This is a genomic window from Roseomonas alba (assembly GCF_019430885.1).
Taxonomy (GTDB): domain Bacteria; phylum Pseudomonadota; class Alphaproteobacteria; order Acetobacterales; family Acetobacteraceae; genus Neoroseomonas; species Neoroseomonas alba.
The window spans coordinates 113105-203147 of the sequence record NZ_JAHYBZ010000011.1 but is presented as its reverse complement, the minus strand read 5'-3'; the positions used below and the strand labels follow the sequence as shown (position 1 = coordinate 203147).

Below are 90043 nucleotides of genomic sequence, written 5' to 3'. Positions count from 1 at the left end.
CACCAGCATGATGCTCCGCCCCCGCCAGAAGCTCTTCGTCGAGCGCAGCCTGCGTGCGCTCGGTGAGCACGGCAACACCCTCGGCGTCGCCCCGACCGGCGCCGGCAAGACGATCATGCTGTCAGCGGCGGTGGGCGAGCACATCGATGGCGGCGACGCCAAAGCCGCGGTTCTCGCACATCGAGATGAGCTGACGGCGCAGAACCATTCCAAGTTCCGTCGCGTGAATCCCGGCATCACCACCTCGGTCGTGGATGCGGGCCAGAAGTCATGGGCCGGCCAGGCCACCTTTGCCATGGTGCCGACGCTGACGCGCGCGGCGAACCTGGAGGCGATGCCGGCGCTGGACCTGCTGGTGATCGACGAAGCGCATCACGCCGTCGCGGACAGCTATCGTCGCATCATCGATCGCGCCCTGCAGCGCAACCCCAAATGCCGGATCTATGGCGTCACCGCCACACCGAACCGCGGCGACAAGGTCGGGCTGCGTCAGATCTTCTCCAACGTCGCCGACCAGATCCGGCTCGGCGAGCTGATCGCCTCCGGCCACCTGGTGCCGCCCCGCACCTTCATCATCGATGTCGGCGTGCAGGATGAGCTCCGGGCCGTCCGCCGCAGCGGCGACGACTTCGATATGGGCGAGGTCGCCCGCGTCATGGACACGGTACCGGTGACCGACGCGGTGGTAAGGCACTGGCAGGAGAAGGCGGGCGACCGCCAGACCGTAGCCTTCTGCTCAACCGTGGCCCATGCCGAACACGTCGCGGCCGCCTTCAACGCGGCCGGCGTGCCCACCGTCGTGGTGACCGGCGATATGCCGGAGGGGGAGCGGCGCTCCGTCCTGGCCGCCTATGCCCGGGGCGAGGCGCGCATCGTGGTGAACGTCGCGGTGCTGACCGAGGGCTGGGACCATCCCCCCACCTCCTGCGTCATCCTGCTGCGGCCGAGCTCCTTCAAATGCACGATGATCCAGATGGTCGGCCGCGGGCTGCGCACCGTGGATCCCAGCGAGCATCCCGGCATCGTCAAGCGTGACTGCATCGTGCTCGACTTCGGCACCTCCTCGCAGATCCACGGCTGCCTGGAGCAAGACGTCGAGCTCGACAGCCAGCCCGGCGAGGGCGAGCCGCCCACCAAGACCTGCCCCTCCTGCGAGGCCGAGGTGCCGATCGCGGTGATGGAGTGCCCGATCTGCGGGCACGCCTTCGAGCCCCGCGGCCGGGCGACGGCGCCGCTCACCGACTTCATCATGACGGAGATCGACCTCCTCCGGCGCTCCGCCTTCCAGTGGTGCGACCTGTTCGGCGACGACGCCGCGCTGCTGGCCAACGGCTTTCACGGCTGGGCGGGCATCTTCTTCCTGAACGGGGCCTGGCACGCGGTCGGCGGCGCGAAAGGGGAAGCCACCCGCCTGCTCGCGCTCGGGGAGCGGCTGGTCTGCCTGGCCGCGGCGGATGACTGGCTCAACAGTCATGAGAGTGACGAGAGCGCCCACAAGAGCAAGCGCTGGCTGCGCGAGGCACCGACCGAGCGGCAGCTGATGCACCTCCCGCCCGAGGCCCGTGCCGATCTCGGCATGACCCGCTACCAGGCCTCGGCGCTGCTCACCTTCAAGTTCAATCGCTATGACATCCGCCGGCTGGTGGCGAGCGCGCAGCCCAGCAGCCTGCCGGTGGCGGCATGACGGACGATGCAGGCCCAGCCCCCCTGCGCCGTCTGCGCGCGGCCGTCGCGTGGCTTTGGCTGGTTCGACCCGGCGCCGCGGAAGAAGCCGCGGCCCTCGGTCTGCTTCTGCTGCATCGCCTGCCAGGGCTTCTGGTCGCGCTTGGGAGCGAGGTCACCCACCATGGTTGATCTCACCGAGCATGAGCAGGCCGCGATGCGCGCGGCCATGCGGCACGTCGCCGAGAGCATGGCCGAGATTGGCTGGGGCACCCGCTTCCAGGACCTCACCGAGCCGCAGGTACTGACGCTGATCGAGGTCGCGGTCGGCGCCTTCCAGGAGGCGATGCAGGCCATCGCCCGCCAAGGCACAGCACAGGAGATCCCGTTCTGATGCTCGACTTCAACAGCCGGGGTCAGACTGCCCTGCACGTCAACGCGGCGATCGACGCAGCGCTGGTGGCAAGGAATGGCGCCAGCCCGCCGCGCACCTATCTTGGCGGCTCCCGCCTCGGCCACGCCTGTGAGCGCGCCCTGCAGTTCGAGTTCCTGCAGGCCCCGAAGGACGAGGGTGCGGACTTCGATGGGCGCATCCTGCGCATCTTCGGCATCGGACACGCGCTGGAGGATGTCGCGGTCGATTGGCTCCGCGCCGCCGGCTTCGATCTCTACACCCGCAAGGGCAACCGCCCCGATGGGGAGCAGTTCGGCTTCGCCGTGGCTGGCGGGCGCCTCCGTGGTCATGTCGACGGTATCCTCGCCGGCGGCCCCGCGATCCCCGGCATGGCGTTCCCCGCGCTGTGGGAATGCAAGACCATGAACGCCAAGGCCTGGCGGGAGACGTCGAGTAAGGGTGTCGCCGTCGCCAAGCCGATCTATGCGGCACAGATCGCCGTCTATCAGGCCTATATGGATGCCGCCGTGCCAGGGGTGGCGGACAACCCGGCGCTATTCACTGCCATCAACAAGGACACCGACGAGCTCCACCACGAACTAGTGCCGTTCGATGCGGCCCTGGCCCAGCGCATGTCCGACCGGGCGGTGCGAGTGCTCCGCGCTTGCGACGCCGGCGACTTGCTGCCGCGGATTGCCACCAGCCGCGACTTCCACGAATGCCGCTTCTGCCCCTGGGCCGAGCGCTGCTGGGCGCAGCCGGCATGAGCGCCTGGGGCGATTTCAACGACGCGCCGAGCCTTCCCTGGGAGGAAGAGAGGGCGGCGATCAATCACGGCGCCCTCGCCACCTTCCTCGAGGTGGCGTTCGGCTACTGTGACGGGCTGATCCCGGTCCGCGGCTTCGTTGACCAGGGCCAGGGCATCGACACCCGGCCGCACAACATCTGGATCCCAGCCGATGCCACCGCCGCGGAACTGCTCGGCACCTATGCCGCCTGGGCGGCGCGCGAGGGCAGTGCGGTCTATGTCATCCCCGGCACGGTGGCCGAGCACGGCCAGGCCCGCGCCGAGCATGTGCGGCAGATGCAGGCCGCCGTTGTCGATCTCGACACCGGCGACGTCGAGACGAAGCTCGCGCACCTCGTCCACCACCTTGGGCGACCCACCCTGCTGGTCGAGAGCGGCGGCCGCACCGCGGAGGGCGCCGCCAAGCTGCACGCCTGGTGGCGGCTGACCGAGGCGGCGGAGGGGCAGGACCTCGTCCGGCTCTGCGCCCTGCGCGGCGAGATGGCCGAGAAGGTCGGCGGCGATCCGCATTTCCGCTCTGCGCATCAGCCGATCCGAGTGCCCGGCACGCTGTATCGCAAGGGCGGCGTCGAGCGCGTGGTCGCCATCCGCCAGCACGATCCGCAGCGGGAGGTGGATCTGGCTGAGTTCGCCGAGGCCGTTACCGCCATGCCCTACCTGCCGGGGCAGGCGCCCCACCAGGCGTCGCCCCAGGGCGAACGGCCTGGTCTCGACGCCATCCTCACCACGCCAGTGCGTGAGGGCGCGCAGGACGGTTGGACGCGCTTCCAGGGCGCGAGTGCCGCGATCGGCCACTTCATCCGCCAGGTGCATGAGGGGCGCCAGACGCCCGACCAAGGCTGGGAGGCCATTTGCGGCTACAACGCCGCCTGTCTCCGTCCGGCTTGGCCGCTCGATCGGCTCAAGGCCGAGGCCGACGCGCTCTGGGCGCTGCACGTCGATCGTAACGGGCCGCCGCTACTGCGCGCCGACGGCGCACCGCCCGCTTCGGTCCCGGCCCACACCCTCGGCGCGCTGCTCGACGACACCTCGCCGATGCCGGAGGACCTGATCGGTCCGCGCGTGCTCACGCCGGGCGGCATGCTGGTCCTCGGCGGCGCGCCAAAGGTCGGGAAGTCGGACTTCCTGATCAGTCTGCTGGTGCACGCCGCTGCCGGCGCGCCGTTCCTCCGGTTCATCGCAGCGCGGCCACTACGCGTGTTCTACCTGCAGGCGGAGATCCAGTACCACTATCTGCGCGAGCGCCTGCAGCAGCTCCGGCTTGACCCCGCCATCCTGGCCCGCGCGCGCGACACCCTCGTCGTCACGCCGAAGCTGCGCATGCTGCTCGACGAGCAGGGCGTGCCCCTCGTCGCCGCTGCCATCCGCCAGGCCTTCCCCGACGCGCCGCCGGACGTGATCTGCATCGACCCGATCCGCAACCTGTTCGATGGCGGGCCAGGCGGCGAGGGCGAGAACGACAATGCGGCGATGCTGTTCTTCCTGCAAAGCCGCGTCGAGGCGCTGCGCGACCAGGTCGGGCCCCAGGCGGGCATCATCCTCGCCCACCACACCAAGAAGCTCAGCAAGCAGCAGGTCAAGGACGATCCCTTCCTGTCGCTTTCCGGCGCCAGTGCCCTGCGCGGCTTCTACACCTCCGGCATGATCCTCTTTCGACCGGATGAGGAGCAGACGCCGCGCGAGCTGCACCTCGAGCTCCGCAACGGCCCGGCTCTGTCGCCGCTGCTGATCGACAAGATCGGTGGGCGCTGGGCGGAGGTCGATCGTCACGGCGAACGCCTGGTGCGCCAGGATCTGGGCCGCAAGCTCGACGCCGAGCGCACTCGCCGCCACGACGTCATCCTGCAGATCATCGCCAGTGAGGCACGCGAGGGGAAGGTCTACACCGGCAGCGCCTTCGCGGCGCAGTTCGAGAACACCCATGGCCTCGGTGGCGACGACACCATCGCGCGCCGCATCAACGTCCTCGCCAACAAGGGCTACATCAAGTTCCTCCGCGCCGCCCCGGAGCTCGGCATTCCGGTCAGCAAGTCCAGCAAGGGCTACCTGGTCGTCCAGGACATGCTGTTCGGCACCGACGGCGAGGCCATCGATCCCGACACCGGCGAGATCAGCCGCGCCACCATTCCGCTGCTGCCGACGCACTACCAGTCGGAGACCAACAGCGCCGTCCTGCCGGTCGAGAACCCCGAGGTCTGGGTGCTGCACGACCCAGAGGCGGAGGCCCCATGAGGCCGTTCGTCTCGCCACCGCACCGTGCGGAACTAGCTGCGGAACTTCCAAGTTCCGCAAGTTCCGCAACCCTGCGGAACTTCCCTGCGGAACTTGAATTCCTCTGCGATCTCAGTGGGTTGGCCAAGTTCCGCAAGTTCCGCAGCCAGGCCTTGCGGAACTTGTTTGCGGAACTTCAAAACATTCAACGAACTCAGGCTCTTAGGGAAGTTCCGCAAGTTCCGCAAAATGCCTCCCCCCTACGGGGGGTGTGCGTGCGCGCCTCAACGGCGCGCGCACACCACACCCGGGGAGGTCAGGTCAGGGTCCGGGGACCACCCGCATGACGGGATCCCATCGAGCCGGGCAGCGACGGCGAGCTCCGCCAAGAACCGCGCCGTCGCCGCCCTCACCAGGATCATCCCCTCTCGGAGACCATCATGGCTTTCACGACTCTCGCCGCGCCCACCGCCAATGCAAGCCTGCCGCCCGGCATCGATCCGCCGCTGCGGCAGACCGGGAACACTGTCCTCGCCATCGATCTCGGCACGACGGTGGGCTGGGCACTGCGCATGGGCGACAGCACGATCCTCTCGGGCACCCAGACCTTCCGCCCCGGCCGCTTCGAGGGAGGCGGCATGCGCTATCTCCGCTTCACCGACTGGCTGGTCGAGATCGCCATGCGCGGCCACGGCATTCGCCGCCTGGTCTTCGAGGAGGTGCGCCGCCATGCCGGCACCGACGCGGCCCATGTCTACGGCGGCTTCCTCGGCACGCTGACCGCCTGGTGCGAGGAGCACGAGATCCCCTACGCGGGCGTCCCGGTCGGCACGATCAAGCGCTACGCCACCGGCAAGGGCAATGCCGACAAGGCGGCGATGATCGCGGCCATCCGAGGCCGCGGCTTTCTGCCTGCCGATGACAACGAGGCCGATGCCATTGCCTTGCTGCTCTGGGCGACCGAGCCCACGGGAGGCCGGGCATGAGCATGCACGGCGCACCGCTGGCGCCCCGCTCCTGCCTCAACCGCGGCACGCGCAGCCCGACCAGCGACACGGACGTCAACGCCATGCGCGCCGCCGCGTGGCATCGGCACGGCGTCGCCGCCATTCCTGTGGACGATGTCCTGGATCCCTGGCTGCGCCAGGCGATCACCAACGAGGCCAACCGGCGCTGGGGCCGACGCAACGGGGAGATCCACCATGGCCGGTAAGCGCAGGACCAGAGCCGCAAAGCCGAAGGGCGAGGACCTGGCAATGCCCTCGAAATGGCGGCTGCAGCACGGGCCGGTGGGGGAGCCGATGCGCGAGGCCGATCCCGAGACTGGCCTGCCGGTCGTGCACCGCCGCACGGTCGATACCCTCGGCCAGATGCTCGCCAACGGCACCATCACGCAGGAGATGCACGACGCCGGCGCGGTGTTCCGCCGGCAGTTCCGCGTCGCGGCCCTGGATCAGCTGCGCGCCATGCCTCTGATCCGCATTCCGGGCGGCTCCGGTGATTCCCTCACCGATCGCCAGGTCGCAGCACGCGAGCAGGTCGCGCATGCCATGATGGCCCTGGGCGGCTTCGAGAGCGCGGCCGGCTCCTGCGTCTGGCACGTGGTGGGGCTGGAATGCTCGGTGCGTGAATGGGCGCTGCGCCAGGGCTGGGGTGGGCGCAGCGTTGGCCACGCGCAGGCCCAGGGCATGCTGGTTGCCGCGCTCGGCGTGCTGGCGGTGGTCTACGGCCTCGTGCCGCGGCAGCGGGCCGCCTGACCGGTCACTCCATGCCGAGCACGAAGGCGGCGGCCTCGCCGATCAGTGTGAATGGCAGGGCCGGATGATGGGCGAGGATGACGTCCTGCACCGCCTTGCTGATGTCGACCCTGGTGAAGGGATCAGGAGGTCGCCGCGCAGCCCGCGCGGCGGCCAGCGTGGATGCGCTCAGCCACGGCGGAGGAAGGCGGAGTGGCTCGCCATCGGGCATGCGGACGCATATCGCCCCTATGAGAACAATACAAGAACATGATAGAGAGGCCGTGCTCACGAAGGAGGACGGTCATGGCAGCACGGCAGCGGGCGGCGATGCGCCCTCTCGATGCGGCGCTGGTGCGTCTGCAGACCATGGCGGCGCGTGGGGTCCAGCCCACCCGCATGGCCCGCGAGGTCGAGATCATCGTCGGCGAATGGCTTGGTGAGGCGGATGCGGATCCGGCTGACGTGAAGACCCGGCTGGACGAGCTCCACGAGCAGCTGGCCTCCGGTGTCGTCGATGCCGAGGAGCAGGTGTCCTACGTCGATCCCGATGAAGCCGCCGCGGTGAAGCAGGCGGGCATCACCCTGGCAGCGCTGGTTGCGACGCGGGATGCGGTGCAGCGGGCGCGCGACACGCTGTAGCCGCTAAGCCTCGATGGCTGACACGCCGCCCAGGCTTCGCTATGGCGGGAGAGCATTCAGGGAGATGCCAGTCTATGTCGAAGAAGTTCCTGACCGATGTGATTGCGAAATCGTCGGAGTTGTCGGGCGTCGCTTCCGCGAAGCTGTCGGGAGACATCATCGAGGCGATCCGCGCCGAGATCGTCAGCAGCGGGCGGTTCACCATTCCCGACTTCGGCTCCTTCGCTGTGCGTGAGACGGCCAAGCGCACGGCGCTGAATCCGCGCACGGGCGAGAAGGTCGCGGTGAAGGCGGGCGCGACCGTGAAGTTCAAGGCGAGCCCCGCGCTGAAGGCGGCTGCGCTCGGCGGGCTGAAGAAGGCCAAGCGCAAGGCTGCGAAGGGCTGATTCGGGCGCGAGGGAGGTCGCGGTCGATATGGAACCTGTCCTGACGCCGCTGCTGTGCCGCGAGGCACGCACGCTGCTGGATCTGGACACGGCTGAGGTAGCGTTCGTCACGCGCATTCCCGTGTTGGATCTGGAGATGTTCGAGGCGGGCCACACCATGCTGCCCACGATCACCCTCGCCGCGCTCCAACGTCTCTTCGAGCGCGGAGGTGTCGTGTTCGCACCAGAGAAGAGCCGGCGTGGCGTGCTGCTCCAGACCTCTGCGTAGGGTGCAGAGCGGGCTGAGCGCGCTGTTACAATTCACCCGCTGGCGGAGCGGAATCCGTATCTCGTAGACTCTCCCCACGATGATGAATTGCGGGTGCAGCTCTCTGCCCCGCGGCTCGCCAGCCACAGCGTCGCTCAATCGAGACAGTGGCTCGCGAGCCGCAGGGTCCTTCCTGGGCCCGGCGTATGCGGGGGGCGGAAGCGCGCAAGGCGCCTAGCGTCAGCCCCGTTTTCCAGGTTGCCAGCGCTGCCAGGTTGCCAGCCGTGGCGCCTTTCATTCGAACATCACGCAGGTGCAGATGCCTCAGCCCCCATGGGCTGCGAGCGCCGTCGAGGCGCGCGCGGTCGTCTCGCTGCTGCCCTATGCCGGGAATGCGCGCACGCATTCCGCTGACCAGGTGGCGCAGATCGCAGCGAGCATCCTCGAGTTCGGCTTCGTGGCGCCGGTGCTGATCGACGAGCGCGGCGAGATCATCGCCGGCCACGGCCGACTGCTGGCCGCGAAGTCCCTCGGCCTCGAGACGGTCCCCACCATCATCCGCGCCGGCCTGACGGACGCCCAGAAGGCCGCCTATCGGCTGGCCGACAACCGCATTGCGCTGAACGCCGGCTGGGACGAGGCGCTGCTCGCGGCCGAGGTCGCCAAGCTGCAGTCGATGGGCGGCATCGACCTTGCGCTGACCGGCTTCGACGGCGCCGAGATCGACCGGCTGCTGGCCGGGCTGGAAACCGAGACTGGCAACCTGGCCACCCCGGCGGTTGCCAACGGCGCCGAGCCTGCGGCTGGCAACCCGGTCGCCGATCCGGGGACCGATAGCGAGCCGGATCCCGCCGACGCGAAACCCGAAGCGCCGCGCCAGGCGGTCACCCGCCCCGGCGATCTCTGGTTGCTCGGCGAGCATCGCCTGCTCTGCGGCGACAGCACCGACGTCGCGGCAGTCGCCCGCGTCATCGGCGACGAGCGCGCAGCGCTGCTGTTCACTTCCCCGCCCTATGGCAACCAGCGCGCCTACACCACCGGCGGGGTCTCGGATTGGGATGCGCTGATGCAAGGCGTGTTCCAGCATGTCGACGCGGCCCTGCGGCGCGATGGCCAAGTGCTGGTCAATCTCGGCCTGATCCACCGCGAGGGCGAATGGCAACCCTATTGGCAGGGCTGGCTCGACTGGATGCGCGCCCAAGGGTGGCGGCGCTTCGGGCTCTACGCCTGGGATCAGGGCCCCGGGCTGCCCGGCGACTGGAATGGCCGCCTCGCGCCGGCCTTCGAGCTGGTCTTCCACTTCAATCGCGAGGCCCGACCACCCAACAAGATCGTGCCCTGCAAATGGGCCGGCACGCCGAACAAGGGCAGCGGGCTGCGCGCCGCCGACGGCGAGGTGAAGGCCTACACCCATATCGGCCTGCCGGTGCAGGAGATGCGCATCCCCGACAGCGTGCTGCGCATCACCCGCCACAAGGGCCGGGGGATCGAGACCGAGCATCCGGCAGTGTTCCCGGTGGCGCTGCCAGAACTGCTCCTGCAGGCCTACGCCAATCTCGGCGATGCGGTGTTCGAGCCCTTCGCCGGCTCCGGCACCACGATCCTCGCCGGACAGCGCACGGGGCGGAAGGTGCGGGCGATCGAGCTCGCGCCCGCCTATGTCGACCTCGCCATCGCGCGCTACCGCATGCTGTTCCCTGAGTTGAGCGTCACGCTCGACGGCGACGGACGCGGCTACGACGCGGTCGCCGCCGAGCGGGCACCGGAGGTCACGGCGAATGCAGCCTGACCTTCGCGTCGAGACGATGCCGGTTGCCGCCCTCGCGCCCTATGCGGCGAACGCCCGGCTGCACCCGACCGAGCAGGTGGCGCAACTCGCCGCCTCGATCGCCGAATTCGGCTTCAACGTGCCGGTGCTGGTCGACGACGCCGGCGTGCTGATTGCCGGGCACGGCCGGATCCTGGCCGCGAAGGCGCTCGGGCTGCAGGAAGTCCCCGCCATCCGCCTCGGCCACCTGACCGAAGCGCAGGCGCGGGCCTACCGCCTGGCCGACAATCAGTTGGCGCTCAACTCGACCTGGGACGAGAGCCTGCTGGCCGCCGAGTTGCGGGCGCTGCGCACTGAGGAGTTCGATCTCGGCCTGATCGGCTTCGACGGGACGATGCTGGATCGGCTACTCGCCGACGCGCCGCCCGAGGCACCGGCCAGTGCGGGCACCGATCCCGACGCTCCGGCGCCGGAGCCACCGGCGGCGCCGGTTACGCGTCCCGGTGACCTCTGGCTGCTCGGCCCGCATCGCCTGTTGTGCGGCGACTGCACCGACGCCGCGGATGTCGCGCGGTTGCTCGATGGCGCGCGGCCGCATCTGATGGTCGCCGACCCGCCCTACGGGGTGAACTACGATCCGGAATGGCGCAACGAGGCCGGCGTCTCGTCCACCATGCGCACCGGCAAGGTGGCGAACGATGATCGCGCCGACTGGCGCGCAGCCTGGGCCCTATTCCCCGGCGACGTCGCCTATGTCTGGCACGCGGGCGTGCACGCCCGCACGGTGATCGAAAGCCTTGAGGTGGCCGGCTTCGTGATGCGGAGCCAGATCGTCTGGGCGAAGTCGCGCTTCGTGCTGGGCCGCGGCGACTACCACTGGCAGCACGAGCCCTGCCTCTACGCCGTGCGCAAAGGCGCGACGGGACACTGGCAAGGCGCCCGCGACCAGGCGACGATTTGGGCGATTGCCAACGGCGGCGACGAGGACGCCGCCACGGTGCACGGCACGCAGAAGCCGGTCGAGTGCATGCGCCGCCCGATCATCAACAACAGTGCGGCAGGCGAGGCGATCTACGATCCCTTTCTCGGCAGCGGCACAACGCTGATAGCGGCCGAGACGACGGCCCGCGCCTGCTACGCGGTGGACATCGATCCCCGCTATGTCGACGTCGCCGTGCAGCGGTGGCAGCGCATGAGCGGCAAGGCGGCAGTGCTGGCGGGCGAGGATCGCGCCTTCAGCGACATCGCCACAGCTCGTCATTCGTAGAATGAGTTTGAGCGCGTCCAGCCGGAGGTGGATCATGCGCCCGCTGGCGGCGGAGATGCTGGCCAAGACTCAGGGTGCGGCAAGACTCCGTCGCAGCCGCGTAATGGCTCCCGGCAAGCCGCGGACCTTCAGCACCCGGCCAGTCTCGTCGTACTCCTCGGACAGCACCCGCGCGCTGTCATAGACTTCGCCGATCAGCCCCTGCTTCGCATAGGGCAGCACCAGCACATCCTCCACCATCGCCGCCTCGAAGAACGCGATGATGGTGTCCCGCAGCGCGCTCACATCCTCGGGCGCGTGGGCGGAGAGCAGGATCGCGTCCGGATGCTTCTCGATCAGGGCAGCGCGCGTGGCGGCGTCCACCCGGTCCATCTTGTTCAGGACCAGGCGAGACGGCACCGCATCTGCCCCGATTTCGCGCAGCACGCTGCGGCTCACTTCAAGCTGTGCCTCATAGGTCGGGTCCGACGCGTCGACGACGAATAGCAGCAGCGAGGCTTCCAGCGCCTCCGCGAGGGTGGAGCGGAAGGAGGCCACAAGGTCGTGTGGCAGTTGCTTGATGAAGCCGACCGTGTCGGAGACGAGTACGCGGGGCCGCGTCTCGGGCTGCAGGACGCGGACGGTGGTGTCGAGGGTGGCGAACAGCTTGTCCTCCACCAGCACCTGGCTGCCCGTCAGCGCCCGCATCAGGGAGGACTTACCCGCATTGGTGTAGCCGACCAGCGCCACCCGTAGCTGGTCCCGCCGGCCAGTGCGGCGGTTGTCACTGTCGCGCTGCACCGCTTCCAGCTGGTCCTTCAGCTCGGAGATCCGGTCGCGGATCTTGCGGCGGTCGAGATCGAGGGTGGTCTCGCCGGCACCAGGCCCCTGCTGGCGCCCGCCGCCGCCGGAGGACTCGCGCAGGCGGGGCGCGACGTATTTCAGCCGCGCCATCTCCACCTGCAGCTTCGCCTCGCGCGTGTTGGCGTGGCGATGGAAGATCTCGACGATGACGCCAGTGCGGTCGAGCACCTCGGCGCCGGTCGCCCGTTCCAGGTTGCGGATCTGGCTGGGCGAGAGCTCGTGGTCGACTATCACGAAGTCGGGCTTGCGGCCGACGTCCGCGTCCGGCTCCGCTCTGATGGCCACTTCGGCGGCGCCGTCGAAGCGCTGCCGTGCCTTGGATCTCGGCGGCGGCGCCATCGAGCCGACTACGCCGGTGCCGCCAGTGAGCGCCGCCAACTCCGCCAGCTTGCCGCTGCCCAACAGCGACCCGGCGCCGGTGCCCTCGCGCCGCTGCGACACCGTGCCCACCACCTCGTAGCCGAGCGTCTTCACCAGGCGCCCCAGCTCCTCGAGGCTGGCTGCGTGCGCGACGTCATCGACCTCCGGCGTCTGGATGCCGACGAGGACTGCGAGTGGAATGGGCGGTTTGGTCTCCATGGCGGCGCAGTAGCACGGATCGCGCCGAAGCCTGGTACGTCCGCAATCTCTCTTCTGCCCTTCCACGAACCGAACGGTTCACGGTGTTCATCTCGAGAGAAGAGGGAGACGCGCCGCTGAGGGACGCCCAGAGGGGCTTAGGGATGGACGCAATGCCGCCGCCCGCGGGGCGCAGGCGGCGGCGGCGGCGGCGTCGGAGGGAGCGAAAGACGGATCAGGCGGCGATGCGGTAGACTGTGTAGGAGCCCCGCGCGCCCTCCTTGTTCGGGCCGACCTGGCGGATCCGCTCCAGCACCTCGACGGCGTGGCCCTTCTTCTTCAGTCCGGCGAAGAAGCCGCGCACCGTGTGCCGCGCCCAGCCCGTGCTCTCGGCGATCTGGGCGACCGTGGCGCCCTCGGGGCGGCGCAGCATGGCGAGCACCGCCTCCTGCTTGGTTCCCCCGCGCGGCTTGCGCGGCGCGCCCGCCTCGCGGGTCGGCTGGCCCGGCTTCGTGACGAGCGCGGCGCGCAGGGCTTCAATCGCGGTCGGCAGGTCGGTGCGTTGGTTTGTCTCGTCGTCCCAGGCATCCAGGACGCGCTGCGCGACCTTCCGCAGCGTCGCGTTGCGCGCCGGGCGCGGTGTTGCGAGGGCCTGGTCCAGCAGCGCCACGTCCTCTGTCCGGGCGGGGTAGAGGGCGGCCTCGGCGTTCGCCGCGGCGGGAGCCTGCGGCGGGGCGTCCTCCCCGCCCGTCGGCGCCGTGTCGGCAACCGCGGCGGGCTCGGCCGTCTCGACGTCGCCGTCGATGGGGCGGGGATCGACCCCGTTGCGCTCGTCGCGCGGCCGGGTGTCCTCGGGCTCCTCCTCGCCCTCCGGCGGGACGCCGATGGCGCGGAGCCCGGTCTCGGTGATCCGCAGCAGCCGGGTCCGGCCGTCGATCTGCCAGGCGTCACGGGCGTTGTAGGCGCTCGCGTGCTCGTCGCTGACCAGCCCCTGCTTGATCAGGGCCTTCGCCACCGTCTGCCGCGCCGCGGCGGGCAGGCGCTCGGGCGGGATGGCCAGCCGGTCGTCGCGCTGGCTCGCCTGGCTGAGGATGATCCGCTGGGTGTCGGAGAGCTTCATCTCGGGGCTCCTGGCTCCGCACCCGATGATCCGGGTGCTACTGCCCCGAGCCCCGTGCGGGGCGATGCGGCGCCGGACTGCGGCGCGTGACGCATGCTTCGCGCTGCGGCGGGGGCTGAGCCAAGCGCCATCGGCGCTGCGTTGATGGCGTTGTTCGAGGGATTTCGATCACATCATGATCGCCACCGCGCCGCCGGGCCGCGTGGCCTCGCAGCGCGAGGTGGCACGCCGCCTCGGCATCTCCCATACCGCCCTGCAGAAGGCCCAGCGCGCCGGCCGCATCGCGCCCGAGGCCGACGGCGCCTGGGACGTCCAGAAGGTCCGGGCACGGCTGGCGGACAGCAGCGATCCCGTCAGGAAGACGGCGACGCTCGTGCAGCAAAAGCCGGCACCATCTCGGCCAGCAGCGCCACGGCCGCCTGTCGCACCGATGCCGCAGGCAGCTGATCCGCTGCCGCGCGCCGCCCAGAACACGTTCCACGACGCGCGCACGGCGAACGAGGTGCTCAAGGCACAGGAGCGGCGGCTGCGGCTCGACGAACGCAAGGGCAAGCTGGTCGACAAGGCCCGGGCCCTGCTGCTGGTGCACCGCCTCGCCAAGGAGGAGCGCGACGCCATCCTCGCCTGGCCCGCCCGTGTCGCCGCCGAGATGGCGGCCGAGCTCGGCGTCGATGTGCATCGACTGCAGACCATGATGGACACCCGCCTGCGCCAGCACCTCGCCGCCCGCCACGATGTCCGGGTGCAGGTGTCGTGATGGCAGGCGAGCATCTGCTGGAGGAACTCGGCCGCTTCGAGGGTGACGCCGAGATCCTGCAGGCCTGGCGGGACGGCATGGCGCCCGAGCCGGCGCTGCTGGTTTCCGAATGGGCCGATCGCCACCGCCTGCTCGGTTCGCGGGGCTCCGCCGAGCCGGGACCCTGGCGCACGGCGCGCACGCCCTATCTGCGCGACATCATGGACGCGCTGTCGCCGGCCCATCCGGCACGGCGGGTGGTGTTCATGAAAGGGGCGCAGGTCGGGGGTACGGAGTGCGGCAATAACTGGATCGGCTATGTGATCCATCACGCGCCAGGGCCGATGCTTGCGGTGCAGCCGACCACCGAACTGGCGAAACGCTTCTCAGACCAGCGCATCGACCCGCTGGTGGAGGAGACGCCAGCGATCCGCGAGCGGGTCGCGCCGGCGCGGTCGAGGGATAGCGGCAATCGCCAGCTCAGCAAGGAGTTCCCTGGCGGCCAGCTGGTGATGACCGGTGCGAACAGCGCGGTCGGCCTGCGCTCGATGTCGACGCGGTTCCTGTTCCTCGACGAGATCGACGCCTATCCGGGTGACGTCGAGGGTGAGGGCGACCCGATCGCCCTCGCCGAGGCCCGCGCCCGGACCTTCGGCTGGCGACGCAAGATGCTGCTGGTCTCGACGCCGACCATCGCCGGGCTGTCGCGCATCGAGCGCGAATACCTGGCATCCGACCAGCGGCGCTATTTCGTGCCCTGCCCGCATTGCAGGGCGATGCAGTGGCTGCGCTTCGAGCGGCTGGTCTGGGATGAGGGCGCGCCCGACACGGCCAGATACCTCTGCGAGGCCTGCGACGTGCCGATCGGGGAACAGCACAAGGCGGCGATGCTGGCCGCGGGGGAGTGGCGGACCACAGCCACGCCGACGGACCCGCACGCCGTCGGCTTCCACATCTCGGCGCTCTATTCGCCGCCGGGCTGGATGCCCTGGTCGGAGATTGCCCGCCTGTGGCTCGCCGCGCAGGGTGACGACCGGGCGATCAAGACCTTCCGCAACACCGTCCTCGGCGAGACCTGGCAGGAGGCGGGCGAGGCGCCGGACTGGCAGCGGCTCTATGACCGCCGCGAGCACTGGCCGGCCGGCACCGTGCCAATGGGCGGGCTGCTGCTCACCGCCGGCGTCGACGTGCAGCGCGACCGCCTCGAGGCCTCGCTCTGGGCCTGGGGGGAGGACCGCCAGTCCTGGCTGGTCGAGCACCGCGTGCTGGCGGGGAACCCGTTCGAGGGCGCGGTGTGGGAGGAACTCCGGCGGCTGCTGGGCGAGACCTGGCGCCATGCCTCGGGTCATCGCCTGCCCATTGCCATGGCGGCGATCGACAGCGGCGATGGCATGACCACCGCCGAGGTCTATGCCTTCGTGCGGCGGGCCGGTGCGGGGCGCGCCATCGCGGTCAAGGGCCAGGACGGGCTGCGCGCCGCGATCGGCCAGCCCGCGGCGACGGAGGTGCGGCGCAACGGACGCAAGCTCGGCGGGCTGAAGGTCTGGCCGGTCGGCTCGTCCTTCCTCAAGGCAGAGACCTATGGCTGGCTGAAGCTCGACCGGCCCACGGAGGAGAGCGGCGATCCGTTCCTCGCCGGCTTCGTTCACCTGCCGATCCATGCGGCAGGGGAAGAATTCTGCCGCCAGCTCACCGCCGAACAGCTGGTTGCGCGCGCCGGTCGCAATGGCTTTCGCCGGCTCGAATGGGTGAAGACCCGCGAACGCAACGAGGCGCTGGACTGCCGCGTCTATGCGCGCGCCGCTGCGGCCGCGCTCGGCATGGATGGCTGGGGCGAAGGGCGCTGGGCGCGAATGGCCGACGCGCTGTCACTGCCGGCCGACGAACCATCGTCCGCGGCGGCGCAGGCATCGCCCGCCGCTGCACCGCCGACCCGCCCTCGTGCCTGGCTTGCCCCGCGCGGCGGCTGGCTGCGCTGACACTGGAGATCTCCATGACCGCCATCGTCCCGGTGCGCACCAGCATCGCCGCCGGCCAGGTGCTGAGCGGACCCGTCGCGAGCGTCGGCTATGGCGTCTGCCTGCTGCTGCTGCCCGCCGCCTGGACCGATGCGCCGCTCACCTTGCAGGGCTCGCTCGACGAGGGTGAGCCCGCGGCCTGGGCGGACCTCTACGACCACCTTGGCAACGAGGTGGTGCTGACGGTCGCCGCCGGCCGCGCGCTCACCCTGCCACCGACGCTGCTGCTCGGCTGGCGCTGGCTGCGCCTGCGCTCGGGTCTTGCCGCCGCGCCGGTGAACCAGGCGGCGGAGCGCCTGCTCACCCTCGGCATCCGGCCGCTCGCATGACCGCGCTGTTCCAGCACTACCTGCCGCCGACACCGGCAATGCTGCCCTACGTGTCGGGGCGGTTCTACGCCTCGCAGCATGCGCGCGCGGTCGGCGGCGCCGTCGCGATGACGGCGAACCGACTGTACTGCGTGCCCTATGTCCTCGCGCGGCCGGGCTTGTTCTCGGCCATGACGGTGAGCGTGACGACCGGCGCCGCGGGCGTCCTGCGTATGGCGCTCACCGCGGACAATGGTGCGGGCCGGCCGGGTGCGGTGATCGAAGAGCCGGTGGCGGATGCCGACACGTCTGCGGCCGGCAATGCGCTCTGCCCCTTCGCGCAACCGCGCTGGATCTCGGCTGGCGTCTGGTGGTTGCTGCTGTGCTTCTCCGGGGTGCCCTCGGTGCGCGGTACCAGCACGCAGGCGTTCAGCGGGGGGAACACGCTGTTGCTCGGCTCGGCCGCGGCGGATGGCGGCGCCGGGGGTGGCACGACCGGCAGCGAGAACGGGTTCTTCGCGGCGCTGACGCATCAGGCCGGTGTGCCGATCATGGCGAACCCGCCCACCGGGCTGTCGTATCTCGTGAACGCAGCGACGCCGCTGCCGACGCTGCGGGCCGCCTGATGGACCCCGCTGTTCTGGCCTGGGCGCTGGCGCAGCCGGCCAGCAGCCGCGCGGCAGTGCTGGCCGCGGCGTATACGGGCGGCACCACGCGCGTGACCTTCGACGGGCGCACCGTCGAGTATCGGAGCCTCGATGAGCTCGGCCGGGCGCTGGTGGTGCTGCGCGGCGCGGAGATAACGGCGGCGCGCCGTCCCGGCGTGACCTTCGCCAGCTTCTCACGCGAGGGAAGCAGGTGATGGGCCGGCTCCGGGATGCCTGGAACGCCCTGCGCGGCTATGCGGCGGCGCAGGACCACCGCGCCTCCGCCTGGGCGCCTTCTGGCGGCAGCGCCAATGCGGAGGTCGGCACCGCCGCGGCGACGGTCGCCCGCCGCGCTCGTGATGCCGTGCGCAACGACCCCTATGCCAGCCGCATCGTCGATCTATGGACCGGCAATGCGGTCGGCGCCGGTATCACCACCCGCTGGCCGGACGATGCGCATGGCCGCGCCTGGCAACGCTGGGCAGAGAGTACCGCCTGCGATGCTGAGGGCCGGCTCGATCTCTACGGCCTGCAGGCGTTGGTGATGCGAGCGGTGGTCGAGAGCGGCGAGTGCTTCGTGCGCTTCGTGATGGTGGCGCCCTCGGCCGCCAATCCGATCGGCCTGCGGCTGCAGGTGCTGGAAAGCGACCATCTCGACACCGCGCGGAACGGCATGGTGGATGGCGCGCCGACCATCCAGGGCATCGCCCTGGGCGAGGCCGGCGAGCCGGTCGGCTACTGGCTGCATCGCGTGCATCCGGGCGCCGCCTGGATCCTGCCGGGGGCGACCTGGCAGAGCAGCCAGCGCATCCCGGCCGGCGACGTGCTGCACGTCTATCGCAAGCGCCGACCAGGCCAGCTGCGCGATGTCTCCTGGCTCGCGCCCATCCTCCTTCGCCTGCGCGACCTCGGCGACTACGAGGCCGCCCTGCTCATGAAAGCCAAGATCGAGGCCTGCCTCGCCGCCGTGGTGACGGAGGAGGGCGACGAGGCGCTGACTGGCGCCGCCACCGGCCTGCTACGGGATGCGCAGGGCCGGACGGTCGAGAGCTTCGAACCTGGGATGATCCTGTATCGCCGCGGCATGGGCAGCGTGGAGGTGGTGAACCCCTCGGGCGGCGGATCGCATGCAGCCTTCGCCCGCCGCGCGCTCGAGGCCGCCGCGGTCGGCGCCGGCCTGACCTACGACCAGGTTTCCGGCGACCTGACGCAGGCGAACTACTCCTCGCTCCGTGCCGGCAAGATCGAGTTCCGCCGGCTCTGCGAGCAGGTCCAGTACGGCATGCTGATCCCGATGCTGGTGCGGCCCATCGCGGACCGCTTCCACGCCCAGGGCGCGCTGCTCGGGCTGTGGGGCGCGGAGATGCCGGACGGCGTCAGCCACGTCCCGCCAGCGCACGAGATGATCGACCCGCTCAAGGACACCACGGCGCTGATCGCCCAGGTGCGCGCCGGCTTCGTGCCGCAGCCTGAGGCAGCCGGCGCCTTCGGCTACGACTTCCGCGCTGCCGTGGAGATGATCCGCGAGGCCAACGCCCTGCTCGACGAGGCCGGCATCTCGCTCGACACCGATCCGCGCCGTGTCGCGAAGTCCGGTGCGGCGCAGGACGCTGCGCAGATGGCTGCCGTCGAGATCGCCGCGACTGGCCCCGCGGCCCCGCAGCGCGAGACCCCAGCACAAGGCTGACCATGACCGAACCCATCGAACCGGGCGTCAGCAATGCCGCGCCGGAGCCTGCTGCTGCGCCCACCGCGGCGGACGTTCCGCTCGTGGCGCAGCGCGCCATCACCGCGCCTGCCACCGTCGATCGCGCCGCTCGTACGGTCGAGGTGGTGTGGTCGACCGGCGCCCGTGCCCGCAACTTCGTCCCCGCCCTCGGCCTGATCACCGAGGAGCTGGAAATGTCGCCCAACGCGGTGCGCATGGACGCGCTGCGCTCCGGCCGCGCCCCGGTGCTCGACACCCACCGCCGCGGCGGCGCGCGCGACGTGCTCGGCCGCGTCACCGCCGCCCGCCTCGAGCGCGGGCGCGGCTATGCCACGCTGCAGTTCTCGACCGCCGCGGACGTCGAGCCGATCTGGCAGCGCATCGCCGACGGCACGCTGCGGGCAGTGAGCGTCGGCTACCGCGTGCACCGCTACGAGCCGCGGCCCGACGCCGCCACCGGCGAGACCGTCCACCGCGCGGTGGATTGGGAACCCTTCGAGATCTCCGTCGTGCCGGTTCCCGTGGACCGCGATGCGGCGGTGCGTGGTGAGGCGCCGCAGGGCGCGCCCGCCATCGCGATCGAGCCCGCCCTGCCTGAAGAGGATACCCCCATGCCCGAGACGACGCCGGAAGCCCCGGCCGCCCCGGCGCCGTCCGCGCCGCCCACCCCGCCCCAGGAGCCGACTGTGACCACCACGCCCGAGCCGACCCGCGCCGCACCCGCACAGGCCGTGCCGGCGCCCGATCTCGACGCCGTCCGCGCCGAGGCCCAGCACGCCGAACGCGAGCGCATCGCCGGCATCGACGCCGCCGTCGAGGCGGCCCGCGCGCTCCTGCCGGCGGACCGCATCACCCCGGTGCGTGCTGAGGCCATCGCCCAGGGCTGGACCGGCGACCAGGCCCGCCGCGCCCTGTTCGACGCCCTGGTGGCGCAGGGCCCGCGTCCCTCGATCCCCGTGCGGCCTGAGACCGGCGCCAGCCACGACGACCCGGCCCAGATCCTCGACGCCATGGCCGAAGCGCTCGCCGCACGGGCCATGCCCGGCTACCAGCCGCGGGGCTCCGGCTGGCACGCCGAGTTCATGGGCTGGCGTCCCTCCGACATGATCGGCGAGCTGCTGCGCGCCCGCGGCGAGCGCAGCGTGCCCCGCAACCCGGCCCTGCTCGCCGAGCGCGCCTTCCACACCAGCTCCGACTTCCCGCTGCTGCTCGCCGCCGCCGCCAACAAGATGCTGCTCGCCGCCTACCAGCCGGCGCAGCCGACCTACCGCCAGATCTTCCTCCGGCGCGACTTCCGCGACTTCAAGCCGCACCGGCACCTGCGCATCGGCGACTTCCCGACCCTGCTGCCGCTCGCCGAGAATGGCGAGATCCAGGTCGGCACCATGTCTGAGAGCCAGGAGATCGTCCTGCTGCAGACCTTCGCGCGGCGTATCCGCGTGACGCGGCCGATGCTGGTCAATGACGATCTCGGCGCCTTCACTGACTTCGCCGCCGCCATCGGCCGGCGCGTCGCCGAGTTCGAGAACGCCACGGCCTACAACCTGCTGAACAGCGCCAATGGTGACGGTCCGACGCTGACCACCGGCACCGCGCCGGTGTTCGCCACCGGTGCCGCGCGGGCCAACAAGGCCAGCACCGGCACGGTGCTCGACACCTCGACCATCGGCGCCGGCCGCACCGCCATCATGAAGCAGCGCACGCTGGACGGCTTGCCCATCTCCATGGGGCAGACCATGCGCCTGCTGGTCGGGCCGAACCTCGAGCTCGCCGCCCGCCAGGCGACGGTGGTGGTGCAGGCGAGCGAGATCGGCAAGGCGAACGTCTTTGCCGGCTTCGTGCAGCCAGTGATCGAGCCGCTCATCCAGGCGAACCGCTGGTACCTGTTCTCCGACCCGGTCGCGGCACCCGTCTATGTCTATGGCTATCTCAACGGCGCGGAGGGGCCGCAGGTCACCACCGGCCCGGTGCAGGGCGCGGACGGCGTCGAGGTCAGCGTGATCTTCGACTTCGGCGTCGGCGCCATCGACTGGCGCGGCGCCTGGTTCAATCCGGGCACCTGATCGCCAGCGGCGCGCCCCGCCTCAACTGCTCGGCGGTGCTGGGTGGCGCCGGCCAACGACGTACCGCACCCCGTCCCGGCCGATCGCCTCGGCATGAGGCCGGCCGCTCTCCATCACGAAGACATCGCCGGCCCGATAGGTCCGGCTTTGTCCGTCGGCGGACAGCGTGATCTCACCGTCCAGCACCAGCGCCCGTACATCGAACGGATGGGCGTGCTCCGGTGTTGGCGGCGCGTGCGGCACCGATTTCGTCGCTACCTCGCTGAACCCGTCGCGGTGCAGCGTCGCCTCGAACTCTGCCGCCTCCATCCTCGCCTCCTATCCTCACCCTTGAGGCGCCGAGCCTAGCCGCAGCATCGCGCTCGCCGCCAGCGGCGCCTGCGATGGGCCGGCATCGGCGCTCGACCTCGGAGATCCGACATCATGCGCAACTACGTGCAGCCCGGCGATAGCCTGGCGCTGGCCGTCCCCTATGCGGGCGGCGTCACCTCCGGCCAGGGCGTCCTGGTCGGGGCGCTCTTCGGCGTCGCCGCCGTCGATGGCGTGCAGAACGCCATCATCGAATGCCAGACCAAGGGCGTGTTCGACATCACCAAGGAGCCAGCGCTGGCGATTACGGCCGGTGCGCGCCTCTTCTGGGACAACACCAACCGTCGCCTCACCACCACCGCCACCGGCAATTTCCAGGTAGGCCTCGCCACGGTGGCGGCGCTCGCCGCGGACACCACCGTCCGCGCCGTGCTGCTGCGCGTCCCGGCGTCCGGCACATGAGCGTCGTCATGCTGCCGCCGCGCGATCGGGCGCGCCTTGAGGGCGTGCATCGCGACTTGGTCCGCGTCGTCGAGCGCGCCCGCCAGGTGGTGCCCTTCATCGTGACCGAGGGCCTGCGCACGCGCGCGCGGCAGGCGGAGCTCGTGGCGCTCGGCGCCTCGCGCACCATGAACAGCCGGCATCTAACCGGCCACGCCGTTGATCTCGCCTACTGGCTGGATGATGGCGACGGCGCCGTGGAGCAGGGCGAGGTCCGCTGGGATTGGCCCCTCTATGAACAGATCGGCGCGGCGATGAAGCGCGCCGCCAAGGAGCTTACGGTGCCGATCGTCTGGGGCGGCGACTGGGCATCCTTCCGGGACGGGCCGCATTTCGAGCTCGACCGCACGGCGTATCCGTGATCGGCACGACCATTCTGGCGCTGCTCGGCCGGCATGCGCTGGCGATCGGTCTCGCGGCGACCTTCGCCGCCACTGCCCTGACCGCCTGGCATTTCTGCGCCCAGCGTGATGCCGCGCGCCTCGACGCGGCGATGGCCAGCCGCGCGGCGGAAGCGAATGCCGCTGCGCTCGCCCAGGCCACTGCCGAGCACGCCCGCCACATCGCCGCGCTGACCGGCGAGGCCGAGCGCGCCCGCGCCCAGGCCGTGCGCCTTGGCGCCAACCTGGAGGCCCTCCGCCGTGATCCGAGCCATGCCGCCGGCGCTGCCCCTGTGCTGCGCGATGCTGTTGAGCGCCTGCGCGCCGGCCGCACCGCGGGAGATCCGGCTGCTGCCGCTCCGTCTCCCTGACGCGCTGCTGGCCTGTGCTGCGGCACCGGCACTGCCAGCCACGCACGACCTGACCCAGGGGCAGGTGGCGGAGCTGCTGCTGGCCTATGACGCCGCCCACGCCGACTGCGCCGGGCGACTGGCCGCGGTGCGGCGGCTGAACCCCGCCGACGGGGGCGAGCAGTGAGCGCCTTCGCCGACGCGATGGCGGCCCTGGTGGCGGATCCGAACCTTGGCGTCGAGGCAGTCTACCGGCAGGGCAGTACGGGCGCGCCGGTCAGCCTCCGTGTCCTGCGCTCCTCCCCGGATCGCGTCGCCGACGCCTTCGGCACCGAGATCCTCTCGGCCGCCGACATCCTCTCGGTCGCCATCGCCACGCTGCCCGACCTCGCCGCCGGCGACAGCTTCGCCCTTGGCGCCGACCTGCTCACCGTCACCCATGCCGAGCGCGACGCCTCCGGCACCGCCTGGCGCGTGCTCTGCCAGCGATAGGAGCCCCACCCTATGCCGCAGAACGCCCTCACCCTGCTGGAGATCCTCCGGGACCTCCTGCTCGGCGCCGCGGCCGGCCTCGCCGGCGGCTTCGTGCGCTGGAACAACCCCGAGCGTCGGCGCTTCGGCTGGTGCCTGGCCTGGGAGGTCCCCTCCGCCGCGCTGGTCGGCAGTGCCGGCTATGCCCTCGGCGGCTTCCTCGAGTTCAACGAGTACGGTCGGTTCCTCTTTGCCTTCGTGTTCGGCTACCTCGGCCAGGCGGCGCTGCATGACCTGGCCGTCGCCATCATCCGTCACCGCACCGGCCTGCCGCCGGGCGATGGGGCGTGAAGCTTACCGCCATCGTCGGTGATCTGCGCAAGGCGCTGGCCGAGGAGGTCCGCGCCGGTGAGCGTGCCGCCTCCCGCGCTGTGCGGGACGAGACCGATGCGCTGAAGCAGGAGCTGCGCCAGCAGGTGACCGGCTCGCTCGGCGGCAAGGCGCGCGGCATCGCCAATGCCTGGCGCTCCCAGGTCTATCCGCGGACCGGCGTGTCGATGCGCGCGGCGGGGCTGGTGTGGAGCAAGACGCCGATGGTGATCGACGCCTTCGAGCGCGGCGCGCTGATCCGGCCGAAGGGCTGCGGCAGGTTCCTGGCGATCGCCACGGGCTTCAACGCGCCGCGGGGCTGGCGGGGCCGTGGCGACAAGGGGCTGCGCGTCACGCCGGCGCAGATGGTCGCCTCCGGCCAGGGTTTCCTGCGCCCCTTCAAGTCGGGACGGGGCTTCGTCTGGTGCCTGCCGCTGCGCCAGGGCGAGCAGACCGGCCGGCGCCGCCGCACGCGCCTCATCGCAGGCGGCGTGGCGGAGGTCGGCACTGCCAACCGCAAGGGCCGTGAGGCCTGGGCCCGCGGGCTGCTCGAACGGGGAATGGTGCCGATGTTTCTCCTCCTGCCACAGGTGAAGCTGGCCAAGCGGCTCGACGTCCAGGGCGCCTCGCTGCGCGCCCTGCGGCGCCTGCCGCGGCGCTTTGTGGCAGCCTGGGAAGCTGAAGCGGCGCGGAGCGCAGCATGATGACGCGGCGCATGAGCTTCCTCCTCATCGCCGGCCTCGCCCTGCTCGGCTGGACCAGCATCGCCTTCGGCCTGGCGCTCACCTGGATCGCCGGTCGCTTCTTCGCGACGCTGTTGGGCTGGGCATGAGCATCCGCGAGACCGCTTTGGCCGCGCTGTATGCCCGTCTGGCGACGGCACTGGCCGCGCGCAGCCCGGCGCCGAAGGTGCTGCGCAACGAGACGGTACCGCAGCGCCTGCCGGCCGGCGGGCTGGTGGTGGTGCGCGATGGCGAGACGGTGGAGGAGACACCGATCCTCTCGCCGCTCGCCTGGGGGGTCGAGCACCGCGCCGAGGTCGAGGTCGTCGCCACCACTGGCGCGCTGCTTGATGCCCTGCTGGTCGACATTGCGGCCGCGATTTCCGGCGACCTCACCCTCGGTGGTGCGGTGGAATGGGCGCACCCCGGCGCGCCGTCCTTCGACGATGCCGAGACCGAGGGTGCCGCCGCAGCGCGCGCGGCCTCCATCCCCGTCACGCTGTTCTTCACCGTCGCCGGCTCGCCGCTGGCCTGATCCCGCTCCCGGAGACGCTCAATGCCCCGTGCCATCGGCGCGAATTCGCGCCTGCTCATGATTCCCGAGGTCACCTATGGCACCGCGCCGGGCGGCAACTGGCGGCGCGTGCCCTTTCTCTCCTGCAACCTCGGGGCCGAGCAGCCGCTGCTAGACGCGGACGTCATCGGCCTCGGCGGCAATCGGGATCCAGCCGCGCCATTCTTTGACACGGTGACGGTCGAAGGCGACGTCGTCGTCCCGGTCGACCTGGTCAACACCGGCCACTGGCTGCGCCTGCTGCTCGGCGCGCCGACGACCACCGGCACCAATCCGAACTACACCCACACCTTCGGCTCGGGGGCGGCGACGCTGCCGTCGCAGGCGATCGAGATCGGCTATCCGGATGTGCCGAGCTATGACGTCTGCACCGGCATCCGCGCGGACGCGCTGGAGATCGACTTCTCGCCCACCGGGCCGGCGACCGCGACGATCAAGCTGATAGCGCAGGGCTCGTCGCGTTCCGGCTCCTCCTCCGGCGGCACCCCGGTCGCCGCCGCCTACACAGCCTTCCACAAGGCGCAGGGTTCGATCAGCCGTGCTGGTTCCGCCCTGGCCCAGGTCACCGGCGCGCGGTTGAACTACAGCAACAGCGTCGAGGCCGTGCGCACCATTCGCCCTGACCGCAAGATCGAAGGCGCCGATCCCGGCATTGCGCGCGCGACCGGCCAGATCACCGCGCGTTTCGCGGACACCACGCTGCTGACGCAGGCGCAGAACGGCACCGCGGCGGAGTTCGCCTTTGCGTTCACCATCGACGCCAACCGCAGCCTCACCTTCACGCTGCACGAGGTCTACCTGGCACTGGCGAAGACCCCGATCGAGGGGCCGGCGGGCGTCGAGGCGAGCTTCGAGTTCCGTGCGGCCTTCAACGCCACGGCGACGCGCATGATGACCGCCGTGCTGAAGAACCAGCAGGCGGGGACCGAGTACGCGTAGCGCCTTAAGCACAGATGCGCAGGCCGTGAACGCATAGGATGGAGAATTCGGCATCAGTGTTTTCGCAATGACGGCGAGCGCCCGCGAATTCAGTGCCCTGCGGTTCGCGAGAACACATTCATGATGATCACGCCGACGACGATAAAGCCTATGCCGAGCCAAGCGGCAATATCGAGCGCCTGTCGAAGCACAATGACGCTTATGACGGCGGTCAGAATGATTCCCAGTCCCGCCCAGATCGCGTAGGCGATGCCGAGCGGCAGGACCTTCAGGGCCTGCGACAAGGCGAAGAACGACGCCACGTAGCAGAGGGCCATGGCCGCGGTCGGCCAAGGCCGGGTGAATTGCGCTGATTTCTGCAGGAAGGTTGAACCGCTCACCTCCAGCACGATGGCAAATGCAAGGGCGATGTACGCGGTCATGATAGGCGGCATGCGCGGCTTCCAATTTGTCGTTCGGAGCCGGCCACTGGGGGTCCAAAGCGCCATTCCCGAACGGATCAGGTTGACGCCGAGGCAGAGAAGAACCCGTCTCAGACAGGCGCAGGAACCACCACCCTGCACCTCTATTTACGGCGGGGGCACTCATACAGGAATGCATGCACCAGGCAAGTGAAAGCCGAGGATATTTACCTGACGTACGAGGCAACTCTGCCATTCGCTGCCTCAGCATAATCTTTCTGGCGTCGGCTGCATTCTTGTGAGCAAGCCGATTCAGATCCTTTCCCAAGGATACGAAATCCCATGCTGACTCTTGACCTCCCGGCCGAGCCATACTGGCTCGACCTACCGCGTGGCGTGCGCGTGGAGATCCGGCCGGTGACAACCGCTGTCATGGCCGCGGCCCAGGCCGCTGCCGCGCGCCAGCTCGCCGCGATCCGCATCGCCGACCCGGACCTTGACCCCGACATGTCACGCGGCCTGTCCTTCGCCTTCCTCGTCAAGGCGCTGGCCCGCCATGCGGTGACGGCCTGGGAGGGCATTGGCGACGCCGCCGGCAAGCCGCTGCTGCTCTCATCCGAGGCAGTCGAGCGCCTGATGGACCTCGACGACATCGCCGCTGCCTTCTGGGACCGCGCCACCGCCCCCGTCGCAGCGGTGGCCGCCGAGGGAAACGGCTGAGGGCCCGCGCAGCCTGGCACTTCGGCCGCGGGCCCGAGTATTGCCGTGGCTGCGCCGCCCTCGCGCGCGACTGCGGTGCTGCGTGTCCCTATGCCTCGCATGCGCCGACCAGCCTTGAGGGGCACGCCTGCTGGTCCGCCGGCACCGCTTGCGCCGAAGCCACCATGACGGGCCTGACGCTCGACACTGCGGGCGCGCTCGCCGCGGCGCGCGAGATGAGCGCGGGGGGCTGGGCCGCAGCCGAGCTGCTGCTCGCCATCCGCATCGGCATGGCCGAGGGCGCTGCCGCCCGCCGCGACGGGGAGACCAAGCCCGATGGCTGACGCCACCCGCCGCGTCTCCGTCCGCCTCTCGCTGGATGATGCCGCCCGGGTCAAGGCCGGGCTGCGCGAGGTTGGCGAGACCGGTCAGCGCTCCCTCGACCAGATCAAGGGCGGCGCCGAACGCGCCTCCCGTTCGCTCGACCTGCTCGACCTCGCCACGCGCGGCATCCAGCTCGCCGGCGTGGCGGTCGCGGCCCGCGCCCTGGTCCAGGCCGGCGACGCGCTCACCCAGAGCCTGTCCCGCCTGCAGAATGCCACCGGCTCGGTCGAGCGCGCCGGGCAGGTCTACGAGGCGCTCTACCGCAACGCGCTGTCCACCGGCGTCGCCGTCTCCGAGAGCGTCGACGCCTTCCAGCGCTTCTCGATCGCAGCACGGGAGATCGGCGCCACCTCCGACCAGGTGGTCCGCCTGGTCGGTGGCCTGCAGCGCGTGGCCATCGTCTCCGGCGCGTCGACCCAGGAGATCTCCTCCGCCACCCTCCAGCTCGCCCAGGCGCTCGCCTCCGGCGTGCTGCAGGGTGACGAGCTGCGCTCCATCCTCGAGGCCATGCCGCTGCTGGCCGAGGGTCTCGCCCGCGAGCTCGGCGTCTCGATCGGCGAACTGCGCAAGCTCGGCTCCGAGGGCAAGCTCACCGCCGAGCGGGTCTTTCCGGCGCTGCTGCGCGCCACCGAGCGTCTCGGCGCCGAGCTCGACAAGGCGCCGCTCTCCCTCGGTCGCGCCTTCGGGCAGCTGACGGCGTCGACCGAAAACTTCCTCGGCCAGCTCGACCGCGCGATTGGCCTGTCCAACACCCTGGCCCGCGCCCTGTCGGCCGCAGCCCGGGCGGTGGACGGCGTGCGCCAGGGCGCCGGCCTGCTCAGCGAGGAGGAGCGCTTCGCCGGCATGCGTCGCCAGGCTGAGGCGCTGGCGGCGCAGATCGCGCGGCTGGAGAGCGAGAATGACGGCCGGCCCAGCCTCACCGCCCAGACCCGCCGCGGCAGCATCCGTCCCGGCCTGGTCGGTGCCGCCGAGCAGCAGGCCGGGGTCGATCGCACCGCCCGGCTGGAGGAGCTGCGCCGGCAATACGCGGAACTCCAGGCCGAGATCAGCCGCGGCGAGCAGGCCGCCGGCGAACGCCAGCGGACTGAGCAGGAGACAGCGGCCACTGCCGCAGCCGAGGCCCGCCGCCGCCGCGCCTCCCAGGACGTCCAGGAGCTCACCCGCGACCTCGACGACCGCTTCCGGATCAACCGGGAATACGAGGAACGCGTCCGCCGCCTGCGCGAGGCTGAGGCGGCCGGCGGGGTCACCGCCGCCGAGCGCACGCGCCTCGAGACCCTGGCCCTGCAGGAGCGCGACGAGGCGTTGCGCAGGCTGGAGCCGCGCGTCGCCGCGATCCGCCGCGCCAGCACCGAGGGCGCACGGGAGGCGCGCGAGGCGGAGCGCGAGCTCAACGAGCTGCTGCGCGAGCGCGAGCGGCTCATCCAGAACAATGAGACGGCCTATGAGCGCTACCAGCGCCGCCTCGGCACCCTGTCCAGCCTGGTGGAGCGCGCGGAACGGGCCGGCCGGGCGGTGCCCGACGAGACCATCCAGCGCGAGGCGGTCGCGGCGATGGAGGAGCTGGAACGGGCGGAGGAGCGTGTGCAGCGCGGCGCGGAACGCACCTCCGATACCGTCCGCGAGCTCGGCCTGACATTCTCCAGCGCCTTCGAGGACGCCATCGTCAAGGGCGAGAAGCTCTCCAAGGTCATGCAGGGCCTGTTGCAGGACATCGCCCGCATCATCGCCCGCAAGACGATCACCGAGCCGCTGGGCAATGCCGTCTCTACCGGGCTCAACAGCCTCGGCGCCAGCAGCTGGATGGATGGGATCGGCTCCTGGCTCGGTGGGCTCTTTCGGGCCGAGGGCGGTCCGGTCGCCGCCGGCCAGCCCTATATCGTCGGCGAGCGCGGGCCGGAGTGGTTCGTGCCGGATCGCGGCGGCACGGTGCTGCCGAACGGCACCGCGCCGGCCGGCGCCTCCATCACCACCAACATCACCATCGATGCCCGCGGCGCCGATGCCGGCGTCGAGGTCCGGCTGCGCATGCTGTCGGGCCAGATCGCCCGGCAGGCTTCCGCCATGACGCTGGATGCCATCCGTCGCGGTGGCGCGGCCTACAAGACCGTCCGCGGCTAGGGGGCGCCATGATCGAATATGCCTGGCCCGCCTCGCTGCGGCCCTCGCGGCTGAGCTTCTACCTCCAGCACAACACGCTGCGCTTTGCCTCGCCGATCAACCGCGTGACGCAGGTGATACGGCGCGAGGGCGCGCGCTGGATGGCGGAGGCGACGTTCGATCCATTGGATCGGGTCCGTGCCGGCGTGCTGGAGGGGCTGCTGGCGGCGCTGGCCGGCTCCGCCAACACGGTGCGCATCTGGGACTGGCGGCGCGAATACCGCACTGGCGATCCGCGCAGCCAGGGCGATGTGCCGACCGGGCCGTACTCCTTCTCCGACAGCACGATCTTCACGGATGGCACGGGGCTGGTGGTGGGCTCGGGCACCCCGGCGCTGGCGGCCGGTGCCACCCGCGGGGCGCTCAGCATCCAGACCCAGGGCTGGTGGCCGAACGCGGTGGCGGTTGGCGCCGGCGACCATATCGGCCTTGCCGGCCGGCTCTACATGGCGACCGAGACGATCACCGCCTCCGGCAGCGGCACCGCCACCATCCCGATCGGCCCACCGCTGCGGGCGCCGGCCGCGGTGTCGGAACCGCTGGTGCTGACCCAGCCGACCGTGGCGATGCGGCTGGTCTCCGACGACGAGGGCATCAACCCCACCCGGCCGGGGCGCTTCACGGCCATCACCATCCGCCTGGAGGAGGCGCTCCCATGACGGACGGTATTTCGGCGACGCCGCGCCTGTCGCTCCAGGCGGCGGCCGCGGCCACCGCGCCGGTCGCCACCCCTATCATCCTGGTCGATCTCGACTTCGCCTCCGGTCCCTTTCGTGCCTGGACCGGGCTCGGTCAGCTGCACTGGGCCGGGATGGTGTTCGAGGGGGTCGGATCGCTGGGCGCCGTCGGCGAGATCGAGGAGACGACGGAGATCCGCGCCGTGCAGCTGACCTTGGCACTCTCGCCGGTGCCGCAGACGGTCGTGGACATCGCGCTGGCCGAGCGGAGCTTTCGGCTGCGCACCGCCCGGCTCTGGGGCGGGCTGCTCGATGCCGAGGGCGCCTTTGTCGCCGACCCCTTTCCGCTCTGGGCCGGGCTGATGGACACGATGGAGGTGGTGGACGGCGCCGAGCCGCGCGTCTCGCTCACCTGCGAAAGCCGCCTCGTGGACCTCGAGCGCGCCGAGGTGCGTCGCTACACCGATGCCGACCAGCAGGCCGAATACCCGGGCGATCGCTTCTTCGAGTTCGTCCCGGCGCTGCAGGAGGCGCAGATCAGCCTGCCGGCGTCGTGACGCGGAGCCCTGATTGGCCTGGCCGGCTGGCAGCCCTGCTGTCGGCGGCCGAGGCGCGCGCCTTTGACGCCCATCGCTGGAACTGCGGGCGGTTTGCCCTGGCCGCGGTGGAGGCGGTGACCGGCACTCGGCCGAGGGTGCGTATCCTGCCGGACCTCGAGGCCACTGCCGACAGCGCTGGCTTCCCGCGCATCCCGCCGGCCTTTGCCCGCGCCGGCGACGTCGTCCTGGCGGGCGACCCGCCGCGGCTCGGCGTGGTCGTCGATGGCGGCCGTGCTGCCTTCGTCGGGCCGCGCGGGCTGGTGCGCCAGCCGCTCAATACCTGCACCGTCGGTTGGAGGATCGGCTGACATGCCCGCTGCCGTTCCCCTGATCGCCGTGGTCGCCGGCGGCATCGCCTCGGCCGCTGTGGGTGGCGGCATCATCGGCGCGGTGGTCGCCGCTGGCGCGGCCTTCGTCGTCTCATCCATCGGCCAGGCGATCTTCCCGACCAAGAAGGCCGCCTCCACCACCGCCGCGGCCATCGCCGCCGACACCCTCACCACCACCGCCACGACGCGCACCCAGTCCTTCCGCCAGGCGATCACCGAGCACCAGATCGTCCTCGGCCGGGTCAAGGTCGGCGGGCCCATCGTCTTTCTGCACTCGGCGACTGACGATGCCGGGCGGGATGATGGCTATTTCTATTCCGTCGTCGTGGTGGCGGCCCATCGCGTGCGCGGCATCGGCGAGGTCTGGCTCGGCGACAAGGCGGAGACCGATGCCAGCTTCGCAGGCCTCGTCCGGGTCGATCGGCATCTGGGCGAGCCCGACCAGACAGCCGACGCCAATCTGGTGGCGGAGACCGATGGCAAATGGACGGCGGCGCATCGCGGCCAGGGCCGTGCCTACATCGCCGTCCGGCTCAAGATCACAGCCGAGGCCTTTCCCTCCGGCCCACCGAACATGGCCGCCCTCGTCGAGGGTGCTGACACCATCCTCGATCCGCGGACGGGCATCGTCGGCTGGTCCGACAACCCGGCGCTCTGCCTCGCCTGGTACATCACCGCCTCCTTCGGCTGGCGGGCCAGTTGGGATGACATCGACATCCCCTGCCTGATCGCCGCGGCGAACATCTGCGACGAGATCATGGGCACGGCCGCCGGCACCGCCGAGCGGCGCTATACCTGCAACGGCACGCTCTCGCTGGCCGAGGGCAAGATCGCCATCACCGAAAAACTGGTCGCGGCCATGGCCGGCGCGTTGGTGGTCTCGGGCGGGCGGTTCTTCATCCATGCGGGTGGGCCGGCGCTGCCGGTGGCCACGCTCACCTCGGACGATTTGCGCGGCGACGTCACCATCCAGGGCAGTCGGGCGCGGCGGGACCTCTTCAACGGGGTGCGGGCCGTCTATGTCGAGCCCTCGGCCAATTGGCAGCCGACCGACGCGCCGCCGCTGCTCGCCAGCAACTACGTCGCCGAGGATGGCGGCGAGGCCATCTACACCGACCTCGAATTCCCGCTGACCACCTCCGTCTCGACCGTGCAGCGGCTGATGAAGGTCGCGCTGGAGCGCAACCGGCGACAGCGGACGGTGGCCTTTCCCGCAAAACTCTCGGCGCTGCGGCTGCGGCCCTGGGAGGGGGCGACCGTGGCCCTCGACCGGCTGGTCCCGTTCCCCGCCCGGATCACCGGCTGGAGCCTCGCCCAGGATGGTGGCGTCGATCTGGTGCTGGCCGAGGAGGATGCCGCAGTCTGGAATTGGGATCCGGCCGTGGATGAGCGCGCCACCGGCGACAGCCCCTCCGTCGTGCTGCCCAATCCGGGGCGCATCGCCACACCGGCCTGGATCAGCGTCGAGACGCCGCAGGGCAGCGCCTTTGCGGTGCTGTCCATCGCCTGGGCGCCGGTCGCGAGCGCCCATCTCGCCGGCTACGAGGTCCAGTTCATGCCGGCCTCCGTCGCCACCTGGCAGGGCTACGGGGCGGGGCTCGGCGCCACCGCGGCAGGCATTCCGACCGCGGAGCCGACCGCCTTCCGGGCGCGCGCGGTGGCGCGCAGTGGCGCGGTGTCGGGCTGGCGCGAGGCCCTGGTGCCGGCCGCCGCTTCGGCGCCCACGGCGACCGGGATCGCCGGAGGGGTGCGGCTGTTTGGCAGCTTCCCGGCCGACGCCGTCCGGCTGCAGGTCTTCGAGGCCAGCAGCAACAGCCTGGCCGCCGCCGTGAAGCTCGCGACCGAGCCGACCAGCCTCTTCTGGGACCGCACCGGCCTGACCACCGGCCAGACCCGCTGGTACTGGCTGCGCAGCGTCTCGGCCGAGGGCAATGTCTCAGCCCTGGCCGGCCCGGTCTCCGCCACCGCCCTTTGATCGGAGCCAGCCATGGCCGCCCGCATCGATGACCTGATGGTCCTCGGCCAGAACATCTCCAAGACCGATCTGGCGAAGTATCTCCGCGACCGCGAGGCGGTGATGCCGCGCGACTTTGGCGGGCTGGGCGATGGGGCTGCCAACGACCGCGCGGCCATCCAGGCCTGCTTCGACAGGGCCGCGGCCGACGGCAAGCTCGCCGTCATCCCGACCGGCACCTGGAACGTCGATGCCGGCGTCACTCTCGGCGGCGGCGCTCGCGGGCTGATCATGCAGGGCGTCATCCAGTACACCGGTGCTGCCAATGCGTCGGCCACCGTCCTGACGCTGGGCGACGGCGGCACCATCCGCAATGGCGAGAAGCTCTACCTCAACCTCCAGGTCGCGCGGCAGATCCAGTCGGACTGGGCCAGCGAGGCCGATATCGGCATCGTCGCGCGCAACCTCGATTCCTCGCTGCTCGACCTCCGCCTGGTCTCAGGCTTCTGCATCGGGCTGCGCACGCTGGGCGACGGCCGCGGCTTCGAGGACAGCACGATGATCCTCGGACGCATCCTGAACAACCGCTACGGCCTCGATGTCCACTGCGCCACGGCGACGGCCTGGAACACCTCGATCCGCTACTATGGCGGCCACTTCGCCTGCGCCACCGGCATCAACGCGACCGCCGACCGCTATGGGGTGCGCTTCTCGCGCCAGGCTGGCGCCTACAACAACCACAACCGGCACATCTTCGATGGGCCGAATTTCGAGCTGCGGCAGCTCGATCCCAACGCCGCCATCCCCTTCCTGAACGAGACCAGCGGCACCGCCATCATCGCCCGCGGCATGCGGATGGAGGCCTGCTCGCCAATCGCTGCCCGGCACACGGCCGCAGCCACGGACTGCGAGTACGAGGTGGCCTGGTCCAACACCTATCAGGTCGGGATCGACTACACCGCGACGGCAAGCCGGGCCGGCAATGCCGTCTACAACCGCCACCGGGCGCCGGCCTCGCGGCTGACGCGGCTGCTGGCCAATATCCCGAACCTGCGGGCGGCGGCCTTCCGATACAGCAACACCGAGATCGGGGTGGAGGGTGCCTGCGTCATCGCCACCTCCACCACCACCGAGACCACCATGGCGGGGCTGTCCTGGAGCGGGCTGGACGGCATCGCAGGCACCGGCCGGGGGTTGCTGCTGAACGCCAATCGTGGGGTGGCCTTCGTGGTGCAGACGACGCACGCGAAGGAATTCGCCCTGGCGCACTGGCTGGCGGATGGCGCTGATGGCGGGCGGCTCTGCGTCCGCTGCTTCGACGGCGCGGGGAACATCCGGGAGGACCAGGCGGAGGACGTGCTGGCCTCCGGCACCACCATGCAGTGGGTCGTCGCCTCCAAGAGCTGGCAGGCCGGCGCGGTGATGCAGGACAGCTCGCTGAACCGGCGGCAAACGATCCGGCTGGGGCCGAGCGTGGCCTTTGCGCAGATTGGGATCATCGGCTTTGACGGGCAGATCGATCTCGAGGCGCTGCGGCTTTACGGCCTGCCGGAGGATGCTCCGTCGATCCTCTATGGCTGCCCCTCGCTGCCAGTGGGCGCGCGGACGCTGGCGCTGGAGACCAGCTGGGATCTGCCGAGCCTGGCCGCGGGTGCGACGGCCAATGTCGACGTCACGGTGCCTGGGGCGCGACGCGGGGACTTCGCCGATGCGTCGCTCGACACCAGCAGCATTGCCTTTGTGCTGGACTGCCATGTCTGGTCGAACAACAGCGTGCGCGTGACGGCGCGCAACGTCAGCGCCTCGACGGTGGATCTCGCCGCGGCGCCGCTGGCGGTGCAGGTCACGAAGCGGCGCGTCGCCTGAAAGCTCCGTTCGCAGGGATGCAGGGGCCGATCAATTTGCCAGGAACTTCACCTGGGGTGTCGGATCTTCGCCCGCGGCGACGGCCGTTTGTGCTTCGATATCCACCCGCTGGCGCTCAGAGAGATAGAGAAGTACCTTCGCGCCAAACGCCCCCTCGCCGAATGCAATGAAGATCCGCAAGCGACGGAACGTTTCCGGAACGGCCTCGGATCGATGCGGTGCCTCCACCTCCTGCTGATCGGCATCGGCCATGAAGACGGCATTGATGCCGGAGACTTGTCCAAGCTGGCCCGCGAGCGCCTCCCCTACGCGGTCGCGCCATGCTCGCAGCCGACACAATCGCGAATGCAGAACGCCCCCCCGGGGCCGGCGCAAACTGGCCCGCATAGCCCGGACCGTGGCGGCGCTGCTGTGCGCTCCAGTCAGACTCATGAAGTTCCCGGCTCAGTCCGATCTAGTCCTTCGCCCCGTATCTGACGAGGAGACTCCCGGCCAGCATGCTGATGCCGATCGCGAGAAGGAGCGGGCCGGTGATTCCTTCGGGGATCAGACCCGACGCTGTGGACACTGAAATCAGCATCAGACTGAATTCGCCTCCGTGACCGAGAATGATGGCCGCCCTCCAGGCGGCCTGCCCTCGTTCGCCGGACCATGACGCCAGAAGCGCCACGACCACTGCCTTGCCCATGAAGAGAATGGCTAGCCAGACCAGCACGGTCGGCCAGGTCGATGAGAAGATGCCGAGCGGCATCTGCGTGCCGATGCCGATGAAGAAGATGCCCACGAAGAGATCGCGGAAGGGACGGATTTCCTTCTCGACGACATGGCGCGCATCGCCTTCGCCGATGATCATTCCGGCGGCAAAGGCCGCGAGCGCCGGTGAGAGTCCGGCGGCTGTGGCCGCGATCGCCGACCCCAAGGCGATTGCCAGCGCGAGAAGCTGCGCCAGTTCGGGATCGCCTCGCGCGGCTGTCCATCCGGCGATTGTCTGAAGCGGGCCGCGTGCGACGAACAGGGCCGCCACAAGCGCCGCCGCGCCCCCGATCACGGTCGCCACGCCAAGTCCCTCGGCCGCGCCGGACGTCGCGTCGTGCAGCAGCAGAAGCGCAACCGCCGCCAGGTCCTGAAACAGCAGCACGGAAATCGCGAGGCGCCCCGGAGCGGTGTTGAGGGCGTTCACGGAAACAAGCACCTTGAGACACATGGCCGTGGACGACATCGCGACCGCCCCGCCCATGAGGATCGCGGGCACAGGTGCCAGTCCGTACATCAACCCTGCCGGGATCGCGACGAGCAGGGTCGTGACCACAACCTGCGCCGCACCGATCCCGAACACGTGACGTCTTAGCGAGGCGAGCTTCTCGAAGGAGAATTCGAGCCCGAGCGCAAACAACAGAAAAACGACACCAAGCTCGCCGATGGAGGTGAGCGCTTCGCTCTGGGCCAGCACGCCGCTTCCGGCCGGCCCGATCAACACGCCTGTGCCGATGTATCCGACGATGCTCGGCACGCCCGCGCGGGCGCAGATCGTCACGAGGACGAATGCGGCGAAGACCAGCAATGCGGCGCTTTCAAGCAGCCCGGTCACGCCATGCATGCCGTTCCCCTGTGTCGCCTGGCTCAAGCAGGATGAGGAGCGGCCATCATCCTGCCCGAGAGCGCGCCCATTCCACGATCTGCGCAGCAGACATCGCGCCGCTGGTTCTGGCGATCTCCTCTCCGCCCCTGAACAGGATCATGGTGGGTATGCCACGAATGCCGTAGCGGCCCGCGATCTGCTGTCCGGCCTCGGTGTCGAGCTTGCCGAGTCGCATCCGTGGCTCGAGGGCCTTCGCGGCAGCCTCGAACTGCGGCGCCATGACCTTGCAGGGGCCGCACCACGCCGCCCAGAAATCCACCAGAAGCGGTGTCTCGGCCGCCAGGTGGCGGTCGAAATTCGCCGCCGTCAGGGTCACGGGCTTGCCCTGGAAGAGAGGCGATCCGCAGCGTCCGCATCGGGGATTGTCCCCGAGCCGTTCTTGCGGGACGCGGTTCGTGGAGGCGCAATCGGGGCAGGCGACGGTCGGCATGTCGTTCTCCTCGCTGTCGAATGACAGGTGTTCGCGGCTGGCAACGGGGCGTGCCGCCTGCCGGCATCACCGCCCGCGGACCTCCCTCTGGCGGGGCTGCGGGAGATACTCCACGCCCCCGCCCTGGCGCCGGACCGGCTGCGGATAGAGCGTCATGAGCTGCAGAATCTCGTCCGGCATGTCGAGGCTGACCGGCAGGCCCAGTCCGCGCGCCTCCTCGGCCGAGATCGGGTAGTCATGCGTCCAGGTTCCGGTGGCGAGCTTCGCGGCCAGGGCCCTTGCCGTCGCCTCCTCCATCTTCTCGGCCAGCAGCCTTGTGGCGGCCGCCTCGACCTGGGCGATCGCCTTGCGCCCGACATCGGCGAGCATCAGCGTCTGGTCCTCGACCTCGGCGATCGGCTTCTCCTCGGCCACCTTCACGATCGAGGCCGCCGGCATGCCGCCGAGCTGCGGATCGATCGGACCCAGCACGGAATGGCGGCACATCACGATCTCATCGGCCGCCAGCGCGATCAGCGTGCCGCCCGACATGGCGTAGTGCGGCACGAAGACCGTGACCTTGCCCCTATGCCCCTGGATCGCGCGCGCGATCTGCGTCGCCGCCAGCACCAGGCCGCCCGGGGTATGCAGCACGATGTCGAGCGGTACCTCGTCGTCGGTGAGCTGGATGGCGCGCAGCACCTCCTCACTGTCGTTGACGTCGATGTAGCGCATCAGCGGAAAGCCGAGCAGGCTCATCGTCTCCTGCCGGTGCACCAGGAGGATGACGCGGCTGCCGCGCTGCTTCTCGATCTGCGCGATCTTGCGCACGCGCATCGCTTCCAGGTAGCGGCGCTGCAGCACGGGCTGCAGCGCCGAGAGCATGAAGAAGAGCCAGAGAAGATCCATCATCGCCACGGTCCTCGCCCTCCACTGCGCCGGCCATCCGGCATGAAGCCGTAGAGTCCCTCGTCGCGAAAGTAGGGACGATGGGCGATGCGCGCCCGCCGCGCCGCTGGCGCGAGCAGCCAGCCCGCGGCGAAACCGCCGATATGCGCCCACCAGGCGATACCGCCGCCGCCTACATCCTGGCCGAGCGTCAGAAGGCCGGGGATGATCTGCAGCAGCAACCAGATCGTCGCGAAGGCGAGCGCCCGGACCTCAAAGAAGAGCGGCAGGAACAGCACGGGGATCATCACGACGAGCCGCGCCGCGGGGAACAGCCGGGCGTAGCAGCCGATCACCCCCGCGATCGCCCCCGAGGCACCGAGCGCGGGCACGACGGACTCCGGGTTGGCCAGCCCATGGGCGATGCCGGCAGCGAGACCGCAGGCGATGTAGAAGAAGAGGAAGCGGCGCGCTCCCAGCCGATCCTCGACCGCGGGGCCGAAAATCCAGAGCGTCCACATGTTCATGATCAGGTGCAGCCAGCCGCCATGGAGGAACATGTTGGTCAGGAAGGCGAGCCAGTCGCCCGGGCGCGGCTGCGCCCATTGCGCGAAGAAGCGCGCGGGCACCAGCGCGTACTGACGCAGGAAGAGTTCCAGGACGGAAGGGGGCAGCGAGACCTGGTACAGGAACGCCCCGACGCAGGCGGCGATCAGCATCCAGACCACGAAGGGCGGGTAGCGCGTCGCGACCGTCTCGTACCAGGGAAGCATGTGGTCCTTCCGTGAATCCGAACCCGGCCCCGCCGCCGTCCCGCCACCCGCACGACGCGGCCGGCATCCCGGGCGGAGCATGACCGGAACCGGCCGCGCTGTCATGGCCTTCCGGATCGTCATGGGGCGGCACCCGCCGCCCGGTCCGCGCTGGCCCACGCCGGGGCGATGCGCTAGGATGGCCGTGAAACAGCCTGCGGCCAACTGTCCCCTCCATGCGCCTGATCCCGCTTCCCGCCTTCGGCCGCCGCCGCTTCGCGAGCCTCTCGGCGGAGGAGATCCTGGCGCTGGCCATCGCCTCGGAGGAGGAGGATGCGCGCATCTACCGGCTCTATGCGCGGTGCCTGCGCGAGACCTTTCCCGCCACCGCGCGCCTCTTCGAGGCCATGGCCGAGGAGGAGGACGAGCACCGCCGCTGGCTGATCGAGCTCTACCGTTCCCGCCACGGCGAGCTGATCCTGCCGATCCGGCGCGAGCATGTGGCGGATTTCTACGCCCGCCGCCCGGTCTGGCTGATCGAGAATCTCGGCCTCGATCGCATCCGCGCCGAGGCGCTGGCGATGGAGCGCGAGGCCGAGGCCTTCTACCGCGCCGCCGCCGAGCGCACGACGGACGCCGAGGCACGCAAGCTGCTCGGCGATCTCGCGGCGGCGGAGGCGCGGCACGAGAGCGATGTCGAGGCGATGGCCGCCGAACTCGCCCGCAGCGGCGCGGCGAGCGAGGAGTGCCTGGCCGCGCGTCGGCAGTTCGTGCTGACCTGGGTGCAGCCGGGGCTGGCGGGGCTGATGGACGGCTCGGTCTCGACGCTCGCCCCCATCTTCGCCACCGCCTTCGCCACGCAGAACCCCTGGACGACCTTCCTGGTCGGGCTTTCGGCCTCGGTCGGCGCGGGCATCTCCATGGGCTTCACCGAGGCCGTCCATGATGACGGGAAGCTCTCGGGCCGCGGCGCGCCCTGGAAGCGCGGGCTCGCCTCGGGGGTGATGACGACGCTGGGCGGCCTTGGCCATGCGCTGCCCTACCTGATCCCGCATTTCTGGACGGCGACAGCGATCGCGATCGCGATCGTCTTCGTCGAGCTCTGGGCCATCGCGTGGGTCCAGAACCGCTACATGGAGACGCCGATCGGCCGGGCGGTGTTCCAGGTGGTGCTGGGCGGCGGCCTCGTGCTCGCCGCAGGCATCCTGATCGGCAGCGGCTGAGTGGCGAGGATGCCGGCGACCGAGGAGATCTGCGTGCCTTGACCGAAGGGCGTTTCCTGTTTCGGACCCTGCTGCTGCTGCTGGTCGGACTGGTCCTGATGACCGCCTGGCAGAGCATTCCGCTGATCCAGGCGGAGTTCCTGGCCAGCCGCGCGGAGCCGCGGGCGGTGACGCCGCGCGGGGATCTCGCCGCCGACGAGCAGGCGACCATCGCGCTGTTCGAGCAGGCGCGCGATTCCGTCGTCTTCATCGCCACCACCGAGCGCGTCGTGAACCCCTGGACCCGCAACGCGCTGCAGGTGCCCCGGGGGACGGGTTCGGGCTTCGTCTGGGACCGTCTCGGCCATGTGGTGACGAACGACCATGTGATCGCCGGCGCCTCGGCCGCCACGGTGCGGCTGGCCGACGGCCGCGCCTACAACGCCGTGCTGGTGGGCACGAGCCCGGCGCACGACCTCGCGGTGCTGCGCATCGGCGTCGGCACCGGGCGGCCGGAGCCGCTGCCGATCGGCACCAGCCACGACCTGCGCGTCGGCCAGAAGGTCTTCGCCATCGGCAATCCCTTCGGCCTGGACTGGACGCTGACCAACGGCATCGTCTCGGCGCTCAACCGCGAACTGCCGAGCGAGACGGGGGTGGTGATCGAGCGGCTGATCCAGACCGACGCCGCGATCAATCCCGGCAATTCCGGCGGCCCGCTGCTCGATTCCGCCGGCCGGCTGATCGGCGTGAACACCGCCATCTACAGCCCCTCCGGCGCCTCGGCCGGGATCGGCTTCGCGGTGCCGGTGGATACGGTCAACCGCGTGGTTCCGCGCCTGATCGCCCAGGGGCGCTACATCCGCCCCTCGCTCGGCATCCGCGTCGAGGAGCAGCTCAACGCCGCGCTCTCGGCGCGCCTCGGCATCGAGGGCGTCTTCGTGCTCGAGGTCGAGCCCGGCTCGGCCGCGGAGCGCGCGGGGATCCGCCCGGCCCGCCTTGGGCGCGACAGCGGCTTTCAGACCGGGGACATCATCCTGGAAGTGGAGGGCCGCCCGTTGCGCCGCGTGGCGGAACTGCTCGCCGCGCTCGACCGGCAAGCGCCGGGCGATACGATTACGCTGACGATCCTGCGCGACGGCACGCGCCTCACGATCACTGTCACATTGGATGCGGGCCGATGAGCGAAGCGAAATCACCGCGTGGCAACTCCGTGCTCTGGCGGTCCCTGACCTTCTACGAGAAGTTCGAGCAGGTCGTCGTCTTTGTGCTGACGATCCTGATCGCGCTGATCGTCCTGGCCGCGCTGTGGAACCTGCTCAAGCTGGTCGCCACCTCGCTGCTTCTGGTGGACATCTTCAACCCCACGGATCCGGCGGTGTTCCAGACCGTGTTCGGCGCGATCTTCACCGTCGTCATCGCGCTGGAGTTCAAGCGGTCCCTGCTGGTCATCGTCGAACGGCGATTCGGCATCGTCCAGGTGCGCGCGGTGGTGATGATCGCCATGCTCGCGGTGGTGCGGAAGTTCATCATCCTCGATCTCAGCCAGACCGAGGCGATGAAGCTGCTCGCGCTCGGTGCGGCGATACTGGCGCTCGGCATCGTCTATTGGCTGGTGCGCGACCAGGACCGGCGCGAGGCGGAGGCCGCGGCCCTCGAAAGCACCGAGACGAGGCCGCCCTGATCCGCCCGCTTCCTTCCCTTGCGGCCGGAGGGCTGTTCGCGCTTTACTCCGCTCCGCGCCAGCGGCCGGAGCCGTAAGTGAACAAGCAGCAACAATTCAACATCTGGTACTGGATCGGTGCCTTCCTGTTGCTCCTGCTCTTCCAGGGCTGGTGGCAGGGCGCATCGGTCACCGAGCGCATCCCCTATTCGCGCTTCCTCGAACTGCTGCAGCAGGACCGCATCGCCGAGGTCCAGGTCCGCCCGGACAGCATCTTCGGCCGCTACCGTGAGCCAATCGAGGGCCGGACGCATTTCCTGACCACCATCGTGCCGGAGGATCTGACGCGCCGGCTCGAGCAGTCGAGCGCGCGCTATGACGGCACGATCCAGAACACCTTCCTCTCGACCGTGCTGTCCTGGGTGCTGCCGGCGCTGGTCTTCTTTGGGGTCTGGATGTTCCTGTTCCGCCATGTCGCGGAGCGACAGGGCTTCGGCGGGCTGATGTCGGTCGGCAAGTCCAAGGCCAAGGTCTATGTCGAGAAGGACACCGGCGTCACCTTCGACGACGTCGCCGGCGTGGACGAGGCCAAGGCCGAGCTGCGCGAGATCGTCGATTTCCTGAAGCAGCCCGAGAAATACGGCCGGCTCGGCGCGCGCATCCCGAAGGGCATCCTGCTGGTCGGCCCGCCGGGGACCGGCAAGACCCTGGTCGCGCGCGCCGTGGCCGGCGAGGCGGGGGTGCCGTTCTTCTCCATCTCCGGCTCCGAATTCGTCGAGATGTTCGTCGGCGTGGGTGCGGCGCGCGTGCGCGACCTCTTCGAGCAGGCGCGCAAGGCCGCGCCCTGCATCATCTTCATCGACGAGCTGGATGCGCTCGGCAAGAAGCGCGGCGTGGGGGCCTTCGGCGGCGGCCACGACGAGAAGGAACAGACGCTCAACCAGCTGCTGACCGAACTCGACGGCTTCGACCCGCGCGAGGGGATCGTGCTGCTCGCCGCCACCAACCGGCCCGAGATCCTCGACCCCGCGCTGCTGCGCGCCGGCCGCTTCGACCGCCAGGTGGTGGTGGACCGGCCCGACAAGTCCGGCCGCGCCGCCATCCTGCGCGTGCATCTGAAGAAGGTGAAGCACGAGGGGCTGGATGTCGAGCAGATCGCCGCGCTGACGCCGGGCTTCTCGGGCGCGGAACTCGCCAACTTGGTGAACGAGGCGGCGATCCAGGCGACCCGCCGCGGCGCCGAGGCAGTGAGCATGGCCGATGTCACCGCCGCGATCGAGCGCATCGTCGCCGGCCTCGAACGCAAGGGGCGCGTGCTGAACCCGAAGGAGCGCGAGGCGGTGGCCTGGCACGAGATGGGCCATGCGCTCGCCGCCGCCTCCCTGCCCGGGGCTGATCCCGTGCACAAGGTCTCGATCATCCCGCGCTCGATCGGCGCGCTGGGCTACACCATGACGCGGCCGACCGAGGACCGCTTCCTCATCACCCGGCGCGACCTCGAGAACCGCATGGTCGTGCTGCTGGCCGGCCGCGCGGCCGAGGACCTCGTGCTCGGCGAGATCTCGACCGGCGCGGCGGACGACCTCGCGCGCGTGACCGACATCGCGCGCCAGATCGTCACCCGCTTCGGCATGCATCCCTCGCTCGGCCAGGCGGTGCTGGAGCCCGAGCGGCAGAGCTTCCTCGGCGATGGTGTGCCGGGCCTCACGCCGCGCGACTATTCCGAGGCGACGGCGCGCGAGGTGGATGTCGCGGTGCGCGGGCTGATCGACGAGGCCTATGCGCGCGCCAAGGCGCTGCTCGCCGAACGCCGCGCCGATCTTGATGCCGGCACGCGGCTGCTGCTGGCGCGCGAGACCATCACCCCGGACGACTTCCCGGCGCTGCGGCAAGCGGCAGCGGACGGGCAACAGGGCATCACCAGATCCACCGCCACCGTGGATCATGCGGAGGAGCAACGCTGATGAACGGCAAATGCGATGTCTGTGGGCGGGCGGCGACGGTGCGCGTCCGCGCTTCGGTGAATGGGCGGCGGCAGGATCTTGAGCTCTGCGACGAGCACTACCGCGACACGCTCCGCCGCCAGGGGCGGACCGCCTCGCCTCTTGAGGCCCTGTTCGGCAGCCATGGCAGCCTGTTCGAGGAGTTCTTCGGCGACCGCCCCTTCGGCAGCCTGATCGGTGGCTTCGGGCGCGACCTGCCCGCCGCGGAGGAGGATGAGCAGGTGGTGGATGCCACCTTCGGCGACGCCGCCGCCTCGGATTTGCCGCGTCGCAGCCAGCGGCGCGGTTCGGCACGCCGGCCGGGCGGCGGCCTTGCCGCGCGCATCAGCGACCAGGCCGAACGGCTGCTGCAGGAGGCGGCCCGCCATGCGGCCGAACGGGGCAGGCCGGAGGTGGACACGGAACACCTGCTGCTGGCGCTGCTCGGCTCGGAAGTCGTCAAGACGGTCCTCGGCCAGTTCAAGATCTCGGCCGACCAGCTGCACACGCAGATCGAGCAGGAGGCCAAGCGCGGCGAAAAGCCGCATGAGGGCGAGATGGGCGTCGCGCCCCGCGTCAAGGACGCGCTCAGCCGCGCCTTCACCGCCTCGACCGACATGGGCCATTCCTATGTCGGGCCGGAGCATCTACTGATCGGCCTCGCCGAGGAGGGCGAGGGGCTGGCGGCCAACATCCTGCGAAAGCTCGGCCTCACGCCGCAGGCGCTGCGCCAGCAGGTCGCGCGTGTGGTCGGCAAGGAGGGCGCGGAGGAGGGCCGCGCCGAAGCGCCCACCAACACGCCGGAACTCGACAAGTATTCGCGCGACCTGACGACGATGGCGCGCGACGGCAAGCTCGATCCCGTCATTGGCCGGGCGCAGGAGATCGAGACGACGATCGAGATCCTCGCCCGGCGCAAGAAGAACAACCCCGTGCTGATCGGCGAGCCGGGCGTCGGCAAGACCGCGATCGTGGAAGGCCTCGCGCAACGGATCGTGGATGGCGAGGTGCCCGAGGCGCTGCGCGGCAAGCGGCTGGTGGAGCTCAACATCAACTCGATGGTCGCTGGCTCGAAGTACCGCGGCGAGTTCGAGGAACGGGTGCAGAAGATCCTCAAGGAGGTGACCGAGCACCAGGGCGAGATGATCCTCTTCATCGACGAGATCCACACCATCGTCGGCGCCGGCCAGGGCGGCGGCGAGGGCGGGCTCGACATCGCCAATGTGTTCAAGCCGATGCTCGCGCGCGGCGAGCTGAACCTGATCGGCGCCACCACGCTCAACGAGTACCAGAAGCACATCGAGAAGGACGCCGCGCTGGAGCGGCGCTTCCAGCCGGTGATGGTGGCGGAGCCGACCGTCGCGCAGGCGATCATGATCCTGCGCGGCCTGCGAGACACCTTCGAGGCGCACCACAAGGTGACGATCACCGACGAGGCGATCCTGGCCGCCGCCGAGCTCTCCGACCGCTTCATCCAGGGCCGCTTCCTGCCCGACAAGGCGATCGACCTGATCGACCAGGCGGCGGCGCGGGTGAAGCTCTCGGCCACCGCGCGCCCGGTCGAGGTGCAGGAGATCGAGGCGGAGCTGCACCAGCTCAAGCGCGAGCAGGACTACGCCGCTTCGCGCAAGAACTTCGAGAAGGCGGCCGAGCTCGGCAAGGAGATCGCGGCGAAGGAGGCGAGGCTCAAGGAACTGACCGAGGCCTGGGAGAAGGACCGCGCCACCGGCTCGGCCGAGGTGCGCGCGAGCCATGTCGCGCAGATCGTCTCCAAGCTCACCGGCATCCCGGTCAGCGAGCTGACCGAGGCCGAGCGCGAGAAGCTCCTGAAGATGGAGGAGCGCCTGCACCAGCGGGTGATCGGGCAGGAGCAGGCGATCAAGGCGGTCTCGGACGCGGTGCGGCTGGCGCGCGCGGGCCTGCGCGAGGGCTCGAAGCCGGTCGCGACCTTCCTCTTCCTCGGGCCCACCGGCGTCGGCAAGACCGAGCTCGCCAAGGCACTGGCCGAGGTGGTCTATGGCGACGAGGGCGCGCTGCTGCGCATCGACATGTCGGAATACATGGAGAAGCACACGGTCGCCCGCCTGATCGGCGCACCGCCCGGCTATGTCGGCTACGACGAGGGCGGGCAGCTCACCGAGAAGGTGCGCCGCAAGCCCTATTCGGTGATCCTGCTCGACGAGATCGAGAAGGCGCACCCGGATGTCTACAACGTGCTGCTGCAGGTCTTCGACGACGGGCGGCTGACCGACGGCAAGGGGAGGGTGGTGGACTTCACCAACACCATCATCATCGCCACCTCCAACCTCGGCTCCGACCGTATCCAGCGGCGCCTGCACCTGCGGGGTACCGCGGCCGAGCAGTCGGAGAAGCTGAAGGAAGAGCTGATGGAGGTGCTGCGCGGGCACTTCCGGCCCGAGTTCCTCAACCGCATCGACGAGATCATCGTCTTCCACGCGCTCTCGAAGGCGGAGATCCGCCAGATCGTGCTGCTGCAGCTCGAGCGGGTGAAGCGCACTGCGGCAAGCCAGGGAGTGACGGTCGAGCTCGACGACAGCCTGGTCGAGATGCTCGCCGCCGAAGGCTACCGCCCCGAATACGGGGCCCGGGAACTCAAGCGCCAGATCCGCAGCCTGGTCGAGACCCGGCTCGCGCGCGCCATGCTGGGCGGGGAAGTGGCGAAGGGCGACACGATCCGGCTGCGCTGGGATGCGACGGCCGAGCAGGTCGTGATCGAGGCGGCGGCGAAGCCCGGCGGGGATGACGCCAAGGCCGCCGAAGCGGCCCAGCAGGCGGCATCATGACGAGCGGGACGCCCCCGGCCGATGCGAGCGACTCCGCCGCGGTGACCGGGGCGTCCGGAACGCCGCTGGCCGTCGCGCCGGACGCGGGCATGCGGCGCCCCGTCCCCGTGATGCCGGGCGGAGGGATGGCTGTGCCATATGGCGGCCCGCCAAAGGTCCGGATCCACCAGCCGGGCCGGTCGGTCACCCAATCCGCACCAGGACGGAGCCGATGGGTGCTGGAGTTCCTGCCTGCGGAGGTGCCAGGCCGGAACTTCCCGGTGCGCCGGGCTCCGGCCAGCGATCCCCTCGCGCATCTGCGGATCGAGTTTCCTGATCGGATGAGCGCGATCGCCTTCGCAGAGCGGCACGGCTGGCTCTACGAAGTGGACGAACCGCCGCCGAGGCGCATCCGTTACAGGAGCTATGCCGACCAGCTCCGATACGACATTGGTGATGCCATCGGGCGCGTATTGCCTTGGGTCGGGGCGGACAACATCGAGTCCCGACCCGATCCGGTCGAGGAGGCGAGCCTCGAGTCCTTCCCGGCCAGCGATCCGCCTGCCTGGACAGGGGTGAGGCTCGCATGACCGGCACGCCCCACATCCCGACGCCGTCTGATCCTGCCGACGCCAAGCCGGGAGGCGACGGTGATGCCGCCGGCCGGCATGGCGGCGCCGGCCTCGAGCAGCAGCCGCGGCTTTCGATGGCACGCGAGGGCCGGGGCGGAGCTGGCTGCTCCGGCCGGCGGCACCGCGCGATCTCCACGCCTGCCTTCGGCCGCTCGCGGATCTTCGCCCGGGGGGCCGTTCACCAGGGGACGCGCCGCGTCCCGCAACCAGGAGGAGCCGATGTTGCATCCACTGACGCTCTACCGTGCCGATCCCTTCGCCTTGCTGCGACGCTTCGGAGAGACGCTCGATCGCATGCCGTTCGGGACCTCCGCCCCGGCCTTTCCGCCCCTGAACCTCTGGCAGAACGAGGCGGCGGTGGCGATCGTTGCCGAAGTCCCGGGTGTGGCCCCGGAGGACATCGAGATCACGGCCAAGGATGATGTCCTGACGATCACTGGTCAGCGGCGGCCGCCCGAGATGCCCGAGGGCGCCGTCTGGCACCGGCGCGAGCGCGCCTTCGGCCGCTTCACCCGCATCGTCCGCCTGCCCTTCGCAGTCGATCCGTCCCAGGTCGAGGCCCGCTTCGCGAACGGCGTGCTCACCATCGCCCTGCAGCGTCCCGAGGACCAACGTCCACGCCGGATCGAGATCAAGGCCGGCTGAGAGGAGCGACACCGATGAATGCCGAAACCGAAGCCGGCGCTGTCTCCCCGGCGGCCGCGGGGGCCGAGCCGACCCGCAACGTGCGCATCTGGCGCCCGCTCACCGATGTCGTGGAGACGGCAGAGGGCATCGTGCTGATGATGGAGATGCCGGGGGTGGTCGCCGACGACGTCGACATCACGCTGGAGCGGCGAGTGCTCACCGTGCGCGGCCGCGGGAGCAGCCCGCAGCCCGATCGCCTCCGCCTCGTCCACCTCGAGTTCGAGCCGGGGGACTACGAGCGCAGCTTCGTCCTGTCGGAAGACTTCGATGCCGCGCGCATCGAGGCCGTGCTGAAGGACGGTGTGCTGACGTTGAGGTTGCCTCGCGCGGCCGAGGCGCAGCCCAGCAAGATCCAGGTCAAGGCCGCCTGAGCGGCAAAGGAGAGGATATCATGCAGATCAAGGATCTCATCCCGTGGGCCCGGAAGGATGACCAGCCCGAGCAGAAGGCCGCCGAGCAAAGCCCGATCGCCTCGCTGCAGCGGGAGATGAACCAGGTGTTTGAGAACTTCATGAACCGCTTCGGCAAGCCGCTCGCGGGGTTCGAATGGCCTTGGGGGCAGAGCGAGGCGAAGTCGGACGTGGTGCAGACCGACAACGCCGTGGAGATCTCGATCGAACTTCCGGGCATGGAGATGAAGGATATCGAGGTTACGGTCGGCGACGACGTCCTGACCGTGAAGGGCGAGAAGCGCATCGAGCGTCAGGAGGAGAAGAAGGGCTACTACCTCTCCGAGCGCAGCTATGGTGCGATCTATCGCGCGGTCCCGCTGCCGCCCGGCGTCGATGGCAGCAAGGCGGAAGCCAGCTTCAAGAACGGGGTGCTGACCATCCGGCTGCCGCAGACGCCCGAGGCGCAGGCCAAGGTCAAGCGGATCGAGGTGAAGGCGGGCTGAGATGCACCGCGGCGGGGCATGGCAAGGCACATGCCCCGCTCTCCGCTCCGCCTCGGGACCAATGGGTCCGGTCACGGCCGTGCCCGGCCTCGATGCAGGCTGCCGGACCGCGGGGCACCGATGTCCGGCATTGCCGACGGCGTGCCCGTGAGATCGGTGGATCTCGACCCCGCAGGGCGGCGGCTCCCACGAGGCACTGACCTGGGGCGCGCTCGACAGGCTGCCGGCCGATCCGCGGATCGCGATCTGCAAGATCGGCGGCACCGGCGCAGGGGGACGCCGGATGTCGTCGTGCGGTGCGATGGCTGGATGCGGGGCGGAAGTGAAGGTGGGCGTCAGGCATCATGTTTGCAGGCCGGGTTCTGGCGCGCGTCGTGCTGAACATGCTCGGCGTTCCGCCCGGAAGATTCTGATCGCGATATGCTCCAATTCGTCATCGCCCCCACGCTGGCCCACCGGCTGAACAACCTCGCACAGACGGTCCTGCTGCTCGGCGGCATGGCTGCGATCGCCTGGCTCGTCGTCGGCATGATCGCGGGACCCGAGACAACCCTCGTCATCGTTGCGGTGATGACCGGAGGGCTCCTGTTCGCGCCCGCGCTGTCGCGCGAGCTTCTGCTGCGCGGCTACCGCGCGCGGCAACTCGGCGCACGCGACTGGCCCGAGGGGTTCGCGCTGCTCGAGACCCTGTCCGCACGCGCCGGACTGCCGCGTTGCCCGGAACTCTGGTACGTCCCGAGCCAGCTGCCGAATGCGTTCGCGATGGGAAATCCGGAGGATAGTGTCGTCTGCGTTTCGGACGGTCTCTTTCGTCTCCTGTCCCCACGCGAGATGGCGGGCGTTCTTGCGCATGAAATCGCGCATATCGCGCACCGTGACCTGTGGCTCATGGGCCTCGCGGACACCATGTCGCGGGCGGTTTCGCTGGCGAGCTGGCTCGGACAGATCCTGCTTTTCGCGAACCTGCCCCTGATTGTCGCGGGAGCGGTGACGCTTCCCTGGATCGCGCCGCTGGCCCTTGCTTTCTCGCCGACCGTGATGGCCCTGCTGCAGCTCGCGCTCTCGCGAAGGCGCGAGTTCGATGCCGATCTCGGGGCGGTGCGGCTGACGGGCGACCCCGAGGGCCTCGCCTCGGCTCTGGCCAAGCTTGAGCGTCGGGTCGGGCGTATCTGGGAGGAGATGTTCCTGCCGGGGCGCCGGATCCCCGAACCGTCACTCCTGCGCACGCACCCGCCAACGGAGGAGCGGATCAGGAAGCTGCGATCACTGCTGGGTCCGCGGGGTGGGGATCTCGCCATCCCGCCTCACAGGGAGTTTGGGCTCGAAGTGCCTCGCCCGCGGGCACCTCGCTTTCATCGATCGGGCTTCTGGTTTTGAAGAAGGTGCAGCCCAGAGAATTTCAGTTCCCGGTTCCCACCGCTGCTCCATTCTTCTCTCTCACAACCTGTCTCTCCCGGTCATGGCACCGCGCTGAGGCGCAGGTTTGGCCGGGGTTTGCGGGCGCACCTTGATGGTTTGCTAGCGCGACAACCGCCTAATTCGGCACGGTAGAGAGCGGAGAGTCTCCGAACCTTGAGGGTGGGCCGATTTTTCCCTCAAGCCTAAATCGTTGAAACCATGGCTTGTTTTTTGGCGCCGGCTTCCGAGATTCAGTAATCCGATTGCCTGCCGGATGCTCGATAGCGCTGAAAATCTCTGGCGGCTGCGCATTCAGGTACGAGCCTTCGTGCGACCCGCCGTTAACATCATTCCAGCCGGCATATCTTCGCTGCATCCGTCACAGACCGTGCTCATCCTTGAGCGTCAGCAGGTCGGCCTCGAACTGCGCCGCCATCGACTGCGTGTAGATGCGGGTGATGTCACCCTGAAGTTGACCCTCTTTCGTGGACACCCCGAGGCTTGAGACGGAGGTGTCTGAGATGCCCGGGTTCAGAGTGCCCTACCCGCCTGAGTTCCGGCGGCGGATGGTGGACTGGTTCGGTCGGGACGAACCCCGCAGGACCTTGCGCGTGAGTTCGAACCGCCGGCCGATGTCGTGCATCACAGCGATCAGGGCAGCCAGCACACGTCGCTGGCCTTCGGGATGCGATGCCGCGAGGCCGGCGTCCGCCCCAGCACGGGATCGGTCGGCGATGCCTGCGACAACGCGCTGGGCGAGGCGTTCTTCGCCACACTCGAGTGCGAGCTGCTCGAACGGCGCCGCTTCCGTTCCCAGGCCGAGGCGCGCATGGCCGTATTCCACTCCATCGAGGGCTTCTACAACCAGACCAGGCGCCATTCGTCCCTCGGCTATCTCTCGCCCATCGAGTTCGAAGCGAGGAACATGCTCATGAAGGACTGACCGCTACTCCCAATCCGTCCTCTGAAGCGGGGCAACTTCATACTCGAGGCGCTGCGACCCCATGGGCCGTTCCCTCATGCGCATCGAGGCACGAGTCGCGCGGCTTGCCTTGGCGCCGGGCCGAGCGTTCGCCATCCTGACGCGCACACCGGATCCACACGATCGCCGTCGATATCCCGATTCCGAAGCGCGCCGCAGCCACGCGAGCCGGCGCGCCTGCTCCGGCCATATTGACCACCCTGGCCCGAAGATCGTCCGAGTATGCCCGTGCGATCCCCGCCCCTAATTGAGACGATGAATCACACTCAGCCTCGGCCGCCACTCAGATCGTGAAGCACTGTTCCGCGGACGTGTCGCAGGTGGCGATCGAGTGCCGGAGCCCGCTGTCCGATACCGCAAGGGCTCGGAGTCTCATCGTGCCATCAGTACCCTTGAGAAAGCGAACATCATAATCGCCGTTCAGAGGAAGACCGAGGCGCGCCGCAACGACTCTTCGGATCTTCATGACCAAGCGTGCTGCGCCGCCCATCGCGGCTGCTTCGCGAACGGGTGATGGCGTCTCGTGCCAGCTTCGGCTCGTGACGATTCCCTTCGATCTCGTGGAAGGTGTGCCTTCAAGCCACCATCTGACGTCAGCGCCGATGCGCTTCCTGCGTCACCGCCCGGCCCACCGCGGCGATGCCGGTGGACAAGCCGCCATCGACCGGCAGCACGGCGCCGGTGATCATCGATGCGCGGTCGGACATCAGGAAGGCGGCAGCCTCCGCCACATCCTCAGGATTCGAGATGCGTTGCAGTGGACATAGCGACAGCAATTCGTCGAACAGCGCAGGGTTCTTCTCGAGACGCGGCGCCCAGGCGCGCGTGCGCACCGTACCGGGCGCGACGACGTTGACGCGGATCTTCGACGGGCCGAACTCCACCGCCATGGTCTGCGACATATGGATCAGCGCCGCCTTGGCCGCGCTGTAACCAGGAAAGCCATAGTAGCCGAGCCCGTTGACCGAGGCGATGTTCACGATCGCCCCGCCCTGTGCCGCCAGGCGCGGCTTCAGCGCCTGGGTGCAGAGATAGGCGGAATCGGCATTCAGCCTGAAGTCGTCGCGCCACGCCTCATAGCTGCCGGTGGCGTAGTTGATGGCGTGGGTCTTGCCGACGGTGTTCACCAGGCCGCGGATTTCGCCGAGACGCGCCGCCCATGCCGCCGCTGTCTCGACAGCTTCGGGGTCGGATAGATCGGTCGCCAATGGCTCCGCCGTTCCGCCGGCGGCACGGATGGAGGCGACTACCTCCGCCGCGCGTTCGTCGACGCTATCCACGCAGGCAATGGCCCAGCCGTCGCGCGCCAGCGTCTTGCAGATCGCGCCGCCGATGTCGCCGCCGCCACCGCTCACGAAAGCCCAGTGTGTCACGCTGTCATCCTTACAAAGACGGGCGGTGCTGCGCCCAGGGCCGGGCAGCTTCGAAGCGGGCCGCCATCTGCAGCACGCCGAGGTCGTCGAAGCGACGGCCGACGATCTGCAGCCCGACCGGCAGCCCCTCCGGCGTGAAGCCGCAGGGGATGGAACAGGCCGGATTGCCCGAGAGATTGAAGGGATAGGAGAATTCCGCCCACATCAGCCAGTCCCACTCATGCTGCGGCCAATGCGCCGGCTGCAACAGATCGGCGGGGAAAGCGGCGACCGAGACGGCCGGCGTCAGCAGGAAGTCCCAATCCTCGAAGAAGCGGTGGATCGCCACGCCATAGGCGTATTTGCGCAGCCTCATGCGCAGGTATTCGGGCACCGTGCCCCCTTCGCCAGCGCGAATGCAGGCGACGAAGCCAGGGTCCATCTGCGCTTCCCAGCGCGGCAGCAACTCGGCGTAGCGGGAAAAATGCGCGGGCCAGAAATAGCGCGCGAGCGCCGGCCCGTCCTTGCCCCAAGGGGTGGGGGGCATGGCGACGTCGCAGCCGAGCTCAGTCTCGAAGGCACGGGCGGCGTCCTGCACCAGCGCCGCCACCGCGGGATCGACCCGGGCATGACCGAGATCGGGGCTGAAGGCGATGCGGGGCCTGCGGGCCGGCGCCTGGTGCAGCAGGGCCGGATAATCGGCCGGCGGTGATTCCAGGCTGGTCGGATCCCACGGATGCGGGCCGGCCATGCTGTGCAGCATCAGCGCGGCATCGGCCACGCTGCGCGTCATCGGCCCCAGATGCAGCGTCCAGTCACCGGCACTCGGCGGATAGATCGGCACGCGGCCATAGGTCGGCTTCAGCCCGAAGGCGCCGCAGAAATGTGCCGGCATGCGGATGGACCCCGCCCCGTCGCCAGCCTGATGCAACGGCCCGAACCCCGCCACCGCCGCGACCGCCGCGCCGGAGGACGAAGCGCCCGCATTGTATCCGTGCTTCCACGGGTTGTGCGTGGTGCCGGTCAGCGGCCCCTGGCTGACGCCCTTCCAGCCGAATTCCGGCGTGGTGGTCTTGCCGAGCAGGATCGCGCCGGCATCGAGCAGCCGCGTGACCATCGGGGTGGTGAAATCCGGCGTGTCACCCTGCCGCGTGAAGCTGCCGAATTCGGTCGGCAGGCCCGCGATCGCCTCATGATCCTTGATGGTGACCGGGACGCCGTGCAGCGGGCCGAGCGTATCGCCGCGCATGACCGCCTGCTCTGCGGCGCGCGCCTGTGCGAGCGCGATGTCGGGTGTCAGCCGCGCGAAGGCGTTCAACGCCGGATTCAGCGTGTCGATACGGCGCAGCAGCGTCTCGGTCAGTTCGACCGGCGAGAGAGCCTTCTCCCGCACCAGCCGCGCGAGCGTCGCGGCCGATGCATAGCCGAGTTCCTCCCCGTTCATCCGCTCAGCCCTTCTCGGCGCCCCAGAAAACCGGGAAGGCCTCGACGATGTTGCGGATGTTGGCGCGGAAGGCGGTCGGCTGGTAGTAGAAGCCGGTCGGGATGTAGGGGATGTCCTGGAATGCCTGGAGCTGCATCTCCCGCGCCAGGCGCAGCTGCTCCGCCGCATCGCTGGTTTCGAGGAAGGTGTCGCGCAGCGCCTCCATGCGCGCGCTCTCGGGCCAGCCCACCGGGCCGCGCAGGCCCATGCCGCGGATCCAGGAATGGGCGGTCGGATTGACCGCGACCACGCCGGGCAGGTAGTTGCACCACACGCTCCAGCCGCCGCGGTCGGGCGTCTGGCGGTTCGACAGGCGCGGCAGCACCGTGCCCCAGTCGAGCGCCTGGTAGTCGAGATTCACGCCGGTGCGGCGGAACATGTCGGCGGCGATTTCGCTCATCGCATTCAGCGCCGGCAGGTCGGTGGGGACGATGAAGACCACCTTCTCGCCCTTGTAGCCGGCTTCTTCCAACGCGCGCTTCACGCGGTCGAGGCTGCGCGGGGAGGTCAGCGCCTCCATCCCCGCATCATTGGCCACCGTCGAGCCCGGGGTGAAGAAGCCGACCTTGTCCTGCCACAGGCTGCGGTCGGTCCCCATCGTCGCGGTCATGTAGTCGGCCTGGTCGACGCCGGCGAGGAAGGCACGGCGGATCGCCGGGTTGTCGAAGGGCGGATGGAGGTGGTTGAAGCGGATCATGCCGAGATAGCCACCGCGATCCTTCACCGCGACGGTCACGCCACGGGCGCGCCGCAGCGCCGGCAGCAGGTCCGGGATGGGTTGCTCCCACCAGTCCATCTCGCCCGATTGCAGCGCCGCCGCGGCGGTGGAGGCGTCGGGGATGGTGTGCCATTCGACGCGATCGACCTTCGCGACCTTGCCGCCGGCGAAGAAGCTCGGCGGTTCGTTGCGCGGTACATAGCCCGCGAACTTCTCATAGACGGCGCGCTGCCCGGCCATGCGTTCCTGCGCCAGAAAGCGGAAGGGGCCGCTGCCGACCATCTCCGTCACCTGCACCGAGATATCGGTGCGCGCCAGCCGCTCCGGCATGATGAAGCAGACCGAGGAGGATTTGCCGAGCGCGAAGGGCAGTTGCGGGAAGGGCCGCTTGAGGCGGAAGCGCAGCGCCTTGTCGGAGATGGCGGCGATCTCATCGGCGGTGGCGCGCAGCGTCTGGCCCAGGGCGTCGATGCGGCACCAACGTTCGATGCTGGCGACGACGTCCCGTGCGCGCACGGGCGTGCCGTCATGGAAAGTCAGGCCATCGCGCAGCGTGATGGTCCAGGTCTTGCCGTCATTCTCGACGACATGGCCGGCAGCCATCTGCGGCTGCGGCGCAAAGCGGGCATCGAGGCCGTAGAGCGTATCGAACACCATCGCGCCGTGATTGCGCGTGACGAGGCCGGTGGTCTGCACCGGATCGAGCAGGGCGAGGTCCGACTGCGGGATGAATTTGAGCGTGCTGCGCGATTGCGCCCGGGCCAGGCCCGGGGAAAGCAGCGGCGCGGCGGCGGCCGCCAGGGCGGAGGACAGGACGACGCGACGGTAAGCCACGGGGCACTCCCTGAGTGTAGCCGGTGTCGAAGCCTAGTCATTTTACTATATCAAACGGAAGAGGGTTTTTTCGCTGGAATGGCCAAGATGGGGCAATTTGGCGCTTGAGACTCGCCATATCACGGGAATTCCGCGCCCGGGATTCTCCCAGACACACGGCGCGGTCTAGGGGTTTTTGATGCACCAAAGCTTCGGTCGATCACCCGCTCAGGACCCACCTCAGGGCATCCGCCCCTGACGCGCCCGGCGCTCCACGAGTCGACCACGGCCGATGGCTTCATTCGTCTCCACCATTTCCCGCAGCAGGCGCGGATTGTCGCCGAACCGTCGGGCCGCGATTGGCCGGAACGTAGACCTCCAACTTCCGCGCCCTGATCGCCTTCAGGACGATGCCCGCGACCTCCGCCGGATCCATGGGATCGCGCACGAAGGCCATGGCTGCCGCCTCCTCTCGCGCCTCCTGCTCCAGCATCGGCGTTTCCGTGGCGGAAGGGTGGATGATGGTGAAGGCAGTCGCGCTGTCTCGCTCTTCGATCGCGACGGCGTGGTGGAAGGCGCGTAGCGCATGCTTGGCGGCGGCGTAGCTCGCCAGCCCCGCGGATGGCAGGAAGGCGGTCATGCTGCAGACGGTGACGAGGTGACCGGACCCCTGCGCGCGAAACCGTGGCAGCACCGCCATCATGCCCTTCAGCGCGCCCATGAAATTCGTGCCCATGGTCTGCTGATGGCAATCGATGGCCACGTCGAGCGCCTGGCCCGGATGCACGATCGCCGCATTGTTCACCAGGATGTCGAGCCCGCCGAAGCGGTCCCACACCGCATCCAGGACGCGGTCCCACGCATCGGCCGCGGTGATGTCGAGCGACATCGCGACGGCGCCGGGGCCGATCTCGCCGGCCGGGCGCTTGACGCCAGGCAGATTGACGTCGGCGGCGATGACGCGGTGGCCTGATGCGACGGCCAGTCGCGCGATCTGCGCGCCAATGCCGCCGGCGGCGCCCGTCACGAGCATCGTCTTCTTTGGCCTGGTCTTCACGACGGATCTCCAGTTGCCAGGGCGGCGAGGCGCGGGACGCGGGACGCGGGACGCGGGACGCGAACCGGGCCACCAGCCCCGCGGGGCTCAACACGATTCAGGATGGGTGGGCACCTGATCCGGCGCGCCAATTCTCATTTTTGCGATATCAAAATCGACCACCGATCTGCAAACCATCAAAGTCCGTTTGACACAATGTAGCGCGACGCGTCGGCATATGCGTGGAATTCAGCGACGCACGGCGCAGGGAACGCAGCCAACCCAAAGTGCGGTTGACACAGCGCCGAGCATCAATTCATGTTTTGATACATCAAATTTCCCCTCAGCAAGGCCAGGGCATGACGGCACGCGACCGCGCTGACATCGATCAAAGCCCACCGGCATCGCTCCGCCCCCGCCGGCGGCGCCTGCCGTGACGCGCTTCCTCCTCCACCGGCTGATCCTGTCACTCGGCGTGGCCGCCTTCGTCGTGGTGCTGAGCTTCGCCATGACGCGCCTATCGGGCGACCTCGCCATCTCCATCGCCTGCGCCAATGCCAGCGAGGAGGATGTCGCCCAGGCTGCGGCCGCGATCCGGCGTACCTGGGCCGCAAATCGCCGCTCTATACGGGCTCCTGGGGGAGTTATTCGATCAACGATGTTTCCGCGATCCTGCCGGTCATGTTCGGCGGCGGCGGCGACGACTATGCGCGCGACCCGGAGCTGACGCAGTGGATCCGCGAGGGCGGCAGCACCTCGAATGCCGACGCCCGCCGGCGCGCCTACAGCGCCGCGATCCGGCGGATCACCGAACGGGCGCTGTGGATGCCTCTCTATAATCAGGTTACCAACTACGCCTTCAACCGGCGCCTGTCCTTCAACGCGCAGGCGGATGAACTACCTCGCCTCTACCTCGCGAAATGGTCCTGAGAATGCCCCAGCACACGATCCCGCCACTCTGCGCCCTCGACGCCGTGCCGCTGGCGCGGATGATCCACAGGCGGGAAGTCTCCGCCGCCGAGGTGATGACGAGCTATCTCGATCACATCGCGGCGGTGAATCCGCTGGTCAACGCCATCGTCTCCCTGCGCCCGCGCGACGATCTTCTCGCCGAGGCGCGGGACGCCGACGCCGCAGTGGCGCGGGGCGATGCGGTCGGGCCGCTGCACGGCCTGCCGCAGGCGATCAAGGACCTTGCCCTGACGCGCGGGCTGCGCACCACCTTCGGTTCGCCACTCTTCGCCGATTTCGTTCCCACCGCTGACGCCATCATCGTCGAGCGCATGCGCGCAGCCGGTGCCATCATCATCGGCAAGACCAACGTGCCGGAATGGGGTTACGGGTCGAACAGCTACAACCCGGTCTTCGGCCTGACCCGCAATGCCTATGACCACGGCCGCGTCGGCGGCGGGTCGAGCGGCGGCGCCGGGGTCGCGCTCGCCATGCGCATGCTGCCGGTGGCGGATGGCTCCGACATGGGCGGGTCGCTCCGCAACCCGGCGGCCTTCAACAACGTGCTCGGCTTCCGGCCGTCGCAGGGGCGTGTCCCCTCAGACGGGCTCGACCCCTTCTACGGCCAGCTCGCCACCGACGGGCCGATGGGGCGCTCGGTCGAGGATGTCGCGATGCTCCTGTCGGTACAGGCGGGGCATGACGCGCGCGCGCCGCTTTCTCTCGACGCGCAACCCGATTGGCAGGCAGCGGTCCAACCGGCCGAGCCAGCGCGGCTGCGCCTCGGCTGGCTTGGCGACTATGGCGGCCACCTGCCCTTCGAGCCCGGCCTCCTGGAGCTGACGCATAAGGCTGCGCAGCGCTTCGCGGCGGCGGGCGCGACGGTCGAGCCCGTGGATATCGGCTTCGACATGGAGAGTCTGTGGCAGGCCTTCGTCGTGCTGCGCCAGCAGAGCATCGGCGGCCGCCATGACGCCAATTGGCGTAACGTGGAGACGCGCCGGTTACTCAAGCCCGAGGCGATCTGGGAGATCGAGAACAGCCATCGCCTCAGCGCGCTGGACGTCTACAAGGCAGCGCTGGTACGCGGCGCCTGGTATCGCCATTTGCTCGGTCTCTTCGCGCGCTATGATGCGCTGCTGCTGCCGGCCGCGCAGGTCTTCCCTTTTCCCGGCGAAGAGACCTGGCCGAAGGCGGTCGGCGGACGGCAGATGGACACCTATCATCGCTGGATGGAAGTGGTGGTCGGCCCGACCATGGCCGGCTGCCCCGCGATCAGCGTGCCGGCCGGCTTCGACGATCGTGGCCTGCCCGCGGGGCTGCAGATCATCGGCCCGCCGCGCGGCGACGCGCAGGTGCTGCGCATCGCCGCGCTGCATGAGGCCGATTGCCCCTGGATGACGCGGCTGCCGCCATCGCTTCTGCCGGCGTGACGCGCATGCGCAACCTGGCTATCCGCGATGTCGTGACGGTGCCGCTTGGGCTGGCCGAAAGCCCCGTCTGGGACGACGACGCCGGCGCGCTCTGGCTTGTCGAGATCACCGAACGCCGCGTGCTGCGTGTGGCGCCGGAAAGCGGCGCGATCACGCGCTTCGACATGCCGGCAGAGATCGGCAGCCTGGGCCTGACCGCCGATGGACGGCTGGTGGTGGCGCTGCGGACCGGCGTGCATCTCTTCGACCCTGCGAGCGGCCGGCTCGACTTCCTCGTGGCCCCCGAGACCGACGTGACGGCCAGCCGGCTGAATGACGGCCGCGTGGGCCCCGACGGGAATTTCTGGGTCGGCAGCATGGATGCGCGGCGGCCGGTGCGCGACCGCAGCGGCGCGCTGTATCGCGTGACGCCGCAAGGGGCGTGCACGCGTGTCGCCGACGGCTTCTACGTCTCGAACGGCTTGGCCTGGAGCCCGGATGGCCGACGCATGTATCACGCCGACAGCCGCGGCATCTATGTGCAGGTTTTCGATTTCGATCCGCGCGACGGGGCGGCCACCAATCCAAGACGCCTGCTGACGCTCACCGAGCAGGATGGACTGCCGGACGGCGCGGCGGTCGATGCAGAAGGCTTCTACTGGAGTGCCGGAATCACCGCCGATGTGCTCAACCGCATCGCGCCGGATGGCAGCATCGTCGAACGCATCCCGCTGCCGATCTCGGCGCCAACCATGCCCTGCTTCGGCGGAGCGGATCTGCGGACGCTGTTCGTGACCTCGCTCGCCTCGGACCGCTCCGGCAGCTTCCAGCATGGCCGGCTGATCGCGTTGGATGTCGGCGTCGCAGGCCTGCCAACCCAGCGCTTCGGTCAGGCGCCGGGCTGACTTGCCGCGCGCCGCCCGCCCTGGCGCTTCGGCCGCGGGGCGCGCAGATGCTCAAGGATGACGGCCACACCCTGCCGCATGTCCTGCACCACCAGGTCACCGGCCTCCTGCGCCGCATGCCGGCACAGCGCATCAATGATCTGGCCGTGGAGCGCGGTTCGCGGAGGGCGACGCGCGTTCGCCGCATATTGGCTCTGCACCACCGGGCCTGTCAGTAGCCACAGGCTTTCGATGGCGCGTACCAGCACCTCATTGCGCGAGGCGCGGTAGATCGTGAAATGGAACTCCTGGTTGGCGCTAGTCGCCGCCTTCCAGTCGCCATCCTTCTCGGCCTCGATGAAGCGTTGGTCCAGGCGCAGCAACGCTTCAGCCAATTCCGGCGGCGCATGTTGCGCGGCGAGTTCCGCGGCGAGGCGCTCGAGCGGCGCCCGCACCTCCCGAATCTTCTCGTAGCGTTCCGGCGAAAGGATCGGCACCCGCGGCTGGTAGCCCGGCTTCAGCTCCAGCGCGCCTTCCCGCACGAGTTGCATGATCGCTTCGCGCACGGGCGTCGGCGACGTCCGGCTGAGCAAAGCGAGCTTGCGAATGTTGATCCGGTCGCCCGGCTCGTAGCTGCCGGACATCAGCGCTATGCGCAGCCCGGCATAGATCGCTTCCGACAGGCTGCTGCGGGCGGCACTATCTGGCATGGCGAGTCTCCGGACACGGTGGTTCGCCAGCCGTTACAGGACCAGCCACCTTCCTCTCAAGGGGCGATCGCCACAGGCCGGCGAAGCACGCCGGGGCCTCAATCCGGCGCGGCGGGACGGCGGGGGCGACCGTCGTCCCGGCTGCATCAGGCCGTGTGCCCCAGTTCCTTCCGCACGATCGCCGCGCCGTCTGCCAGCGGCTTAAGCTTGGCGACGGCGCGGATGCGCTGAGCCACCACCTCCGACGTCTCGACCTCCGACGCGCCGAGATCGAGTACACCAACCATCGCCGTCCCGCCCGGCGGGTGGTCTTTCAGGATGTTGAGAGCGAGCTTCGGCTGCGCCGCCTTGATCGAGATCTGCTGCGCGGCCGCGCCCGGCAGCTCCGGCCGAAAGGAGTGGCCGCCGGCCTCGTCATCGAGCATCGCCGGTTACCCGCATACTGGCACCACCAGGAGCAGCATCGGTCCGGCGTCGACATCAGCATCGGCCCACGCGGGTTCACCATCCAGGAGAGGTAGTTTCCTGGCTCGGCGATCCTGCCCGGCCAGCAGCGCGTCGCGAGATGCCGGATGAAACGCCCGTGCCTGTACCTGGCGATGCCCGTGCGGATGGCGGCGCCACCGGCCAGCGCGTCGGTCTCTCGTGTCCCCCCCCCCCGGCGTCGCGGGCAATGGCACCCCTGGTGGGCATCGGGCGGCGTTTCGGCGCTACCATCTGACGCGCCTGGTCCACCACCAGATGCAGGTGCGGGCTCGCGCGCCCCACCCATCCTATATGATCCACCCTGGGTGATGCCTGCCCCGGATCGTCGACGCTAGGAAGGGGGTTCGATGAGCAGAAACACCGAGCCGAGCCACCCGCAGCGGTTCTTCCGCGATTTCACCAGAATCGCCGGCCCTTACTGGACGGGGCCGATGCGCTGGCGCCCGCGCCTGCTGACGGCCGCGCTCGCGTTGCTCGTCGTCGCGCAGGTCCTGCTCGCGATCCGACTCAACATCTGGAGCGCCGATCTGTTCGATGCGCTGGAACGGCACTCGACCGACCGCGCCATGGACCAGATCGGCATTTTTGTCCTCATCCTGCTCGGCACCATGGCGACCAACACGGCGCACCTGGTGGTTCGCCGGCGGCTGCAATTCGATTGGCGACGCTGGCTGACGGCGCGGGTCATTGGCGACTGGATGAAGGATGCGCGGCACTACCAGGCCGACCTCATCCCCGGCGACCACGCCAATCCGGACGGGCGCATCGCGGAGGACATCCGCATCGCCACGGAGGTCGCCATCGATCTGGCCAGCAGCCTATTCTACTGCATGCTTCTGCTGGTGACCTTCGTCGGCATCCTGTGGTCGCTGTCGGGCTGGATCCGTGTGGCGGGGCTGGATGTGCCCGGGCATCTCGTCGCGCTCGCCTTCGGCTACGCCGGCATGGGGGCTGTCATCGCCTTCCTGCTCGGCCGCCCGCTCGTACGCGCCACCGATACGCGGCAGACGAGGGAGGCAGAGTTCCGCTTCAGCCTGGTGCGCGCGCATGAGAGCGGCGAGCCCATCGCCGTCGCACGCGGCGAACCCCTGGAGCGCGAACGGCTCGAGTCCGTCTTCGAGACCATCGCGCAATCCTGGCGCGACCAATCCGCCGGCCTGGCGAGACTGCTGGCCTTCTCCTCCGGCTATGTGGCCCTCGCCGGCGTGCTTCCCATCCTCGTCGGCACGCCGCGCTTCCTTGAGGGCGCGCTCTCCCTCGGTCGCCTGATGCAGTCGGGGCAGGCGTTCCAGCAGGTCACGGCGGCCTTGTCCTGGCCGGTCGACAACCTGGCCCTGATCGCCGGATGGCGCGCCTCGGTGGAGCGCGTGCTGATGCTCGACGAGGCAGTCCGCATCGTCGCCCTGGAAGCCGCGCGCAGGGGCGAGACCGCGATCAACCTGGACCGCGTGTCGACGTCGCAGCTCGGTGTCCGGGATCTGTGGATCGCGTCACCCGACGGCACAGCCATGCTGTCCGACCTCAGCCTGACGGTTGAACCGGGCGAGCATGTGCTGGTGGATGGCGATCCCGAGGCGGCGAGCGCGCTATTCCGCGTGCTGGCCGGCATCTGGCCTTGGGGGCGCGGTCGCGTGAACCTGCCGGCCGATGACGGGATGGTCGCCGTCGGCCCCTGGCCGTTCCTGCCGCAGGGATCATTGCGCCAGGCGCTTGCCTTCCCGGGGCCAACGGAATGTCACGATGATGCGGCGCTGCAAGCCGCCCTCGCCAGCGTTGGCCTCGCGCATCTCTCGTCGCGGCTGGACGAAGCGGGAGACTGGGTTCGCATGCTGACAGCGGCGGAAGTGCAGCGGCTATCCTTCGCGCGGATCATCCTGTTGCGTCCACGCTGGATCGTGCTGGGCGATGCGACGGATGCGCTCGACCCGGCCTCAGCCGATGTGATGCTGCACTTGATAGTGGACCTGCTGCCGCTGGCCGGCATCGTCCTGATCGGGCGGCACCCGGGATCGGCGGGCATCTTCAACCGGCGCCTGACACTGGAGCGTGCCGCCGACGGCGAGATCCTGCTCAACGAGGTTTATGCGCGCCGCCAGGCGGCGAAGCTGCCGCGACCCAGGCCGCTCAGCGTGATCGATCGACTGCGAGAGGGTTACGGACCCTGATCCTGAATGCCACGACGTGATTGACAGCTGCTTCCAGCAGCCGCTTCACGCAGTTCCTTTCCGGGCGGCTTGGTTTCATCCGCTTGCGGGCGCAGGTTGGCTCCGCCACGTCACATGGGCGGAGCCGCGCAGCGCTACGGCTTCAGGGTGTCCTTGAGAGCCCCGAGAAGGTTCTGGGCCTTGCCCTCCGCCTTCTCCGCCCTGCCATCCACCTGCAGCTTGGCGTCGCCGATGGCCTTGCCGACGGCTTCCTTGACGGAGCCCTCGACCTGCTTCGCCGATCCGATGATCCTGTCCTTGTCCATGACCGATGTCTCCGAGGTTGTTGTCATTGGCGCCGAGGAGGCGCGGGTCGACGACGGCCACCGAGGCCGCCGGCGAGGCATGGCTATCGACCTGTCGCTGGAAGAGACGTTGGGGCCAGGTCCACAGCCGCGTCTTCAGATATGGCGCTGGGCCGGTCAGATTGCACGGTCTCCCGCAGACATCGCGGGCATGGCACATCTGGGGGCGATGGTTCGGGCCGCAGCTTGAGCAGGTGCAATCAAGGGAAGCGGCGGATCAAGGCCCCTGAACCGGCGTCAGCGCTCTCGCGGCTCATCGGGCAGGTGGAAGCTCTTTCGCTGCACCCAACGGAAGCCCTCATGTTTCGTGATGGTTGCAATTTCGACCGAACCGCCGACTGATTTCGGCAGGAAGACGGCGAAGCGGACAAAGCCGATCGTCGTTTCGACCAGGAATCGCGCGAGGTCGATCGCATCCTGGATCGGCATCGCCGGGACGGCGAGCGTCGCATACAGATCCTTGACCAGTCTCTTCTGAAGGTCGGCGGCCTGCTGAGGGGCCATGCCATGGCGTATCAGCACGGCATCGATGTCAAAGCCGATACCCAGGATGAGCCGGTTCAAGGCCTCATACTGCCCGTCCCACAACACGCCGAAGAGGCTCTCGTCCATGACGCGCCGCGGCGGCGGGCATGCCTGCTGTGTCAGGTTGACTTCCCATATTTCGGCCAATGGGCGGCCGGCGGAGTAGCCACAGACACGCACCTGGATGTTCGTTGGATCAGCGCAGACCGCGGCCTTCTCCTCGAAGAGAAAGCTGCGCAATCGATCCGCGACCTTTTCGACTGTGTAGGTTTCGGGATCGAGCCGCCAGTCCCTGTGCCCCGCGCTGAGACCGGCAAATCGCCGTCTCAGGTCCTTGAGGAGCGTCTCGACAGACTCGTTCCCGATGCCTCCCGATCCCGTGGACATGGCCCCGATGGACAAGCCTTCGCATAGATTGGCGATCTTGTGCGCGTGCGCGTAGATCTGTCCGCTTTCCATGGTACCCGCGCTGTCGGCGGCCATGACGATGCCGTCGTTGATCTTCACCGAGACAATGACCGTCACAACGAGATCCTTTCCTGCGGTGTTATCCTCAACTGCGGTCCCCCGCCGCACGCACCCTCGCGCTCAGAGAAGGCCAGGCACCCAACCGGTGGCACTTGCCGCTTCCCATATGAAGATGCCGGCCGTCGCGAGGTTCCAGAGTGCGACGAGCAGCGCGGCTCAGAGCAACAGGCCGTCCTACTCCAGATACGCGAAGGCGATCAGCGTGATCACCAGGGCCTGCAGCAGATTGCTCAGCGGCACCGGGACGAGAAGGCAGGCACCCAGCAGCAGCACGATGACGCCGACCACCCGCTTCGTCGCCACGAACGGCGTATACCATCGCCGGCGGATGAAGCGCTCCAGCCAGCGAATGACAGGCACCGCACGTCGCACCATCTTAGCAAGACTGCGTTCCGCCAAATGCCGTTCGTCAACACGGCGGGGAAAGAGCGGCCTGCCGCGGGCCGGAATCATCTGCATCGGCGGAACCATCAGCAACAGGCACTACACGGTGTCCGCACAAGTTACCAATACCGGACCGCTTGCGGCTTTCGTCGCGGCAGAAATCCTCAGCGCCAGGCGCGGTCGATGCCCCAGAACGCGGCGATATGCCGCGCGGCAGAGATTCCCGCATCGATAACTCAGGGCCCTGCGCTGCCACTGCCGGCCACGCCACTATCGATCGGGAAGCCATGCGCCAGGTCGGGGACGGTCCAAGTTCAACGCCCGGCATCGCGGTACGACCCCAGATCCGTCGCCGCGTTCCAGGCAGCGGCGTGGTGTCGACCGCAGGGGCTTCGTCGAAGCCATGGACGCCGCTTCACTACGCGGCCAACAGCTCCTCATTGGCAGGATCAACCAAGCGATCGCGCCCGCCCTGCCAGATGGAAAGCCTGAACCAGCGTTGCGAGCCACGGGGCGCTGACCTCGCACGCACCGCCGCCGCCAGACCAGCGCGCGTCCTGTAAGGATCGGCCCGATGCATGCGAAGCAGCGCCATAGGGGGACGTGCTCGCAGCGCCGATCGGCATGCCGGCGACGACTGTGCCGGCCGAGAATGCTGCCGGGTATCCACCCGGCAACCACTGGAGCGGGGATACCGAGGACCGGAAGTTGCTACGCTCGGCTGGCAAGGCGACGCGGGAAGGCCTGGCACCAGTAGAGCGACTGGAACTGGTCCTGCATCCCTGGGTGGCATTCGGCGTCATGCCGCTGTTCGCGCTGGCCAATGCCGGTGTGCATGTTTCCCTCGCCGGCCTTGCGGATCCGATCACCTTGGCTGTGGTGATCGGCTTTTCGCTTGGCAAACCGCTCGGAATCCTGGCTTTCGCCTGGCTGGCAGTACGCTCAGGCGCCGCCGTGCGACCGAAGGCCCTGGGCTGGGGCGTCCTTGCCGGCGGCGGCATGCTCGCAGGCGTCGGTTTCACCATGGCGTTGTTCATCGCCGAGCTTGCCTTCGAGGATGCGCTGCTTGAGGCCGCGAAGCTTGGCATCCTGGTCGCCTCCGTCATCTCGGCGGCGGGAGGACTTTCGCTGCTGGCATGGCTTGGTCATATCGGCCGCCGTCGGGAGACCATGGCGAGCGCTGCCGATGCCGGACAGCACGAAAACATGTTGCCCCGCGCCCTGTGATTCCGTGATGCGGACCACGATGTGCACGGTGCAGGCGCATCATTTGCGGCCAAGCGGACCGCCATGCTGTGAAAATGCGCCGGGCGATCAGCGTCGCGCAGCATCCGCCAACCACAGGAGAGAGCAATGGCCAAAGGTCAGAAGCGGACCAGCCGGGAAGCGAAGAAGCCCAAGCAACCCAAGGTGAAGGTCATCGCCGCTGCGTCACCCTTCGCGGCCACCAGGGCGCAGGCAACACTGCTGCCTGCCCGAAAGGTGTAGAGACGAGGCGTTGGAGGCTCGACCAACCGGCCGCATAGGCACACGGCCCGGCGACGGTGTCGCGGACTACTTTGCGCAGCGCCGGGACGGGCGTGCCGATGCCTTGCCATGCGAGCCTGGGCCGGGACATCTCGAACAGGATCGAAGGATTTGTGGACGGCATGTCAACGATGGCGGCGGAAGCATCCGGATCAGTGTCGGGATGCTGAACCGTCGATGGGCGCGCCAGCATCGCAATGTCCAAGAACCACCGAAATGGCTAGCGGATCACCGTAGCGGGGGTGGGCCAAACCTGCCCGTATTCGCGCAATGTCGCCGAAGGTGACACTTCCAAGGATGGCGCGTGAGACGACCCGATGGTCAAAGACGATCGTCAGTAGGCTCTCGGCTGGGGAACGCGGTAGCAGCGGCGTCATGATGGCCTCCAGGATGCTGCAAGCATGGTGAGGCCGATAGCCGAGTCACAACGCTGCGGCGCGAGCACGAGTGCCGAGAATTATCGGCCCAGGATCGTCCTTGGCCCAGCGGCCTCGGGCGGCCTCCATGAGTGGCGGGACAGCAGCCAAGCCCACCTTGCGCGGCAGCGCCAGCCCCGGAAACTACCTAGCCTGCGGCCCTACCCCCGCCGAGCCATGTGTCTCCGCTTCCGCGTTCCCATCGGCCGCCAGCGCCAGCCGGGCCAGGGCCGGTAGCGAGGCCGCCCCCGTCTTCCGCATGACGGCGGCGCGGTGATTCTCCACGGTGCGCTGGCTGATGCCCAGGTCGGCGGCGATGTTCTTGCTGGGATGACCGGCGAGGACGCGCTCCATCACCTCACGCTGCCGCGCCGTCAGGCCCGCGATCCGGCGCGCCGCGCTTTCGTGCCAGGCAAGGCGCTTGCTTGAATCCCGCGCCTGGTCGAGCGCGCGATCGATCCCCGCAAGCAGCTCGTCGCGACTGACCGGCTTCTCGATGAAATCCGCGGCACCTGCCCTCATCGCCTGTACCGCCATCCGCACATCGCCCTGGCCGGTGATCATGATGGCCGGCAGTTCGTGGCCAGCGGCCTGCAGCTTCCGCAGCAGCTCGAGGCCTCCGATGCCTGGCAGGCGTGCGTCGACCAGCAGGCAGACCTCGCGGCCGGGCCGGTAGGAATCGAGAAAAGACTCGCCATTCGCATAGTCCTCGACCAGCCTGCCCTCATCCTCGAGCACGGCGCGCAGAGCTGCGCGGACCTGGCTGTCGTCGTCGATGACGACGATGACGGGCACGTCGACGGCTTCCGGCGAAGGCGTGGTGGCCACGCTCGACGCCGGCACCGCCGAGCCGAGAAGGTCCCGAAGCGCCTCCGTCAGATCGGGCAGCCTGATCGGCTTGTGGAGCCGCACGCAGTCCAGCAGCAGCATCTTCTGCAGGGTATCGGTCGAGATGTCGCCGGTCAGCATGATGACCGGCACCTGGTGTCGCAATCTCTCGCGCAGCGTGGTGGCGAACTGGACGCCATCCATCCCGCCGGGCAGGTTGTAGTCCGCGAGGACAAGATCCGGGTGGAGCCCTCTGCGCGACACCATCTCCAGCGCCGCGATGCCGTCTGGTGCCGTGATCGCCTGATGCCCCTCCTCCTGCAGCACCAGGGCCAGGAGGTCACGTACCTCGGGATCGTCCTCGACCACCAGGATCATGCCTCTGCGACGGGCGCCATCGCTGCCGGGCGCCGCGTGCGGTGGTCGCCCGCCTGCATCCTCTGTGGCAAGCGCCACGTCGATGGTGAAGACGGAGCCGTGCCCCGGGCGCGAGCGGACGCGCACGGCGTGGCCGAGCATCGCCGCGAGCCGGCGAACGATGGACAGACCGAGCCCGAGCCCGCGGCTCCGTTCGCGTGCCGCGTTGTCGGCCTGGTGATATTCCTCGAAGATCGCCTGCAGGGCCTCCGGAGCGATGCCGATGCCGGTATCCCAGATCTCGATACGGAGCCCGCCCGCCCGCCGGCGGCAACCGAGCAGCACCTTGCCGTGCCTGGTGTATTTCAACGCGTTCGACAACAGATTGCGGAGCACTTGCTCAAGCAGACGCGGATCGGTGTGGATCGTGAGACTGCACGGCACCACGCGCAGGACCAGTCCTCGTGCACGGGCATGGTAGGTATATTCCTCCCGTAGCGTTGAGAGGATGTCGTTCACCGGCACGTTCGTCAGTTCTGCGCTGACCGTGCCTGTTTCGATCCGGTTGATATCCAGGAGCGTATTCAGCATGCTCGTCATAGCGCTCAGGGTCGGTTCGAGCAGAGCGACCAGTTTTTGCGCGGCCGCTCCCATGTCAGCCTTCGAGAGCAGGCCCTGCAGCAGCACCAGCGTCTGGAGCGGTTGGCGTAGGTCATGGCTCGCCGCGGCGAGGAAGCGCGACTTCGCGACGCTGGCCTGTTCCGCCAGCTGCTTGGCCTCCTCCAGCGCCCGTGCCGCATGCTTCCGCTCGGTGATGTCGGTGAAGGTCATGACGACGCCCTCCACCCGGGCGTCATGGGTACGGTAGGGCAGGATCCGCCGCATGAACCAGCCGCCACCGGGTGCTTCGATTTCCCGCTCGCTCGGTGCGAGCGTCTTCAGCACTGCACGCGCATCAGCCAGCAGGCTGTCATCGGCGGCCAGCGCGCGGAGGTCCGACAGCGGCCGTCCGACATCGTTCGCAATGACGTGGAACAGTGCCTTGGTGGCCGGCGTGAAGAAGCGGATCCTGAGGTTCGTGTCGAGGAAGAGCGTCGCCACATCCGTGCTGTAGAGCACATTCTGCAGATCGTCGGAGGTGGTGCGCTGCCGCTCCAGGGTTTCCTGAAGCTGGCTGTTGAGAGCCGTCAATTCCTCGTTGAGCGACTGCAGCTCTTCCTTCGAAGTCAGCAGCTCCTCGTTCGCGGACTGATACTCCTCGTTGACCGAGAGCGCCTCCTCGTGAAGGGTTTTCTGCTCCTCCGCGGCCAGTTCCAGGCTGTGAATGGTTCCCTGCAGTTCCAGGCGCGTGGCTTCGAGCTCCTGCTCTAGCTCGGCGACCCGTGACAGGTCTTCCGCTGCAGCGGCGCGGAGCCCCGGACCCGATTTGGTCGGCGTGTCGACGAAGCAGATCAGGTACAGCGTGTCGCCATCATGCGACACCGGACGCACGTCGATGCTGAAAGACGTTGGTGCACCCTCACGCTGCACCTGCCCGCCAGCCACGATGACGCGCGCCTTCCCCTGGCTCGCTTGCCGGATCGCGGCGCGGAGCCGCGTGCGCAGGCTCGGCGGAGCCATGGCAAGCAGATCATGCGTCGGGGGCCCCGGCGCCACGCGCAGATACCGGTCGGTCGGCCCCAGCGAATAAAGGCAGGCATTCTGGCGGTCGACCAGGACCGCCGCCGGCGCATAGGCCTCCATCACCAGACGCCGGCACAGCTCGGCTAGCACAACCGGGCGCGCCGGCGAGGCTGCCGAGCCCAAACGCGGAGCGACGCGCGCACCATCGACGGTACCGAGCGGCAGGGCGAGCTCGCCGGGGCGGCCGTGGCCGACATGTCGATAGATACGCTCGGCCTTGGCGATCGTCGCAAAACCACTGCCCAGGCTGCCCACGGTCTCGGCGCTGCCCAGCAGCAGCACGCCGCCCGGGCGCAGGGCGAAGTGGAACAGGGCGATAACCCTGCTCTGCGCCTCCGGATTCAGGTAAATTAGCAGGTTCCGGCAGGATATTAGGTCGAGGCGCGAGAAGGGCGGATCGGCCAGGATATCCTGTACGGCGAAGATCACCGCGGCACGCAGTTCCGGCACGACCCGGTAACCGTGCTCCTCCTTCGTGAAGAAGCGGGCAAGCCGTGCTGGAGAAACCGCTTCCACGATGCTGTCGGGGTAGAGGCCTTCGCGCGCGGTGGCGACGGCCTCCGGGTCTATGTCCGACGCGAACACCTGGAGCCTGATGCTGCGCGCCGCAGCGGCGATCTGCTCGAGGCAGAGCATGGCCAGCGAGTAGGCCTCCTCCCCCGTGCTGCAGCCGGCGATCCAGACGCGGAGCGGACGGTCCGTTGGCTGCCCTCGCACGAGGTCGGCCAGGGCAGCCTTCTCCAGCACGTCAAACGTCTTCGGATCGCGGAAGAAGCTGGTGACATGGATGAGTAGATCCCTGGCCAGGCGGTCGAGCTCATCCGTATCGCGTCGGAGCAGATCGAGATACGCGTCCGGCGCATTGGCCTTGACTGCGGCCATCGCCATGCGGCGCTCGATCCGTCTGCGCAGCGTGCCCGGCTTGTAGAGCGTAAAGTCGTGCGCAGTCCGCGCCGTGAGCAGGGCAATGATGTCGGGCAGACGGTCCTGCCCGGTGGCGCGTGCCGGTGTGGGCGGGTCGGGCCGGGTGAGCGCGCGGGGGATCTCACTTGCCGGAAGCACAAGATCCACCGCGCCGGTCGCGATCGCGCTGCGCGGCATGCCGTCGAAATCCGCCTCACCGGGATCCTGCGCGATGACGAGCCCGCCCTTCGCTTTCACCGCCTGCGCGCCGAGGCTGCCATCCGCGCCGGTGCCGGACAGGATGACGCAGACCGCGCGCGAACCGCAGGCCTCGGCCAGCGAGTGCAGAAGGAAGTCGAAAGGCAGTCGCGCGCCATGACGGGCCTGGGGTTGCGACAGGTGCAGCGCGCCATCGCGGACGGAGAGGTATGTTCCCGGCGGGATCAGATAGAGGTGCTCGCGCTCCAGGCGCATGCCATCCGTCGCCTGTCGCACGCGCATCGTGGTATGCCCGGCGAGCAGGTCCCCCATCATGCTCTCATGCGTCGGGTCGAGATGCTGGATCAGGATGAAGGCCATGCCGGTACCCGCCGGCAACGCGTCCAGGAGCTTGCGGCAGGCCTCCAGGCCGCCAGCCGAGGCACCGATGCCAACGACCGGAAAGGCCGCGGGATCGGAATTCGGCGGCGGTGAGCGGCTCGATCCGGGGCGGGTTGTCTTGGCTGGGTGGCGGACCTGTCGGGGCATTCTCGATCGTCTTTGGCGGCTGCCGCCGACGGAGGCGGGAACGCTGGAAGGATATCACTCCCGGCGCTTCACGGGGGGCTCAATCGGCGCGGGGCCGTTCCACAGTCATGGGCTGCGTAGTTTCCGAGCCTTTCCCGCTGGCGGCCCTGACCTATACGGTCGCGACCGCGGCATCCCGCCACTCCAGATGGCTGTGGCGACAGGACGAGATCGCGGGGAAAGGCCCAGCGGCGCAATGAAGGCAAGCTGCGTGCTCATCCTGGAAGAAGAAGGCATCGTCGCCGTGCTGCTGGCGGAAGTGCTGAAGGGGATGGGCCATGGCATCTCCGCCATCGTCGCCAGCGAAGCGGCGGCGGTTGCAGCTTCGGCGCGACGTCGGCCCGATCTGATGATCGTCACTCCACGATTGCGCCATGGCAACGGAGTGTCAGCCGTCAGGGAGATCATCAGCACAGGCTTCGTGCCACACATCTTCGTCAGTAGCGAGGATCTCGATACCCACACGCTGGGGCCGGGGGCCACGATGATAGACAAGCCGTATCGCGAAATTGAACTTGCCGATGCCATTCGATCCGTCCTGAGCGCCACGCCCACTCGATTGGCGCAGCGGAAAAGCTAATGTCCCCGCACCCGCCGAAATCGCAGCCTGGCCAGGCTGCGGCGCAAGACCCCCAATGCCTGGCGACGGGTTGCGCCAGCGGGGCCGTGGCAGGAGAGCTCCGCGCCGCCATTCTTCCTTTCCAACAGCCGATGCCGCATGTTGCCATGGCTCAACTCGGTTCGACCCTCGTGCCGCTCATCATAGTTCTGGCGGCCATGCATATCGGGTTCGCCCTTGGCTGGTGGTGGTTGGTACCCGCCCTGATGCTCCCTGCCGCCGGACTGACCGTGCGAACCTTCATCATCCAGCACGACTGCGGTCACGGCTCCTTCCTGTCATCGCGGCGAGCTAATGACGCGCTCGGTCGATTCTGCTCGCTTTTCACCTTTGCGCCCTATGCGCATTGGCGACGTCAGCACGCGCAACACCATGGCACCTGGAACGACCTGGATCGCAGGGAGGGGCGCGGCACCGACATCTACTCGGCCTGCCTGACCGTTGCCGAATACGAGGCTCTCAGCCCCTCCCGGCGGCGGTGGCATCGCCTGCTGAATCATCCGATCGTGGCTCTGCTCCTACTTCCACCCTTCATCTTCCTCGTACTCTATCGCCTACCCTTCGACACCCCGCCCTCCTGGCTGCACGAACGCCGCAGCGTGCATCTGACCAACCTCAGCCTCTTGACCTGCTACGCCGGCCTCGGCCTTGTCCTGGGCTTTCCGGGTACGCTGCTTGTACTGCTCGCCGTAATGGTCCCGGCGAGTACTGCCGGCGTCTGGATCTTCTCGGTGCAGCATCGCTTCGAAGGTGCGCGCTGGGCCCGCCACGACGACTGGAATCCGGTAACAGCCGCCATCGAAGGTTGCTCCTTCCTGCATTTGTCACGGCCGCTGCAGTGGCTCACGGGCAGCATCGGCTTCCATCATGTCCACCATCTTGCACCCCGGGTGCCAAACTATCGGCTCGAGGAATGCCATCGCGCGCATCCGGCATTCGCCAGCGCGCACGTCCTCACACTGTGGGAAGGCCTGCGCGGCCCGCGCCAGGTGCTCTGGGACGAAGACAAGGAGCGGATGGTGACCTTCGCGGAGTTGAGGTCGACGCCGCGTAAAGGATGGGTATGTCGTCCCCGCCAACAGCGGCTACCGCTCCGCGGAGTACGTGTCCCTGCCCGCGCTCTGATCCGCTCTGTCGAAGCGGTACGGCGGATGATGAAGTTGAGCCTCTTTCGTGGACACCCCGAGGCTTGAGACGGAAGTGTCTGAGATGCCCAGGTTCAGAGTGCTCGACCCGCCTGAGTTCCTGCGGCGGATGGTGGAACTGGTTCGGTCGGGACGAACCCCGCAGGACCTTGCGCGTGAGTTTAAACCGAACGCGCAGTCGATCGCGCATGGGGTTCACCAGACGGATCGAGAGGCCGGAGCGAGCAAAGGCGGCGGGACGACCAGCGCCGAGCGCGAGGAACTGAGCCGTCCTCGCCGTGAGAACCATCGCCTGCGCCAGGAGCGCGACATCCTGGCAAAGGCGGCGGCTTGGCTCGCGCGGGACAAGACCTCGTCCGGGTCTTCGAGTCCATGAGCGCGCACCATGCCGAATTCCCCACGCGCGCCATGGCCCGTGTGCTGCGGGTCTCGGCCTCCGACTACTACGCCTGGCGCAGCCGGCCGGCCTCGGCGCACGCCCAGGCGGATGCGGCCCTGCTGCGCCGGATCCGAACGATCCATGCCGGCTCGCACGGGACCTACGGCGCGCCGCGGGTGCATGCCGACAGGGCAGCCAGTACACGTCGCTGGCCTTCGGAATGCGATGCTGCGAGGCCGGCGTCCGCCCCAGCACGGGATCGGTCGGCGATGCCTGCGACAACGCGCTGGCCGAGGCGTTCTTCGCCACACTCGAGTGCGAGCTGCTCGAACGGCGTCGCTTCCGTTCCCGGCCGAGGCGCGCATGGCCGTATTCCACTCCATCGAGGGCTTCTACAACGCGACCAGGCGCCACTCGTCCCTCGGCTATCTCTCGCCCATCGAATTCGAAGCGAGGAACATGCTCATGAAGGACTGACCGCTACTCCCAATCCGTCCTCTGAAGCGGGGCAACTTCGGCGCTTCTACAACCCCAGACGACGGCACTCCACCATCGGGTATCTCAGCCCTGTGGAGTTCGAGCGCTTGGCCAGTTCAGGCTAAACTCCGTGTCCATCGAACCGGCAGCAGGCCATCAGCTCTGGCTACACGAGCCAGCCATGGCCGGCAGCACTGTTGAAGTCGAGTTGGACCACGAGGTCGTTGAAATCGCGGTCGCCTCCACCCTTCTGGTCCTCCCATCCCCATGTGTTCAGCCCGTAGTTCCAGATATGGCCGACCTGTTGGCCATCCACGGTTTCATTGGCCTGAGCGAATGCCCAATAGGTCTCGTCAGCGGTGGTGAGCCTCATGGCGATCAAGTCACCGGCATCGATACCGACAAGCGAAGCCTGGGTGTATTCTCCATAGCCAGGACCGTCGAGCGACGTTGCCTTATCCGCAAATTGGTAGGCCCGGGTCTGCGCTGCGTCGGCGTAGCCGGCCGAGCCAGGGCTGAGGCCATCGATCATGCCGCCAAGATCGTCGACACGGTAAAGGCTGAGCGACAGGTTGTCCGTGCCGTTCTGTCGCACGCGCACCGTGGCGATCTGGTCGTCGAGGCCACCTGCCGTTTCGGCAACCGCGACCGCGCGCGCGACGCGCACGGCGCCACTATCCGTCAGAAAATCGGCAAAGCCAAAGGCGCTGCTCAACGAGCCCTGAATCGCATTGCCCATCGAGGCATTGATGGACACCGAGACGTCCTCGCCCGACGACACCTGCGACTGCATTACCGCGCCCTGGGCGTACTGGTCGAACATCCTGACCAGCGCCGGGTCGAAGTCTGCCTGCAGCGACTGCTGTGCCAGTCGGCTGTTCCAGGCGTAGGCGCCTGAAGGACCGCTGGAGACGGTCTGGAGCTGAGACCCCAGGCTCACGTCGATCGTCGCGCTCTCAGCGGACATGGCTTGGAACAACAGGCTCTGGTTCGCGCCGCTCGTCCAGCCGTCGCCGGCAGCGTCGAGCATGTCCGGGCTTTCGCTGAAGTACATCTCGGAATGGCCGATGGCCGTCAGGGCGCGCGCGAGCAGCATGCCATTCGGGGTACCAAGCCCGCTTACCAGGTCGTATCCGGGCCCGGCGTAGTATCCGTGGCCGGTCGGCGTTACCTCGACCTGGCCCGTGCCCGCGGTGTCGGCGGTGCTGTATCCCCGTCCTTCGACAAAGGACGAGATATTGTTGCCGAGCGTCACGTCGGCGAAGGCGGCCGGGGCAATCACCGAGGCGATGTAGAGCAGGTCGTTCATGTAACCGAGACGCGGCAATCCCTGATCTTCGAAGATCAGGTTGAACTGGGTTGTCAGCGCCCCCCAGAACGCCGCTGCCGGACCGGTGCCGTGCTGTCCCGTGACGCCCAGCATGTCATTGCCTGGAACGAGATAGTTGAGATTACCGCCGGCATTGCCCGATACGTCGGGAACGCCGTGGCCGGACTGCGCCATGGGGTCCGCCGTGACGGGGCTAAGCCCATAGGCGGCTTGGTAGGATGGTGTTGGCTGGGTCGGGTCGACGCCACCAGCGCCCGCCGTGCCGCGCAGGTAGCCTCCCGGGGACGCCTCGGCGGAGGTGATCGCGCCACCGTTCACGACATAGCTGTCCCACGCCGTCTCCACGAAAGCCTGCGCGGCGGTCGCGTTGCTGGGCAGCCTGGTCAACCCGTTCGCCATGAGCTGCCAGATCGTCGACAGATCGCCTGCCAAGGCAGGCTCGACGAAGGATGAGAACAGCGTCGGGTCGCCCGCGGCCGCAGCGAGCGTGGATTTCGACGTGCCGCCGACGAGCAAGGCGTAGGGGCTGGTCAGATCGAACGAGACATTCGCGAGCCCGTTGCCGGTCCCGTTGCCTGAGCCGCCGTCGCCGAGAGCCGACAGCACCGTCTGGTTGCGCAACGCCGCGTCGACATAGAGCTGCGAATAAGCGCGATAGAATGGCGAGTTCGGCGACATGCCTTGCAGATCGTGCGAGGCATTGGCAATGACGCCCGGGTTGTTCACCTGGTCCCAGATGGCGCTTTGCAGCGCCGTGAAGGTCGAGGCGCTGGCATTCCCGTTGAAGCCCGAGCCGTTGTAGAGGCCGATGTCGCTGTTTGGATTGATGGCGGCAAAGGTGCCCACATCAGTCGAGCGCTCGCCAGGATCGCCGGCGACATAATTCTGGCCATTGAGGCCCTGCACGAACACAGCGCCGTTGCCCGTCTGCCCTATCGAGGCGAGGTACTGCGCCAGCCGTTGGTCGAAGGTTCCGCCACCGTCATTGGGCACCGCGTTGCCGGTGCCAGGGGCGATCAGGGCGATCGACCCGGTCTGGACGGACTGTCCGTCCAGCGGGAAATGATAGAGGGCGGCAATGTCATTCGGTGCCATGTTCGGCACCGAGGCCGTCGCATTGCCGATGCTCTGCGGGCCCTGCGTCAGCGACACCGCGCCGCCTGGCGCCATGTTCGAGGCCGGTGGCGCATTCTCGGTATCGAACCACAGGCCCTGGACGTTCCACTCCTCTGGCAGCGCAAGATTGCCGTTCCAGAAGACGAAGGGATTACTCGCATCGTTGTTCACGTACAGCGGCGTGTCGAACAGATTGGCGAACTGCGCGGCGGTATCGATTTCCACCCAGATCGTCCGCGATGCCGCCGATGAAACGTAGTCGCCGTGGATCGCCGAATCCGTGCCATCCAGGACCCGCAGATTGTAGGTATTCTGCAGCACGTTCACGACGGCATTGTATTGCGCCTGGTCGGCACCGTAGGTGCTCCACAAGGTGCCGCTGTCATTCAGATCGGCCAGCGCGCGCTGCCGCTCGCCCCAGCTTCCGCCCAACAACGCCGATGGATCCTCGACCCGATCGAGAATGATGGCGACGTTGATACCGGCCCGCGTCGCGAGCTGCACGTTTCGCGAATCAAGGTGATAGGCAGCCGCGACCGTCGTCTCATCGGTGATGCGGTAGCCAGTGAAATCGAGGTAACTGGAGTTGGCGATCTCGGCGTGATCGTCACCCAGGAAGTTGATGTTTGTTGTCTTCAGCGATGACAACGACACACCGCGCAACTCCACCATGTCTGAGATGGACAGGGTCGCGCCTTGCGCGGTCGTGTTGAACGCTGCGGTATTGCCGAGTTGGATGTCCATGTCGGCTATGCGGACGTCTCCCTCGAGGTCGGCATAGGCAATGATGAAGTGGTTGAACTCCCCGCTCTGGGGACCGGCGAAGCTGATAGGGTTCACCCACAACTCCGCGGCAAGCTCTGCGGCATTGGCAAAGCCGATCGGGCTGTCGATCAGCAGGACATTGGCGTTGGTCACGGTGATGACGCCGCCCGCATCGAGCAAGTTGCTGAAGACCGCGTAGCCCGGCATCGGCGACGCGCCGCTGGCGTCGCGGACATAGTCGCTGAAGGCATCGAGCGCGATGTCGATGACATCACCAGGATCGTTGGCGGTGCCCGTCGCGAAATTGAGCACAACCGACATGTTCTGGCTGGTACCACTGCCCAAGCCCGCATTGGTCGAGGCGTCCGATACGGGACCGCCGAACTGACCTGTGGCCTGGCCCCACCAGCCCAATTGCGGGACATTCTCGGCGTCCACGATGCTGCCGGCGACCGCGTCAATCGCAAACCCCGGTGCCACAGCAGCGATGTTGGTCAGGCTGTTTCCGGCGAACAGCTCGATGCGTGTGCGCGCCGCATGAGCTGCCGCGAGCACGATCACATCCGTGCCGCCGCCAGTATAGATCGTATCGGGCTGCAGCAGGCTTTGGGTGCCGATGAGGGTGTCGTTGCCGATCGAGCCGCCAAGGACATTGCCGGCCACCGCCGATCCGGTGATGGACACACCAACACTTCCAGCGACGTTCAGCGAATAGGCGAAATCGAATGAGCCTACAGGCATGATCAGGCCGCCGTCGGCACTGACGTGCGACTGATCGACGACGCCAAGGTAGCTGCCGACTTCATCGCCGCTGTCGGTGTTGTAGATGCCACCGAAAACGTTCTGATAGACGATGTTGCCGGTCATCAGGTTGCTGCCCGGCAGATCCGCGGCGGTCCACACCGCTTCGCCAAATGTGCCGTCAGAATTCACCGCGACGAAAACGAATGCCGGGCCATCATCGGTCGTCGCAACCAGGTTGTACCCGCCGGGGACCGCGGTGATGTTCTCAAAATGGGTTATGACCCCGGGTGCATTGTCCGCAGTGTAATATGACAGGTCCGAGAGAATGCCGGTCGACAGATCGTAATGCGCCAGGAAGCCGGCATTCAAACCGGCCCCGTCCTTGGTACCGCCGGCAATCGTGTAGGAGGTGCTGCCGACACCGTTCTGCCATATCCCGTAAAGCGACGTCAGGTTGTCGAAGCTGCCGTTGATATTCATCAACGTGTATTGCTGGGTCACCAAATTGTAGATGAAGCCATTGGCGCCCAGTAGCGTGCCGCCGGGCCCGACGAGGTCGTAGTTTCCGACGACCAGGTCCCCGGCCGTGCTGTGCAGTATCGTGTCCCTGACGGCAGTGCCAATAACGACCCCATCGGTCACGTTGACGCCGTCCGCCGGAACGTCGACCTGAGTCCAGGTGCCGTTGGTTCCGTCGACGCGGCCCTCGTAGATCATGCCGTGGTTGAAGATCCCGGTCGGGCTCTCTGAATATTGGTAGCTGCCGACCGCGCGGACATTGCCGAGACCAATGCTCGGATCGAAGATGGAGGTATTGGGTCCGTAGAGCGTCGCCGTGGTGACCGTCTGGCCGCTGCCGAAGTCCGGATTCAGGAGATAGACCGTGCCGGCCGCGGTGTCGTTCAGCGGCCCTTGGAAAAGGAAGGCCTGCGTGCCCGTCGAACCGCTCGTGCCCCTGCTGCCGGTCAGGATCACGGCGCCTTCCAGATCTGCGCGCACACCAGTGATGATGTCCAGAGGACTCAGGATCGTCTGGTAGTCGATCTGGACATGGCTTGACCCCACCTGGGCGTCGGTGGCGGCCTGGGAAGCGTATTCCGTGGTGGCATCGAAAACATCGGACACCGCGGCCTGCATTGCGTCGAGGGACGGGGCCTCCGCGAGCCCCGTCATCGCAGAGGTGAAATACGCGGCTGCCTGGATCTTGGCACTCATCGCCGTGACGTCGTCGTTCAGCGCCGACAGAGCGATGTCGTAGACCAGCTCCGCATAAGGCACCGCGCCGGAGAAGAATACGCTTCGCCACGCCGCCAGCTCTGCGCTGTCTGCCGCCCGATCGAACAGGTTCGTGAAAGTCTGGTTGATGAAGTCGTTGGTCAGTTCGATCAACAGCGGCGATGGCGTGACGACCGGCACCGTCAGCGCGGCCAGTGCTGCAAACTTTGCGTTCTCGGGTGACGTCGCGAAGCCTTCCGAGATGATGAGCATCGCGGCAGCGAGCGACATGCCATCGGTGATCAGCGTGAGCAGCTGGCCCATCTGGTCGTCGAAGCCCAGCGGATCGGCGGCCCTGCCGAACCAGCCGATATAGAGCGCCTCAAGCTGGCTTGTCGGCGATTCCAACGGCAAGGGCGTCGGCGCGACCGTCAGGTTGCCGTAGATCAGATTGTGATTGCCGCCATCGACGACCGCGTTGCCGCCATTCGGCAAGGTGAATTGGCCGCTGATATTGAGGCCGATCCAGTTCTGGATGACGGCATTGAGCTCCACACCGGCATCCAAGGTGACGCCATTGCCGATGTTGCCGCTGATCACGTTGACAAGCTCAGCCGGCGAAGGCAGCGGGGACCAGCCGACATGGGCCGTGCCGACGACGTTCCCGATGCCCGTACTTTGCAGCAATACCCCGCCGGCCCCATTGGGAAGGGCCGCAAGCTCCTGGATGTCGGTCCCGATCGCGCTCTGGCTGATCACATTGTTATGGGCCTGCTCGCTGATCACGATGCCGTAGTTGTTGTTGCCGGAAATCGTGTTCTGGCGAATGACGGACGCGTTGCTCAGAATGCCGGTGCCGCCGACGACGTTGTCGTGCGCGGTGCCCGCAATGAGGATGCCGTTATTGCCGTTGGCGAAGGCGGTGTCGCCGCGAGTGTCGAGCCCGATGATGTTCGGCACGACCGTCACGCCCCAGGCGTCGCCGGAAATTTCCAGGCCGTTGTTCAGGTTGCCCGAGATCACGTTGGTCTGGACGGTCTGATTCCCGCCGGTGGACGTGATGAGGATGCCGTTATTGCCATTCGGCGCAACGCCGACAAAGGCATAGATGCCGGCGAAGGTATTGAGAGTACTGAACCCGCTGGCCGTGTCGGTGACCTCGATGCCATTCAGGCTGTTGCCTGAGACGACGTTGCCGAGCGGGATCACGCCGCCCACTTGCGTGTTGCGCGACGAGCCGTCGATCAGGATGCCATCACCGGCATTGCCGACCATGACGGCGTTGTTGGCGCCGATGCCGACGAAGTTGGCACGGATCGTCACATGGTCGGAGTTGGTGACATGGATGCCGTTGCCGGCGTTGCCGCTGACGACGTTGTAGTAAATGAAAGGATTGTCGACGACGGTGCAGCCATGCAGGGAGTTGAAATCCGCGTTGATGATCGCGACGCCGTCGCCCTGGTTTCCCAGCGCCGTGTTACCATCGGCCGTCGTGCCGATGTAGTTGCCGTTCAGGACGTTGTTCTGCGATTGCTCGTCGATCAGGACCCCATTCTGTCCGTTGCCCGAGACGAGATTGCCGAGCGGTGGAGCCACGAATGCGGGTGTCACCGTGCCCTTGTCGCCGGTCGGATCGTTTGGGGCGCCGGCGGCGTCGTTGCCGACGACCGTACCGCCGATCGTGTTGCCGTTTGATCCTTCGGTCAGCCAGATGCCGTTGCCGCCATTGCCCATCGACGTGTTGCCGTCGACACTGGTGCCAATGCGATTCGACACGACGACGTTGTCGGCCGAACCGTGCACGCTGATCCCGTTGCCGCCGTTCGCAGAGATGACGTTGGAGACGACGCCGTCGGCGGGACTTCCCGCTGCAGCAAGGGCCGCGGCGTCGGGATTGTAGCCGATCAGATTTGCAGAAGAGGTGGCCGCGATGGAGACACCGTCGCCGGAATTTCCCAGCGCCGTGCCATCGAGGGCGAGGCCGATGTAGTTGTTGTTGAGGAGGATGTTGCCGGCAGTCAGCGTGACCCCGTCGCCGTCGGCATTGCCCAGTGACAGACCGATCAGCTGCGAGCCCGCCGAGCCCGGCCCGAACACAAGACCAGCATGCTGGTTGAAGTCGATGCCGACTGTCGGTGCGTTCCCGGTGGCGGTGTTGCCGGCAATGATCGACACCGCGTTGGTCACAGGAGGCAGATCGCTTGCCAGCAGGATCGTTCCGGATGCCGAAAATTCGATCGTGTTCGGAACGCCGGGCGGCGCTGCGTTAGACGCTTCAATGGCGGCCCTCAGCGACCCCTCGCCGCTGTCGTTGAGGTTGGTCACCGTGAAGGTTGTCATTGAAGTCTCCGCTCGCGGATAACGTCAGGCGAGTCTTATTCTCGCATCGCACCTATCGCGCGAAGTGTCCAATGATTTAACGCGCAGGAGGCGTGCGGCACGGAGCCGAGGCCCGTCGAGCGATAAGCGCCGTGTATGTCGTCAATCATTGATCCGGACGAAACGACGCAATGACGGCATGCGTCCGGTGACGGCGCGGTAGGTCGTGTCCCCGTAGCTGCGCCGCGGCTACTATCTCCCCACCGTCCTGGAGCCGCGTCGGGACGCGGCGAAGGCCGTGATCGAGAAGGCCAAGCCCGCCACGCTGACGGATACCGCGGAAGAGGACGTGCGAGTGTCCTGATTCCGAAGTTCTGCGGACTTCGTTATCCGGCCACTAGCCATTGTTTTCAGTGGCCTGGTCGTCCACGAGGTGCGTTGGGGGTCAGGCGAACTTCGCGGACACGACACTAACCCATATACGCTTCCGTGCCGCGCACCGCGCCAATCCGCACCCGAGCGGCCCGACCGAGCGGCTCAATGGCGAGATCAGGCGGCTCACCGATGTCGTCAGCACCTTCCCAACGAGGCGGCCGCCATCCGCCTGATCGGCGCGATTCTCCTTGAGCAGTTCGACGAAGGGGCCGTCCAGCGCGCCGGCGATTTAATCCTGGAAGCCACAGGCGCCGTCAACGACACTCCCCATGTCCGCCCGCCCGCCTTCACCGACTGACCGGCGGCCCAACCCGCCATGACTCATCGCTCCTACATCACGCGATAGGACACGACCACCACGACCCGCCTGTCGGGTGTGATAGGGGAAAATCCATCAAGGATGTCGGCCTCGGCGGATGGTATCCACCGCGCGGCGATCGGCTTCATTCGCCGCCGGCCAGGCGCGTCGCCGACCCATTCGATACTACCGACGATGGCGCGAACTGTATGCGCGCGGCAATGCCATCGAGCCGGGGCGAGAGAGGCGCGGGCTAATGACGTGCCTCGCCTGCGGGTAGGCAGCGCGCACCGCGTTCCGGTCTGTGGATTGGATATCCGCGGATTCACGCTCGAGCTGTTGCGGCGACGCCGGGCGCGCGCCGCAACCTGACATCGCTGCCGCGCGCAATTGCGCGCGGTTGGTACTGCTTCGCGATGCCAAGCCCTGCGACAGCCCGTCAGGATGCCGGCGGCGTCGCCGAGCCGCGGTGCGATGCTGCCAGCATCCGCATCAACACTCCGTCCCTGAGGACGAACTGGTGCCAGAGCGCCGCGGCGACATGCAGCGCCACCGTGACAAGCAGCAGGTTGGCCATCACCTCGTGCGCCTCGCCCCATATCCGGCCACCCGGTACCTCGAAGGGTGCCGGCAGCGGAACGCCGCCGAAGATGGCGACGGGACGACCGCGCGCCCAGCGGTCGAGCAGGCCGCTCAGCGGCAATCCGACGGTCAGCAGGATCAACATGACATGCGTGCCTGTCGCGGCCAGGCGCTGCCAAACCGGGCCTTCCGCCCGGGGCGGCGGCGCCACCGCGTATCGGATGACGCGCAACGCCGCGAAGCCGAGCACGAGGACACCCAGGCTGTAGTGCACCTGCATGGCCAGATCGCGGTTCGGGCCGCGCGGGAACTCCTCCATCGTGCTGCCGACGGCCCAGGCCGCTATCACGAGCAGAGCGGAAGCCCAATGGATGGCGCGCGCCGCGGCGCCATGGGGCTGGATCTCAACGGACGCGGCCATCCTTTCTGCCCTCCACTCAGCGGCCGCGATGGGCGACGGCGCCCGTAGCTGCGTCAACATGGAGCGCAACGCGCCGCCCCTCCGCATCGGTCGCCTTCACTTCCCAGCGGTCGTGCTCCCAGTCGAGTTCGCTGACCGGGCCGTAGCCGGCGGCGCGAACAGCAGCGATTGCCGCCGTGGCGTCGATACGCGCTGCGGCGACGGCACGGCTCTCCTCGGTGCGGCGGGCGTCGCGCTCGGACGCATGGGCCGGCACCAAGGGCAGGGCGGCGGCGAGGGCCAGCGCGAGGGCGGCGGCAGGGCGGACATGGCGGGTCATAATGTTCTCCTGACAGCGTTCAGGTTGCGGAACTCCCGCAACGGCGTGCACTCTCTACCGAGCGACCTGAACCGCGGCTGAGCCGGCCGTTCAGCGACCGTTCAGCCACGACCCTGCAGCCTCGCCCCATGCGCCGCGCCCTGCTTTTGCTTTCCGTGCTCCTCCTCGCCGCGCCAGCGGTGCGCGCCGACGACCGCCGCGACCACGAACGCGCGCGCGCCGCGCTCGCCGCCGGGGAGATCCGGCCACTCGCCGCACTGCTGGCCGAGGTTGAACGCCGCTATGTCGGCGTCATCATCGAGACCGAGCTCGAGCACGACGACGGTCGCTGGGTGTATGAGTTCAAGCTGCTGCCGCCCTCCGGCCGCGTCTTCGAAATCAAGCTCGATGCCGCGACGGGCGAGGTGATCCGTACCCGTGGCCCGGTGCAGGAACGGCGCTGATGCGGGTCCTGATTGTCGAGGACCACGCGCCGCTCGCAGCCCAACTGCGCGACGCGCTTGCCGAGGCCGGCTTCGTCACGGACCTCGCGGCGGATGGGGAAGAGGCGCTTTTCCTCGGCGAAACCGAGCCCTACGACGTGGTCGTGCTCGATCTCGGTCTGCCGCGGCTCGATGGGCTGACGGTGCTGAAGCGCTGGCGCTCGGCGGGGCGGGCCATGCCGGTGCTGATCCTGACCGCCCGCGACGCCTGGAGCGAGAAGGTCGCCGGCCTCAATGCCGGTGCCGACGACTACCTGGCGAAGCCCTTCGTCATGCCGGAACTGGTCGCGCGGCTGCAGGCGCTGGTGCGGCGCGCGCACGGGCTTGTCTCGCCGGAGATCGCGCTGGGCCGGTTGGTGGTGGACACGGCTGCGCAGCGCGTACTGCTCGGCGGCGTGCCGGTGAGGCTGACCGGCCTGGAATACCGGTTGCTCGCCTATCTCGCCCTGCATGCCGGGCAGGTGGTCTCCAAGACCGAACTGACGGAGCATCTCTACGCGCAGGATTTCGACCGCGACAGCAACACGCTGGAGGTGATGGTGGGCCGGCTGCGGCGCAAGCTCGGGGATGGGCTGATCGAAACGCTGCGTGGGCAGGGCTACCGCCTGGCCACGGCATGAGGTGGCCGCGCTCCCTCACGTTGCGGCTCGCGCTCGCGGCCGGGTTCTGGGTGGCGGCGGGGCTCGGCGCGGCCGCCTGGTTCGTCACCGACGTCGCGCTCCGCCAGGTCGAGGCTGCCTTCGATGCGCGGCTCGCCGGGCTGCTCGACGCCGCGGCGGCGGCTGTCGCGGCGGATGCGGATGGACGGGTGGTCGTGGCCCGCGCGCCCACCGGGGCCGATTTCGAACGGCCCTTCTCGGGTGCCTACTGGCAGGTGGCGGGCCCGGGCGGGGCGCCGGCGACCTCCCGCTCGCTGTGGGACCAGACGCTGCCCACGCTGCCTACCGGCGCCACGGCCGAGGTGCTGCTGCGCGACATCCCGGGGCCGCGGGGCGAACCGGTGCGCCTTGCCGAACGCGACGTGGTGCTGCCCGGTGCGCCCGAGCCGGCGCATCTTGCCGTGGCGCTGTCACGCGCTGCGACGCTTGAGGAGATCGGGCGACTCAGGACGATGCTGACGGCGGTCTTCGCGCTGCTGGGGACCGGGTTGGTGCTGGGCGTGGTCGGGACGGTCATCGCCGGGCTGGCACCGCTGCGCCGGGTGCGGCGGGCCCTGGCGGAGGTGCGTGACGGACGGCGCGAGCGCCTCGCGATCGAGGCCCCAGCCGAGATCGCTCCGCTGGTGGCCGAGGTGGACGCGCTGATCGCGGCCAATCGGACGACGGTGCAGCGGGCGCGCGCGCATGTCGGTAACCTCGCCCATGCGCTGAAGACGCCGATCGCCGTGCTGCGCAACGCGCTCGACGCGACGTCGCCCGATGTGGCGTTGGCACGGTCCGAGGCCGCGGCGCTGGACCGGCTAGTGCATCATCATCTGGCACGGGCGCGGACGGCGGCGCTCGCGGGTGCGGCCGCCGGTGCCAGCGTCGCACCGTACGCCATCGCCGAGGAGGTAGCCGCAGCGCTGCGCCGGCTCTTCGCCGGGCGCGGACTGGCCATCACGGTCGGCGGGGACCGCGCTGCGCGCGTGCGGGTGGATCCCCAGGACCTGACCGAAATGTTGGGCAACCTGATGGAGAATGCCTGCAAGATGGCCCGGAGCCGCGTGGATGTCTCTGTGGCGTCGGCAGGCGGTAGGGTTGCGATCGCTATTGCGGATGACGGCCCCGGCCTGCCGGAGGCGGAACGCGATGCTGTCCTCGCGCGCGGCGTCCGGCTGGATGAGCGGATGCCGGGGAGCGGGCTCGGCCTCGGCATTACCACCGACCTTGCGGCGCTGCATGGCGGCGGGCTCGAGTTCGGGGAGAGACCAGGGGGCGGCTTGGTGGCGATCCTGCGGCTGCCGCAGGTACCGGGTGCCGAGCCGGTGTAGGGCGAGGGTGTGGACGCGAGCTGACCAGCCGCTAGGGGTTCGGAGTGAAGTTGACGTTGCCCCACCTTCGTCAGTGCAATATCGCGGCATGAATCAGGTTGCTGATCCGGTCCATGCGGCGGTTGTGCCAGTCATTCCCCTGTCGCGCATTGCTCAGGAAGGCGAAGGACACGCCCGAGACCGGGTCGGCCCAGCACTGCGATGACCCTACGCCGCTGTGCCCGAAGGTCCGTGAGTGACCGATCGTGCCGAGACCCCTCGTCTCCAGCGTGGTCCCACGCGAAAAGGGTCCGAGGCCGCGATGCATCGCGATGCCGATCTGCTCATCCACGCGGTCGCCCGTGAAGTCTCGCGTCACAAAGTCCATGGTGCGCGGCGCAAACAGCCGTGTCGCGCCGAGCGACCCACCCCGCGCCAGCATCTGGTAGAACATCGCCATGGCGCGCGCCGTGCCATGCGCCCCGCCCGCGGCAAACCCTGCCTGGCGGAAGGTCGCGCTGGCCTCGACCGGTGCGACGGCCAATCCGCCAGCGGCATCGGGCGCATGCATGGGCGCGGTCCGGTGCCATTCAGAAGGCGGAAGGCTCATGAACAGTTCCAGCTCCAGCCCCAGCGGCTCGATCAGCCGGGCGCGGACGACATCGCGAAAATCCTTGCCGGTCAGCGCCTCCACCAGCACACGTGCGACGCCGTAAGCGGCATTGGGATGATAGGCCGTGCGTGTGCCGCGCGGCCATTCCGGGACGATGCCGCAGGCGGCTTCGCGCAGGCGCGCTGCGTCGTCCCAGCATTCGATCGGAATGACCGCTTTGGGGAAGCCTGCCTGATGGCTCAGAAGGTCGATGACCGTGATATCGCCCTTGCCGTGCGCCTCGAAGCCGGGGATGTGGTCCGCGATCGCGTCGCCGAAGCACAGCAGGCCGTCCTCAACCAGCAGCCAGACCGCAGCGGCGGTGATGACCTTGGTGTTGGAATAGAGAAGGAAAAGTGTCTGGCCTTCGACCGCTTGCTGACGATCGCGTTCCATGCAGCCGAAGCTGCGATGCAGCGCGAGCTTGCCATGCCGCGCGACGGCAAGCTGCGCGCCGGGATGAAAGCCCTGGGCGATGTCCTTTTCGACGAGTGCGCAGGCGCGATCCAGTTTGGAGGAATCCAGGCCGAGTGATTCGGGCGTCGCTTCCGGCAGGGGAAACGCCATCACGCTTCTCGTCCTAGGAGGCGATCGAGCGCATGGCGCAGCGCTGCCGCCGGGGCCTTCGGAAGCGCCAGGCAACGCCAGCCGACATATCCGTCCGGCCGCACCAGCACCGCGCCGTCCGGGCCTGCGCCATAGGCCTCCGTCCAGCCGCCTCCCGGATCATGCACGTCCTGCCCGAGCACCAGCGCCAGCGGCACGATCCCTTGCTGAGCCTGCGCCGCCGCGCGCCAGGCCTCGCCCTGCGGGCCTGCGAGCAGGACAAAGCCGCCGCCGAAGAGATCGATCGTCGAAACCTCCTTGCCACCGCGCTCCAGGCTCAGATGCGGCGCCCGGGCGCCGGGCCGGGCGGAGGCGACATACTGGGTGACAGGATCGTCGATCCGCGGAACTGGCGTTCCGTCAGGCACGACGGCCGCAGAATCGTAGAGAATGCCGAAGATCAGCCCGAGCTCGTTCAGATACTGCGCTCGCGGCAATTGTGCCTTGTCCTGCTTCTCCGTCCGACCCAGCGAGAGCATGTTGTCGAGCGTCGCTTGCACCGTCAGCTGCGCAGCGGGCAGTCGCTCGGCCTCATAGCTGTCGAGAAGGGCGGGGGCGGCCTGCCCGCCCAGCACGGCGGCGAGTTTCCATGCCAGATTCTGCGCGTCCTGAATGCCAATGTTCATGCCGAAACCGCCGCTCGGCGTCGTCTCATGGGCAGCATCGCCGGCCAGGAAGACAGAGCCGACGCGGAAGCGCTCGGTGACCATGGCGGAAGCTTGCCAGAAGCTGATCCCCAGCACCTCGACAGCCAGATCGGGCAGTCCTGCAGCCTGGCGTATCATCGCGACGCAGCGATCCGGTGTCAGGGTCTCCGGCGTGAAGCCGTATTGCGTCAGGCTGTGGATCAGGAAACCCCAGCGCGTGCCGCCATCGATCGTCAGGAACGTTCCACGCAAGGTGGGCTGCTCGACATAGTAAAGCGAGGCTGGCCGATGCACGACCAGCGCGCGGAGATCGGCGCGGCAGTGGATGTTCACCGAATCATAGATGTTGGGCCGGCCGGTGCGTTTCAGCCCAAGTCTTTCCCGCACTGGGCTGCGCGCGCCATCGGCGGCGACCAGGTAGCGGGCGCGGACGATGTGCGATGTGCCGTCGACCCGATCGCGCAGCATCGCGGTGACGCCGTCGGCATCGATGGAGAAGTCGGTTAGCTCCACATTGAAGCGCAAGGCGCCCGCCGACTGCTTTTCCGCGTGCCGCCGCAGCACGGGCTCCAGCAGATCCTGCGAACAGAGCGCGCCGCCCACCGGCGACGCCGCGGCGCTCGCCGCCTGCGCCCGGGAAGAATGGCGGCGCGCGATTTCCTTCCCGGCGAGACTTTCCACCCAGATCGTCGTGCCGGCGAAGCCCTCGGGACTGTTGGCGCGAATATCCTCCTCGACGCCGATTTGCCGGAAGATTTCCATGCTGCGCGCGTTGATGCTGCGCGCCTTGGGCAGCATGGCCGTGCCGGGATGGCGCTCGACCAGCAGCGATGGCACGTCGAAACGCGACAACAGGAGCGACAGCGTCAGCCCGACCGTTCCGCCGCCCGCGATCAGGACCGGAATCTCGGACGGAAGCGCGGCGCTCACGGCGCCATGCCCGCAAGGCTGCGCTGCATCGCGATCTCACGCTGGAGATAGGCGGCGAATTCGGCCGGAGTATTCCCGGACGGTTCGCTATCGCCCTCGGCCACTATGCGCGCAACGTCCGGAACACGCAGCCCGGCGGCGACGGATTGCTGGACGCGCCCGATGCGATCCGCCGGCGTGCCGGCGCGGGTCCAGATTCCGGTCATGCCGAACAGCTTCCAATCGGGATAGCCCAGTTCCGTGAACAGCGGCACATCGGGCAGCAGCCCGGAACGGTGGTTGCCGGTATAGCCATAGGCACGCAAGCGGCCCTCCTTCACCAGATCGGCGACCAAGCTGGCGCCAGCGAAGACGAGGTCCACATGGCCAGCCACCACCTCGGTGATGGCCGGGCCGGTGGCAAGCACCACCTCGAGAAGACGGGAGCCGACCATGCGATCGAACTGCCGCGCGGCCAGCTGTGTGATGTTGCCGGCGCCGGACACGGCGATGCTGAGCGTCTCCGCTTCCCGCCTAGCCAGTTGCGCGACCTGATCGAGGCTCGCTGCCGGAAGGTTGGGTCTGCCGACCAGGACGAGGCCAGAGCCGTATTACACAAGCGTCACCGGCTGAAGGTCACGGGCCGGATCGTAGGGCAGCGGCACCGGGCTGAAGAGCATGTTGCCGACGAAGGAGCCGGTCGTGATCAGGAGCGTATAGCCGTCCGGCGCCGCAGTGGCCACGACCTGGGTCCCGATGATTCCGTTTGCGCCCGCGCGGTTCTCGAAGACGATCGGCTGGCCAAGCGTCGTGCGCATCGCTTCCGCCAGAGGCCGCCCGATGCGGTCGAGCGGGCCGCCCGGCGGGAAGGGCACGATCATCCGTATGGGGCGGCTGGGGAAGGTCTCCTCGGTATGAGCCCCTGCGCTGAGCATGAGTGCGGGCGCCGCGAGCAGCGCCGTGCGACGGCAGACGGTCATCGGAGCGTTCTCCTAGACTTGACGTGGTGAATGGGCGAGATCTGAAGGGCAGGCCGCGGCGCCACGGCATGAGTCGTGGACGCTGGCGGCGAGCGCAGAGCTGACCGAGGCGGTGGCGCGTGAACAGCGTGGTGGACTTCATCCGGCGCAACGGACTGCATGACGGCGATCGGCTCCCGCCCGAGCGTGAGCTGGCCGAGGCGCTCGGCATCAGCCGGCGCGCCCTGCGCGAGCAGCTGACCGAGCTCGAACTCGCGGGGCAGCTCTGGCGGGAGAGGCGCATCGGCACCGTGCTTGGCCGACGTCGTGCCGCGACGATGCCCGGCATCGACCGGAAGCTGATGCGGGCGAGTCCCGACGAGATCCTGGAGAGCCGCTTGACGATGGAGCCGGCCATCGCGGCGCTTGCCGCGACCAAGGCGACCGAGGCCGATCTCGCGCGGATCGGCAACTGCATGCGCCGCACGGCGGAAGTCAGCGGCGACGAGCTTTGGGTGCAGTGGGACGGTGCCTTCCACCTCGCCATTGCGGAGGCGACGCGCAACGATGTTCTCGTAGCGCTGACGGCGGCCTTCAACGCGGCCCGTGCGACGACACGCTGGCGCAGCATGCGCGTTGCCGCGATCACGCCCGAGAAGCGCCG

Annotated in this window: 84 protein-coding genes and 3 pseudogenes (1 of these 87 only partly in view); 59 read left to right on the top strand and 28 right to left on the bottom strand. The window is 68.6% G+C overall.

What is annotated here, in order from left to right; all coding sequences use genetic code 11:
• A partial coding sequence (locus KPL78_RS26670; RefSeq protein WP_255569485.1) for a DEAD/DEAH box helicase occupies positions 1-1684 on the top strand: 1684 nt, incomplete at its 5' end.
• Here the strand turns inward: KPL78_RS26670 and KPL78_RS30540 are convergent.
• On the bottom strand, positions 1624-1848 hold the full coding sequence (locus tag KPL78_RS30540; protein WP_255569484.1) for a hypothetical protein: 225 nt from the start codon (positions 1846-1848) through the stop codon (positions 1624-1626). The two genes, KPL78_RS26670 and KPL78_RS30540, sit on opposite strands and share 61 nt — an antisense overlap.
• Here KPL78_RS30540 and KPL78_RS30535 point away from each other — a divergent pair.
• The 6 genes from KPL78_RS30535 (at position 1847) to KPL78_RS26640 (ending at position 6832) form a co-directional block, all read left to right on the top strand.
• Complete coding sequence (locus KPL78_RS30535; RefSeq protein ID WP_255569483.1) at positions 1847-2056, top strand: DUF6511 domain-containing protein; 210 nt, start codon at positions 1847-1849, stop codon at positions 2054-2056. The two genes, KPL78_RS30540 and KPL78_RS30535, sit on opposite strands and share 2 nt — an antisense overlap.
• A complete protein-coding gene (locus tag KPL78_RS26660; protein ID WP_219766118.1) occupies positions 2056-2823 on the top strand; it encodes a PD-(D/E)XK nuclease family protein in 768 nt (255 codons plus the stop codon). Before KPL78_RS30535 ends, KPL78_RS26660 begins: the two co-directional genes overlap by 1 nt.
• Positions 2820-5096 carry an AAA family ATPase gene (locus tag KPL78_RS26655; RefSeq protein WP_219766116.1) on the top strand — a complete coding sequence of 759 codons (2277 nt, stop codon included), beginning with the start codon at positions 2820-2822 and terminating at the stop codon, positions 5094-5096. The genes KPL78_RS26660 and KPL78_RS26655 overlap by 4 nt, the downstream gene beginning before the upstream one ends.
• A 419-nt stretch (positions 5097-5515) precedes the next feature.
• Positions 5516-6061, top strand: a complete 546-nt coding sequence (locus KPL78_RS26650; protein ID WP_219766113.1) for a crossover junction endodeoxyribonuclease RuvC — start codon at positions 5516-5518, stop codon at positions 6059-6061.
• Complete coding sequence (locus tag KPL78_RS26645; protein WP_219766111.1) at positions 6058-6288, top strand: hypothetical protein; 231 nt, start codon at positions 6058-6060, stop codon at positions 6286-6288. The genes KPL78_RS26650 and KPL78_RS26645 overlap by 4 nt, the downstream gene beginning before the upstream one ends.
• Positions 6289-6331: 43 nt before the next feature.
• Positions 6332-6832: a hypothetical protein gene (locus tag KPL78_RS26640; RefSeq protein ID WP_255569482.1), complete on the top strand. Its 501-nt coding sequence runs from the start codon at positions 6332-6334 to the stop codon at positions 6830-6832.
• Positions 6833-6836: 4 nt separating this feature from the next.
• Here the strand turns inward: KPL78_RS26640 and KPL78_RS26635 are convergent, their stop codons facing one another.
• Positions 6837-7043 (bottom strand): hypothetical protein, encoded by a 207-nt coding sequence (locus KPL78_RS26635; protein WP_219766107.1) that lies wholly within the window; start codon positions 7041-7043, stop codon positions 6837-6839.
• A gap of 74 nt (positions 7044-7117) precedes the next feature.
• On the opposite strand from KPL78_RS26635, the gene KPL78_RS26630 reads away from it, so the two are divergent.
• The 5 genes from KPL78_RS26630 to KPL78_RS26610 all read left to right on the top strand — a co-directional run bounded on the left by KPL78_RS26630 (position 7118) and on the right by KPL78_RS26610 (position 11121).
• On the top strand, positions 7118-7453 hold the full coding sequence (locus KPL78_RS26630; RefSeq protein ID WP_219766105.1) for a hypothetical protein: 336 nt from the start codon (positions 7118-7120) through the stop codon (positions 7451-7453).
• A gap of 74 nt (positions 7454-7527) precedes the next feature.
• Positions 7528-7839 carry an HU family DNA-binding protein gene (locus tag KPL78_RS26625; protein ID WP_219766103.1) on the top strand — a complete coding sequence of 104 codons (312 nt, stop codon included), beginning with the start codon at positions 7528-7530 and terminating at the stop codon, positions 7837-7839.
• Positions 7840-7867: 28 nt separating this feature from the next.
• Complete coding sequence (locus KPL78_RS26620) at positions 7868-8107, top strand: transcriptional regulator (RefSeq protein ID WP_109873406.1); 240 nt, start codon at positions 7868-7870, stop codon at positions 8105-8107.
• A gap of 298 nt (positions 8108-8405) precedes the next feature.
• Positions 8406-9875 (top strand): site-specific DNA-methyltransferase, encoded by a 1470-nt coding sequence (locus KPL78_RS26615; RefSeq protein WP_219766101.1) that lies wholly within the window; start codon positions 8406-8408, stop codon positions 9873-9875.
• On the top strand, positions 9865-11121 hold the full coding sequence (locus KPL78_RS26610; protein ID WP_219766099.1) for a site-specific DNA-methyltransferase: 1257 nt from the start codon (positions 9865-9867) through the stop codon (positions 11119-11121). Before KPL78_RS26615 ends, KPL78_RS26610 begins: the two co-directional genes overlap by 11 nt.
• Positions 11122-11190: 69 nt before the next feature.
• Here KPL78_RS26610 and hflX read toward each other — a convergent pair whose 3' ends face one another.
• Both hflX and KPL78_RS26600 read right to left on the bottom strand, forming a co-directional pair.
• Entirely contained in the window at positions 11191-12543 is a 1353-nt protein-coding gene (gene hflX, locus KPL78_RS26605; protein ID WP_219766097.1) for a GTPase HflX, read from the bottom strand.
• A gap of 214 nt (positions 12544-12757) precedes the next feature.
• Positions 12758-13642 carry a DUF3489 domain-containing protein gene (locus KPL78_RS26600; RefSeq protein WP_219766095.1) on the bottom strand — a complete coding sequence of 295 codons (885 nt, stop codon included), beginning with the start codon at positions 13640-13642 and terminating at the stop codon, positions 12758-12760.
• A 175-nt stretch (positions 13643-13817) separates the two neighbouring features.
• On the opposite strand from KPL78_RS26600, the gene KPL78_RS30530 reads away from it, so the two are divergent.
• The 7 genes from KPL78_RS30530 to KPL78_RS26565 are packed head-to-tail and all read left to right on the top strand — an operon-like array spanning position 13818 to position 21122.
• Positions 13818-14399 (top strand): elements of external origin, encoded by a 582-nt coding sequence (locus KPL78_RS30530; protein ID WP_255569481.1) that lies wholly within the window; start codon positions 13818-13820, stop codon positions 14397-14399.
• The gene (locus tag KPL78_RS26590) at positions 14399-16357 is read left to right on the top strand and encodes a phage terminase large subunit family protein (RefSeq protein WP_219766094.1); all 1959 of its coding nucleotides are present in this window, start codon (positions 14399-14401) and stop codon (positions 16355-16357) included. Before KPL78_RS30530 ends, KPL78_RS26590 begins: the two co-directional genes overlap by 1 nt.
• Before the next feature lie 14 nt (positions 16358-16371).
• Positions 16372-16725 (top strand): hypothetical protein, encoded by a 354-nt coding sequence (locus KPL78_RS26585; protein ID WP_219766092.1) that lies wholly within the window; start codon positions 16372-16374, stop codon positions 16723-16725.
• Positions 16722-17330 (top strand): hypothetical protein, encoded by a 609-nt coding sequence (locus KPL78_RS26580; protein WP_219766090.1) that lies wholly within the window; start codon positions 16722-16724, stop codon positions 17328-17330. Before KPL78_RS26585 ends, KPL78_RS26580 begins: the two co-directional genes overlap by 4 nt.
• A complete protein-coding gene (locus KPL78_RS26575) occupies positions 17330-17566 on the top strand; it encodes a phage head-tail joining protein (protein WP_219766088.1) in 237 nt (78 codons plus the stop codon). Before KPL78_RS26580 ends, KPL78_RS26575 begins: the two co-directional genes overlap by 1 nt.
• The gene (locus KPL78_RS26570) at positions 17566-19038 is read left to right on the top strand and encodes a phage portal protein (RefSeq protein WP_219766086.1); all 1473 of its coding nucleotides are present in this window, start codon (positions 17566-17568) and stop codon (positions 19036-19038) included. The genes KPL78_RS26575 and KPL78_RS26570 overlap by 1 nt, the downstream gene beginning before the upstream one ends.
• A 2-nt stretch (positions 19039-19040) precedes the next feature.
• Positions 19041-21122 carry a prohead protease/major capsid protein fusion protein gene (locus KPL78_RS26565; protein WP_219766084.1) on the top strand — a complete coding sequence of 694 codons (2082 nt, stop codon included), beginning with the start codon at positions 19041-19043 and terminating at the stop codon, positions 21120-21122.
• Positions 21123-21143: 21 nt separating this feature from the next.
• On the opposite strand, the gene KPL78_RS26560 is transcribed toward KPL78_RS26565, so the two are convergent.
• Complete coding sequence (locus KPL78_RS26560) at positions 21144-21431, bottom strand: cupin domain-containing protein (RefSeq protein WP_219766082.1); 288 nt, start codon at positions 21429-21431, stop codon at positions 21144-21146.
• Positions 21432-21545: 114 nt separating this feature from the next.
• Here KPL78_RS26560 and KPL78_RS26555 point away from each other — a divergent pair, with 114 nt between their 5' ends.
• The 9 genes from KPL78_RS26555 to KPL78_RS26515 all read left to right on the top strand — a co-directional run bounded on the left by KPL78_RS26555 (position 21546) and on the right by KPL78_RS26515 (position 25737).
• Positions 21546-21893: a DUF2190 family protein gene (locus KPL78_RS26555; RefSeq protein WP_219766080.1), complete on the top strand. Its 348-nt coding sequence runs from the start codon at positions 21546-21548 to the stop codon at positions 21891-21893.
• Positions 21890-22294, top strand: a complete 405-nt coding sequence (locus tag KPL78_RS26550; RefSeq protein ID WP_219766079.1) for a M15 family metallopeptidase — start codon at positions 21890-21892, stop codon at positions 22292-22294. Before KPL78_RS26555 ends, KPL78_RS26550 begins: the two co-directional genes overlap by 4 nt.
• Positions 22291-22683: a hypothetical protein gene (locus KPL78_RS26545; RefSeq protein ID WP_219766077.1), complete on the top strand. Its 393-nt coding sequence runs from the start codon at positions 22291-22293 to the stop codon at positions 22681-22683. The genes KPL78_RS26550 and KPL78_RS26545 overlap by 4 nt, the downstream gene beginning before the upstream one ends.
• The gene (locus KPL78_RS26540) at positions 22622-22849 is read left to right on the top strand and encodes a hypothetical protein (RefSeq protein WP_219766075.1); all 228 of its coding nucleotides are present in this window, start codon (positions 22622-22624) and stop codon (positions 22847-22849) included. Before KPL78_RS26545 ends, KPL78_RS26540 begins: the two co-directional genes overlap by 62 nt.
• Positions 22846-23154, top strand: coding sequence for a head-tail joining protein (locus tag KPL78_RS26535; protein ID WP_219766073.1), 309 nt, complete (start codon positions 22846-22848; stop codon positions 23152-23154). Before KPL78_RS26540 ends, KPL78_RS26535 begins: the two co-directional genes overlap by 4 nt.
• A gap of 12 nt (positions 23155-23166) precedes the next feature.
• Complete coding sequence (locus KPL78_RS26530) at positions 23167-23484, top strand: phage holin family protein (protein ID WP_219766071.1); 318 nt, start codon at positions 23167-23169, stop codon at positions 23482-23484.
• On the top strand, positions 23481-24206 hold the full coding sequence (locus KPL78_RS26525; RefSeq protein WP_219766069.1) for a DUF6441 family protein: 726 nt from the start codon (positions 23481-23483) through the stop codon (positions 24204-24206). The genes KPL78_RS26530 and KPL78_RS26525 overlap by 4 nt, the downstream gene beginning before the upstream one ends.
• 124 nt (positions 24207-24330) lie before the next feature.
• Positions 24331-24759: a hypothetical protein gene (locus KPL78_RS26520; protein ID WP_219766068.1), complete on the top strand. Its 429-nt coding sequence runs from the start codon at positions 24331-24333 to the stop codon at positions 24757-24759.
• A 21-nt stretch (positions 24760-24780) separates the two neighbouring features.
• On the top strand, positions 24781-25737 hold the full coding sequence (locus tag KPL78_RS26515) for a phage tail tube protein (protein WP_219766066.1): 957 nt from the start codon (positions 24781-24783) through the stop codon (positions 25735-25737).
• Between the two features lie 89 nt (positions 25738-25826).
• On the opposite strand, the gene KPL78_RS26510 is transcribed toward KPL78_RS26515, so the two are convergent.
• Positions 25827-26171, bottom strand: a complete 345-nt coding sequence (locus KPL78_RS26510) for a DMT family transporter (protein WP_219766064.1) — start codon at positions 26169-26171, stop codon at positions 25827-25829.
• A gap of 309 nt (positions 26172-26480) precedes the next feature.
• Here KPL78_RS26510 and KPL78_RS26505 point away from each other — a divergent pair, with 309 nt between their 5' ends.
• The 8 genes from KPL78_RS26505 to KPL78_RS26470 all read left to right on the top strand — a co-directional run bounded on the left by KPL78_RS26505 (position 26481) and on the right by KPL78_RS26470 (position 34806).
• The gene (locus KPL78_RS26505) at positions 26481-26858 is read left to right on the top strand and encodes a phage-derived protein YdaY family protein (protein WP_219766062.1); all 378 of its coding nucleotides are present in this window, start codon (positions 26481-26483) and stop codon (positions 26856-26858) included.
• A 164-nt stretch (positions 26859-27022) separates the two neighbouring features.
• Positions 27023-27181 (top strand): hypothetical protein, encoded by a 159-nt coding sequence (locus KPL78_RS26500; RefSeq protein ID WP_219766060.1) that lies wholly within the window; start codon positions 27023-27025, stop codon positions 27179-27181.
• The gene (locus KPL78_RS26495; protein ID WP_219766058.1) at positions 27174-29342 is read left to right on the top strand and encodes a tape measure protein; all 2169 of its coding nucleotides are present in this window, start codon (positions 27174-27176) and stop codon (positions 29340-29342) included. Before KPL78_RS26500 ends, KPL78_RS26495 begins: the two co-directional genes overlap by 8 nt.
• A gap of 8 nt (positions 29343-29350) precedes the next feature.
• Positions 29351-30040: a hypothetical protein gene (locus KPL78_RS26490; protein WP_219766056.1), complete on the top strand. Its 690-nt coding sequence runs from the start codon at positions 29351-29353 to the stop codon at positions 30038-30040.
• Positions 30037-30615: a hypothetical protein gene (locus KPL78_RS26485; protein ID WP_219766054.1), complete on the top strand. Its 579-nt coding sequence runs from the start codon at positions 30037-30039 to the stop codon at positions 30613-30615. The genes KPL78_RS26490 and KPL78_RS26485 overlap by 4 nt, the downstream gene beginning before the upstream one ends.
• A complete protein-coding gene (locus KPL78_RS26480; protein ID WP_219766052.1) occupies positions 30612-30965 on the top strand; it encodes a DUF6950 family protein in 354 nt (117 codons plus the stop codon). Before KPL78_RS26485 ends, KPL78_RS26480 begins: the two co-directional genes overlap by 4 nt.
• A gap of 1 nt (position 30966) precedes the next feature.
• A complete protein-coding gene (locus KPL78_RS26475; protein WP_219766050.1) occupies positions 30967-32961 on the top strand; it encodes a phage tail protein in 1995 nt (664 codons plus the stop codon).
• Positions 32962-32973: 12 nt separating this feature from the next.
• A complete protein-coding gene (locus tag KPL78_RS26470; RefSeq protein WP_219766048.1) occupies positions 32974-34806 on the top strand; it encodes a hypothetical protein in 1833 nt (610 codons plus the stop codon).
• Positions 34807-34836: 30 nt separating this feature from the next.
• On the opposite strand, the gene KPL78_RS26465 is transcribed toward KPL78_RS26470, so the two are convergent.
• From KPL78_RS26465 to KPL78_RS26445, 5 genes are all read right to left on the bottom strand, one after another.
• The gene (locus KPL78_RS26465) at positions 34837-35058 is read right to left on the bottom strand and encodes a hypothetical protein (RefSeq protein ID WP_219766046.1); all 222 of its coding nucleotides are present in this window, start codon (positions 35056-35058) and stop codon (positions 34837-34839) included.
• A gap of 202 nt (positions 35059-35260) precedes the next feature.
• Positions 35261-36403 carry a cation:proton antiporter gene (locus KPL78_RS26460; protein WP_219766044.1) on the bottom strand — a complete coding sequence of 381 codons (1143 nt, stop codon included), beginning with the start codon at positions 36401-36403 and terminating at the stop codon, positions 35261-35263.
• 46 nt (positions 36404-36449) lie between these two features.
• Positions 36450-36875 (bottom strand): thioredoxin TrxC, encoded by a 426-nt coding sequence (trxC, locus tag KPL78_RS26455; protein WP_027282462.1) that lies wholly within the window; start codon positions 36873-36875, stop codon positions 36450-36452.
• 66 nt (positions 36876-36941) lie between these two features.
• Positions 36942-37766: an SDH family Clp fold serine proteinase gene (locus KPL78_RS26450; protein WP_211235943.1), complete on the bottom strand. Its 825-nt coding sequence runs from the start codon at positions 37764-37766 to the stop codon at positions 36942-36944.
• Positions 37763-38515, bottom strand: coding sequence for a rhomboid family intramembrane serine protease (locus KPL78_RS26445; protein ID WP_027282464.1), 753 nt, complete (start codon positions 38513-38515; stop codon positions 37763-37765). Before KPL78_RS26445 ends, KPL78_RS26450 begins: the two co-directional genes overlap by 4 nt.
• Before the next feature lie 215 nt (positions 38516-38730).
• Here KPL78_RS26445 and mbfA point away from each other — a divergent pair, with 215 nt between their 5' ends.
• The 11 genes and pseudogenes from mbfA to KPL78_RS26390 all read left to right on the top strand — a co-directional run.
• Positions 38731-39717 (top strand): iron exporter MbfA, encoded by a 987-nt coding sequence (gene mbfA, locus KPL78_RS26440; protein WP_160123752.1) that lies wholly within the window; start codon positions 38731-38733, stop codon positions 39715-39717.
• Between the two features lie 38 nt (positions 39718-39755).
• The gene (locus KPL78_RS26435) at positions 39756-40880 is read left to right on the top strand and encodes a S1C family serine protease (RefSeq protein WP_201452009.1); all 1125 of its coding nucleotides are present in this window, start codon (positions 39756-39758) and stop codon (positions 40878-40880) included.
• A complete protein-coding gene (locus KPL78_RS26430; protein ID WP_219766042.1) occupies positions 40877-41380 on the top strand; it encodes a phosphate-starvation-inducible PsiE family protein in 504 nt (167 codons plus the stop codon). Before KPL78_RS26435 ends, KPL78_RS26430 begins: the two co-directional genes overlap by 4 nt.
• Positions 41381-41457: 77 nt before the next feature.
• Positions 41458-43323, top strand: a complete 1866-nt coding sequence (gene ftsH, locus KPL78_RS26425; protein ID WP_219766040.1) for an ATP-dependent zinc metalloprotease FtsH — start codon at positions 41458-41460, stop codon at positions 43321-43323.
• Positions 43323-46145 (top strand): ATP-dependent Clp protease ATP-binding subunit, encoded by a 2823-nt coding sequence (locus KPL78_RS26420; protein WP_255569477.1) that lies wholly within the window; start codon positions 43323-43325, stop codon positions 46143-46145. Before ftsH ends, KPL78_RS26420 begins: the two co-directional genes overlap by 1 nt.
• Positions 46142-46714 (top strand): NADH dehydrogenase ubiquinone Fe-S protein 4, encoded by a 573-nt coding sequence (locus KPL78_RS26415; protein ID WP_081757938.1) that lies wholly within the window; start codon positions 46142-46144, stop codon positions 46712-46714. Before KPL78_RS26420 ends, KPL78_RS26415 begins: the two co-directional genes overlap by 4 nt.
• Before the next feature lie 261 nt (positions 46715-46975).
• Positions 46976-47401 (top strand): Hsp20/alpha crystallin family protein, encoded by a 426-nt coding sequence (locus KPL78_RS26410; RefSeq protein WP_027282469.1) that lies wholly within the window; start codon positions 46976-46978, stop codon positions 47399-47401.
• A gap of 14 nt (positions 47402-47415) precedes the next feature.
• Positions 47416-47814, top strand: coding sequence for an Hsp20/alpha crystallin family protein (locus tag KPL78_RS26405; protein WP_027282470.1), 399 nt, complete (start codon positions 47416-47418; stop codon positions 47812-47814).
• A gap of 20 nt (positions 47815-47834) precedes the next feature.
• On the top strand, positions 47835-48338 hold the full coding sequence (locus KPL78_RS26400) for an Hsp20/alpha crystallin family protein (protein WP_027282471.1): 504 nt from the start codon (positions 47835-47837) through the stop codon (positions 48336-48338).
• Positions 48339-48758: 420 nt separating this feature from the next.
• A complete protein-coding gene (locus tag KPL78_RS26395; protein ID WP_111471772.1) occupies positions 48759-49715 on the top strand; it encodes a zinc metalloprotease HtpX in 957 nt (318 codons plus the stop codon).
• A gap of 646 nt (positions 49716-50361) precedes the next feature.
• Positions 50362-50679: pseudogene (locus KPL78_RS26390) on the top strand (integrase core domain-containing protein); the annotation flags it as partial.
• Positions 50680-50716: 37 nt separating this feature from the next.
• Here the strand turns inward: KPL78_RS26390 and KPL78_RS31015 are convergent.
• From KPL78_RS31015 to KPL78_RS26370, 5 genes are all read right to left on the bottom strand, one after another.
• On the bottom strand, positions 50717-50917 hold the full coding sequence (locus tag KPL78_RS31015; protein WP_490384273.1) for a hypothetical protein: 201 nt from the start codon (positions 50915-50917) through the stop codon (positions 50717-50719).
• Positions 50918-51311: 394 nt separating this feature from the next.
• Entirely contained in the window at positions 51312-52091 is a 780-nt protein-coding gene (locus KPL78_RS26385) for an SDR family NAD(P)-dependent oxidoreductase (protein WP_219766038.1), read from the bottom strand.
• 10 nt (positions 52092-52101) lie between these two features.
• Complete coding sequence (locus tag KPL78_RS26380) at positions 52102-53514, bottom strand: amidase (protein ID WP_219766036.1); 1413 nt, start codon at positions 53512-53514, stop codon at positions 52102-52104.
• A gap of 4 nt (positions 53515-53518) precedes the next feature.
• The gene (locus KPL78_RS26375) at positions 53519-55105 is read right to left on the bottom strand and encodes an ABC transporter substrate-binding protein (protein ID WP_219766034.1); all 1587 of its coding nucleotides are present in this window, start codon (positions 55103-55105) and stop codon (positions 53519-53521) included.
• Between the two features lie 277 nt (positions 55106-55382).
• Positions 55383-56141, bottom strand: a complete 759-nt coding sequence (locus KPL78_RS26370; RefSeq protein WP_219766033.1) for an SDR family NAD(P)-dependent oxidoreductase — start codon at positions 56139-56141, stop codon at positions 55383-55385.
• 660 nt (positions 56142-56801) lie between these two features.
• Between KPL78_RS26370 and KPL78_RS26365 the strand changes: the two genes are divergently transcribed.
• From KPL78_RS26365 to KPL78_RS26355, 3 genes are read left to right on the top strand one after another with little or no spacing between them, the layout of a single operon-like run.
• On the top strand, positions 56802-57050 hold the full coding sequence (locus tag KPL78_RS26365) for a hypothetical protein (RefSeq protein WP_219766031.1): 249 nt from the start codon (positions 56802-56804) through the stop codon (positions 57048-57050).
• A 2-nt stretch (positions 57051-57052) separates the two neighbouring features.
• Positions 57053-58504, top strand: a complete 1452-nt coding sequence (locus tag KPL78_RS26360; RefSeq protein ID WP_219766030.1) for an amidase — start codon at positions 57053-57055, stop codon at positions 58502-58504.
• A complete protein-coding gene (locus KPL78_RS26355; RefSeq protein ID WP_255569476.1) occupies positions 58459-59388 on the top strand; it encodes an SMP-30/gluconolactonase/LRE family protein in 930 nt (309 codons plus the stop codon). The genes KPL78_RS26360 and KPL78_RS26355 overlap by 46 nt, the downstream gene beginning before the upstream one ends.
• Here the strand turns inward: KPL78_RS26355 and KPL78_RS26350 are convergent.
• The gene (locus tag KPL78_RS26350) at positions 59373-60077 is read right to left on the bottom strand and encodes a GntR family transcriptional regulator (RefSeq protein WP_255569475.1); all 705 of its coding nucleotides are present in this window, start codon (positions 60075-60077) and stop codon (positions 59373-59375) included. The genes KPL78_RS26355 and KPL78_RS26350 overlap by 16 nt on opposite strands.
• Before the next feature lie 146 nt (positions 60078-60223).
• Positions 60224-60502, bottom strand: coding sequence for a uroporphyrinogen decarboxylase/cobalamine-independent methonine synthase family protein (locus tag KPL78_RS26345; protein WP_219766025.1), 279 nt, complete (start codon positions 60500-60502; stop codon positions 60224-60226).
• A gap of 408 nt (positions 60503-60910) precedes the next feature.
• On the opposite strand from KPL78_RS26345, the gene KPL78_RS26340 reads away from it, so the two are divergent.
• Positions 60911-62728, top strand: coding sequence for an ABC transporter ATP-binding protein/permease (locus tag KPL78_RS26340; RefSeq protein ID WP_219766023.1), 1818 nt, complete (start codon positions 60911-60913; stop codon positions 62726-62728).
• 134 nt (positions 62729-62862) lie between these two features.
• Here the strand turns inward: KPL78_RS26340 and KPL78_RS26335 are convergent, their stop codons facing one another.
• From KPL78_RS26335 to KPL78_RS26325, 3 genes are all read right to left on the bottom strand, one after another.
• The gene (locus tag KPL78_RS26335; protein ID WP_211860960.1) at positions 62863-63033 is read right to left on the bottom strand and encodes a CsbD family protein; all 171 of its coding nucleotides are present in this window, start codon (positions 63031-63033) and stop codon (positions 62863-62865) included.
• Positions 63034-63309: 276 nt separating this feature from the next.
• Complete coding sequence (locus KPL78_RS26330) at positions 63310-64122, bottom strand: Ntn hydrolase family protein (RefSeq protein ID WP_219766021.1); 813 nt, start codon at positions 64120-64122, stop codon at positions 63310-63312.
• 177 nt (positions 64123-64299) lie between these two features.
• On the bottom strand, positions 64300-64596 hold the full coding sequence (locus KPL78_RS26325) for an exopolysaccharide biosynthesis protein (protein ID WP_219766135.1): 297 nt from the start codon (positions 64594-64596) through the stop codon (positions 64300-64302).
• 516 nt (positions 64597-65112) lie between these two features.
• On the opposite strand from KPL78_RS26325, the gene KPL78_RS26320 reads away from it, so the two are divergent.
• Complete coding sequence (locus tag KPL78_RS26320) at positions 65113-65736, top strand: Na+/H+ antiporter NhaA (RefSeq protein WP_369412864.1); 624 nt, start codon at positions 65113-65115, stop codon at positions 65734-65736.
• 860 nt (positions 65737-66596) lie between these two features.
• On the opposite strand, the gene KPL78_RS26315 is transcribed toward KPL78_RS26320, so the two are convergent.
• Complete coding sequence (locus KPL78_RS26315) at positions 66597-70970, bottom strand: chemotaxis protein CheB (RefSeq protein ID WP_219766020.1); 4374 nt, start codon at positions 70968-70970, stop codon at positions 66597-66599.
• A gap of 250 nt (positions 70971-71220) precedes the next feature.
• Here KPL78_RS26315 and KPL78_RS26310 point away from each other — a divergent pair, with 250 nt between their 5' ends.
• From KPL78_RS26310 to KPL78_RS30990, 3 genes and pseudogenes are all read left to right on the top strand, one after another.
• A complete protein-coding gene (locus KPL78_RS26310) occupies positions 71221-71589 on the top strand; it encodes a response regulator (protein WP_219766018.1) in 369 nt (122 codons plus the stop codon).
• Between the two features lie 146 nt (positions 71590-71735).
• Positions 71736-72821, top strand: coding sequence for a fatty acid desaturase family protein (locus KPL78_RS26305; protein WP_219766016.1), 1086 nt, complete (start codon positions 71736-71738; stop codon positions 72819-72821).
• Between the two features lie 16 nt (positions 72822-72837).
• Positions 72838-73629, top strand: a pseudogene (locus KPL78_RS30990) (integrase core domain-containing protein).
• Positions 73630-73795: 166 nt separating this feature from the next.
• Here KPL78_RS30990 and KPL78_RS26295 read toward each other — a convergent pair.
• From KPL78_RS26295 to KPL78_RS26280, 3 genes are all read right to left on the bottom strand, one after another.
• Positions 73796-81139, bottom strand: coding sequence for a DUF4114 domain-containing protein (locus KPL78_RS26295; protein ID WP_219766014.1), 7344 nt, complete (start codon positions 81137-81139; stop codon positions 73796-73798).
• A 1151-nt stretch (positions 81140-82290) separates the two neighbouring features.
• Positions 82291-82854: a cytochrome b gene (locus tag KPL78_RS26285; protein WP_219766011.1), complete on the bottom strand. Its 564-nt coding sequence runs from the start codon at positions 82852-82854 to the stop codon at positions 82291-82293.
• Between the two features lie 16 nt (positions 82855-82870).
• Positions 82871-83173 (bottom strand): PepSY domain-containing protein, encoded by a 303-nt coding sequence (locus KPL78_RS26280; RefSeq protein ID WP_219766009.1) that lies wholly within the window; start codon positions 83171-83173, stop codon positions 82871-82873.
• A 128-nt stretch (positions 83174-83301) separates the two neighbouring features.
• Here KPL78_RS26280 and KPL78_RS26275 point away from each other — a divergent pair, with 128 nt between their 5' ends.
• The 3 genes from KPL78_RS26275 to KPL78_RS26265 are packed head-to-tail and all read left to right on the top strand — an operon-like array spanning position 83302 to position 85627.
• Positions 83302-83616: a PepSY domain-containing protein gene (locus tag KPL78_RS26275; RefSeq protein WP_219766008.1), complete on the top strand. Its 315-nt coding sequence runs from the start codon at positions 83302-83304 to the stop codon at positions 83614-83616.
• Positions 83616-84275, top strand: a complete 660-nt coding sequence (locus KPL78_RS26270) for a response regulator transcription factor (protein ID WP_219766007.1) — start codon at positions 83616-83618, stop codon at positions 84273-84275. The genes KPL78_RS26275 and KPL78_RS26270 overlap by 1 nt, the downstream gene beginning before the upstream one ends.
• A complete protein-coding gene (locus KPL78_RS26265; protein ID WP_219766005.1) occupies positions 84272-85627 on the top strand; it encodes a sensor histidine kinase in 1356 nt (451 codons plus the stop codon). The genes KPL78_RS26270 and KPL78_RS26265 overlap by 4 nt, the downstream gene beginning before the upstream one ends.
• Before the next feature lie 70 nt (positions 85628-85697).
• Here KPL78_RS26265 and KPL78_RS26260 read toward each other — a convergent pair whose 3' ends face one another.
• From KPL78_RS26260 to KPL78_RS26250, 3 genes and pseudogenes are all read right to left on the bottom strand, one after another.
• Positions 85698-86825, bottom strand: coding sequence for a serine hydrolase domain-containing protein (locus tag KPL78_RS26260; RefSeq protein ID WP_219766003.1), 1128 nt, complete (start codon positions 86823-86825; stop codon positions 85698-85700).
• Positions 86825-88441: an FAD-dependent monooxygenase gene (locus KPL78_RS26255; RefSeq protein WP_219766002.1), complete on the bottom strand. Its 1617-nt coding sequence runs from the start codon at positions 88439-88441 to the stop codon at positions 86825-86827. The genes KPL78_RS26260 and KPL78_RS26255 overlap by 1 nt, the downstream gene beginning before the upstream one ends.
• Positions 88438-89301: pseudogene (locus KPL78_RS26250) on the bottom strand (tripartite tricarboxylate transporter substrate binding protein). The gene KPL78_RS26255 and the pseudogene KPL78_RS26250 overlap by 4 nt, the downstream one beginning before the upstream one ends.
• Before the next feature lie 218 nt (positions 89302-89519).
• Between KPL78_RS26250 and KPL78_RS26240 the strand changes: the two are divergent.
• A protein-coding gene (locus KPL78_RS26240) for a FadR/GntR family transcriptional regulator (protein WP_219765998.1) crosses the window boundary here: on the top strand, positions 89520-90043 show its 5' portion. The gene runs 118 nt beyond the window's last position; the window shows 524 of its 642 coding nt (coding positions 1-524); it begins with the start codon at positions 89520-89522; the stop codon falls past the right edge of the window.

Coding starts and splice junctions, on each gene's coding strand:
- KPL78_RS30535 (WP_255569483.1), top strand. CDS start 1,847: ATGGTTGATCTCACCGAGCATGAGCAGGCCGCGATGCGCGCGGCCATG.
- KPL78_RS30540 (WP_255569484.1), bottom strand. CDS start 1,848: ATGGTGGGTGACCTCGCTCCCAAGCGCGACCAGAAGCCCTGGCAGGCG.
- KPL78_RS26660 (WP_219766118.1), top strand. CDS start 2,056: ATGCTCGACTTCAACAGCCGGGGTCAGACTGCCCTGCACGTCAACGCG.
- KPL78_RS26655 (WP_219766116.1), top strand. CDS start 2,820: ATGAGCGCCTGGGGCGATTTCAACGACGCGCCGAGCCTTCCCTGGGAG.
- KPL78_RS26650 (WP_219766113.1), top strand. CDS start 5,516: ATGGCTTTCACGACTCTCGCCGCGCCCACCGCCAATGCAAGCCTGCCG.
- KPL78_RS26645 (WP_219766111.1), top strand. CDS start 6,058: ATGAGCATGCACGGCGCACCGCTGGCGCCCCGCTCCTGCCTCAACCGC.
- KPL78_RS26640 (WP_255569482.1), top strand. CDS start 6,332: ATGCCCTCGAAATGGCGGCTGCAGCACGGGCCGGTGGGGGAGCCGATG.
- KPL78_RS26635 (WP_219766107.1), bottom strand. CDS start 7,043: ATGCCCGATGGCGAGCCACTCCGCCTTCCTCCGCCGTGGCTGAGCGCA.
- KPL78_RS26630 (WP_219766105.1), top strand. CDS start 7,118: ATGGCAGCACGGCAGCGGGCGGCGATGCGCCCTCTCGATGCGGCGCTG.
- KPL78_RS26625 (WP_219766103.1), top strand. CDS start 7,528: ATGTCGAAGAAGTTCCTGACCGATGTGATTGCGAAATCGTCGGAGTTG.
- KPL78_RS26620 (WP_109873406.1), top strand. CDS start 7,868: ATGGAACCTGTCCTGACGCCGCTGCTGTGCCGCGAGGCACGCACGCTG.
- KPL78_RS26615 (WP_219766101.1), top strand. CDS start 8,406: ATGCCTCAGCCCCCATGGGCTGCGAGCGCCGTCGAGGCGCGCGCGGTC.
- KPL78_RS26610 (WP_219766099.1), top strand. CDS start 9,865: ATGCAGCCTGACCTTCGCGTCGAGACGATGCCGGTTGCCGCCCTCGCG.
- hflX (WP_219766097.1), bottom strand. CDS start 12,543: ATGGAGACCAAACCGCCCATTCCACTCGCAGTCCTCGTCGGCATCCAG.
- KPL78_RS26600 (WP_219766095.1), bottom strand. CDS start 13,642: ATGAAGCTCTCCGACACCCAGCGGATCATCCTCAGCCAGGCGAGCCAG.
- KPL78_RS30530 (WP_255569481.1), top strand. CDS start 13,818: ATGATCGCCACCGCGCCGCCGGGCCGCGTGGCCTCGCAGCGCGAGGTG.
- KPL78_RS26590 (WP_219766094.1), top strand. CDS start 14,399: ATGGCAGGCGAGCATCTGCTGGAGGAACTCGGCCGCTTCGAGGGTGAC.
- KPL78_RS26585 (WP_219766092.1), top strand. CDS start 16,372: ATGACCGCCATCGTCCCGGTGCGCACCAGCATCGCCGCCGGCCAGGTG.
- KPL78_RS26580 (WP_219766090.1), top strand. CDS start 16,722: ATGACCGCGCTGTTCCAGCACTACCTGCCGCCGACACCGGCAATGCTG.
- KPL78_RS26575 (WP_219766088.1), top strand. CDS start 17,330: ATGGACCCCGCTGTTCTGGCCTGGGCGCTGGCGCAGCCGGCCAGCAGC.
- KPL78_RS26570 (WP_219766086.1), top strand. CDS start 17,566: ATGGGCCGGCTCCGGGATGCCTGGAACGCCCTGCGCGGCTATGCGGCG.
- KPL78_RS26565 (WP_219766084.1), top strand. CDS start 19,041: ATGACCGAACCCATCGAACCGGGCGTCAGCAATGCCGCGCCGGAGCCT.
- KPL78_RS26560 (WP_219766082.1), bottom strand. CDS start 21,431: ATGGAGGCGGCAGAGTTCGAGGCGACGCTGCACCGCGACGGGTTCAGC.
- KPL78_RS26555 (WP_219766080.1), top strand. CDS start 21,546: ATGCGCAACTACGTGCAGCCCGGCGATAGCCTGGCGCTGGCCGTCCCC.
- KPL78_RS26550 (WP_219766079.1), top strand. CDS start 21,890: ATGAGCGTCGTCATGCTGCCGCCGCGCGATCGGGCGCGCCTTGAGGGC.
- KPL78_RS26530 (WP_219766071.1), top strand. CDS start 23,167: ATGCCGCAGAACGCCCTCACCCTGCTGGAGATCCTCCGGGACCTCCTG.
- KPL78_RS26520 (WP_219766068.1), top strand. CDS start 24,331: ATGAGCATCCGCGAGACCGCTTTGGCCGCGCTGTATGCCCGTCTGGCG.
- KPL78_RS26515 (WP_219766066.1), top strand. CDS start 24,781: ATGCCCCGTGCCATCGGCGCGAATTCGCGCCTGCTCATGATTCCCGAG.
- KPL78_RS26510 (WP_219766064.1), bottom strand. CDS start 26,171: ATGCCGCCTATCATGACCGCGTACATCGCCCTTGCATTTGCCATCGTG.
- KPL78_RS26505 (WP_219766062.1), top strand. CDS start 26,481: ATGCTGACTCTTGACCTCCCGGCCGAGCCATACTGGCTCGACCTACCG.
- KPL78_RS26500 (WP_219766060.1), top strand. CDS start 27,023: ATGACGGGCCTGACGCTCGACACTGCGGGCGCGCTCGCCGCGGCGCGC.
- KPL78_RS26495 (WP_219766058.1), top strand. CDS start 27,174: ATGGCTGACGCCACCCGCCGCGTCTCCGTCCGCCTCTCGCTGGATGAT.
- KPL78_RS26490 (WP_219766056.1), top strand. CDS start 29,351: ATGATCGAATATGCCTGGCCCGCCTCGCTGCGGCCCTCGCGGCTGAGC.
- KPL78_RS26485 (WP_219766054.1), top strand. CDS start 30,037: ATGACGGACGGTATTTCGGCGACGCCGCGCCTGTCGCTCCAGGCGGCG.
- KPL78_RS26475 (WP_219766050.1), top strand. CDS start 30,967: ATGCCCGCTGCCGTTCCCCTGATCGCCGTGGTCGCCGGCGGCATCGCC.
- KPL78_RS26470 (WP_219766048.1), top strand. CDS start 32,974: ATGGCCGCCCGCATCGATGACCTGATGGTCCTCGGCCAGAACATCTCC.
- KPL78_RS26465 (WP_219766046.1), bottom strand. CDS start 35,058: ATGGCCGATGCCGATCAGCAGGAGGTGGAGGCACCGCATCGATCCGAG.
- KPL78_RS26460 (WP_219766044.1), bottom strand. CDS start 36,403: ATGCATGGCGTGACCGGGCTGCTTGAAAGCGCCGCATTGCTGGTCTTC.
- trxC (WP_027282462.1), bottom strand. CDS start 36,875: ATGCCGACCGTCGCCTGCCCCGATTGCGCCTCCACGAACCGCGTCCCG.
- KPL78_RS26450 (WP_211235943.1), bottom strand. CDS start 37,766: ATGATGGATCTTCTCTGGCTCTTCTTCATGCTCTCGGCGCTGCAGCCC.
- KPL78_RS26445 (WP_027282464.1), bottom strand. CDS start 38,515: ATGCTTCCCTGGTACGAGACGGTCGCGACGCGCTACCCGCCCTTCGTG.
- mbfA (WP_160123752.1), top strand. CDS start 38,731: ATGCGCCTGATCCCGCTTCCCGCCTTCGGCCGCCGCCGCTTCGCGAGC.
- KPL78_RS26430 (WP_219766042.1), top strand. CDS start 40,877: ATGAGCGAAGCGAAATCACCGCGTGGCAACTCCGTGCTCTGGCGGTCC.
- KPL78_RS26420 (WP_255569477.1), top strand. CDS start 43,323: ATGAACGGCAAATGCGATGTCTGTGGGCGGGCGGCGACGGTGCGCGTC.
- KPL78_RS26415 (WP_081757938.1), top strand. CDS start 46,142: ATGACGAGCGGGACGCCCCCGGCCGATGCGAGCGACTCCGCCGCGGTG.
- KPL78_RS26410 (WP_027282469.1), top strand. CDS start 46,976: ATGTTGCATCCACTGACGCTCTACCGTGCCGATCCCTTCGCCTTGCTG.
- KPL78_RS26405 (WP_027282470.1), top strand. CDS start 47,416: ATGAATGCCGAAACCGAAGCCGGCGCTGTCTCCCCGGCGGCCGCGGGG.
- KPL78_RS26400 (WP_027282471.1), top strand. CDS start 47,835: ATGCAGATCAAGGATCTCATCCCGTGGGCCCGGAAGGATGACCAGCCC.
- KPL78_RS26395 (WP_111471772.1), top strand. CDS start 48,759: ATGCTCCAATTCGTCATCGCCCCCACGCTGGCCCACCGGCTGAACAAC.
- KPL78_RS26380 (WP_219766036.1), bottom strand. CDS start 53,514: ATGAACGGGGAGGAACTCGGCTATGCATCGGCCGCGACGCTCGCGCGG.
- KPL78_RS26365 (WP_219766031.1), top strand. CDS start 56,802: ATGTTCGGCGGCGGCGGCGACGACTATGCGCGCGACCCGGAGCTGACG.
- KPL78_RS26360 (WP_219766030.1), top strand. CDS start 57,053: ATGCCCCAGCACACGATCCCGCCACTCTGCGCCCTCGACGCCGTGCCG.
- KPL78_RS26350 (WP_255569475.1), bottom strand. CDS start 60,077: ATGCCAGATAGTGCCGCCCGCAGCAGCCTGTCGGAAGCGATCTATGCC.
- KPL78_RS26345 (WP_219766025.1), bottom strand. CDS start 60,502: ATGCTCGATGACGAGGCCGGCGGCCACTCCTTTCGGCCGGAGCTGCCG.
- KPL78_RS26340 (WP_219766023.1), top strand. CDS start 60,911: ATGAGCAGAAACACCGAGCCGAGCCACCCGCAGCGGTTCTTCCGCGAT.
- KPL78_RS26335 (WP_211860960.1), bottom strand. CDS start 63,033: ATGGACAAGGACAGGATCATCGGATCGGCGAAGCAGGTCGAGGGCTCC.
- KPL78_RS26325 (WP_219766135.1), bottom strand. CDS start 64,596: ATGGTTCCGCCGATGCAGATGATTCCGGCCCGCGGCAGGCCGCTCTTT.
- KPL78_RS26315 (WP_219766020.1), bottom strand. CDS start 70,970: ATGCCCCGACAGGTCCGCCACCCAGCCAAGACAACCCGCCCCGGATCG.
- KPL78_RS26305 (WP_219766016.1), top strand. CDS start 71,736: ATGGCTCAACTCGGTTCGACCCTCGTGCCGCTCATCATAGTTCTGGCG.
- KPL78_RS26295 (WP_219766014.1), bottom strand. CDS start 81,139: ATGACAACCTTCACGGTGACCAACCTCAACGACAGCGGCGAGGGGTCG.
- KPL78_RS26285 (WP_219766011.1), bottom strand. CDS start 82,854: ATGGCCGCGTCCGTTGAGATCCAGCCCCATGGCGCCGCGGCGCGCGCC.
- KPL78_RS26280 (WP_219766009.1), bottom strand. CDS start 83,173: ATGACCCGCCATGTCCGCCCTGCCGCCGCCCTCGCGCTGGCCCTCGCC.
- KPL78_RS26275 (WP_219766008.1), top strand. CDS start 83,302: ATGCGCCGCGCCCTGCTTTTGCTTTCCGTGCTCCTCCTCGCCGCGCCA.
- KPL78_RS26270 (WP_219766007.1), top strand. CDS start 83,616: ATGCGGGTCCTGATTGTCGAGGACCACGCGCCGCTCGCAGCCCAACTG.
- KPL78_RS26265 (WP_219766005.1), top strand. CDS start 84,272: ATGAGGTGGCCGCGCTCCCTCACGTTGCGGCTCGCGCTCGCGGCCGGG.
- KPL78_RS26260 (WP_219766003.1), bottom strand. CDS start 86,825: ATGGCGTTTCCCCTGCCGGAAGCGACGCCCGAATCACTCGGCCTGGAT.